General features: G+C 62.4%; 116 protein-coding genes, 2 tRNA genes and 1 riboswitch (2 of these 119 cut by a window edge). Of the genes, 61 read left to right on the top strand and 57 right to left on the bottom strand.

The genetic code is table 11. The features are described 5' to 3' along the window. From KBY49_RS01880 to KBY49_RS01865, 4 genes are all read right to left on the bottom strand, one after another. On the bottom strand, positions 1–366 hold the 5' portion of the coding sequence (locus KBY49_RS01880; protein ID WP_254933076.1) for an ATP-binding protein. It extends 672 nt beyond the left edge of the window; only the first 366 of its 1,038 coding nucleotides appear in the window; it begins with the start codon at positions 364–366; its stop codon lies off the left edge, out of view. Between the two features lie 296 nt (positions 367–662). Continuing rightward, positions 663–1,388 carry a response regulator gene (locus tag KBY49_RS01875; RefSeq protein ID WP_254933075.1) on the bottom strand — a complete coding sequence of 242 codons (726 nt, stop codon included), beginning with the start codon at positions 1,386–1,388 and terminating at the stop codon, positions 663–665. 9 nt (positions 1,389–1,397) lie between these two features. After that, complete coding sequence (locus tag KBY49_RS01870; protein WP_254933074.1) at positions 1,398–1,823, bottom strand: hypothetical protein; 426 nt, start codon at positions 1,821–1,823, stop codon at positions 1,398–1,400. A 221-nt stretch (positions 1,824–2,044) separates the two neighbouring features. Beyond that, the gene (locus tag KBY49_RS01865) at positions 2,045–2,230 is read right to left on the bottom strand and encodes a hypothetical protein (RefSeq protein WP_254933073.1); all 186 of its coding nucleotides are present in this window, start codon (positions 2,228–2,230) and stop codon (positions 2,045–2,047) included. On the opposite strand from KBY49_RS01865, the gene KBY49_RS01860 reads away from it, so the two are divergent. Continuing rightward, the gene (locus tag KBY49_RS01860; protein WP_396099528.1) at positions 2,164–3,000 is read left to right on the top strand and encodes a bluetail domain-containing putative surface protein; all 837 of its coding nucleotides are present in this window, start codon (positions 2,164–2,166) and stop codon (positions 2,998–3,000) included. The genes KBY49_RS01865 and KBY49_RS01860 overlap by 67 nt on opposite strands. A gap of 106 nt (positions 3,001–3,106) precedes the next feature. On the opposite strand, the gene carB is transcribed toward KBY49_RS01860, so the two are convergent. After that, on the bottom strand, positions 3,107–6,421 hold the full coding sequence (carB, locus tag KBY49_RS01855) for a carbamoyl-phosphate synthase large subunit (protein ID WP_254933071.1): 3,315 nt from the start codon (positions 6,419–6,421) through the stop codon (positions 3,107–3,109). 97 nt (positions 6,422–6,518) lie between these two features. Between carB and KBY49_RS01850 the strand changes: the two genes are divergently transcribed. The 6 genes from KBY49_RS01850 (at position 6,519) to KBY49_RS01825 (ending at position 10,855) form a co-directional block, all read left to right on the top strand. Beyond that, positions 6,519–7,154, top strand: a complete 636-nt coding sequence (locus tag KBY49_RS01850) for a DUF3318 domain-containing protein (RefSeq protein ID WP_254933070.1) — start codon at positions 6,519–6,521, stop codon at positions 7,152–7,154. Then, positions 7,147–7,548, top strand: a complete 402-nt coding sequence (gene rsfS / locus KBY49_RS01845; RefSeq protein ID WP_254933069.1) for a ribosome silencing factor — start codon at positions 7,147–7,149, stop codon at positions 7,546–7,548. Before KBY49_RS01850 ends, rsfS begins: the two co-directional genes overlap by 8 nt. A 5-nt stretch (positions 7,549–7,553) precedes the next feature. Further along, entirely contained in the window at positions 7,554–8,060 is a 507-nt protein-coding gene (locus tag KBY49_RS01840; protein WP_254933068.1) for a CGLD27 family protein, read from the top strand. 15 nt (positions 8,061–8,075) lie between these two features. Further along, entirely contained in the window at positions 8,076–9,047 is a 972-nt protein-coding gene (locus KBY49_RS01835; protein ID WP_254933067.1) for an asparaginase, read from the top strand. 17 nt (positions 9,048–9,064) lie between these two features. Further along, a tRNA-Met gene (locus KBY49_RS01830) sits at positions 9,065–9,141 on the top strand. Positions 9,142–9,184: 43 nt separating this feature from the next. Next, a complete protein-coding gene (locus KBY49_RS01825; RefSeq protein WP_254933066.1) occupies positions 9,185–10,855 on the top strand; it encodes a GMC oxidoreductase in 1,671 nt (556 codons plus the stop codon). Between the two features lie 171 nt (positions 10,856–11,026). On the opposite strand, the gene KBY49_RS01820 is transcribed toward KBY49_RS01825, so the two are convergent. Further along, on the bottom strand, positions 11,027–11,245 hold the full coding sequence (locus KBY49_RS01820; RefSeq protein ID WP_254933065.1) for a DUF2811 domain-containing protein: 219 nt from the start codon (positions 11,243–11,245) through the stop codon (positions 11,027–11,029). Between the two features lie 417 nt (positions 11,246–11,662). Continuing rightward, positions 11,663–12,799 (bottom strand): sirohydrochlorin chelatase, encoded by a 1,137-nt coding sequence (locus KBY49_RS01815; RefSeq protein WP_254933064.1) that lies wholly within the window; start codon positions 12,797–12,799, stop codon positions 11,663–11,665. A gap of 82 nt (positions 12,800–12,881) precedes the next feature. On the opposite strand from KBY49_RS01815, the gene KBY49_RS01810 reads away from it, so the two are divergent. From KBY49_RS01810 to KBY49_RS01795, 4 genes are all read left to right on the top strand, one after another. Next, positions 12,882–13,541 carry a ParB-like protein gene (locus KBY49_RS01810; RefSeq protein WP_254933063.1) on the top strand — a complete coding sequence of 220 codons (660 nt, stop codon included), beginning with the start codon at positions 12,882–12,884 and terminating at the stop codon, positions 13,539–13,541. Between the two features lie 2 nt (positions 13,542–13,543). Further along, positions 13,544–14,191 (top strand): TMEM165/GDT1 family protein, encoded by a 648-nt coding sequence (locus KBY49_RS01805; RefSeq protein WP_254933062.1) that lies wholly within the window; start codon positions 13,544–13,546, stop codon positions 14,189–14,191. Positions 14,192–14,226: 35 nt separating this feature from the next. Further along, positions 14,227–14,913, top strand: coding sequence for a hypothetical protein (locus KBY49_RS01800; protein WP_254933061.1), 687 nt, complete (start codon positions 14,227–14,229; stop codon positions 14,911–14,913). Between the two features lie 382 nt (positions 14,914–15,295). Next, entirely contained in the window at positions 15,296–15,541 is a 246-nt protein-coding gene (locus tag KBY49_RS01795) for a DUF2811 domain-containing protein (protein ID WP_254933060.1), read from the top strand. A 29-nt stretch (positions 15,542–15,570) separates the two neighbouring features. On the opposite strand, the gene KBY49_RS01790 is transcribed toward KBY49_RS01795, so the two are convergent. Further along, complete coding sequence (locus KBY49_RS01790; RefSeq protein WP_254933059.1) at positions 15,571–17,070, bottom strand: peptide ligase PGM1-related protein; 1,500 nt, start codon at positions 17,068–17,070, stop codon at positions 15,571–15,573. Between the two features lie 91 nt (positions 17,071–17,161). Between KBY49_RS01790 and KBY49_RS01785 the strand changes: the two genes are divergently transcribed. After that, on the top strand, positions 17,162–17,599 hold the full coding sequence (locus tag KBY49_RS01785) for a hypothetical protein (RefSeq protein WP_254933058.1): 438 nt from the start codon (positions 17,162–17,164) through the stop codon (positions 17,597–17,599). Here the strand turns inward: KBY49_RS01785 and KBY49_RS01780 are convergent. Together KBY49_RS01780 and KBY49_RS01775 are read right to left on the bottom strand one after the other, a co-directional pair. Then, positions 17,587–18,030 (bottom strand): RNA polymerase subunit sigma, encoded by a 444-nt coding sequence (locus KBY49_RS01780; RefSeq protein ID WP_254933057.1) that lies wholly within the window; start codon positions 18,028–18,030, stop codon positions 17,587–17,589. The genes KBY49_RS01785 and KBY49_RS01780 overlap by 13 nt on opposite strands. 359 nt (positions 18,031–18,389) lie before the next feature. Beyond that, on the bottom strand, positions 18,390–19,127 hold the full coding sequence (locus KBY49_RS01775; RefSeq protein WP_254933056.1) for a LuxR C-terminal-related transcriptional regulator: 738 nt from the start codon (positions 19,125–19,127) through the stop codon (positions 18,390–18,392). 219 nt (positions 19,128–19,346) lie between these two features. On the opposite strand from KBY49_RS01775, the gene KBY49_RS01770 reads away from it, so the two are divergent. Continuing rightward, positions 19,347–20,018 (top strand): superoxide dismutase, encoded by a 672-nt coding sequence (locus tag KBY49_RS01770; protein WP_254933976.1) that lies wholly within the window; start codon positions 19,347–19,349, stop codon positions 20,016–20,018. Here the strand turns inward: KBY49_RS01770 and KBY49_RS01765 are convergent. Then, on the bottom strand, positions 20,015–20,281 hold the full coding sequence (locus KBY49_RS01765; RefSeq protein ID WP_254933055.1) for a hypothetical protein: 267 nt from the start codon (positions 20,279–20,281) through the stop codon (positions 20,015–20,017). The genes KBY49_RS01770 and KBY49_RS01765 overlap by 4 nt on opposite strands. Before the next feature lie 104 nt (positions 20,282–20,385). On the opposite strand from KBY49_RS01765, the gene KBY49_RS01760 reads away from it, so the two are divergent. From KBY49_RS01760 to KBY49_RS01750, 3 genes are all read left to right on the top strand, one after another. Further along, positions 20,386–20,616, top strand: coding sequence for a hypothetical protein (locus KBY49_RS01760; RefSeq protein ID WP_254933054.1), 231 nt, complete (start codon positions 20,386–20,388; stop codon positions 20,614–20,616). Positions 20,617–20,704: 88 nt separating this feature from the next. Further along, a complete protein-coding gene (locus KBY49_RS01755) occupies positions 20,705–21,151 on the top strand; it encodes a TspO/MBR family protein (RefSeq protein ID WP_254933053.1) in 447 nt (148 codons plus the stop codon). 298 nt (positions 21,152–21,449) lie between these two features. Beyond that, positions 21,450–21,932 carry a hypothetical protein gene (locus KBY49_RS01750; RefSeq protein WP_254933052.1) on the top strand — a complete coding sequence of 161 codons (483 nt, stop codon included), beginning with the start codon at positions 21,450–21,452 and terminating at the stop codon, positions 21,930–21,932. Between the two features lie 4 nt (positions 21,933–21,936). Here KBY49_RS01750 and KBY49_RS01745 read toward each other — a convergent pair whose 3' ends face one another. The 4 genes from KBY49_RS01745 to KBY49_RS01730 form a co-directional block, all read right to left on the bottom strand. Next, positions 21,937–22,284 carry a helix-turn-helix domain-containing protein gene (locus KBY49_RS01745; RefSeq protein WP_254933051.1) on the bottom strand — a complete coding sequence of 116 codons (348 nt, stop codon included), beginning with the start codon at positions 22,282–22,284 and terminating at the stop codon, positions 21,937–21,939. Positions 22,285–22,529: 245 nt separating this feature from the next. Next, positions 22,530–22,934 (bottom strand): PIN domain-containing protein, encoded by a 405-nt coding sequence (locus KBY49_RS01740; protein WP_254933050.1) that lies wholly within the window; start codon positions 22,932–22,934, stop codon positions 22,530–22,532. Then, the gene (locus tag KBY49_RS01735; protein ID WP_254933049.1) at positions 22,931–23,161 is read right to left on the bottom strand and encodes a hypothetical protein; all 231 of its coding nucleotides are present in this window, start codon (positions 23,159–23,161) and stop codon (positions 22,931–22,933) included. The genes KBY49_RS01740 and KBY49_RS01735 overlap by 4 nt, the downstream gene beginning before the upstream one ends. A gap of 612 nt (positions 23,162–23,773) precedes the next feature. Further along, positions 23,774–24,721, bottom strand: a complete 948-nt coding sequence (locus tag KBY49_RS01730) for a RimK family alpha-L-glutamate ligase (RefSeq protein WP_254933048.1) — start codon at positions 24,719–24,721, stop codon at positions 23,774–23,776. Positions 24,722–24,866: 145 nt separating this feature from the next. Here KBY49_RS01730 and KBY49_RS01725 point away from each other — a divergent pair, with 145 nt between their 5' ends. Together KBY49_RS01725 and KBY49_RS01720 are read left to right on the top strand one after the other, a co-directional pair. Further along, positions 24,867–25,844 carry an esterase-like activity of phytase family protein gene (locus KBY49_RS01725; RefSeq protein ID WP_254933047.1) on the top strand — a complete coding sequence of 326 codons (978 nt, stop codon included), beginning with the start codon at positions 24,867–24,869 and terminating at the stop codon, positions 25,842–25,844. Further along, positions 25,845–28,028: a PhoX family phosphatase gene (locus tag KBY49_RS01720; RefSeq protein WP_254933046.1), complete on the top strand. Its 2,184-nt coding sequence runs from the start codon at positions 25,845–25,847 to the stop codon at positions 28,026–28,028. A gap of 73 nt (positions 28,029–28,101) precedes the next feature. Here the strand turns inward: KBY49_RS01720 and ppk2 are convergent, their stop codons facing one another. The 3 genes from ppk2 to KBY49_RS01705 form a co-directional block, all read right to left on the bottom strand. After that, positions 28,102–28,875, bottom strand: coding sequence for a polyphosphate kinase 2 (gene ppk2, locus KBY49_RS01715; protein ID WP_254933975.1), 774 nt, complete (start codon positions 28,873–28,875; stop codon positions 28,102–28,104). An 87-nt stretch (positions 28,876–28,962) separates the two neighbouring features. Continuing rightward, positions 28,963–29,223, bottom strand: coding sequence for a DUF3136 domain-containing protein (locus KBY49_RS01710; RefSeq protein ID WP_254933045.1), 261 nt, complete (start codon positions 29,221–29,223; stop codon positions 28,963–28,965). Between the two features lie 100 nt (positions 29,224–29,323). Beyond that, positions 29,324–30,010, bottom strand: a complete 687-nt coding sequence (locus KBY49_RS01705) for a LuxR C-terminal-related transcriptional regulator (RefSeq protein ID WP_254933044.1) — start codon at positions 30,008–30,010, stop codon at positions 29,324–29,326. Positions 30,011–30,167: 157 nt separating this feature from the next. Between KBY49_RS01705 and rpaB the strand changes: the two genes are divergently transcribed. Together rpaB and KBY49_RS01695 are read left to right on the top strand one after the other, a co-directional pair. Next, on the top strand, positions 30,168–30,959 hold the full coding sequence (rpaB, locus tag KBY49_RS01700) for a response regulator transcription factor RpaB (protein ID WP_254933043.1): 792 nt from the start codon (positions 30,168–30,170) through the stop codon (positions 30,957–30,959). Between the two features lie 85 nt (positions 30,960–31,044). After that, positions 31,045–31,254: a hypothetical protein gene (locus KBY49_RS01695; protein ID WP_254933042.1), complete on the top strand. Its 210-nt coding sequence runs from the start codon at positions 31,045–31,047 to the stop codon at positions 31,252–31,254. Positions 31,255–31,444: 190 nt separating this feature from the next. On the opposite strand, the gene KBY49_RS01690 is transcribed toward KBY49_RS01695, so the two are convergent. The 3 genes from KBY49_RS01690 to KBY49_RS01680 all read right to left on the bottom strand — a co-directional run bounded on the left by KBY49_RS01690 (position 31,445) and on the right by KBY49_RS01680 (position 33,817). Beyond that, positions 31,445–32,107, bottom strand: coding sequence for an energy-coupling factor ABC transporter permease (locus KBY49_RS01690; RefSeq protein ID WP_254933041.1), 663 nt, complete (start codon positions 32,105–32,107; stop codon positions 31,445–31,447). Positions 32,108–32,176: 69 nt separating this feature from the next. Then, positions 32,177–32,782: a HupE/UreJ family protein gene (locus tag KBY49_RS01685; RefSeq protein ID WP_254933040.1), complete on the bottom strand. Its 606-nt coding sequence runs from the start codon at positions 32,780–32,782 to the stop codon at positions 32,177–32,179. Between the two features lie 46 nt (positions 32,783–32,828). Beyond that, a riboswitch (cobalamin riboswitch) is annotated at positions 32,829–32,977 on the bottom strand. Further along, positions 32,972–33,817 (bottom strand): glutathione S-transferase family protein, encoded by an 846-nt coding sequence (locus KBY49_RS01680; protein ID WP_254933039.1) that lies wholly within the window; start codon positions 33,815–33,817, stop codon positions 32,972–32,974. (Overlaps the previous riboswitch by 6 nt.) Before the next feature lie 53 nt (positions 33,818–33,870). On the opposite strand from KBY49_RS01680, the gene KBY49_RS01675 reads away from it, so the two are divergent. The 3 genes from KBY49_RS01675 to KBY49_RS01665 all read left to right on the top strand — a co-directional run bounded on the left by KBY49_RS01675 (position 33,871) and on the right by KBY49_RS01665 (position 36,372). Further along, positions 33,871–34,857 carry an SDR family NAD(P)-dependent oxidoreductase gene (locus tag KBY49_RS01675; RefSeq protein ID WP_254933038.1) on the top strand — a complete coding sequence of 329 codons (987 nt, stop codon included), beginning with the start codon at positions 33,871–33,873 and terminating at the stop codon, positions 34,855–34,857. 161 nt (positions 34,858–35,018) lie between these two features. Beyond that, entirely contained in the window at positions 35,019–35,864 is an 846-nt protein-coding gene (locus KBY49_RS01670; RefSeq protein ID WP_254933037.1) for a glycosyltransferase, read from the top strand. Further along, positions 35,848–36,372, top strand: a complete 525-nt coding sequence (locus KBY49_RS01665; RefSeq protein WP_254933036.1) for a hypothetical protein — start codon at positions 35,848–35,850, stop codon at positions 36,370–36,372. Before KBY49_RS01670 ends, KBY49_RS01665 begins: the two co-directional genes overlap by 17 nt. Before the next feature lie 28 nt (positions 36,373–36,400). Here the strand turns inward: KBY49_RS01665 and KBY49_RS01660 are convergent, their stop codons facing one another. Then, complete coding sequence (locus KBY49_RS01660) at positions 36,401–37,369, bottom strand: magnesium and cobalt transport protein CorA (RefSeq protein ID WP_254933035.1); 969 nt, start codon at positions 37,367–37,369, stop codon at positions 36,401–36,403. 285 nt (positions 37,370–37,654) lie between these two features. Here KBY49_RS01660 and KBY49_RS01655 point away from each other — a divergent pair, with 285 nt between their 5' ends. Both KBY49_RS01655 and KBY49_RS01650 read left to right on the top strand, forming a co-directional pair. Continuing rightward, positions 37,655–38,188 carry a hypothetical protein gene (locus tag KBY49_RS01655; protein ID WP_254933034.1) on the top strand — a complete coding sequence of 178 codons (534 nt, stop codon included), beginning with the start codon at positions 37,655–37,657 and terminating at the stop codon, positions 38,186–38,188. Positions 38,189–38,223: 35 nt separating this feature from the next. Beyond that, a complete protein-coding gene (locus KBY49_RS01650; protein WP_254933033.1) occupies positions 38,224–38,919 on the top strand; it encodes a phosphatase PAP2 family protein in 696 nt (231 codons plus the stop codon). Positions 38,920–38,921: 2 nt separating this feature from the next. Here KBY49_RS01650 and KBY49_RS01645 read toward each other — a convergent pair whose 3' ends face one another. The 3 genes from KBY49_RS01645 to KBY49_RS01635 form a co-directional block, all read right to left on the bottom strand. Then, positions 38,922–40,346: an MFS transporter gene (locus tag KBY49_RS01645; protein WP_254933032.1), complete on the bottom strand. Its 1,425-nt coding sequence runs from the start codon at positions 40,344–40,346 to the stop codon at positions 38,922–38,924. 100 nt (positions 40,347–40,446) lie between these two features. After that, the gene (locus tag KBY49_RS01640; protein WP_254933031.1) at positions 40,447–41,175 is read right to left on the bottom strand and encodes a DUF4115 domain-containing protein; all 729 of its coding nucleotides are present in this window, start codon (positions 41,173–41,175) and stop codon (positions 40,447–40,449) included. Positions 41,176–41,238: 63 nt separating this feature from the next. Beyond that, positions 41,239–41,310, bottom strand: a tRNA-Lys gene (locus KBY49_RS01635). Positions 41,311–41,420: 110 nt separating this feature from the next. Between KBY49_RS01635 and KBY49_RS01630 the strand changes: the two genes are divergently transcribed. The 4 genes from KBY49_RS01630 to crtH all read left to right on the top strand — a co-directional run bounded on the left by KBY49_RS01630 (position 41,421) and on the right by crtH (position 45,192). Further along, positions 41,421–41,921 carry a gamma carbonic anhydrase family protein gene (locus KBY49_RS01630; RefSeq protein ID WP_254933030.1) on the top strand — a complete coding sequence of 167 codons (501 nt, stop codon included), beginning with the start codon at positions 41,421–41,423 and terminating at the stop codon, positions 41,919–41,921. Between the two features lie 85 nt (positions 41,922–42,006). Continuing rightward, positions 42,007–42,129: a photosystem II protein Y gene (locus KBY49_RS01625; RefSeq protein ID WP_254933029.1), complete on the top strand. Its 123-nt coding sequence runs from the start codon at positions 42,007–42,009 to the stop codon at positions 42,127–42,129. An 89-nt stretch (positions 42,130–42,218) separates the two neighbouring features. Beyond that, on the top strand, positions 42,219–43,562 hold the full coding sequence (trmFO, locus tag KBY49_RS01620) for an FADH(2)-oxidizing methylenetetrahydrofolate--tRNA-(uracil(54)-C(5))-methyltransferase TrmFO (RefSeq protein WP_261346257.1): 1,344 nt from the start codon (positions 42,219–42,221) through the stop codon (positions 43,560–43,562). 46 nt (positions 43,563–43,608) lie between these two features. Beyond that, the gene (crtH, locus tag KBY49_RS01615) at positions 43,609–45,192 is read left to right on the top strand and encodes a carotenoid isomerase (RefSeq protein ID WP_254933027.1); all 1,584 of its coding nucleotides are present in this window, start codon (positions 43,609–43,611) and stop codon (positions 45,190–45,192) included. Positions 45,193–45,198: 6 nt separating this feature from the next. On the opposite strand, the gene KBY49_RS01610 is transcribed toward crtH, so the two are convergent. Then, positions 45,199–46,596, bottom strand: a complete 1,398-nt coding sequence (locus KBY49_RS01610; RefSeq protein ID WP_254933026.1) for a glutamate decarboxylase — start codon at positions 46,594–46,596, stop codon at positions 45,199–45,201. Between the two features lie 101 nt (positions 46,597–46,697). Here KBY49_RS01610 and KBY49_RS01605 point away from each other — a divergent pair, with 101 nt between their 5' ends. The 3 genes from KBY49_RS01605 to KBY49_RS01595 all read left to right on the top strand — a co-directional run bounded on the left by KBY49_RS01605 (position 46,698) and on the right by KBY49_RS01595 (position 48,578). Then, a complete protein-coding gene (locus KBY49_RS01605; protein WP_254933025.1) occupies positions 46,698–47,657 on the top strand; it encodes a carbon-nitrogen hydrolase family protein in 960 nt (319 codons plus the stop codon). Positions 47,658–47,760: 103 nt separating this feature from the next. Further along, positions 47,761–48,045 (top strand): hypothetical protein, encoded by a 285-nt coding sequence (locus KBY49_RS01600; protein ID WP_254933024.1) that lies wholly within the window; start codon positions 47,761–47,763, stop codon positions 48,043–48,045. Further along, positions 48,042–48,578: a hypothetical protein gene (locus KBY49_RS01595; protein WP_254933023.1), complete on the top strand. Its 537-nt coding sequence runs from the start codon at positions 48,042–48,044 to the stop codon at positions 48,576–48,578. The genes KBY49_RS01600 and KBY49_RS01595 overlap by 4 nt, the downstream gene beginning before the upstream one ends. On the opposite strand, the gene KBY49_RS01590 is transcribed toward KBY49_RS01595, so the two are convergent. After that, complete coding sequence (locus KBY49_RS01590) at positions 48,562–49,350, bottom strand: response regulator transcription factor (RefSeq protein ID WP_254933022.1); 789 nt, start codon at positions 49,348–49,350, stop codon at positions 48,562–48,564. The genes KBY49_RS01595 and KBY49_RS01590 overlap by 17 nt on opposite strands. A 145-nt stretch (positions 49,351–49,495) precedes the next feature. On the opposite strand from KBY49_RS01590, the gene KBY49_RS01585 reads away from it, so the two are divergent. Beyond that, entirely contained in the window at positions 49,496–49,759 is a 264-nt protein-coding gene (locus KBY49_RS01585; RefSeq protein WP_254933021.1) for a DUF6761 family protein, read from the top strand. Between the two features lie 12 nt (positions 49,760–49,771). Here KBY49_RS01585 and grxD read toward each other — a convergent pair whose 3' ends face one another. The 4 genes from grxD to KBY49_RS01565 form a co-directional block, all read right to left on the bottom strand. Beyond that, positions 49,772–50,095 (bottom strand): Grx4 family monothiol glutaredoxin, encoded by a 324-nt coding sequence (gene grxD, locus KBY49_RS01580; RefSeq protein ID WP_254933020.1) that lies wholly within the window; start codon positions 50,093–50,095, stop codon positions 49,772–49,774. 3 nt (positions 50,096–50,098) lie between these two features. Further along, the gene (locus KBY49_RS01575) at positions 50,099–50,332 is read right to left on the bottom strand and encodes a BolA/IbaG family iron-sulfur metabolism protein (RefSeq protein WP_254933019.1); all 234 of its coding nucleotides are present in this window, start codon (positions 50,330–50,332) and stop codon (positions 50,099–50,101) included. Positions 50,333–50,335: 3 nt separating this feature from the next. Further along, positions 50,336–50,812: a hypothetical protein gene (locus KBY49_RS01570; protein ID WP_254933974.1), complete on the bottom strand. Its 477-nt coding sequence runs from the start codon at positions 50,810–50,812 to the stop codon at positions 50,336–50,338. Between the two features lie 137 nt (positions 50,813–50,949). Then, on the bottom strand, positions 50,950–51,678 hold the full coding sequence (locus KBY49_RS01565; RefSeq protein ID WP_254933018.1) for a 1-acyl-sn-glycerol-3-phosphate acyltransferase: 729 nt from the start codon (positions 51,676–51,678) through the stop codon (positions 50,950–50,952). Positions 51,679–51,784: 106 nt separating this feature from the next. Between KBY49_RS01565 and KBY49_RS01560 the strand changes: the two genes are divergently transcribed. Then, entirely contained in the window at positions 51,785–52,534 is a 750-nt protein-coding gene (locus KBY49_RS01560; RefSeq protein WP_254933017.1) for a pyridoxine 5'-phosphate synthase, read from the top strand. Next, a complete protein-coding gene (locus KBY49_RS01555; RefSeq protein ID WP_254933016.1) occupies positions 52,531–52,860 on the top strand; it encodes an MgPME-cyclase complex family protein in 330 nt (109 codons plus the stop codon). The genes KBY49_RS01560 and KBY49_RS01555 overlap by 4 nt, the downstream gene beginning before the upstream one ends. Here the strand turns inward: KBY49_RS01555 and KBY49_RS01550 are convergent. Next, positions 52,846–53,130 carry a hypothetical protein gene (locus tag KBY49_RS01550; RefSeq protein WP_254933015.1) on the bottom strand — a complete coding sequence of 95 codons (285 nt, stop codon included), beginning with the start codon at positions 53,128–53,130 and terminating at the stop codon, positions 52,846–52,848. The two genes, KBY49_RS01555 and KBY49_RS01550, sit on opposite strands and share 15 nt — an antisense overlap. 144 nt (positions 53,131–53,274) lie before the next feature. Here KBY49_RS01550 and KBY49_RS01545 point away from each other — a divergent pair, with 144 nt between their 5' ends. The 6 genes from KBY49_RS01545 (at position 53,275) to KBY49_RS01520 (ending at position 65,088) form a co-directional block, all read left to right on the top strand. Further along, complete coding sequence (locus tag KBY49_RS01545; RefSeq protein ID WP_254933014.1) at positions 53,275–53,928, top strand: metallophosphoesterase; 654 nt, start codon at positions 53,275–53,277, stop codon at positions 53,926–53,928. A 12-nt stretch (positions 53,929–53,940) separates the two neighbouring features. After that, the gene (locus KBY49_RS01540; RefSeq protein WP_254933013.1) at positions 53,941–57,240 is read left to right on the top strand and encodes an exodeoxyribonuclease V subunit gamma; all 3,300 of its coding nucleotides are present in this window, start codon (positions 53,941–53,943) and stop codon (positions 57,238–57,240) included. Further along, positions 57,237–61,118, top strand: coding sequence for a UvrD-helicase domain-containing protein (locus KBY49_RS01535; RefSeq protein WP_254933012.1), 3,882 nt, complete (start codon positions 57,237–57,239; stop codon positions 61,116–61,118). Before KBY49_RS01540 ends, KBY49_RS01535 begins: the two co-directional genes overlap by 4 nt. Then, positions 61,115–62,701, top strand: coding sequence for an ATP-dependent RecD-like DNA helicase (locus KBY49_RS01530; RefSeq protein WP_254933011.1), 1,587 nt, complete (start codon positions 61,115–61,117; stop codon positions 62,699–62,701). The genes KBY49_RS01535 and KBY49_RS01530 overlap by 4 nt, the downstream gene beginning before the upstream one ends. A gap of 6 nt (positions 62,702–62,707) precedes the next feature. Further along, a complete protein-coding gene (locus tag KBY49_RS01525) occupies positions 62,708–63,091 on the top strand; it encodes a phosphomannose isomerase type II C-terminal cupin domain (protein WP_254933010.1) in 384 nt (127 codons plus the stop codon). A gap of 152 nt (positions 63,092–63,243) precedes the next feature. Then, positions 63,244–65,088, top strand: coding sequence for a DEAD/DEAH box helicase (locus KBY49_RS01520; RefSeq protein ID WP_254933009.1), 1,845 nt, complete (start codon positions 63,244–63,246; stop codon positions 65,086–65,088). A gap of 25 nt (positions 65,089–65,113) precedes the next feature. Here KBY49_RS01520 and KBY49_RS01515 read toward each other — a convergent pair whose 3' ends face one another. Then, a complete protein-coding gene (locus tag KBY49_RS01515; protein WP_254933008.1) occupies positions 65,114–65,347 on the bottom strand; it encodes a hypothetical protein in 234 nt (77 codons plus the stop codon). Between the two features lie 148 nt (positions 65,348–65,495). Here KBY49_RS01515 and KBY49_RS01510 point away from each other — a divergent pair, with 148 nt between their 5' ends. Beyond that, positions 65,496–67,304: an ABC transporter ATP-binding protein gene (locus KBY49_RS01510; protein WP_254933007.1), complete on the top strand. Its 1,809-nt coding sequence runs from the start codon at positions 65,496–65,498 to the stop codon at positions 67,302–67,304. A 10-nt stretch (positions 67,305–67,314) separates the two neighbouring features. Next, positions 67,315–68,229 carry an LCP family protein gene (locus tag KBY49_RS01505; protein ID WP_254933006.1) on the top strand — a complete coding sequence of 305 codons (915 nt, stop codon included), beginning with the start codon at positions 67,315–67,317 and terminating at the stop codon, positions 68,227–68,229. Position 68,230: 1 nt separating this feature from the next. Here KBY49_RS01505 and KBY49_RS01500 read toward each other — a convergent pair whose 3' ends face one another. Genes KBY49_RS01500 through KBY49_RS01490 form a run of 3 tightly spaced genes read right to left on the bottom strand, consistent with a single transcriptional unit; the run spans position 68,231 to position 70,828 of the window. Then, positions 68,231–68,659: an SH3 domain-containing protein gene (locus tag KBY49_RS01500; RefSeq protein ID WP_254933005.1), complete on the bottom strand. Its 429-nt coding sequence runs from the start codon at positions 68,657–68,659 to the stop codon at positions 68,231–68,233. Positions 68,660–68,717: 58 nt separating this feature from the next. Further along, positions 68,718–69,782, bottom strand: a complete 1,065-nt coding sequence (locus KBY49_RS01495) for an FUSC family protein (protein WP_254933004.1) — start codon at positions 69,780–69,782, stop codon at positions 68,718–68,720. Between the two features lie 56 nt (positions 69,783–69,838). Then, complete coding sequence (locus KBY49_RS01490; protein ID WP_254933003.1) at positions 69,839–70,828, bottom strand: aromatic acid exporter family protein; 990 nt, start codon at positions 70,826–70,828, stop codon at positions 69,839–69,841. Positions 70,829–70,886: 58 nt separating this feature from the next. On the opposite strand from KBY49_RS01490, the gene KBY49_RS01485 reads away from it, so the two are divergent. The 3 genes from KBY49_RS01485 to KBY49_RS01475 all read left to right on the top strand — a co-directional run bounded on the left by KBY49_RS01485 (position 70,887) and on the right by KBY49_RS01475 (position 74,767). After that, a complete protein-coding gene (locus tag KBY49_RS01485) occupies positions 70,887–71,717 on the top strand; it encodes a hypothetical protein (RefSeq protein ID WP_254933002.1) in 831 nt (276 codons plus the stop codon). Positions 71,718–71,728: 11 nt separating this feature from the next. Beyond that, positions 71,729–73,534 carry a TolC family protein gene (locus KBY49_RS01480; protein ID WP_254933001.1) on the top strand — a complete coding sequence of 602 codons (1,806 nt, stop codon included), beginning with the start codon at positions 71,729–71,731 and terminating at the stop codon, positions 73,532–73,534. A gap of 174 nt (positions 73,535–73,708) precedes the next feature. After that, complete coding sequence (locus KBY49_RS01475) at positions 73,709–74,767, top strand: FUSC family protein (protein WP_254933000.1); 1,059 nt, start codon at positions 73,709–73,711, stop codon at positions 74,765–74,767. A gap of 4 nt (positions 74,768–74,771) precedes the next feature. On the opposite strand, the gene KBY49_RS01470 is transcribed toward KBY49_RS01475, so the two are convergent. From KBY49_RS01470 to psbP, 4 genes are read right to left on the bottom strand one after another with little or no spacing between them, the layout of a single operon-like run. Next, positions 74,772–74,978, bottom strand: coding sequence for a hypothetical protein (locus KBY49_RS01470; RefSeq protein ID WP_254932999.1), 207 nt, complete (start codon positions 74,976–74,978; stop codon positions 74,772–74,774). Further along, positions 74,975–76,312 carry an NHLP bacteriocin system secretion protein gene (locus KBY49_RS01465; protein ID WP_254932998.1) on the bottom strand — a complete coding sequence of 446 codons (1,338 nt, stop codon included), beginning with the start codon at positions 76,310–76,312 and terminating at the stop codon, positions 74,975–74,977. The genes KBY49_RS01470 and KBY49_RS01465 overlap by 4 nt, the downstream gene beginning before the upstream one ends. A 5-nt stretch (positions 76,313–76,317) precedes the next feature. Further along, a complete protein-coding gene (locus KBY49_RS01460; protein WP_254932997.1) occupies positions 76,318–77,373 on the bottom strand; it encodes an FAD-binding protein in 1,056 nt (351 codons plus the stop codon). After that, positions 77,348–77,899 carry a photosystem II reaction center PsbP gene (psbP, locus tag KBY49_RS01455; protein ID WP_254932996.1) on the bottom strand — a complete coding sequence of 184 codons (552 nt, stop codon included), beginning with the start codon at positions 77,897–77,899 and terminating at the stop codon, positions 77,348–77,350. The genes KBY49_RS01460 and psbP overlap by 26 nt, the downstream gene beginning before the upstream one ends. Before the next feature lie 113 nt (positions 77,900–78,012). Between psbP and recR the strand changes: the two genes are divergently transcribed. Genes recR through KBY49_RS01440 form a run of 3 tightly spaced genes read left to right on the top strand, consistent with a single transcriptional unit; the run spans position 78,013 to position 80,784 of the window. Continuing rightward, positions 78,013–78,582, top strand: a complete 570-nt coding sequence (recR, locus tag KBY49_RS01450) for a recombination mediator RecR (RefSeq protein ID WP_254933973.1) — start codon at positions 78,013–78,015, stop codon at positions 78,580–78,582. A gap of 5 nt (positions 78,583–78,587) precedes the next feature. Beyond that, the gene (lipA, locus tag KBY49_RS01445) at positions 78,588–79,490 is read left to right on the top strand and encodes a lipoyl synthase (protein ID WP_254932995.1); all 903 of its coding nucleotides are present in this window, start codon (positions 78,588–78,590) and stop codon (positions 79,488–79,490) included. A 4-nt stretch (positions 79,491–79,494) separates the two neighbouring features. Then, positions 79,495–80,784 (top strand): carbohydrate porin, encoded by a 1,290-nt coding sequence (locus KBY49_RS01440; RefSeq protein ID WP_254932994.1) that lies wholly within the window; start codon positions 79,495–79,497, stop codon positions 80,782–80,784. On the opposite strand, the gene KBY49_RS01435 is transcribed toward KBY49_RS01440, so the two are convergent. From KBY49_RS01435 to lysA, 7 genes are read right to left on the bottom strand one after another with little or no spacing between them, the layout of a single operon-like run. Next, positions 80,769–81,302 carry a hypothetical protein gene (locus tag KBY49_RS01435; RefSeq protein ID WP_254932993.1) on the bottom strand — a complete coding sequence of 178 codons (534 nt, stop codon included), beginning with the start codon at positions 81,300–81,302 and terminating at the stop codon, positions 80,769–80,771. The genes KBY49_RS01440 and KBY49_RS01435 overlap by 16 nt on opposite strands. After that, positions 81,299–82,039 carry a glutathione S-transferase gene (locus KBY49_RS01430; RefSeq protein ID WP_315856983.1) on the bottom strand — a complete coding sequence of 247 codons (741 nt, stop codon included), beginning with the start codon at positions 82,037–82,039 and terminating at the stop codon, positions 81,299–81,301. The genes KBY49_RS01435 and KBY49_RS01430 overlap by 4 nt, the downstream gene beginning before the upstream one ends. 13 nt (positions 82,040–82,052) lie before the next feature. After that, on the bottom strand, positions 82,053–83,009 hold the full coding sequence (locus KBY49_RS01425; RefSeq protein ID WP_254932992.1) for a rhodanese-related sulfurtransferase: 957 nt from the start codon (positions 83,007–83,009) through the stop codon (positions 82,053–82,055). A 14-nt stretch (positions 83,010–83,023) separates the two neighbouring features. Further along, complete coding sequence (gene bioB / locus KBY49_RS01420; RefSeq protein WP_396099168.1) at positions 83,024–83,992, bottom strand: biotin synthase BioB; 969 nt, start codon at positions 83,990–83,992, stop codon at positions 83,024–83,026. Continuing rightward, a complete protein-coding gene (locus KBY49_RS01415) occupies positions 83,976–84,752 on the bottom strand; it encodes an isoprenyl transferase (protein ID WP_254932991.1) in 777 nt (258 codons plus the stop codon). Before KBY49_RS01415 ends, bioB begins: the two co-directional genes overlap by 17 nt. Then, positions 84,749–85,573 (bottom strand): diadenylate cyclase CdaA, encoded by an 825-nt coding sequence (gene cdaA / locus KBY49_RS01410; protein WP_254932990.1) that lies wholly within the window; start codon positions 85,571–85,573, stop codon positions 84,749–84,751. The genes KBY49_RS01415 and cdaA overlap by 4 nt, the downstream gene beginning before the upstream one ends. An 8-nt stretch (positions 85,574–85,581) precedes the next feature. Beyond that, positions 85,582–86,973: a diaminopimelate decarboxylase gene (gene lysA, locus KBY49_RS01405; protein WP_254932989.1), complete on the bottom strand. Its 1,392-nt coding sequence runs from the start codon at positions 86,971–86,973 to the stop codon at positions 85,582–85,584. Here lysA and KBY49_RS01400 point away from each other — a divergent pair. From KBY49_RS01400 to KBY49_RS01380, 5 genes are all read left to right on the top strand, one after another. Further along, complete coding sequence (locus KBY49_RS01400; protein WP_254932988.1) at positions 86,972–87,544, top strand: GNAT family N-acetyltransferase; 573 nt, start codon at positions 86,972–86,974, stop codon at positions 87,542–87,544. The two genes, lysA and KBY49_RS01400, sit on opposite strands and share 2 nt — an antisense overlap. A gap of 224 nt (positions 87,545–87,768) precedes the next feature. Next, entirely contained in the window at positions 87,769–90,321 is a 2,553-nt protein-coding gene (locus tag KBY49_RS01395) for an ATP-dependent Clp protease ATP-binding subunit (RefSeq protein WP_254932987.1), read from the top strand. A 41-nt stretch (positions 90,322–90,362) separates the two neighbouring features. Further along, on the top strand, positions 90,363–91,469 hold the full coding sequence (locus tag KBY49_RS01390) for an iron-containing alcohol dehydrogenase family protein (protein ID WP_254932986.1): 1,107 nt from the start codon (positions 90,363–90,365) through the stop codon (positions 91,467–91,469). After that, a complete protein-coding gene (locus tag KBY49_RS01385) occupies positions 91,466–92,380 on the top strand; it encodes an alpha/beta fold hydrolase (RefSeq protein WP_396099165.1) in 915 nt (304 codons plus the stop codon). Before KBY49_RS01390 ends, KBY49_RS01385 begins: the two co-directional genes overlap by 4 nt. Beyond that, complete coding sequence (locus tag KBY49_RS01380) at positions 92,377–92,571, top strand: hypothetical protein (protein ID WP_254932985.1); 195 nt, start codon at positions 92,377–92,379, stop codon at positions 92,569–92,571. The genes KBY49_RS01385 and KBY49_RS01380 overlap by 4 nt, the downstream gene beginning before the upstream one ends. Here KBY49_RS01380 and KBY49_RS01375 read toward each other — a convergent pair. From KBY49_RS01375 to KBY49_RS01365, 3 genes are read right to left on the bottom strand one after another with little or no spacing between them, the layout of a single operon-like run. Beyond that, entirely contained in the window at positions 92,568–93,470 is a 903-nt protein-coding gene (locus KBY49_RS01375) for a phosphatidate cytidylyltransferase (RefSeq protein ID WP_254932984.1), read from the bottom strand. The genes KBY49_RS01380 and KBY49_RS01375 overlap by 4 nt on opposite strands. Positions 93,471–93,484: 14 nt before the next feature. Continuing rightward, complete coding sequence (gene cbiT, locus KBY49_RS01370; RefSeq protein ID WP_254932983.1) at positions 93,485–94,093, bottom strand: precorrin-6Y C5,15-methyltransferase subunit CbiT; 609 nt, start codon at positions 94,091–94,093, stop codon at positions 93,485–93,487. A gap of 5 nt (positions 94,094–94,098) precedes the next feature. Beyond that, a complete protein-coding gene (locus KBY49_RS01365; RefSeq protein WP_254932982.1) occupies positions 94,099–95,439 on the bottom strand; it encodes an aminotransferase class I/II-fold pyridoxal phosphate-dependent enzyme in 1,341 nt (446 codons plus the stop codon). Between the two features lie 53 nt (positions 95,440–95,492). Here KBY49_RS01365 and KBY49_RS01360 point away from each other — a divergent pair, with 53 nt between their 5' ends. Both KBY49_RS01360 and KBY49_RS01355 read left to right on the top strand, forming a co-directional pair. Beyond that, the gene (locus KBY49_RS01360) at positions 95,493–97,136 is read left to right on the top strand and encodes an AarF/ABC1/UbiB kinase family protein (protein WP_254932981.1); all 1,644 of its coding nucleotides are present in this window, start codon (positions 95,493–95,495) and stop codon (positions 97,134–97,136) included. A gap of 26 nt (positions 97,137–97,162) precedes the next feature. Next, positions 97,163–97,630, top strand: a complete 468-nt coding sequence (locus KBY49_RS01355) for a hypothetical protein (RefSeq protein ID WP_254932980.1) — start codon at positions 97,163–97,165, stop codon at positions 97,628–97,630. A gap of 19 nt (positions 97,631–97,649) precedes the next feature. On the opposite strand, the gene KBY49_RS01350 is transcribed toward KBY49_RS01355, so the two are convergent. Then, entirely contained in the window at positions 97,650–98,693 is a 1,044-nt protein-coding gene (locus tag KBY49_RS01350) for an RpoD/SigA family RNA polymerase sigma factor (protein ID WP_254932979.1), read from the bottom strand. Between the two features lie 73 nt (positions 98,694–98,766). On the opposite strand from KBY49_RS01350, the gene KBY49_RS01345 reads away from it, so the two are divergent. After that, entirely contained in the window at positions 98,767–99,495 is a 729-nt protein-coding gene (locus KBY49_RS01345; RefSeq protein ID WP_254932978.1) for a pseudouridine synthase, read from the top strand. Continuing rightward, a complete protein-coding gene (locus KBY49_RS01340) occupies positions 99,452–100,393 on the top strand; it encodes a RodZ family helix-turn-helix domain-containing protein (RefSeq protein ID WP_254932977.1) in 942 nt (313 codons plus the stop codon). The genes KBY49_RS01345 and KBY49_RS01340 overlap by 44 nt, the downstream gene beginning before the upstream one ends. Here KBY49_RS01340 and malQ read toward each other — a convergent pair. Both malQ and KBY49_RS01330 read right to left on the bottom strand, forming a co-directional pair. Next, positions 100,378–101,874 carry a 4-alpha-glucanotransferase gene (malQ, locus tag KBY49_RS01335; protein WP_254932976.1) on the bottom strand — a complete coding sequence of 499 codons (1,497 nt, stop codon included), beginning with the start codon at positions 101,872–101,874 and terminating at the stop codon, positions 100,378–100,380. The genes KBY49_RS01340 and malQ overlap by 16 nt on opposite strands. 13 nt (positions 101,875–101,887) lie before the next feature. Beyond that, the gene (locus KBY49_RS01330) at positions 101,888–103,084 is read right to left on the bottom strand and encodes a Coenzyme F420 hydrogenase/dehydrogenase, beta subunit C-terminal domain (protein WP_254932975.1); all 1,197 of its coding nucleotides are present in this window, start codon (positions 103,082–103,084) and stop codon (positions 101,888–101,890) included. A 91-nt stretch (positions 103,085–103,175) separates the two neighbouring features. Here KBY49_RS01330 and KBY49_RS01325 point away from each other — a divergent pair, with 91 nt between their 5' ends. Further along, positions 103,176–104,255: an LCP family protein gene (locus KBY49_RS01325; RefSeq protein ID WP_254932974.1), complete on the top strand. Its 1,080-nt coding sequence runs from the start codon at positions 103,176–103,178 to the stop codon at positions 104,253–104,255. Here the strand turns inward: KBY49_RS01325 and KBY49_RS01320 are convergent. Next, complete coding sequence (locus KBY49_RS01320; RefSeq protein WP_254932973.1) at positions 104,252–104,764, bottom strand: hypothetical protein; 513 nt, start codon at positions 104,762–104,764, stop codon at positions 104,252–104,254. The genes KBY49_RS01325 and KBY49_RS01320 overlap by 4 nt on opposite strands. A 68-nt stretch (positions 104,765–104,832) precedes the next feature. Here KBY49_RS01320 and KBY49_RS01315 point away from each other — a divergent pair, with 68 nt between their 5' ends. Next, positions 104,833–105,840: a ribose-phosphate pyrophosphokinase gene (locus KBY49_RS01315; RefSeq protein WP_396099160.1), complete on the top strand. Its 1,008-nt coding sequence runs from the start codon at positions 104,833–104,835 to the stop codon at positions 105,838–105,840. Positions 105,841–105,857: 17 nt separating this feature from the next. Next, a complete protein-coding gene (locus KBY49_RS01310) occupies positions 105,858–107,084 on the top strand; it encodes a glycoside hydrolase family 10 protein (protein WP_396099158.1) in 1,227 nt (408 codons plus the stop codon). A 24-nt stretch (positions 107,085–107,108) separates the two neighbouring features. On the opposite strand, the gene pepN is transcribed toward KBY49_RS01310, so the two are convergent. The 3 genes in view from pepN to KBY49_RS01295 are tightly spaced (at most 18 nt apart) and all read right to left on the bottom strand, a layout consistent with a single transcriptional unit that may run on beyond the window. After that, on the bottom strand, positions 107,109–109,802 hold the full coding sequence (gene pepN, locus KBY49_RS01305; protein ID WP_254932972.1) for an aminopeptidase N: 2,694 nt from the start codon (positions 109,800–109,802) through the stop codon (positions 107,109–107,111). Between the two features lie 18 nt (positions 109,803–109,820). Next, the gene (locus KBY49_RS01300) at positions 109,821–110,342 is read right to left on the bottom strand and encodes a cAMP phosphodiesterase (RefSeq protein WP_254932971.1); all 522 of its coding nucleotides are present in this window, start codon (positions 110,340–110,342) and stop codon (positions 109,821–109,823) included. Positions 110,343–110,351: 9 nt separating this feature from the next. Next, positions 110,352–110,405, bottom strand: partial view of a hypothetical protein gene (locus KBY49_RS01295; RefSeq protein WP_254932970.1) — the 3' portion only. It continues 441 nt past the right edge of the window; the window shows 54 of its 495 coding nt (coding positions 442–495); its start codon lies off the right edge, out of view; its stop codon occupies positions 110,352–110,354.

The raw sequence follows: 110,405 nt of genomic DNA, 5'->3' as shown, positions 1-110,405 counted from the left end.
GGCCTGGATACGGGACAGCATGGAATTGAAATGGAGGCTCAACTGCCTTACTTCCAGGGCTCCAGTTGCTGGAGCGGGTGAGCCGTCGGCACCGCTGCGCACCTCGGCCATGGCCTGCTCCAATCGGCGCAATGGCCTACGCACCTCAAGGAATAAAAACATTGCCCCAGCCATCACGCTACCGGTGATAAGGGAAAGGGAAAGCAGCAGGGGATCGGTGCTGAGAAATTGAGCGGAGGGCAGGGGAAAGAAAAGCCACACTGGCTCCAAAGGAGAAGCAAGGTGAATCCAGATCCCCCTATCGGGCTTGAGGGCAGGCTCCATTTCCGGGCAATGGCCAAGCCGATCACACAGCAGTGGCTTCAAAATTGATAGCTGCCTTAGCAATACACCATCACTGTTTCCAGCCTGTCTGGGAAGTTGGTCCACCAATAACTGATAACCATTAAGGTTAGAAACAGCAGCGGGCGGGTAGCGCTCCAATGCAAGCTCACTAAGGCTGATATTATGTGCGAGAATATTTACAGACTGACCAATCTGATTTTGTTCAATTTTAGCAGCTAAAACCGAGCGAAATAGCAACAAACTGCCCAACCAAGACAACATAAAAAATCCAACAAGGCGGAAAGAAAGCGATGCCTTGTTAAGCACAGGAAATGCCATCAACAGGCCGCTGGTTTTCCTTCAGGCACAAACACATAGCCGAATCCCCAGACCGTCTGGATATATCTTGGTCGACGTGGGTCAGCCTCGATTAGCTTCCTTAGCCTGGACACCTGAACATCCATACTGCGCAGATCTGTTTCGCTGGCAGGCCCCCTGGCAATATCAATCAACCTTTGTCTTGACAAGGGTCGATGGGCATTTTGAACGAAAGCCATCAACAGACTAAATTCACCAGTAGTAATAGCCAAAATACAATCACCTTTCTGCAGAGTGCGGGTATGGAGGTTCAGCACACATTGACCAAATACCACAGGCTCCTCCCCCTCCAAGGGCACTCCCACTGGTCTCTGGCTATGGCGGCGCAGGACCGAGTCGACCCGCGCCGTTAGTTCCCTGGGCAAAAATGGTTTAGCCAGGTAGTCGTCTGCCCCCTGTTCAAGGCCAATAATGCGATCGACCGGATCACCCTTTGCGGTCAACATCACAACGGGCAGATCATCCTGGGCTCCCCGAAGCTGGCGCATCAAAGAGAGGCCATCCTGACCGGGCAGCATCACGTCGAGCACCACCAGATCAGGCCGCTGAATCGCAAGACGGACTAGGAATAGTTCAGCCGTCTCAAAACAGCGAACTTCATAACCATGGTCAGAAAGATAGGAGCCCAGCATTTGCCTGAGCTCCGGATCGTCGTCTACCAACCAGACCTTGAAGGGCTTAGCCATGGGCTTTGATCAAGTCTGCGGTTCGCCCTTGCAACCACCATATTCGTGTTTTGGCTTAGCCAATGGCAACCCATAGCGCTGGCTGATCGCCGCCATCCTCTGACCCACATTCTTGCGCAGTTCCCTGTGGGCCTGGTGCTCGTCGCGTCTGCACTGGTGGAGTGCCTCCAGGTTGCTGGCCCTACTGATGCAAGCCTCTTCCAAACGGTTCAGTTTCTGCAGGCTCGCCAATTTTTCAAGTTCAAGGGCCTTCAGCTCGGATAGAGCTCGCTCCGGCAACACCTTTGCTGGCACAAGTCTTGCGGGAACAGTATTCAAATTTTTAGTGGTTTCTTGCGCACGGCCCGGAGTACCAACAAAACCTGTGAGCAGAACAAGGCCAAGTGCTAGAGAACCTGGGGAAGAGAAGGAAACTGCCATTGGATGGGGATTCATTTCATCCACCAATGTCCGGGAGCAATGCGCCTGAACTGTGCCTGGAGATGGGGGAGTCATTGCCAAATATGACCAGGCCCCAGTCAGATCCAGTCACAAATTGCTAGGGCTTAGTCACAGTTCAGACAAATATATGCAGGAGAGTTGGTTCGAAGCAGTTTGAAATCTCTTTCCCATGCCCCCAGCAAATTCGGCCGAACGCCCTCCCATCGTTGCTCCGCTTATCGGCGCAGCTCCAGCACCTGCTCCAGCTCCAGCACCAGGCCCAGCACCAGGCCCAGCACCCGCTCCCGCACCCCGGCCCCTGCCGCTGAATCTGCTTGGCGGCGCCGGCAATGACGTGCTGGTGGGCGATAACAGCTCCAATAACTCCTCAGGTGGGGATGGAAACGATCGCTTGCTAGCAACAGCAGGCAGCGACTCAATTAGTGGCGGTGCCGGCATCGACACCCTCGACTACTCCGGCCTCAATGCCGACATCACCCTCAGCCGCGGTGGCGTTATCAGCAAATCCGGGGGCCTTGGCACAGACACCATCGCCAGCTTCGACGTGGAGGTGATCCAGGCCAACCCCAATCGCCGCAATGTTATCGATGGCAGCACAGGCACTACCGCAACAATGACGGTGGACCTCTCCAAAGAATCGCTCACCATCAACAATCTTCCCTTTGTGGGCAGCGCCAGCCTTGTGGTGAAGGGCTTTCAGGATGTTGTGGGCTCGGAAAATGCCGACAGCATCACCGGTTCAAACTTGGCCAATAATCTCAATGGCGGCGGCGGTAACGACCTGCTGCGGGGCCTCGGTGGCGGCGACATCCTGACCGGGGGTGCTGGCAGCGACACCTTTGCTTTCGGCATGGGCGACAGCCTGCTGAGTGGTTTCGACCGCATCACCGATTTGGTGATTGGCACCGATGTGATCGATGGTTGGTCTGCGGTAGTCAAGGTGAGCCAGTTGGGCCGGGTGGCAAGCCTGGATTTGGCTGAAGTGGGCAATTTGCTCAATGGCCGCAACTTCAGCGCCAACGACGCAGTGACTTTCAGCCTCGGCGCTGGCAGCAACAACCGCACCTTCCTGGCGCTAAATGATGGGCAGGCCGGATTCCAGGGCGGCAGCGACGGAATCATTGAGATCACTGGTTTCAGTGGTGATCTGAGCAGGCTCACGGTGGTGTGAACCCGCCTCAGCCGACACACCGCTCCAGCCGCTTAAGCAACGTGATCATCCATGGCCCCAAGCGCATGGCATCACCACGTTGCAATTCGGAAGCAACTCAGTATCCCTACTGAGGGTGTATGTCCTGTAGGGCATGCACCACCACCTGCTCCTGCTGCTGGAGGGTGGCGATCGCCTCCACCGCCGCCCGGGCCCCGGCCAGGGTGGTGACCGTGGTCACGGCGTAGTCCAGGGCGGCCCGGCGCAGATATTTGTCGTCGTGAATGGCCTTGCGGCCAATTGGCGTGTTGATGATCAACTGGATCAGGCCGGAGCGGATCGAGTCCTCGATGTTGGGGCGGCCCTCATGCACCTTCAGAACCGGCTCCACATTGAGGCCACTGGCGGCCAGCACGGCCGCCGTGCCACTGGTGGCGGTGAGGGAAAAACCAAGCTCCGCCAGCCGGCTAGCCACGGGAACTAGGGCTTCCTTGTCACGGTCGTGGGTGGAGAGAAACACCATCCCACCGGTGGGCAGGGCTTCGCCTGCCGCCAGCTCCGCCTTGGCATAGGCCAGGCCAAAACCCTCCGCAATCCCCATCACCTCACCGGTGCTGCGCATCTCCGGACCCAGCAGGGTGTCGGAGCCGGGGAAACGCTTAAAGGGCAGCACCGCCTCCTTGACGGTTTGCAGGGGCGGCCTCGGTTCGGCGCTAAGGCCCAGCTCTGCAAGGGTTTTACCCGCCATCACCTGGCTGGCCACCTTGGCCAGGGCCACACCGGTGGCCTTGGCCACAAATGGCACCGTGCGCGATGCCCGCGGATTGGCCTCAATGATGAAAACCATCGGCTTGCCCTGGGCGTCGCCCTGCACCGCAAATTGCAGGTTGATCAGGCCACGCACATCAAGGGCTAGGGCCAGGTCCTTGCTCCAGGTGCGGATCGTGGCCAGGGCCTCAGCGCTCAAACTCACCGTGGGCAGGCAGCAGGCCGAATCTCCCGAGTGGATGCCCGCTGGCTCGATGTGCTCCATCACGCCACCAATCACCACCTGGCCGGCCCCATCGCAAAGGGCATCCACATCCACCTCGGTGGCATTTTCGAGGTATTGATCAATCAAAACCGGATGGTCGGGCTCCACCTGCACCGCCTCCACCATGTAGCGATTGAGCTCCTCTTCCCCGTAGACCACCTCCATGGCGCGCCCCCCCAGCACATAGCTGGGGCGCACTACCACCGGGTAACCAACCCGCTCCGCCACCGCACGGGCTTCCGCTTCGGTGCGGGCCAGGCCGTTGCGGGGCTGGCGAATATCCAGGCGGCGCAGGATCGCTTCAAATTGCTCCCGGTCTTCAGCGCTGTCGATCGATTCGGGGGATGTGCCCCAAATGCGGGTGCCGGTGGCCAGGCCCTCCGCACTTCCCAGCCAACGCAGCAGCGGAATGGCGAGCTTGAGCGGAGTTTGGCCCCCGAACTGCACGATCACCCCCTCCGGTTTTTCGGCCTCGATGATGTTCAGCACGTCCTCAAGGGTGAGGGGCTCGAAGTAGAGGCGATCGCTGCTGTCGTAGTCGGTGGAAACAGTTTCCGGGTTGCTGTTGACCATCACCGTGGCAAAACCGGCCTCCTGCAGGGCAAAGGAGGCATGGCAGCAGCAGTAGTCGAATTCAATGCCCTGGCCGATGCGGTTGGGGCCACCTCCGAGGATCATCACTTTGCGGCGACCATCGGGTTGCACCTCGTCTTCGGCGGGAAGTTGGCGCAGGCTGCCATCGGCCCCCAGCCGCTCCAGGGGCCGCTCATAGGTGGCGTAGTGATACGGGGTGCTGGAGGCAAATTCGGCGGCGCAGGTATCCACCGTTTTGAACACCGCATTGACCCCTAGGGCCTGGCGATGGCGGCGCACCTCCAGCTCATCGCTGCCTGTGGCCCAGCCGATCTGACGATCGGAAAAACCGAGCTGCTTGAGCTCCAGCAACGCCGCCGCCTGGAGATCAGCCAGGCCGCGGCCGCTCAACAGGCGCCCTTGGGCATCGACAATCCGGCGCAATTTGGCCAGGAACCAGGGATCAATCGCACTGAGCTGGTGGATTTCAGCGTCACTGCGGCCCGCGAGCATGGCGCTGCGCACCGCAAAAATGCGATCGGGGCTGGCGGCCCGCAGGGCCCGCTCCAGGTCGGTGGGGTCCATGGGCAGGTCGGCTCGATCGCAGCCCCAGCCGGCATGGCCCGTTTCCAGGGAGCGCATCGCCTTTTGAAACGACTCCTCAAAACAACGGCCAATCGCCATCGCCTCACCCACCGATTTCATTGAGGTGGTCAGCAACGCCGGACTGCCGCGGAACTTCTCAAAGGCAAAGCGGGGGATTTTGGTGACTACGTAATCAATCGTGGGCTCAAAACAGGCCGGGGTGGCGCCGGTGATGTCGTTGACGATTTCATCGAGGGTGTAGCCAACGGCCAGACGGGCGGCGATTTTGGCGATCGGAAAACCGGTGGCCTTTGAGGCCAATGCCGAACTGCGCGACACCCGCGGATTCATCTCAATCACCACCACGTCGCCATTGGCTGGATTGATGGCGAATTGGATGTTGCTGCCGCCCGTATCCACGCCGATCTCGCGGATGATCGCAATCGATTGGTCGCGCAGGCGCTGGTATTCCCGGTCGGTGAGGGTTTGGGCGGGAGCCACGGTGATCGAGTCACCGGTGTGAACGCCCATCGGGTCGAGGTTTTCGATGCTGCAGACAATCACCACGTTGTCGGCGGAGTCGCGCATCACCTCCAGCTCAAACTCCTTCCAGCCCAGCAACGACTGTTCAATCAGGATTTGGGAAACCGGGCTGGCCTCCAGGCCGCTCTTACAGATCGCCCGAAATTCCTCCCAGTTGTAGGCAATGCCTCCGCCGGATCCCCCCAGGGTGAAGGCGGGCCTAATGATGCGGGGATAGCTGCCAATTTGATCGCCCACCAGCTCGGCTTCATCCTGGGTTTTGGCAATGCCTGAGGGGCACACCTCCACGCCAATGCGGGCCATGGCCTCCTTAAACAGAAGCCGGTCTTCAGCCTTTTGGATGGCGGCCAGGTTGGCGCCAATCAACTCAATGCCGTGCTTAGCGAGGGTGCCGTTTTCGGCCAAGGCCACCGCCAAATTGAGGGCCGTCTGGCCGCCCATGGTGGGCAGCAGGGCATCGGGCTTCTCGATTTCGATCACCCTGGTAACCACCTCGGGGGTGAGCGGCTCGATGTAGGTCCGATCCGCCATGTCCGGATCGGTCATGATCGAGGCGGGGTTGGAGTTCACCAACACCACTTCAAATCCCTCGGCCCGCAGGGCTTTACAGGCCTGGGTGCCGGAATAGTCGAATTCGCAGGCCTGACCAATCACGATCGGTCCAGAACCCAGCAGCAGGATGCGACGCAGGTCCGTGCGGCGGGGCATGGGGTAAGGCGGAGGCCAAGCCTGCCCAGCCTCTCATGGGGCCTTCAGTCGCTAACCTGCCCCTACGGCATCAAGTATCCAAGAGCGACTCCAATCCATGAGTGAACTCCAGCGTTTGAAGGGGCTACTGCCTCCGGAAATGCAGAGCTGGGTGTTTGTGGAAGCCGCGGCCTCCGTGGATCCCCCCCTGATCACCATTGAGGAGATCGGCCGGGATGAGGTGGAGATCCAGCTCGATCTGGAAAAGTGGGATGGCTTCGCCCTCGACCACCGCAACCTGCTGTTTTGGCATGAGGTGGGTCGGGTGCAAAACGACGCCGTGCCCAGGGATGGCTGGGAAATGGCAGCTCTGGCCATTGGCCTAGGTGGTGCCATTGGTGAGCTCTGGGTCCAGGACGGTCTGCTTCTGGTGATGGCCCTTGGTCTTTCGGGCTTTGCCGGCTACCGCCTCTATCTCAAAAACAATTCAGAGAAGCGCCTAAAGGACGCCCTTGCCGCCGATGAACGGGCGATTGATTTGGCTACCCGCTTTGGTTACACCCTTCCCAATGCCTACAAAAGCCTTGGGGGCGCCCTGAAGGAGCTGGTCGAACAGACCCGCAAGAAGAAAAAGCGGGCCTTCCTCGAAGACCGTCTCGAAGCACTGCGCAAGAGTGCCGGCAAGGCCCGGGCCGAAATGGCCCAGCAGCAGGGATCCCGTCAATCAGTGAGCAGTGAGAACGTCTATGGATAGTCAGACGATCCCTAAGCAGGATCTAAACAGTGAAGCCCTGGCGCGGCTCGCCGCCGAAGCCTCCGATGACCGCAAGGCTGTTGATATCCGGCTGATCCGGGTTGATGAGGTGTCTTCCCTGGCCGATTGGTTTGTGATCAGCAGTGGCCTATCCGATGTGCAGGTGCGGGCCATCGCCCGTTCCGTGGAAGATCAGGTAGAAGAGGTCACCGGTCGCCTGCCCCTGCGCCGGGAGGGCCAGAAGGAGGGCAAGTGGATGCTGCTCGACTACGGCGATGTGATCGTGCATGTGCTCACCCCCAGCGAGCGCAACTACTACGACCTGGAGGCCTTCTGGGGCCACGGCGAACAATCCAGCTACGTGGGCACAAGCCAGCTCACTGAGGCCCCCTGATCGCTGTGAACACCGTCGGTCATGAACAGCCCAACTGTCCGGTCCCGCCCGAGCAAAGGCCCCTGCAGGAATATGAGCAGCTGCTGGCCTCCTGGTTTTTTATCTGGCCATCGCGGGGCCTCAGTGGCCTACTGCGGGCCCTGGCCACCAGTTGGCTGATCCTGCTGCCGATTACCTGCCTGGTAACAAGCGGCAGTTGGGTGCTGCGCCATGAGCCAATCAAGCTTGTGGCGATCGGGGCGGTGGCGGCGATTCTGCTGCCGATGCTGCTGCTGGCGCGCCAGTGGCTGGGCTGGAGCTACGTGCACAAACGCCTGGTGTCTGAGGCCGTGGAATACGAAGAATCGGGCTGGTACGACGGCCAGGTCTGGGAGAAACCCCTGGCCTGGCGCCAGCAGGACCTACTGGTCGCCCAACACCAGGTCAAACCCGTGCTGGAGCGCCTGCGCCAAAGCGCCGCCATGGGCGCCGCCCTGATGGGGCTGGGAGCCGGGCTCTGTCAGGCTCTTTAGGAGAAGTGGTCTGACATGAGCCTGGCGACCAATTTCGGGGGTACTAGCCGCAATAGCAATCCGCCCCTCGAGGTGCGGCTACTGCGCAATGGCATTGCCGAATCCCGCCACCGGGTGCATGCGGTGGTCTGCGATGGCCGCGGCCGGGTGTTGATGAGGGCCGGCGATCCCCAACAGCTCAGTTTTGTCCGCTCGGCGTTGAAACCATTTCAGGCCACGGTGTTTGTGGCCAGTGGCGCAGCTGACCAGTGCAAATGCGGTGAGCGGGGCCTGGCCATTGCCTGCGCCTCCCACGCCGGCACGGCCATGCATGCCCGGGAGGCCTTCAAGGTGCTCTGGGGGGCGGAGCTGGAGTCGGATCAACTGCAGTGCCCCATCCCCGAATGCGGCAGCAGCGCCCTAGAGCACAACTGCTCGGGCAAGCACGCCGCCTTTTTGGCCACCTGCCGGCGCATGGGCTGGAGCAGCGAAAGCTATTTGCAGAAAGATCACCCCCTGCAGCAGGAAATCCTCAAACGGGTGGCAGAAATGCTGGGCCTACCGCCCGAAGAACTGGTATCTGCCCGCGACGACTGCGGCGCCCCCACCCTGCAGCTGCAACTGGCCCAGATGGCCCTGCTCTACGCCCACCTGGGCGCTGGCGCCCAGGCCGATTTGGAGCGGCTGAGCAGGGCGATGCTTGCCCACCCAGAACTGGTGGCTGGCGAGGGCCGCTTCGACACCAAAGTGATGCGCAGCGGCCACGGCCAGGTGCTCAGCAAGGGGGGAGCCGAAGGAATCCAATGCCTCAGCCGGGTTGGCGAGGGGATGGGGGTGGCCATCAAGGTTGAAGACGGCTCGGCCCGGGCAAAACATGCCGTGGCGCTCCACCTACTGGAGCAGCTCGACTGGCTTACGCCCATGACCCTGGAGGATCTGCGCGCCAAATATTTGGCACCTGCGCCCCACCTACGCCTGGATGTGCGCGGGGAGCTGCGCTTCGACTGATAAGCTGAACTTGTCGACGCGGGGTAGAGCAGTCTGGTAGCTCGTCGGGCTCATAACCCGAAGGTCGCGAGTTCAAATCTCGCCCCCGCCACCACTTCTTCCAAACCCCGGCAGATCCCTGTCGGGGTTTTTGTTTTATGGCAAAACCGGCCACCCATGCCGACGCAATCGTGGTGGGCTCAGGCGCCACTGGCGGGGTGGCGGCCATGGTGCTGGCTGAGGCCGGGCTGCGGGTGTTGGTGCTGGAGGCCGGACCATCCCTGGCGGCGGCCCAGGCCTTTGGCTCCGAACCGCTCAACAGCCTGCGGAGGTTGCGCAACATCAGCAGCGGCAAACAGGCCCGGCAATGCCATCACCCTGGTTTCTGGAAGCACAACCCCGATCTGTTTGTCGATGAACGGGAGAACCCCTACTCAACCCCCGTAGATGCCCCCTACCTCTGGAGCCGGGGCCGGCAGGTGGGGGGTAAGAGCCTGACCTGGGGTGGCATCACCCTGCGGCTTTCCGACCACGAATTCAAGGCCGGCGAGCGGGATGGCCATGGCCCCAGTTGGCCAATCGCCAGCGCCGATCTATCCAGCTACTACGACCGACTCGAGCGGCTACTGCAGGTGCACGGCCACTGCGATGGCCTCTCCCAGCTGCCCGATGGCCAATTTCAGGCCCCCCTGCCCTTCACCCCCGGCGAAAAACACCTCAAAACCGCCATCGAGGGCGAGTTGGGCCTGCCCCTGATCCACTCGCGCGGCTTCAACCTGGAGGCGCCCAGTAGGGCCAATCCCTGGCCCCGCTCCAGCAGCCCCGGCGTAACGCTGGCAAGGGCCCTGGCCACTGGCCGCACGACGGTGCGCAGCAACAGTGTGGTGAGCCATGTGCTGCTGGCTAGCTGCCAGAGCAGGGCTAGGGGGGTGGTGGTGATAGATGGCCAGAGCGGCGCGCGCCAACAGCTCGAGGCCCCCCTGGTGGTGCTCTGTGCCTCCACCATCGAAACCCTGCGGATCCTGCTGCACTCCAGCGAAGGGGTCCAGTCGGGCGGGCTGATTGACCCCTCGGGCAGCCTGGGCCGCCACCTGCTCGACCACATCTCGACCAGCCGCTTCTTCTCAATCCCGGGGATCGCGGCACCGGAGCGGCCCCATGAATTGTCGGGGGCGGGCAGCTGCTTCATTCCCAATACCGTCAATCTAGACGGGGCAAAAGCTGGGGAGCAAACCAGTGGCTTTCTGCGGGGCTATGGCATCTGGAGCGCCATCCAGCGCTTTGACCCGCCCGCCCTGCTGCAACGCCGCCGTGGGGAAGCGGTGGGTTTCCTAATTGGCCATGGAGAGGTGCTCGCCGATGCCGACAACCGGGTAACGCTGCATCCCGAGCGGCGGGACCGTTGGGGTATCCCGATCGCCCACATCAGTTGCCGGTGGGGCCCAAACGAAAAACTGATGCTCGAGCACATGCACCGCCGCATGGAGGCAGTGGTGCAGGCGGCGGGGGGCAGCATCCGGCCGATCGAGGAATTGTTTGTATTGCCGCTGCTCGAACCCTGGATCAAAACCAGCCTGGCGGTCAGCCCTGGGGCACCACCGCCGGGTTACTACATCCACGAGCTAGGGGGTGCCCGCATGGCAGCGAGCGCAGAAGGTGGTGTGGTGAATGGGCTCAACCAGTGCTGGGGCGCCAAAAACCTGCTGGTGGTGGATGGGGCCTGCTGGCCAACTGCGGCCTGGCAGAGCCCCACCCTCACCGAAATGGCGATTACCTGGAGGGCCTGTGAAGCGGCGGCCCAAAGACTCAAAAACGACCAACAGCACTAGGGGCTCCCCACAGGGAAGTCTTGAGCTGCTGATCAAGCCTCCATCTTGTGTCAATGGTCACCGTTTGGCCTTGCCTGGTTCCGCACAATGGGGGGGCGACCTTTCCAAAGGGTCGGGCAAGGGAGACCAAAGCGGGGGTTGGCACTCCCGCTTTTTTATTTGCCTAGTTGGCTATGGCTCCTGGAATAAGCCCTTGAGGTATTGGCGGGAGACCCCTGGTTCCTGGCAGCCGTTCTGAAATAGGAAGTTGGCGAGGGCAGAGGTCACCAGCCGGTATTGATCCCAATCGGGATGGCTGCGGATGTACTCGCGCATGCCTTGGTAGAGCACCTCAGGCACCTCAGCCTCCAGGCTGATCGAAGCATTTGACAGTCCCCTCTCCAAAGTCATCCTGAATTGCCGTTGGGCTCTTTTGGGTCCCAGTAGGCCATAGGTAGGCAGCGGAAGTCAAAGCGATGCAAGCGATGCAATCCCATCGCTTTCTCGGGCGAGACAGGCCGTATATGGGGCAACTTGCTGGGGAAGCGGAAAACACAGGGTGGGCTGGAGTGCAATTCCCTGGTCCCTGTCAAGGGTCACTTGGACAGTTGCCAAGGTCTGCTCGCAATCCCCCGAATACCCCCAGAACCGAGCCCCCAAATGGCTCGCCTGTGGAAAAGAGCTGGCTGGGCTGGGGAAAACTTCCGGCGAGATGGGTAAAGCGCAAAACGATAAGCAGGAGTTATGGGGGCCAGTCCCATGGAACCCGGCCCGAGAAGAGACATCTGAGCCAATCAAAACCGACCAGATGTCTAAAGATTTGAGGACCTAGGCCCCCTTGCGCAGGGTGCGGGGGCCTAGTGGATGGTCCGCGTGGGGATAGGTGGGGTGATGGTGGTCGTGATCATGGGAATGCCCATGGTCATGGGGATGGTCGTGGTCGTGCGGGTGATCGTGGCCAGCCGAGATCGGCGCCCCATCGCTCTGGCAGGCGCCCGTGCACTCGCGCTCACAGAGGTCACAGCCATCGGTGAGGCCTTCCACATGGTGGTGGTGGCTTTGCTGAGGGGCCCCCACCTCGGTTTCAAAGCCGAGCACCTGGGCCCGGTATTTGCAAAGCGAACAATTCATGTTCGTGTCACCCCGAACCACCTCCTCCACCCGCTCCACAAAGGTGTCGAGCACCAGGGGGTGATCGGCCAGGTAGCTGGCCTTCAGGAAGCTGACCTGCGGGTGATCGGCGGCCACCAGGTCGGTGTGCTGAAAAATCCTGCTCACCAACACCCCTGAGAAGAGGAAGTAGGGGAACACCACAATCCGCCGATAGCCGAGCTTCACCACATGGCGCAGGCCGGGTTCCACCAGGGGAAAGGTGACGCCCGAATAGACGGTTTCGCCCCAGCCAAAACCAAAGCCCTCCACCAGCATCCGCGTCACCTTGGCGACATTGGAATTGGCATCGGGATCGGAAGAGCCCCGGCCCACCACCACCAACAGGGTGTCGCTCAGATCTGAAGCCGGAGATTTGTGATCACTCTCTTCACGATCACTCCCTTCACGGTCAAGGCACTCGCGAATGCGGGCACCGGCCGCCTGGATCATCTTGAGGTCCACCCCCAACTCCCTGCCGTAGTCGATCTTTAGACCCGTTTCGGCGGCGTAGGTATTGAGAACGGAGGGGATGTCGTTTTTGGCATGGCCCGCCGCAAACAGCATCGCCGGCACCGCCAGCACATGGCGCACCCCCCGGGCCCTCAGGGCCTCCAGGCCATCGCGCAGGATCGGGCGGGCGAATTCCAGGTAGCCGTATTCCACCGGCACCTGGGGCAAAAGGGCCTGGAGCTGCTGGGCTAGCTGGGCAAATTCGGCCACCGCCAACTTGTTGCGGCTGCCATGGCCGCAAACCAAAACCCCAAGCGGGCCATGGGGCCCCTCCCGAAGAACTGCTGGCCCAGGGGCTGTCATGGCCGATTACACCTGACATTGACCCTATCGCCAGGGGGGGCAGATTCGTTTAGGGCGAGGATGGGGCAAAGCGGCCCAATTCATGGCCCTACGCCTGCCCCCCTTCCAACAGCTTCCGCCCCCCGGCCCCAAGGCGAAGCTGCTGGAAATTCCCATCGCCCAGCTCCAGCCCACCCAGCTCTGCGTTGGCCTGGCCGAGGTGCGCAGTCGCCAAAGTGATTTCTCGAGCGAAAGCGGCCAGGAACTGCGTTCCTATCTGGGCACCAAACCCGTACCGCTGGTGCGCAGTAAGAAGGGGGAAGTGTGGATGGTGGATCGCCACCATCGCCTCAGGGCCCTATTCGAGCTCCAACCAGAGGCCACGGCCTTTGGCTATGTGGCCCTGCAACTGGACTGCTCCGATCGCCAGCAGGTGCTCGCCGAGCTCAACAGCCGAGGCTGGCTGTACCTCTACGACGGCCGGGGCCTCGGCCCCCTTGATCCGGCGGCCCTGCCACCGCAGCTAAGCGGCCTGCAGGACGACCCCTACAGAAGCCTGGTCTGGAAGCTCAAAAAGGAAAAGCTGATTGATCCAGCCCCCCTAATTCCCTTCCATGAATTCCGCTGGGGCGCCTGGTTACGCAGCAGGGCATTGCCGCCCTTCAGCTCGGGGCAACTCGATCCCGCCCTACCGGCGGCACGGGCCTTTGCCCGATCACGGGCCGCATCCCACCTGGCAGGCTGGAAAGGCCCCAACCCCTGACCATGGCCCTGCCTGAAGCTTCTGGCCTGGCGGCATTTAGCTCCAGCCTCACGGCGATCAGCCTGGCGGAATTGGGCGACAAGACCTTCTTTATGGCCTTGATCCTGGCGATCCGCCACCCGCGCCGTTGGGTGTTTGTGGGGGCCTTTGCGGCCCTGGCCGCCGTGACCATGATTTCCCTGGGTCTGGGTTATGGCTTCAAGGGAATCCTGCCCGAGGCGGTGGTGCCCTGGCTGGCTGCGGCGCTCTTCCTCGGTTTCGGCCTGAAGCTGCTGCTCGAAGCCCAGGGCCTGGGGGCCCAAGCGGCCAACCAGGAGGCCGAACAGGCAGAAGCCATCGTGAATGAAGCCGAAAGCAGCAAAAACTTTGATTCGGCCTGGGGGGTGATCTGGGAAGCCTTCGTGCTGGTGTTTATTGCCGAACTAGGTGATCGCACCCAGTTCGCCACAATTTTCCTGGCCACGGCACCGGCCTTTAGTTTTACGGGGCTGCTGGCTGGATCCCTTGCTGGCCATGGCCTAGTTACGGCCCTGGCGGTAAACGCGGGGAAGTGGATCGGTCAACGGGTAGATGAACAGCTGCTCTACCGACTCAGTGGTGGCCTATTTCTGGCCTTTGGTCTGGTGGCCCTCAAACAAGCCCTGGTCTGACAACTACGCTGCCTTTCAGTGCAGCTAAGCAATCGGTGGCTAAAGACGAATCAAGCCGTGGACCAGAACTCCTGACCCTGGGGTGGACCGCCGAGGAAGTACGCAAGTACGAAGAGCTCTGGGAATACCGCCAGCGCTGGGGCGCGATCAACCTCGAACTGGAAGACCGCCAGTTTCTGCGAAAGGCTGAAGGTGCGCTGCCCAAAAGGGTTTCTGGCAAGGGTTCGGTCAAAAAGGCCATCCAGGACAAGGCCCACTACCTGTGGTTATCGAGCTATTGCGATGCCATGAAAGCCAGTACCCCTGAGCTTGGCCTGGCCGAAGACGAGCTTGGGGCCTGGCAAATCGTCCTAGAAGAGGAGCTGCGCGCCCTTGCCTATTACCAACCGGTGCTCGGCCTGCCCGACACGATCAAGGCAAAGGAGTTGATCAGCCTGCGGGAGCAGTGGGTGGCTGGGGCGGAAAGTCAGGGCCGCAGCCTCAGTTTTGATTTCGATGCACCGCTGGAGGCCGCCAAGGCCCAGGGCCACAGCAAATGGAAGGCGCTCCGGCCAGAAACGGCGGCAAACCCCAGCAGCTATCTGGTGCTCCAGGGGGAAGGGGCCGAAGCCTTCCGGGCCCAGGTGCGCACTGGGGTTATCGAATTCATTCGCAGCACCTTTCCGTCGCTGAAGGAAACCGATAAGCCCGAACCCCCTGCCGATTGGCAACCCGCCAGCTGAGCCCATTGGCCTAGCTGGCCAACAGGAACCCGGGACATACGAAGGTCTGGGGGAATGGGGCGCACCGATCAGCAAAGCTGTGGGCCGATTTTTTCCACCGGCGCCGGCACTTTTCCCCAAGCCAAACCGGGGTTTTCCACAGGCGCTGGAGCGGAAAGCCCAATGGCCGCAAAAGCTTTAACGAGGGGGTGGGGAAACGGGCGAATCGCTTGACGCCTGCAGTCAGGCTGCCAGTGGTTCCAGCCAGCGGCGATCAAAGCAGCCAAAACAGCTCCGGGCACTGATTTCTCAGATGCCGTCACGAGAGACAGGCCCGAGATCGGGATTTTGCCTGGCAGGCCAAGGTGGATCTAAGCCAACCAGAAGCGAGCAAATAGGGCGCATGCAGCAGATCCCCGACCACGCCCCCAGCAGCGTCAGCGTTGAAAACCAATTCCCGGAAGACCTCTTCGATGCGATGAAGGAGTTTGTGCGCCTCCACCCCCAATGGGACCAATACCGGCTGATGCAGGCAGCTCTGGCGGGCTTTCTCTTCCAACATGGCTGCAAGGACCGGGCCGTGGCTCGCCACTACCTCAATGGCCTGTTCCAGAGGGCAACTGCCAACAGTGGCTCTAGCGCTCCCTAAGGAGATTTGCCGGCCTACGGCCGGGCTGTTTACGGGGCACTAGCGATCAACTGGGCGCGGCCGATCAGCTGGCTTTCCGTGGCCCGATAGACCGCCTGGGCCTCGGCGGCACTGCCACCAACGCAGGTCATGCCCAACTTGCCGAATTCCGAGAGGCAACCGAGCAGGTGAAACACGCTGCCGCGCAGCCGGGCCGGGTCGTAGTGGAGGTCGGCCTCGGCCACGATGTCGATCAGATCGGCGGGCAACAGACCCCTAAGGGCCGGATCCGCCAGGTTGTCGCTGGCCTGGTAGTGCAGGGGTTGGCCGGTGGGGGCCATAAACAGGCCAGTGGCCGGATCCAGCTCACCGGTGGTGATCGCCCGCAGGGCCATGTAGGGGTGGGTGGTGCCCCCCTGGCGCAGGTTGACCTCAATCGCCTGCAGATCCCAGCGATCACCAAAACGGCGGGCGATGAAATCCACGGCATAGCGCTCCAGGCAACCCCGCTGGGCTAGGGCTTCACCGACGGCCTGGCCGTGGCGCATCAACTCGAGGCGATAGGGGTCGGCGCAGGGGAATTGGCAGCCCAGGTAGGTCTGGCCGCTGGGGCCACCAAGGATCTGCTCATGGGTGGAGAGCACATCCACGGCACCGCCGGGATAGATCGTGCCCTGCACGCTGGGTGAACTCAGGCCATCGCCGCCCTCCAGCCAGGCCTCCACCAAGGCACCCCGATCGCCGAGCAGGAGCCGCCAGGAGGGGGCAGGCATAGGCAACTGCTCCAGGGATTGGCGAATTAGCTGGCGTCGCTCGCGGCCACTGCGGCCCTCCAGCTGGAGCGGCGCCAGTTCAAAGGGGGCATTGCCCTCCCCGCTGAAGCCCTCGTTGAGCTTGACCACACAGCGGCCTAAATCGGGGTGGTCTTCCCAGAGCGTTGCGGTGGCTTCCGCCAGGTCATCGAGGTTGTAAACCAGGCCACTGCCGGCGGGATGGGGCACACCGCAGGCGGCAAATAGCTCCCGACTACCTGCCTTGCTGCCCCAGTAACCCAGGGCAGGGTCGGTGCCCAGCAGGGGAATTTGCAACAGCTCGGAGAGCCGTTTTTCCTGCTCACTGACCACAAAGCAGGTCATCAAACTGCGGCCGGGGCGCAGCAGATCCTTGATCCGGGCCAGTAGGGCCGGGCGCTCCAGCAGCTTTTCGGTGAGGGAGCGGGGCGAGGCGTCGTCGGTGTCGAAGAGATGTAAGCGCCGGCGGGCATGGGAGGTGGGCACCCCCGGCAGCAGCTCCAGCACCGCATCCACCACCAGCTCCGGCAGCAACTTGCTGGTCACATAGATAGCCCGCACGCCTGGATCCCGGAGCCGAATCAGGGAGAACAGCTGGCGCTCCTCGTAGTGGTGCGCCCCAGTGATCATGGCCATCTGGGCCGGATCCATGCTCAGCGAAGGCACCACCAGCAGGTCCACATCGGCGCCCTTGGCCCCGTTCTCCTGCCCCCATGCAGGTTGGAGCTGCTGTTGGAGTTCGGCAAATGAAAGGGGCATTCGCTGCAGGGGCCTTATGCGCTTCAAGTGTGGCTAGCTAAGCCGCAAAAAACGCCCCAGGCCAAAATGGGTTGAGCTCTAGCCGTGTTCCATGCTGCGCCGCATCGCCAACCACCTGCTTGCTGATTTGGCTGGCCCCACGGGCCTGGCCGCCGTGGCAGTGCTGACGGGATTGGGCTCGCCCGCCCTGGCGGCACCCTTTAGCTACAACCCGGTGTCATTTGCTGGCTTTGCCAACGAGACCTACCGGCTCCAGGGCAAGGACGTGTTTTTCAAAAACCTGGGCCCCTGCGTGAAGGAGGGGCAGGGGGGCTACCGCTGCCTTGGCGGCGAGGCCCTGGTGGGGGTACCGGCCCAAAACGGGCGCAATTTCTGCAAGGTGGGGGCGGTTTGGTATGTGCCCTTTAGCCGCACCGTGCAGTACCGCACCACCAGCTGCAGCTTCCGCAGCGATAAGCAACGGCTGCTTGAGCAATCCCAGGAGCTGCTGCGCAGGGGCCTCAACACCCTGGAGAACTACTCCAAGTAGGCCCAGGCCTGATCCAGGGGGATCGGGGCAAATTCGCAGGCCAATCGGCATTCCAGCCAGCGATCGAGGCTCACCTTGAGCTGGCTGGCAATTTCGGCATCGCCATAGCCCAGCGGCAGCTGCCTGCGGCCCCGCATCCAGAGCTCCTTAAGGGCACAACTGATACGCAGCCCGTAGCCAAAATCGCGCACATAGTGGAGCAATTCACCCTTCACCTTTGGCACCACATAGCTAGAGGGCATGAAGCCCTTTGAGGCATCAAATCCCAGGGCTGCCTTACACAGCCCCTCATAGGCAACGCCGATTAAAACCTCAAAGGGGATGTCATGGCGCCGCGCAAAACGATGGGCCTGGTGGCGAGCCAAATTGAGATGTTTGATGGCAAAGGCCCGGTGGTGGTCGCCCATCAAACCCGGCTTGGAATTAGGCATTGCTCCAGTGCGATTGCCCTCAATGTGCCAGCCACCAAGGGCCCTGGGCATGGAGGAATTCAAAAATAACTTCTAAAACAAACCGCATCAAAACAAAAGCAAAACCAAAAATCTATCCAGCCATTTCCTGATGCCAACTGGCGCCTAATCCACCCCCGTGGCCAACCATCCCCACAGATGTGGGATTACAAATCCCACCATCATTCAAACGGGCACACCCCATCAGTGGCTGGATGGTCTTTTGGGGTGTGCTGGATGGGGTGGAGCACCATCTGCCCTTCCTCGGCGATGGCCCCGCCTTGGCGCGCTGGCTGCCCAAGGCCCGCGATCAATAACGCTTACTTGACCTCGAAACCCTCTCAGCCAAAGAGTTGCTGCAATTCACGGCGCGTCATTAAGCCCTGGTTGAGGCACCAGGCCACCGCCTGGGAGCGATCCCTTACGCCAATCTTCTGGTAGGCGTCACTGAGGTAGCGGCGCACCGTATCGGGGCGAATCCGCAGGCGGCCAGCCATCTCCGCACTGCTATAGCCAGCGCTTAGCAATTGCAGCACCGTGCGCTCCCGATCACTCAAACCACCGACTGATCCGAGGCACTGGCTGGGGCCGCTGGGTTCGGCAAGGCGCCTACTGAAGCGATCATCGATAAAGACACTTTCCCGCAGGATGGTGGCCAGGGCAAGTAAGGCCTGGCCCTCGCCGACTGCATCAATGCAGCAAAGCCCATGCACCCCGGCCCTTAGCAGGGCCTTCAGGGTGGGGCCATCGGTGTGGGAATCGAGCAGGGCCAGCACCTTGATGGGGCGCTTGCTGTTTTGGGGCCCTAATCGCTGCTGCAACTGGGAGAGCAGGTCGAGCAGGGAACCATCGGGAAGATCATCGCTGCAGCAAATCAGCAGGGGCCCCTGATCGGGTATGGGCAATTGCCATAGCTTGCTAAGCGATTCAGCCCAGAGATCAATGCGGGGATATTGCAGCACCGCAAGACTGAGCAGGGCAGAGGATCCCATCACCGAGATCACTGCATAGCCGGCCAGGTCTTTCTCAAGTTCGGCGTATTTAGCCGGAAAAGATTGGCGTATATCGGCGGAAACCACGGAAAGGGATCAGATATATATCCATAGAAAACAAGATTCCAGAATGTGCAACTACTGGCAAATAAAGCCATCCTTAAGAATTAGCGGCGGCACCTGGCCTTTATTAGCCTGTCTGAAAATTTGGCCCCAGTGGCCACTGGCATCCCCATGGCCCATCAATCGACCCGGCTTGGCCGCAAGGCCGCAGCCTTTTTCGTTGGCCTGCTGCTGCTACTGCCAATGGTGCTGGCGCCCCTATTGCTGGGTGCGCCTGAAGCAGCCTGGGCGGAGTATGTGCTGCCGCCACTGCCCTATCAAGGCGAGGCGCTGGAGCCGCAAATTGATCAAAAAACGATGGAGATTCACCACGACAGGCACCACGGCGCCTACGTGAATAATCTCAATGCCCAGATCGCCACCTACCCCGAGCTGGAGCAACTTTCAGTTGAAGAGCTCCAGGGGCAGATTGGTCGCTTCAATACGGCGGTGCGCAACAACGGCGGCGGCCACTACAACCACTCCCAATTTTGGCTGGTAATGGCACCTGCAAGCACGTCCACCACGGCAGCCAGGGCCAGTAAGCCATCAAAGGCCTTGAGCAAGGCAATTGATTCAGCCTTTGGCTCGCTGCCAGCCATGCAGGAGCAATTCAACAAGGAGGCCAGCTCCGTATTTGGTTCTGGCTGGGCCTGGCTGATCGTCAAGCCCGATGGCGGCCTGGCCATCACCACCACCGCCAACCAGGACAACCCCCTGATGGACCTACCGGGCATCGAAAGGGGAAAACCCCTGCTTGGCCTAGATCTGTGGGAGCACGCCTACTACCTCAACTACCAAAACATGCGCCCGAAATACATCAGCGCCTGGTGGGATCTGGTCAATTGGGATGAGGTGAACAGGCGCTTCTCCTAGGGCTGGTCGGAGCGGCCGGGCGTCAGGGCGCCAACGACCCCACCCACTGCCAAAACAGCCAGCAGGCCAATGCCGTGGCTGACCGCATCATCGATGCGTTGTTGGAGGGGATCGCAAAGCTGGAGAGCCTGCTGCATTGGTCCATGGCGCTGCACATGCCAGGAGGCAAAACTCCAGCAATGCACCAGGCCCACGGCCAGGGAGATCCCCTGGAAACCCAAAATTCCCGTAGCAATCCAAACCACCAGGCGGCGACAATCCATAGGAGCCAAATAAAGGGGCTCCCTAGGGTTCCGCGCTCGCCCAATACCGAAGAGATCAGGTGACAAAAGGGCTCGCCATGTATCGCTTGATACATTCCTAGGCAGTGGCAGGCAAGTCCTTGCGCGTAACCCACCTCCACGGGGAGCACCTGATCAACCTGACTTCCCAGGAGGCCTCAGCCCTAGTGGACGCTTGCACGATGGTTTTGCTTGCTTCCCAGGCTGCCCCTGAGGCCAAGTTGCCAGCAAATGTGACCCGGGTGCTGGCGGATGTATTTGAAAACCTCCAATCCACCGCCCTTGAAGCCCAGGCGGCCAATTCAGAGCAGGTTTGATCTACGGGAATTGCTCTTGCCCCAGCTGCAGCGAATGCCCGGCAATGATTGGCGCCAGGCCAGGCTGGGGAGGCCCCACACAGGATCCATGGTTGCTGCGCTGCTGATCTTGCTGGTGATGGTGGCGGTGGGGGCCCTGCTCAATCCAAGCCGCGAACAATTCGCCTGGTTCATTCGTTTACGGCGGCCGGCCTGGCTCACCTTTGAGGGCCTGATACCGCTGATCTGGATCAGCATCTACGTCTGCTTTTACAGCTCAGCCCTGCTGACTTGGAACGGCAGCTGGAGCTGGGGCCTAATGGCTGGCTACCTGGGCCTGCTGCTACTGGTGCAGAGCTACACCTGGCTGATCTGCACCACCCGCAAGCTGGGCAATGGCACGGCAGTGGGCCTGGCCGGCTGGATGTGGGGCGTAGCGCTGGCGATGGTGGTGTTGCCCCACTCAATACCGGCGGTGCTGCTACTAATTCCCTACTTGCTCTGGAGCCCCCTGGGCACCCTGGTGACCTGGCAGATGCAGCGGCTAAATCGCTGAAATTGGCCCGGGGGTCAGGTCAGCGCCGCGAGCTGATTGGATCAGGCTGGCTACAGCCAGCGCGATATTTTCTTCAGAGGCGGGTGCTGGGGTGCCACGAGATGCCCGATGAGCCGGAGCTCTTTTCTGAAGAGCTGCAAGCCCAGTGGTCGGTTCAAGTCGCAACTCAGCAAGACTTAGACGGAACTTAGCTGAAGGTGCAAAGGTACAGCACAACACAAATAATGGTCTATCTAGTCATCAAAGAACTCGCCACAATTGTCGCCGCTATACTGTGGCGAGCGGATGACAAGTCCAAATGGCGGGAGAGATATTTTTCGAGTTCGCGCTGCCAGATGATCCTTTTCTTGATCAGTTCTCATGTGGCTACGAAACTGCCGACAACTACTTTCGCAGTCGCAAATGGTTCAAGGCCGATAAGGGTCGATCCTCACCACCCACCTATGTTTTCTGCGTGGCAGAAGGTGGTCCAGTTGTGGGTTACTGCGCCTTTGACTTCGGCAAGCGGCCCCATCCTGACGACGCAAGTGACACTAAAGCCAGGTATCTGGTGATCTACATGATCGGTGTCGATCAGTCGTTTCAGCGCATCCAGAACCCACTAGCGCCTGGGCAGACTTACTCAGCGTCCATCATGACTGTCCTTGAGGTCATCGCAAGGGCCAAGCAGAGCTGTGTTGGCCTCAGCCTATGGGTACGTTCAACCAACGAGGATCCTGGTGGGCCATCCCCGCAGGATGATGGCGATCCAATCCTGACTATGCGCAAGATCTTGACCTGAAACCTCAGGGCAGAGGTGGATGAATGCTCTCTTCATCCCCTCCAACAGGCATGAGGTCTACCTGTCGATTGCGGCCCCGAAGATCTTCCATCCGCATCATGACGGCTTCGACCTCTTCTCGCGGAAAACGCCAGTGGCCACCTGGAGTTTGGAATGCTCCTGGGAAATGCCCGCCCTCCAGCCAGTTCTTCACGGTATTGGCGGAAGCAACGCCAAGCAGGCTTGCCGCTTCAGTACTGGTGAGCACGGCTGGCTGGGTGCTGGCCATCAAGCGTTCCACCAGATCGCTGCGGCCCGCTTCGCGCAGGGCAGCGGTCAGGTCGACGAGAAGGGTTGGGCTGATCGCGCTCATGGGCTGATCCTAAGTCAAACCGTCAAAACCGTCAGCTGCAGATCTGCTGGCCAATGCTGGCGGGCAGGGAAGCTCTCATAAGGGCTGGCTCAGTTTCTGGGGTCCACGTCAGATGCACTTCCAAGGAGTGTCATGCCATAAAAAGCTGCACTCAAAATTCCGTACGGTCTGTACAAAAGCAATACAGACCACTCGCTGACGCCCACACCCAATAAGCGACGGCAGCTGGAGTTTGGGTTCCAATGTCAGAGAGGGCGAGTTAGGCGGTTGAGACGCAGGGCACTCACCGAAGCGATGGCGTCGAAGTCGGCGTCGAAGCTCACCAGCTCGGCGTTGTGGTGCAGGGCCACGGCGGCAACTAGCAGATCGAGGCTCAGCACAGTGCGGCCGATCCGGCGACAGGCTTGGCCCAGGTCAATCGCCTGCTGCCAGAGATCCGCTGGCGTGGGAAGCAAGGGCAGGGTGATGAACTGGGCTTCGAGCACTAGGGCCTCCTCGGGCCTTGCGGCACGGAGCACCTCGAAGCGAACCGGTTCTGCCAGATGGGCCGCGGGATCGAGCACATAGGGCGCGATGTACTGCTTGATGGCCGCCGGGCTGCGAGCCCGGGTGAAGTCGATCCAGAGACTGGTGTCGAGCAGAAGGGTCATGGGGCGATCTCCTGGGCCCGCAGGCGCTCGCGTTCCTGGTCTGCCTCGTAGGTCTCCAGCTCCACGCCCCACTCTCCGCTGAGAAACTTCTGGGCGATCTGCGCCCGGCGGCGCAGCTGCAGTGCTTCCTCCATCAACCGCCGGATGGCAGGCCCTTTTTTGCGCTCGCCGGTCAGCTCCAGGACTTCAGTCATCTCCTGGTCAGAAAGCTCCACGGTCACTTTCATGCTTCTTGCCTCCAGAAGTAGGACTCTAGGATCAGCATGACAGCGAAAGTCAATGGGGTGGCCTCCCTGCCCCATCCACCCGGCCCTTCACCTCAATAAAGAACAGATTCCCATCCGCATCAATCGATAGGTTGGCTACAGCCAGTTCGCCCTTTTCTTAAGCGACAGGGCGTGATCAACAGGATGTAATCGCGTAGGGCGGGCTCCAGCTCCCCATGCGCCGAGGCCGGAATTGGCGCCGCAGGGGCAATTCATTCCATTTTTCGTGCGAAAGAGCAGCAGGCACCCAAATGGATTGGCAGTATTACCAGATACGACGTTGCTGAAACCGGGCGTGGACACCTCAGCTTCCTGCTCAATGACCAGCAAGGGACAGGTCACCATCCCCAAGAGCCTGCGCCAGCAGCTCGGCCTCAGACCATTTCGGCCTACTCAAGAGTCGGTGCCCACCCTTACCGGTCGATTTTGATGTCGCCAGCCTGCCGCAACCGTGATCGGGCTCGACACCAATGTTTTAGCCCGCTATTTCGTGGAGGGAGAGGGCGCTGATGCCTCCACCCAGGACCAGCGCCAAGCCGCGCGCCAGTTGATCCATCAACTGGCGATCAAATCTCACTGGCTTTGAACCAACTCCCGTGGGGCCCTTGGTACGTAGCTTTCGCCCTGCTTTTGCTGCCGTGCTTGGCAATGCTCGAGCATGGCGCGGGCAACATTGAGGCCGGTCGCTGCCTCAAAGCCGCAGAAGCCTGGGGCACTGTTTACTTCGCAAACGCTATAGCCATCACCATCAAAAAGTAGATCCACTCCGGCAATATCAAGCTGCACGGCGGCGGCACTGGCCAAGGCCAGCTGTTCAATTGCGGGGGTGATGGCAAAGGCCTCACCATCACCACCACGGCTGATGTTCGCCTTGAAGCTGCCATCCGTACTTCGGCGCAGCATCGCGCCGAGCACCCTGCCACCGATCACAAATACCCGTAGGTCCTGGCCGGGGCGGGTATCGATGTACTGCTGCAGGATCAGGCTCTGGGATCGATCCAGGGCGGAGACAAGCTCCATTAGATCCTGGAAGCTCCGGGGGTCTTGGCTCAACACAATGCCATCGCCATAGGAACCAACCAGCAGCTTCACAACACAGGGGAAGCCAATTTGAGCCGCAACCAGCTCGAGGTTCACCGGAAAGCGCACCAGCATGGTGCGGGGAATCGGCAGATTGCGCTGGGCTAACAACTGGTGGGCATAGAGCTTGTCCTTGACCGCCTCGACCGCACCACTTGGGTTAATTACAGCCACATCAAGCTGTTCGAGTTGGCGCAGGATTGCCAGGGAGAAGTAGTCGGTGCCACTGCCAGTTCGGCTAAGCAGCACATCGGGAAGATCAACCTCTTGGCCACACCTACGGATCGAGCGGCGGCCTCCGCGGCTAACGATCAGATCGATCTCCTCGGGTGCTACGGCCTCTAGGGCCACCCCAAAATGCCGTGATTCCTCCCGTAGCCGCATCAACTCATAGGGCTCCACCAACCCCGAGCAACGTTTCTGCAGGATCCAGAGGTTCATGCCAGCCCTAGCCACCTGCCCACTGTTCTTGCGCCCTGGCAGTGGCTCCAAGCGGGGGCAGCACAGGCCAAAGCTGTAGGCGCAACAAGCAAAAAAGCAACGGCTCTGCTAGATGTGACATGCCTTTGATTCACTGCGGGGGGAGATGGGCTTTGTCCCCACCGTTGCCCTGCCGTGCCCGCTCTCAGCCGGCTGGGAGGTGGCAGAGCAGCGGCTGCTTGAACCGGGCCAGGGGGGCGGCTTCTCAGCAGGGGCCTATCGACCGGACCGGGATGAGTTGTGGTTGCTCAGCGATGCTTCCCGCGGCAGCATCAGCCGTTGGCGGGGCTTGCGAGCCGGCGGACTGCAGGGTCTGATTCCCATCTCAACGCTTGCACTACAGCAGCCCGAGCCCATGGACGGTGAGGGGCTGGTGGTGGGTGACAAGCACTTTTGGGTAGCTGCCGAGGGGCGACTAAAACCACCCCAACCCGCGGGTCTACTCAAATACAACATGGCTACGGGCTCCCTGCTAGGCAGCCAGGAGCTGCCGCCAGCTTGGCGCCTCTCCTCCGACCGTGGCCTGCGCAGCAATGGGGGCCCGGAATCCTTGAGCCAAGCATCTGCAGGCGGGGACCTGTTGATGGCAGCTGAAAAACCGCTGTTGCAGGACCCTCCCGATCGCGTGCGGCTACTGCGTTGGACAGCTGATGCCAGCGGCGCCCTACAACCTGCAGCGCTCCGACCCCTGGCCCTGCCGCCTGGCGGTTGGGGGCTCACCGACCTGCTGGTCACCAACCAGGGATTACTCGGTTTGTGGCGCCTATTTAAGGCACCGGACCAGTGGCAGGCGCGACTGGTGCTTTACCCCCCTAACGCCATCACAACCCCTAAATCCAACAACGCAGCCGCAACCCCACTGGCACCCCTGATCAGCTGGAATCTGCTGAAACTCGGTCTTGCCCCAGACAACTGGGAAGTGCTGCTGGCGGCTCCACCCCTGGGCAACGGCCGCCCAAGCCTGCTGCTGGCGACCGACGACAACTTCAATCCGCTGCAACGCTCACACCTGGCCAGGCTGGTACCGCGCCAACTGCCGGGCTGCCGGGCTGCCAAGTCCCAAGTGCCAAGTACCAACCCATAGATGACCCGCTCCGTACTTAAACGTCGCCAGCTACTCGAATTGTTGGGCATCGGTGCCGGCAGCACCGCCGCCGTGCTGCTTTTACCGCAACTGGAGGCCGGCGGCAGCGGCACTACGGGAAAGGCTGCCCTGCCCTTTCGGCCCGTGCGTGCCCCCCTGCCCTTGCCAGGCGATGGGCTGGGCGCGGCAGATCAGCGGCGGCTGTATCGCAGCTTCAAGGTAGAAGACAAACTGCTGGTTCCCGAGGGTTATCGAGCCGAGCTAATCGCCGTATGGGGAGATCCCCTAGCCCAGGGCCGCTTTGGTTTCAATAACGACTACCTGGCCTTCCAGCCCCTAGCCGATGCCAGGGCTCTGTTGAGCATCAACTTCGAATACATCAGCCCGCAGACCTGGGCGGCAGGTTTTGCAGAAGCCGTAGGCAGCCCCCTGCCGCTGGAGCCCCTGCGGCAGGCCCTGGCCAGCCGCGGCGGCAGCGTTGATGTGGCCAGCCTGGCCGCAAACGACCCCCTGCGCCCACTGATCGAGACCGTGGCCAGCGCCGCCATGGCCGACCTCGGCATCGGCGTGATCGAGCTAGAGCAAGGACCAGCAGGCTGGCGACGTAGGGGCGGCAGCCGCTACGAAAGGCGCATCGATGGCCTCAGCGGGCTCAACGAACCAAGGCAGACACTGCGCTGCAGCGGTCCGGCAGCTGCGGTATTTCGCCACAGCCAGCCACTTGGCTACCGCGATGGCCTGGGTGATCAAATCATCGGCACCTTTGCCAATTGCGCCGGCGGCACCACCCCCTGGGGCACCGTGCTGAGCGCTGAGGAAAACTTTCAGTCGCAGGTGGCCGAGGCCGTCCATGCCGATGGCTCGGCGTCTTCCCCCCAGGCGAAGCCTTTCCGCTGGGATGGGGCACGCCTCGATGGGCTCGGCAATCCCTTTCGGCTGGCCGGCAACAAGTACGGCTGGATGGTGGAATTTGACCCCCGCGACCCCAATTCAGCCGTCGTAAAACACAGCATGTTGGGTCGCTTTCGCCACGAGGCCGTGGCCGTTGTGGCCAGGGCCGGCGAGCCGCTCGTGGTGTACTCGGGCTGCGATCGCCATGGCGGACATCTGTACCGCTTTGTCAGTGACGCGCCCGTGCGTGACCGGCGCGATCCCGCCAATTCAAACCTTTTAACGGCTGGCCGGCTGGAGGTGGCACGTTTCAACGTCGCAGGCAGCGGCAGCTGGATCGCCCTCGAGCCGGAAACTGCCGTGCAACCAAAACCTCCCAGCCATTACGAGCGCTTTGGTTGGCAGCAACCAACCGTGCTGCCCCATGGCGACCGCCAGCGCAGCGGCAGTGAGGCCCTTGGCAGCGATGTCGATCTTCAGGCCTACTGCGGCCGCTACAAAACCCTTGGCGATCTCTACCCATTGGGCGGCGCTGGCATAGACGCAAAATTGCGACAGCAGGGGGCGATCCTGATCGATGCCCACCTGGCCGCCAACGCTGCGGGTGCCACCGCCTGCCCCCGCCCAGAAGACACCGACATCGACCCGATCAATGGCGACCTGCTGATCGCCTTCACGGCGGCGGGTCGAGATGAAGGCGGCAGCAGTGATCCAGCGATCTTCCGCGGCCCCAAGGGCGAAACCCTTTGGCCCCACGGTTGGGTAATGCGACTGAGCGACGGCGACAGCACTCGAGGGTCCAACTTCCGCTGGCGGATGGTGGCCTCCGGCGGCCTGCCCTGGGAAGGTGGGCTTGGATTCAGCCACCCCGACAACCTGGCCTTTGACCCAGCCGGCAACCTCTGGCTGGTGAGCGATCGCTCCGGTGATGCTGACCTAGACGTCTTTGGCAACAACAGCTGCTGGCTGCTACCGCGCGCCGGCGCCTTGGCGGGCAAGGCCCTCTGCTTTGCAATCGGTCCAGTGGGCTGTGAACTGTGTGGGCCCTGCTTTGATGAGGGGTTTCGCACCCTGTTTATGGCGGTGCAGCACCCGGGCGAGGGTCAGGGTGTGCGCCAGGGCAAGGAGGTGGAAGCCCAATCCCACAGCCTGGTGGACCGCAGCGGCCAACGCTTTGAGCAGTTGCGCTGGGTGCCCCTCGGCTCTAACTGGCCCTCCGGCGTACCCGCCAGGCCGCCCAGGCCCGGGGTAGTGGCAATCCGCAGACTCGACGGCAAACCCCTGCTGGGTTGATCAGTCGGCCACGGATTTGCCCGTAGGCATCAGCTTTGCCCGTAGGCATCAGCTTTACCCGTAGGCATCAGCTTTACCCGTAGGAATCGGGCACAAAAAACTGCCCATTCAGGGGGGGACGTCGATAATCTCCAACCGCCTTTCGGGGCGGCAATTCAATCTGCTCCGGTGTCATGTCTTCATAGGGAACCTTGCTCAAGATATGGCGAATGCAATTAAGGCGCGCCCGACGTTTGTCATCGGCTTCAACGGTAAACCAAGGTGCCTCTGGAATATTAGTGCGGGCAAACATCTCATCCTTGGCTTGGGAAAACTCGACCCAGCGGTCCCGCGACTCAAGATCCATGGGGCTCAATTTCCATCGCCTGGCCGGATCCTTTAGTCGTGAGAGGAAACGCACTTCCTGCTCCCCATCACTGACGGAGAACCAATACTTGATCAGGCTGATGCCACTTCGCACAAGCATCCTTTCAAATTCCGGGCACGACTGCAGGAACTCCTCCACCTGGGCAGGGCTGCAGAAGTTCATCACCCTCTCCACACCTGCCCTGTTGTACCAAGATCTATCAAAGAGCACCATCTCACCAGCCGATGGTAAATGCTCCACATAGCGCTGGAAATACCACTGGGATTTCTGCTGATCAGATGGGGTTCCCAGGGCAACAACCCTGCAGCCCCTTGGATTTAGCGTCTCAGTAATACGCTTAATAGTGCCACCTTTACCAGCCGCATCACGGCCTTCAAAAAGAATTACCAGGCGATAGCCAGTATGCTTTATCCAATACTGCATCTTGACAAGTTCAACCTGCAACCTAACGAGCTCTTTCCCATATAGGTTGCTATCCATCACTGGTTGCTATCCATCACTGGCTGCTATCCGCGCTGTCGGCCCTGTGATGATCCATAGAAATATTCCCCTAACGCCATGCCAATGCTAGGCCAAGGATTTCTGCAGGGATTTGGCAATGACTTCCTTAACCTCCCTGGAAAGCAATACGAAGAGATAGTCGGGTTCGCGATATTGATTTGGCAGGCAATTGTGCAGAACTTCAAGGCGCTGCCAGCACACGGTGCGGCGCACCTTGTTGATCGTTTTACCCTCGCGAATCAAGATGCGTAGGGCTTTGCAATAGAGCGGATAGCTGGCCTCAAGCTCACCAATGGTGAGGGTGGAAGCCGTAGTGGCAATGGTCATAGAACCCGTATTTCCTTTTGCCTATGCCAACTCTCAGTCCACGGCCAGCCTTTTCGATCCCCCCATACGGGGACAATTCAAAGACCGACCACCACCACCCCTAGAGCTTGACCATGCCGCAGCGCATGCCCTTCAGAACGGCCTGGAGCCTGTTGCTCACATCAAGGGTCTTGAGGAGCCGCTTCGTGTAGGTCCTGGCTGTCTCCTCACTCACCACAAGCTGCTCGGAAATCGCCCGATCTGAAAGGCCACTGGCCAACAAATCCAATACCTCATATTCCCGGGGAGTCAGCCGGGGACAACTGAGGTAAGGCAAGGCACCAGATCGCAGCGAGGGGCTTCTATAGGAGTGCTGCCCCATCAAGGCAATCACCGCCGCCTGCAGGGGCCGCTGATCCCCAGCAAAATCAGCCTGCGCCACCACCGCCTCCAGCCAGGGAGCATCGGCATATTCCGCGGGGATCACATCCCCCAGGGCCAGCACAACTGCCCTAAGGCCTGGTTGGGCCTTGCGGGCGAGACGCACCAGCTCAAAGCCGTTGCCATACTCCAGATGGTCCGTGGCGATCAGTAGCCCGTAGGGCTGTTTGGCCAGATAGGCCAAACAACTGGCCTGGTCGGTGACCGCACAGCCAATTCGCTCCCGCTCTTGGAAGCTCTCGCAGACCGAGCGCAGCAAAAATTTTCCTTTCAGGGCAAGGGCCACCCGGCCCTCGATTGCCCCCGCCACTAGCACCTGGTCGAGGGTGCTGCCCTCCAGGCTGGTAAGAAAGGGTGTCAGGTCCATAGGACACTCCTCCAGCGCAGGAAAAATCTGCCTTGGGGCTGATCAAATCTAGGCCGCTAGGCCCTGAGGCGTGGTTGTTACATCTTTCACGGCCCTATTGGGGAAAGGCAGCGCAAACCCTTACCGTTTTTTAACTTAAGCGGAGCATGCCCTGCCCATGACCGGTAGCAATCCCAGCACCAACTCCGCCAATATCGCCGCCACCACTGGCCAAGAGGTGGCCCGTCGGGACACGATTCTCTTGGTAGATGACGACGCCAACATCCGGCGGGTGTTGGAAACCAGGCTCAGCATGTTTGGTTACGACGTGGCCACCGCTTCCGATGGGGAGGAGGCCCTGGCCCTATTCCAAACGGTGGAACCAGATCTGGTGGTGCTCGACGTAATGATGCCGAAGATGGATGGCTATGCCGTCCTAAAAGCCCTGCGCATGGATTCCGATGTGCCGGTGGTGATGCTCACCGCCTGCTCGGAAGTGAAAGATCGCATTCTTGGCCTGGAGCTTGGCGCCGACGACTACGTGATCAAACCCTTTAGCCCCAAGGAGCTAGAGGCCAGGATCCGCTGCGTGCTGCGTCGCTCGGGCGGCTCCGCCCAGGCCAGCCCCAACAGCACCACCAACCGGGAAATCACCGTTGGCGAACTCCGGGTGATCCCCCACAAGCGCCAAGTATTTAAAAGTGGCGAGCGGGTACGGCTCACGGGCATGGAATTCGACCTGCTCGAAATGCTGATCAGTCGCTCTGGCGAACCGCTCACCCGCCAAGACATGCTCACCAAAATCTGGGGCTACACCCCCGAGCGCCACTCCGACACCCGGGTGGTGGATGTGCACATCTCCCGGCTGCGCAACAAGATCGAAGACGATCCAGAAAACCCCGAGCTAGTAATCACCGCCAGGGGCACCGGATATCTTTTCCAGCGCCTACCTTCCAGCAACGCCGGCTGATAAAAACGGCCCCTGGCCCCAGCCCTACTTAGCTTCCATTAACAGCGCCGTAAATAATGCTGTTAGCAACAACCAAACATACATTTTGGTTCCAAATACCAACTACCAATTACTTTTCGGCAGCGTGCAGGCCACCGGAACATCCACAATTACCTTTGTGGTTAACTCCGATGGCAATAACTACAGCCTCAACGCCGATTGTCAGTCCGGCCTACTCAATGGCCAGGCACCAAGCAGTGCCCAGGAGGCACAAGTGCTAAACAGCGCCTGCCAGGTTGCCTTTGGCAACGCCTAAATCCAGACAAATTAGGCTGATTTACGAAAACCGACAAAATGAAAAGGTGCAACGCGGGAAACCCCATGGGGACAAACGCTTAAAGAGATTGGTCAATTGACCAACCTCCTGCAGCGTCAAAACCAAAGTATTACCACCGGCAAAAGCCGGATACAAGTAACCCTTATCTCATCCGAAATTCAACTAGATCTCAGCTTCCCTGGAGCTTAAGGGAACCCGCTGAAGTCAGATTGCGAAGCCAGCTGCCAGGCTTGGAACCCTGAACTGCCTTAATCGCCAGGTAGGTAAGTAGAGGTTCAATCAAAACTATCGGCAGATAGGAGATTGCCCAGGTAGCCCAGCTCTGCAGTGGAGTCGCTTCGCTGCCATTCAGCAACCAAAATCCCACCATCACCACCACACCGGAGTAGTAGATGGCATCGAATTTGACAATTTGGGCCCAGTTCACCGCCAAGCCATTCTCACCCTTGGCAAAAAAGCGTTTGCCAAGCAACTGATGGGTGGCGATCAGAGGCAAGATCAATGAAAGCGTATTGACACCCAAGTGCATCAAATCTTGGGGCTCAAATACCAGGCCCTGCAGGAGCAAGCCAATGGCAAAGCCAAACATGGCAGGCAAGAAACCAAATAGAAAATAGACAATGGAGGCCCCTACTAGGTGGAGCTCCGATGGTCCAACCGGAAAATGCACAACCTGCATCAGCAGCGAAAAGATCAACGCTGCAGCAATGGTCTTTACAAGCAGCAGGGGCTTCTTGAGCAGGGCAGGCGCAAAACCGGCAAGGGTGACTAGGGCGGTGTAGTTAGCACCAATAATCTTTGGAGCAGCAAGGATGCCGGGATGGATGTGCATGGTTTTAGGGTTTGCGAAAAACTTCGGCGAGAAACTTTGGCGAAATTACAAATAGAAAAAATAAATTAACTAAATACCACCACTCGCCAGGGCCAGGCCCGAGAGAATTACCCCAGAAAGGGTGAATCCCACAGCAACTGGAATTGCAAGGCGAGTAATACCCCGATTAGCAAAATATTTGCAGACCCCATAGGAGCAACCCGCCACCAGCGCCGAAGCAGCTAGGGCACCCATCCACCAACCAAGGCTGCTGCCGTCCTGGGGGACCTCCAGGCCATGGAGCATGGAGTGAAAGCTCACCCCCAGGGCCACCAGCGCCGGGGTGAAGGTAATGCTGCGTCCCTTGGCAGAGGCAAAAATGACTATTCCCAGTGCCACAATCGCTAGGGCCGCCAACAGCTCACCCGCCGGCAAATTGAGGCCGAAGGAAGCCAAAGAGCTGCCAACCATCCCGCCAACTAGGGCGCCGCCAAGGGCCCAGCCCAGCAGCGCAGGGGAAATAAATGCCCCTACGGCGCCCACTGCCAACAGCATCAAGAGGTGGTCGAGCCCCATCAGGGGATGCATCAGGCCACCAGCCAATCCCCCACCAGCTAGGCCAGCGCCGGCTGAGCCGTGGGCCTGGGCTGGAATCGCCGCAAGCAGCAGGGTTGCAACAGCAGAAAAGGACGCCAACGGCGCCGAAAAACGTTTCATGGGCAATGCTCGGTCCGCGCCGAGATCGAGGTGGTAGACAGACGGCGAGTGTTCTGACTAAGGGGCACAACCCCATCACAGTTGCGGGACAGCGGCGGATTTGGGTAACCCCTCACCGCACTTTCCTCGTTTGACCAGCTCCAGGGAGCCGGATCCGTCGATCGAACCCTAGACGGGAATTGGCCTGGGGCCCAGCTTCGCCACAAAGATCGCCTGGACAAAGCGGCGGCGGCGAAAGCGGGTCCAAATTTCAGCCTGCCTGAAGCTCTTGCGCTGCTGGAACTGCAGCCACCAGGCCTGCAAATCGGGGCGGGCCTCCAGGTCCAGCTCCTGGATCATCTCCAAACGGGCAAACAACACAGCCACCACCACATCGGCGCTGCTGGGGCGATCGCCAAACAGGCCTGGCCCCCCAGTCACCAGGGGCAAAGAAGCCAGATAGCTGCCCACCTGAGTCCGCATCAAATCGAGTTTGTCCAGCTGGCTGCCCTGGCTGAAATAGGCAAGTCTCTCCCGGTTTTGCTGCGCCTTCGCCCGCAGGCTGGCCCCTCCATCGGCGGCCCCCTCTGCCCGCCGCTCCAGGCCGTCGACAAGCGATTGGAGCAGCTTCGGCACGATCCGCTTCAGCACGGGATTACTGAGAATGGCCTTACCAAAGGTGAGGTCCTCGATCGAGATGGCGTAGTGGCCCGCCACCACATCGGCAATCTGATCTCGCAAATTGGGGCAAAAATCCAGCCAGGTAGCAGCAGCCGACTGGGATGCAAAGGTCAGGATGTCGCGGCTATCAGTCCAGATCCGAGCCCCAGGGGAGCTCCAATCGGCCGCACAAAGTGTCGGCACCGTCATCGCCGGGTTGAGCTGGCGGTAGCGATCACCTAGCTGCTGCTTGGCCAAATGGATATCTATTAATTGGCTGCAAAACGCCACGCCCGCCTCCACCAGGGCCAGCCGGGCCACCATCGAGTAATAGGAAGGTGCCGCGTGCAGCAGCACAAGCTCTTGATCGCCCATTGACCGATCATCGGCTGGCAGCGGCAAAATGAAAACCAATCCAGGCAGGTCCCATGGGGAGTGACGGGAACCAGCCAAGCCTGCACATCCTGATCACCGGCGCCAGCTCCGGGATCGGCTTCGAAGCGGCAAGCCAGTTGCTAGCAGCTGGCCATCAACTAACCCTGCCCTGCCGGGATGGGGCCACGGCCACTGGGCTGCGCAACCGCCTTGCGGGCCTGGGCCAGGGCCTGGAAAGCCAGATCCAAACGCCGATCTGCGATCTGGCGGATCTGGGCAGTGTCCTGGAGTGCGGCCAATCCTTGCTCCAGGCAGGCAAACCCATACACAGCCTGGTGCTCAACGCAGGCCTGCAATACAGCGGCGCCGCCGAGACGCGATGGTCGGCCCAGGGCTTTGAGCTGACGATCGCCGTAAACCATCTGGCCCACCAGGTGCTGCTGCAGCAGCTTTTGCCCCTGCTGAAGCAGGCCAGCAAGCCGCGGCTGGTGGTTACGGGCTCGGAGGTGCACGACCCCAGCACCCCTGGCGGCAAGGTCGGCCAGGCTGCCGGGCTTGGCGATCTAGACGGGCTGCGCCAGGGCCCGGGGGCGCCGATGCTCGATGGAATCAGCCGCTTCAATGCCGAAAAGGCCTACAAGGACAGCAAGCTCTGCAACCTGCTGATGGCCCAGGAGCTGGAACGCAGACAACGGGGGCAAATTCAGGTGCTGGCCTGGAGCCCGGGGCTGGTGATCCCGCGCCAAGACGGCGGCTTCTTTCGCTACAGCCGCAGCCACAACCCCTTGGGCCAAGCCCTCTTTGCCTTCGCTGCCCGAGACCTGCTGCGGGTCTGCGAAACACCCCAAAAAGCGGGGGCACTGCTGGCGGGGCTGGCAAGCAATTTCATGGACAAACGGCCTGGCTTTGGCTACTGGAGCAACAGGGTGCTGGGCCCCGGCAGGTTGGAATTTGGGCCATCCGAGCCCAGTGCTGAGGCCAAATCCGAAGCACTAGCCCGTGAGCTATGGGACCTCAGTGAGCGCTGGGGAAGGAGCTAGGCCAAATCTGCGCGAACCAACATCACAGCAACGGCGAAGCAACGGCGCAGAGATGAAGCCGCTAAGGTAAATAAATGAACAATATGGCCGGCAATAATATGGTCGGCAAAATATCAAGTTTTAAGCAACAAATCGATGCCTCCATAGTACGTAGGCATTAGATGACCATAAGCGTAATAACCCCCACCAGGCTCCTGCCGGATCGCCTGGAGATGCTGGAGGAGCTAAATCAAAGCCTCAAAAACAATGACTGCGATATTGAGCACGTAATAGTTGTAGACGGAACAAAACGGGAGCCTCTGCCCATAGATTTCTGCAAATATGCAACCATAATTTATACCGAACGCCCCGTGGGCCAGGCGGCAGCTCGAAACCTAGGGCTAGCCGTGGCAAAGGGCCGCTGGATTACCAGTGCAGACGACGACGACTGGCTCCACCCCCATTCAATCGACAAACGGCTGGAAGCAATCAATTGCAACCATGGTGCCCTTTGGGCGGCTGGTTATTGCACCGATGACCACAAGCTGGATCCCGCAATAGTGTCCCCAGGCCCCAGTGCGGCTGGGGACATTTGGCGGGCATGGCCCAGCCCAAGCGACAGCATTCCCCTCGGTCCAACCACCCTGCTGGTGGAGGCAAATTTGCTTAAAAAAGCTGGGGGCTGGATGGGGCTCCCCCAGGCGGAAGACATTGGCATGATGATGGCAGTTACATCAATGGCGCCGGGCGTAGTAATCGGGGCATACGTGTATCACATCCGCCTCCATGGCGGCCAGATGACCAAAACCAAATGGTTCAATGATCTGGAGCTTCTTTCACGAAAATCCGCCTGGGAAAGGGGCGAACAGATCCTTGCTCGTACGCAAATAAATATCCAACAGGAAGCTTTGGAACTGGCCATGGGGCCACGGAACCCTATGGAGCACCGCGCTCCATGCCGTGATTTCCACTCCCGCCAGCCAGCAACTGATCCAGCTGGCAGTTCCCTACTTGTCCCAACGCGATAGCGCCACCTCCCAGGGCGAGCGCATGTGCTTTTCATCCAGCTGCGCGATGGCCGCAGCCTTCCTCAAACCAACAACCCTGGCAGGTGCAGCACAACCGGACGACCAGTATCTCCAAATCGTGCAGCGCTATGGCGACAGCACCAGCGCCCCGGCCCAACTACAGGCCCTTAGAAGGCTGGGCATTGCGGCCCGCTTTCGCAGCGATGGCTCAATCCAACTGTTAATTAGCCGATTGATGCGGGGCATCCCCTGCCCGGTGGGGTGGTTGCACCATGGCCCAGTCAGCGCCCCCAGAGGTGGCGGCCACTGGAGCCTGGTGGTGGGTTTTGATCCGGCCAGCTCCCAATGGCTGATGCACGATCCCTACGGAGAAGCGGATCTGGTGGCCGGGGGCTTCTGCAAGCGCTCGGTCGGCAGCGGCCGGTCCGTGCGTTATTCGTCTAAAAACTGGGGGAGCCGCTGGATGGTGGAGGGCCCCAGCAGCGGATGGTGGCTAGATCTGAGCTGAATCACCTGCAAAAAATATATTCGCGCCGCTAACGCCGGCGGCTGGTCCAATCCTCAAACCAGCCCCGGCGCCAAAGCATGGTGGTCATGATAGTGGCTATGGCACCCATCAACACGAGGGCGATTTGATAGCCGTGGGGCCAGTGCAACTCAGGCATGTTGTCGAAGTTCATGCCATAAATACCGGCTATAAAGGTGAGCGGCGCAAAAATTGAAGAAACGATCGTGAGGGTTTTCATGATCTGGTTCATGCGGTTGCCACTGCTGGCCATGTGGGCCTCGGTAACGGCATCACATTGGTGACGCAGAATTTCGCAGCTATCAAAAATCTGTTCCACGTTCTGGGCCATCTCCTGAAACCCCAGCAGTGCCTCGGGCCCCATGACCGGTTGGTTTTGGCGCAGGAATAGCAGGATCTGATGGCGCAGGGGCCAGAGCTGCTGGCGAATGCGCCGCAGATTGATACGCAATTGGTAGGCACGGTTCAAAACACCCGGCCGCGGATCCCTGAGGGCAGATTCCTCCAGGTCATCAAGGCGGCTAGCCATCTGCTCCAGCATCGGGAAGATGCCATCCAACAAATTGTCGACCAAATAATGGAGCAGATCATCTAGATCATCGGCCGTAGCTGCTGGAGATTTATGGAGCAGCCATTCGGTCAAGGCAGGGAAGGGCTCCTTACTCGGAGCCTCTTCTATGGAGATCAGCATCTTGTGGGTGAGCACCATCCCCACCTGATCACTCACCAAATTGAGGGGATCATGGCCAAAGCGCAGGCGATGCACCACCACCGTGATCACCTCGGCAAAGGAGTCAACCCGTGGAATCTGGGGCACCTCCAGCAGTAGGGGCCTAAATACCTCGGGAATTCCGCAGCAACTCAACACGCTGGAGATTAATTGGGGCTGCCCAAGGCCACCAATGCGAAGCCAAAAGGGATCACCACTTTCAACAAGCTCCTTCAGCTCTTCGATTCTTAAGTTGTTACGAAGGAACACCTGATTCGGCTTTAGCACCACTACAGATAAACTGCAATCAGCCCGACCATCAGCGAGAAATAGGCTATTGGGCATATCGCCCAGCCGATCCGAAAGCCTGCGGGAATCAAGGGAGCCTGGAGTCGGACGCAGCTGGGGCAGAATTGACATGCTGCTAAAATTGGTACTTGATCATAATCAAAGGCCCTAAAAATTATCAAGGCTGTGACGCGAATCCGAAGCTTGTATCCGGGAACACATTTAGGATTTTTATTTTTCTTGGGGCTGACAATCTGCGCGGCCCCAGTGCTCGCCCAGCCCGCACAAATTCTGTTGATGCGCCACGGCCACAAAGGCGAAGACCATGCCAATTACAATCTCTCCCCCACAGGCTTCCAAAGGGCCATGGATCTGGCGGCAGTGCTGCCAGCTTGTTTCGGAAAAGTTGACCATATTCTGACATATTTTCTAAATCAAGACACTGGTAAAAATGCCCGTAGCTATCAAACAGCTGTGCCACTGGCTATTAAAAGTGGGGTCAATATTCGCATTTTCAAGGAGGCGGAGGTCCTAATGAAACAGGCTGGTGAAAAGATCCTAGCTGATCCCTATTATGGTGGTGCCAATTTAATTTTCATTTGGGAGCACCGCCACCTACCAGAACTAGTTGCCGGTTTGGGCTGGCCTACGATGCCCCCAATTGTAGACAACGACTTTAACCGCCTATATCAACTCCGCTACAGTAAAGGCTCAACCAAACCAACGGTGAGAGCATTCGATCAGAGCCTTCTTCTTGAGGGCTCAGAATCCTGTGCAGATCCCAAGATCCTTCAGCGCTAAACACTGTGGCTCGCCCTGCAATTGCCCTTCTACCGATGTTATCGCTGTTGGCCGTGGCCAGCGGGGAACCGCCAGCGGCTTGGGCCCAAGCCGAAGGCCTCCAACTTGATCGCCAGCCCCTCGGCCAGGCCATCGGAAAGCCGCCCGCCCCAGGCAGCCCAGCCGCCAACAACGACCTGGCAATTCTGCTCTGGCTCCAGAAAACCCGCACGCCCGAAATGGAGGCAAATACCTGGCTCACCCTGGAGCGAAATCCATCCGTCTTTAGCCGCACCCTGGGGGTCGACATGGCGCGAAACACCCCCAGGCTCAATGCTGGCTTGATTTCCTTTCTTGTACCTATCGATGCCGTCAAGGACAGCTTTAAGAAGGAACTGGCGCGCCGGCGGCCCTTCGTGCAATTCCCCCAGATAAAACCCTGCCTACCCCTGGAAGGGACCAACTCATACCCCTCGGGCCATGCCACCTGGTTCCGCGCCACCGCAGAACTATTGGCCGATCTATTTCCAAAACGTCAAAGTGAAATCGTGGCCCTGGGGGCACTTGGCGGCTCGAATCGCGTTCTCTGTGGGGTGCATTTCCCGTCAGACGTGGAAGCAGGCCAAAGGTTTGGGGTGGCAGCAGCTCGCCAGATAATCAATTCAGCCCAGTGGCGCAGCTTCAAGGCTAATCCTGAAATCCAGGCCGAATTACAAAAAATCAGCCCGATAAGCGGCCAAACTAAACTCTAAAGCTAGATGGTTTCTAAATCCACTCCGGTGGTCTCGATCCGGTAGATCCAGGTAATTAAGGCACCCACCAAGGAGGTAACTGCCAACAGGGGTAATAGTCTTTCCGTGCCCCAATTGGCCAGCAGGGTGGGAAACAAAAATGCCGTAAGCACCGCCCCAACTTTGCCGATAGCTGCCGCCAGACCCGCCCCCTGGCCCCGCAGCCGAGTGGGGAAAACCTCCCCCGCCAGCAGGTAGGTCTGGGCGTTGGGGCCAAGGTTGGTCATGAACTGGAACAGCATGAAGCCAATCACGATCACCACCAGGTTGCTATGGCCTCCAATATTTCCTAGGGCGGCAATAATCAAGCCGGCTGCGCAGCCCACAAAACCAATTATCTGCAGTCGGATTCGGCCCCAACGGTCAGCCAAGACAATGGCGCAGGCGATGCCCACTAGAAAGCCCACATCCACAAGGGCCGTGCCCCGAGCTCCCAGCAGGTCGTTATGAATTACGGCGGCCACGTTGTTTTCATTTGCCTCAGCACCGAAGGCGGCGGCAATAATCACCGGCGTAAAGATTCCGATCCCATAGGTAGAGATGTCCTGCAGAAACCAGGGCACCGAGGCCAAAATCGTGGCTCGCTGCAGCTTGCCCTGAAATAGCTGGCCCCAATGGCTACTCCGTTTGATATTACCTTCCTTAATTATCAGCACATCCAGCAACTCCACATCGTTGCGGCCCAGCAACTTACGCAGCTGCTTCTCGGCTTTTTTGACGTTGCCCTTGCTAACCAACCAGTGGCTGCTTTCGGGCAGAAATAGGCGGCCCCAGACCACCAACAGCACGGGCACCACCGGGAGCAGATAGAAGAGCCGCCAGGTGCTCAATTCAGGCTTATTGGCCAGGAGCACCGCGGCAATCGCCGTGCCGACAATCGCCCCAAGGGCCTGGAAACTAAAGGCACCCAGCACCAGCCGACCGCGCACCGCGGCGGGGATGCTTTCGGAGATCACCAAGTGGGCTGTGGGGTAATCGGCCCCAAGGGCCAAACCCATCACAAACAAGGCAGCCACCAAACTATTGGTGTCGGGGCTAAGGGCCGCAGCGATCAGGGCTACCGCCAGCAGAACCATTTCGCCGATAAACACTGGCTTTCTGCCGAAGCGATCGGCGAGGCCCCCCAGGGCTAGGGCCCCCACCAGGATCCCGGCCAAGGTGGCCGCCGTAACAAATCCCTTATCGGTAGTAGTCATCCCAAATTGATCGGCGATCAACGGCAGGGCGATGCCGCCCATGAACACGATCAACCCCTCAAAAAACTTGCCCGCAGTGGCCAGCGACCACACAAGCCACTGCATACCGGAAAGTGGCGGTCCGGCCAGTTGGGCCCCTCCCTCCCAGCTGGGGATTTCCTCTATGTAGGCCTGAACGCTGCGCTTAGCCATCAACCGCGGCCCCCCGGCGAGTTAGCCCGGTTAGTTAGCCAGATTAGCCTGCTCGCTTGTTGATCCATTCTCACGATGCCGGCGATACCTACCTGGCCGATCACCTAGCGCTGCCTGCGTCACGGCCATCTCCAGGCTTGAAAGTCACCCAATCGATTTGGTCAATTCGCCCCAGAGCCCTGGCAGGTTGGTTCCCCACCGCCGCAATTACCAGGTCGGGGCGACCCGCCAACACCTCAAGACCCTCGCCAAGGCGCCAGCTTTTTTTGCCCTGGAAAATGGCCCCGTAGATCGGGCGCCCCTCCAGGCTCCTTACCTCGACCCAGCTTGGTTGGGCGGCATACAACACAAGCGAAACCACTTGGGGCCTGCTGGCAATGGTTGCCTCGCTCGAGCTGGGCGTCCGGCCGCGACCAAGAAGCACGGTGCCTCCCCAACCCAGGCCAGCGCCAATGCCGATAAGCAGCACCCAGCTCGCCAGGGTTGAGGACGCCAGGGTTGAGCGGCGACGGCTGCCTGGTTGGCTAAGGCTGACTAGTCGGCGTGGCCGCGGTAAGGAGGGCCCACCAGCTTCCCGATCCCGTTCCCAACTGGCACCTATGCGCCCCTTAGCGGACTGCCTGAGCAGAACATCCATCCACTCAGGCATCAGTACAAACAGCACGGCAAACAGGCCGTAGAGCCTCACAAAAGCCATCGGCACCGGATGGTGATGATCCCGAGGGCTAGTCGGCTCGGGCTTGCCTACTTCTGGCTCCATCGGGTGCAGGGCCTCGGCTTTGCCGAATTCTCCTGGCCTTTGGATGGGCCGCGGGCTTTCCGCGACCATCCTTCACCAACCTTTCCCCTGACTGACTGGCTACAGCCAGTCATCGCAAGACAAGTAAGCCCATGGGTCGCCTGAGATTCGAACTCAGGACCAATCGGTTAAAAGCCGAGTGCTCTACCGCTGAGCTAGCGACCCGCGCCTTTTAGGCACCAAAGGAAGGTATCACCCAGGGGGGGTGTCCTCCAAGGGGCCAATGCGGGTTAGCTGAAATGGGGAAAGAATGGAGCCAGTAGGACTCTTTGTAGATGGCTGCTTTTCCCTGGCCAGATCCCCAGATAGATAGCGCTGCCTGGGTGGCCGCCACGGCGGTTGTGGTTGGTGATGTGCGCCTGGCGGCCGGGGCCAGCCTCTGGCCCACCGCAGTGGCCCGCGGCGATGTCTGCCCGATCACCGTGGGCGAAGGCTCAAACGTGCAAGACGGCGCAGTGCTGCATGGGGATCCAGACCAACCGGTGCTGATCGGCGCGGATGTGACCATCGGCCATCGGGCCGTAATCCATGGCGCAACCCTCGAGGACGGCTGCCTAATTGGCATCGGCGCCATAGTGCTGAACGGCGTCACCGTGGGGGCGGGCGCGCTGGTGGCTGCGGGGTCGGTGGTCACGAAAGATGTGCCGGCCGGCGCCCTGGTGATGGGTGCCCCCGCCCAGGTGAAAAGACAGCTCAGCCCAGAGGCGATTGAGGAGCAGCGTCTGCACGCCCGCAAATATCGCCAGCTGGCCATGGCCCACGCCAGGGCCAGCTGAATTACCAAACACTGCAGGAAATCGGCAGATAAAGCGGAAACAGCAGCTCAGTCATTAGGATCGCCCAATCTTGTTTTTGCCTTCCATGGACGCACGGCTGGTGCTGGTTGCAACTCCGATCCTTCTTGCCGCCAGCTGGGCCGTGTTCCACATCGGCCGGGCAGCCGTAGGTCAACTGCAGCTGATGCTTAAGCGCGCCCGCGCCTGAGCCTGAAACCATTGGCCTGGAAAGGATCTAAGCGGGCCCTCCTGCGCCGTTGCCTGCCTACGTTCCTACGACCTGAGCCGCCGGAGCTCCTGGTGATAGGGGCCGGTCTGGCAGGCACCGAGGCCGCTTGGCAAATTGCCCAGTCCGGCCTGAGGGTGAGGCTGGTGGAGATGCGTCCGGTGCGGCGCTCCCCCGCCCACCACAGCGAAAATTTTGCTGAGCTTGTTTGTAGCAACAGCTTTGGGGCCCTCTCCAGTGACCGGGCCGCAGGCTTACTGCAGGAGGAACTGCGCCGACTTGGCTCCCTGGTAATCGGCACCGCCGACGAACATTCCGTGCCGGCCGGTGGGGCCCTGGCGGTGGATAGGGGTCGCTACAGCGCAGCCCTCACCGCAGCCCTTGAACACCATCCCCTGGTGAGCATCGAACGCCGGGAACAGCTGGGCCTACCGCCTGCCCACCAGATCACCGTGCTCGCCACCGGCCCCCTCACCTCGGAGCCCCTGGCCGAGGATTTAAAGGCTTTCACCGGCCGCGGCGAGTGCCACTTTTTCGATGCCGCCAGCCCCATCGTGGAAGGGGAGAGCATCGACCTGGATCGGGCCTTTCGGGCCAGTCGCTACGACAAGGGGGATGCCGACTACATCAACTGCCCGATGGACAAGGAGCAGTTCCTGGCCTTTCGCGCGGAATTGCTGAATGCCGAGCAGGCCGAACTAAAGGATTTTGAAAAGGGCAACGCCTGCTTTTTTGAGGGCTGCCTTCCCATCGAAGAACTGGCCCGCCGGGGTGAGGACACGATGCGCTATGGGCCCCTCAAACCAATTGGTCTCTGGGATCCCCGCTGGGGGGATGTGAACGACCGGGATGTGCGGCGCACCAAGCGGGCCTATGCGGTGGTGCAGCTGCGCCAGGAGGACAAGGACGGCCAGCTCTGGAACCTGGTGGGTTTCCAGACCAACCTCAAATGGGGTGAACAGAAACGGGTGCTGCGGCTGATCCCGGGCCTGGAAAAGGCCGAATTTGTGCGCTTCGGCGTGATGCACCGCAACACCTTTCTGGAATCCCCCCAACTGCTGGATGCCACCCTGCAATTTCGCCGTCGCAAAAGGCTGTTTGCCGCAGGCCAGATCACCGGCACCGAGGGCTATGCCGCCGCCGTAGCCGGGGGCTGGCTGGCGGGCACCAATGCCGCCCGCCTGGCCCTGGGCCAAAGCCCGATCGAGCTGCCCGCCACCACGATGATCGGCGCCCTTACCCACTTCATCTGCGAGGCCCCCGGCGCCGGCAAGGCCAAGCGGGGTGGCTTCCAGCCAATGCCGCCTAATTTCGGCCTAATGCCTGCGTTGGCGGAGCGGATTCGCGATAAAAGGCGCCGCTATGGGGCCTACCGCGACCGGTCCCTGGCCGACCTAGAGCCCTTCCTCCATTAGGCCTAAACGGGCACCTAGGGTCAGCCCAGCAGGTCCAGATGGTTCCTTGAGCACCGCCAAAAATCTCAACCCCAGCCAAGAATGGGATGTGATCGTGATTGGGGCGGGCGTCGGCGGCCTGGTGACCGCCTCCCAGCTGGCCGCCAAGGGGGCAAAAACATTGGTGCTGGAGCGCTACCTGATCCCCGGGGGCAGTGGCGGCAGTTTCAAGCGCGAGGGCTACACCTTTGATGTGGGCGCCTCGATGATTTTTGGCTTTGGCGAAAAGGGCCACACCAACCTGCTCACCCGGGCCCTGGCGGATGTGGGCCAACACTGCGAAACCATCCCCGATCCGGCCCAGCTCGAATACCACCTGCCCGGTGGCCTGAATGTGGCGGTCGACCGCGACTACCAGAGCTTTGTGGCCAGGCTGTCAGCCCTATTCCCCCACGAGGCCTCGGGCATTCGCGCCTTCTACGACACCTGCTGGCAGGTGTTCAACTGTCTCGATGCGATGCCCCTGCTATCGCTGGAGGATCCGGCCTATCTGGCCAAGGTGTTCTTCCAGGCACCCCTGGCCTGCCTGGGGTTAGCCCGCTGGTTACCGGTGAATGTGGGCGATGTGGCCCGCAGGCACATCAAGGATGAACAGCTCCTGAAGTTCATCGACATGGAGTGCTTCTGCTGGTCGGTGATGCCGGCCGATCTGACGCCAATGATCAATGCGGGGATGGTGTTCTCCGATCGCCATGCCGGTGGCATCAACTACCCCAAGGGGGGGGTCGGGGTAATTGCCGAGAAGCTGGTGGCGGGCCTGGAGAGCCATGGCGGCTCGATTCGCTACAGGGCAAGGGTCACCAAGGTGTTGATCGAAAACGGTGAAGCCGTGGGGGTGCAGTTGGCCGATGGCGAAGAGATTCGCGCCCGCCGCGTGGTGAGCAACGCCACCCGCTGGGACACGTTTGAAACCGAGCAGGAAAGCGCCGACGTGCAGCGCCCCAGAACCTCCGCCCTCGTGGATGCGGCGCACACCCCAAGAGCCGAAACCACCTGGCGCAGGCGCTACAGGCCCTCACCCTCCTTCCTATCGCTACACCTGGGCGTCGATGCGGCGCTGATTCCCGATGGTTGCCACTGCCACCACCTAATCCTCGAGGACTGGGGCCAGATGGAGGCGGAACAGGGGGTGATTTTCGTGTCGATCCCCACCCTGCTCGATCCCGCCCTGGCACCGGAGGGTCGCCACATCGTGCACACCTTCACCCCCAGCGACAACGGCCACTGGCGCAACCTCAGCCCCTCCGCCTACCGGGCCAAGAAAAATGCCGATGCCGCCCGCCTGGTGCAGCGCCTCGAGGCGATCCTGCCCGGACTGGCCGGCGCCATCCGCCACCAAGAGATCGGCACCCCCCGCACCCACCGCCGCTTCCTGGGCCGCATGGGCGGCACCTATGGCCCGATCCCTGCCCTGCGGCTGCCGGGGCTGCTGCCGATGCCCTTCAATAAAACCGGCCTGGCCAATCTCTACAACGTTGGCGACTCCTGCTTCCCGGGCCAGGGCCTCAATGCCGTGGCCTTTAGCGGTTTTGCCTGCGCCCACCGCATCGGCGCCGACCTGGGCCTAAACCCCTGGAAGCTGCCAGCCTGATGGGCACTAGTGGTGGAAACCCGCGGTCGCTTTAAACGGCTTGGGCATCGCCGATGGCAGGCCCTCGAACCACTCCACAGATCGTTCCACGTCCTCCAGCAGTTGGTCGGCCATGTCGCGGCTGAAGCCCGCCCGCACAACAAAACGAAGCACCTCCATTTGCATGCAATCGGCGGGCATCGTGTAAGCAGGCACTAGCCAGCCCCGCTCACGCAGCTTGTCGGAGAGTTGGAAAACATCCCATTTGGTTACGGCGGGATCTACCGCCAGGGCAAACACGGGCAACTGGCCCAGGGGATGGCTCACCAACTTCAGGGGTGCCAGGGCAGCCAGACCATCGGCCAGGTGACAGGCGATCGCCTCGAGGCTGGCCATGCGCCTGGCATAACCCTCCCAGCCCAGGTTTAGAAAATTGAAGTATTGGCCCACAATCTGGGCACCAGGCCGCGAAAAATTCATGCCAATCGTGGGCATTTCACCGCCCAAATAATTGACGTTGAAGCGCAGCTCTTCGGGCAACGCCGAGCCATCACGCCACAGCACCCAACCCACTCCAGGCAAAACTCCGCCGTATTTATGGCCGCTGGAGTTAATCGATTGCACCCTCGGTAGCTGGAAATCCCATCGCAGTTCGGGGGAATTAAAGGGCGCCACAAACCCCCCAGAGGCGGCATCAATGTGCATGAGAATGTCGAGCCCCCGACTGGCCTGGAGATCGTCGAGGGCCCGGTGGATCGCCTCGATCGGTTCATAGCTGCCATCAAAGGTGCTGCCGAGAATGCCCACCACGCCAATGGTGTTCTCGTCGCAGGCAGCCACCGCCTCAGGGGCCCCCAGCTGCAATCGCTGGGGCGTAATTGGCACCTCCCGCGCTTCCACATCGAAATAGGTGCAGAACTTGTGCCAACAGACCTGGGTATTGCTACCCATCACTAAGTTCGGTCGCTCGGTGCTGAGGCCGGCGGCCTGGCGGCGCTGACGCCAGCGCCACTTGAGCACCAGGCCACCAAGCATGCAGCCCTCACTCGAGCCGGTGGTGGAGGTACCTACCGAGTCCGCCGGATTGGGGGCATGCCAAAGATCCGCAAGGATGCGCAGACAACGCTCCTCCAGCTCGGCGGTTTCCGGATATTCGTCCTTGTCGATGATGTTTTTATCGGCGCACTCTTCCATCAGCTGCCGCGCCTGGGGTTCCATCCAGGTACCCACAAAGGTCGCCAGATTCAGCCGGGCATTGCCATCAAGCATCAGGTGGTCGTGGATCACCTCGTAGGCCATGTCGGGGCCCAGACCCTTGCTCCCCAGCCGGTCACGGGGGATTTCAGCAGGGAGCTGGTCGGCCGTCAGGCGGGTGCTGAGGCCGGCGTTTAGCCCCAGAACATCAGAGCGGCGACGCGGGGGCATGGACTGAAGACGAATCCACCATTCAAGGCCAGATCCCTCAACCTGTCTGTGTTGGCATTAACCCAGGTCTTAAACGACACTGGGACCCCGTGGCTCCAGCCGTGACGATCTCTTCAGATGGGCGGCCCCTAGGGCCCTACCGACTGCACACCCTTATCCATCAGGAGCCCCCGGGCCCAGGCGAGGGCCTGCGCCTGGGTATCTGGCAGGGGGAGGGCACGGCGGGCACCGCCCAGGCGGTGGAAGAAAACTTGGTGCGGCTTGAGCAGGTGGCAGCCATTGCGGCCAAACACGGGGTACAGCTGCTGGCCTTTCCGGAGTTGTATCTCAGTGGCTACATAGTTACGCCGGAAATTGCCCGGGCCCTGGCCGAACCCAGTGATGGCCCAAGCCTGCAGCGGGTGGCGGCGGCGGCCCGGCGCCATGGCCTGGCGATGGCAGTTCCCTATCCAGAGCGGGCCCAGGTGGCAGGCGAGGAGCGCTTCTACGACGCCATAGCCCTGTTTGATTCAGCGGGCAACCTGCTGCGCAGTTACCGCAAGACCCATCTCTGGGGGCCCGATGAAAAGCTCTGCTGGAGCTCCGGTTACCTCCATGCCGAGGAGGGCCCAGCCTTCACGGTGCAGCGGGTGAATGACTTCCCCCTGGGCCTACTCAATTGCTACGAGGCCGAATTCCCCGAGCTGAGCCGCAGCCTGGCGATGGAGGGGGCCAAGTTGGTGCTAATTCCCACCGCCGCCGACAGCTTTGCAACCCTCAGCAATGGCGAACACACAGACCGCTCCTACCCGGATGTGTCCAGGAATCTGATCCCGGCCAACGCCTTCCACAACAACTGCTTCGTGGCCTACGCCAACCGCTGCGGTAAAGAGAGCGTTAACGGGAAAGTGATGGCGGGCTACCTCGGCAACAGCGTGGTAGCTGGCCCCCACGGCGATGTGCTGGTGGCGGCCAGGCCCGAACCCACCCTGCTGATCGCCGATTGTTGTCCCGGCGATTACGGACCCACTCACCCGACGGGCACTAGCTACCTGGCCGACCGCCGCCCCGATCTCTACTGATCCTTGCGATGGGGGGGCGCGCCGTTCGGCTTTCCGAGCCTGGACCAGCCACGCCCTTAGTGCAGCTTCCATAGGGTTAATTGAGATTTCTCTGGGCTAGCGGATGGGAGATTCCCAAACCCCAAATTCAGCCGATCTGGCCCGCTACCTGGAGCAGCGGGGCGAATTGGGCAAGCCCTGGATGCTGCAGCTGCTGCGGCTCACCAAAATCAAGGAGGCCAAGGACACGATGGAACCTGGTCAATACATGGCCCTGCTCCAGGAGGCCCACGCCGACCTAATGCGTCTGGGGGAGTTTTGGAGGGGGCGGGAGGCGGAGCTGTTCGGGGGTAAATACCAGCCACCCAACCTGATTGAACCACTGCCCGGCTCCCCCGAAGACCGATGACCCAGGCCATCGGCCCAAGCCGCTATTCGATGGCGGCGGTGATTCGCTTCACCCTCCTGGGCCTCTACCTGGCCCTGGTGGCTCCCCTGCCCCTATTGGCCCCAGCCCCCTGGCGCCTGGCCCTGCTTGGCGCCCTGGTGCTGGGCCTGGCCCTGGTTGTGGCCGCCACCAGCGAGGAGGTGGTGATAGACGCAGGGGGCATTGCCGTGGGCTACCCAAGCTGGTGCAACTGGCTGATTCGGCGCAGCTGGAGCCAAAGCTGGAGCGCCATTACCGGGCTTACGGCCGTGGCCACCAGCCAGGGGGGGCGAGTCTTTTATCTGCGCTGCCTGGATGGATCGGCCTACCTGCTGCCCCAACGCATTGCCAGGTTTGACGAATTCCTAGAGCTGTTCAGCCAGGCCTCGGGCCTGGACAGCAGCGGCATTGGCCGCATCAGCCCACCTTGGACATACCAGCTCCTGGCCTTGCTCAGTGGCTCGATGTTGGTGGGGGAGGCGACCCTGGCCCTAGCCTTTAAAACAGGGAATTGAGCGGCTGCCGCTGGTTACCGCTGGGCCCATCCTCCACACCTGCCGGATCCGCACCGCCCTCGGGCAGGGTTTCGAGGCTAAAGCGATAACCCTGCTGGCGCATTGTTTCGATGCCACCGCCCTCGCCCAGACCAGCCTGCTCCAGCTTGCGGCGCAGGGTAAGCACCTGGGTGTCCACCGAGCGGGGGCCCCCACTAAATGGGGGCCAGGCCATTGTCAGCAGCTCCTGGCGGCTACGCACCACCCCGGGCGGCATCAACAGGGCACAGAGCAGGGCAAATTCCCGGGGGCTGAGCTCGACCGGTTGGTCCCTGAGGGTTACCTGGCGCAGCAACAGGTGCACCTCCAAGGGGCCCACGCATACCCGTTCCTGCAGGCCAGAGCCTTTACGGCGCAGCAGGCTCCTGGAGCGGGCTGCCAATTCCTCAAGGCCGAAGGGCTTGCGCAACACCTCATCCGCCCCCGCATCCAGCAGGCTGACAATCGGTTCAGATCCCGTGCGGGCCGTCAGCACCATCACCTGACAGCGCAGCTGGGCAGCCAGCCGCAGGGCGCCGCTTTCCTCCAGCAATTCGGCGCTGATCAAGAGATCAGGCGATTGGTCACGGCACACATCGAGCGCTTCTTGGGCCGTGGCAACGGCTGCCGCTAAATGGCCGTCCTGCCTCAATCTTTGGGCGAGCACGGTGCGCAAGGTGCCATGGGGATCTACTACCAAAACCCGCAGGGGCTGGCTGGCCGTAGGAGGTTGTTGCGGCGCTAATGAGAGCATCCCTCGAACTTAGCTGTTCTGGTAGGTAGAAACGCGTAGTCGGCGATTCCTTTACAGCTGGCCCAAGGCCCCAAAAGCCAAATCCCTTAGCAAGCTCGCAGGGGCTGGCGCCGAGGTTCAGAATGGGAGGAGGGTTACTTGGCCCATGAACGCGCTCCTACAACCAGAAGCCATCCGCCATTTTCAGTCGCTTTGCGATGCCTGCCAGGAAATGGCGCATCGCTACCAAAGCCCTGTCGAAATGAGGCTCTATGCCGACGGCTACCTGCACGCCCTCCGGCACACCTCAATCCTCGATCCCCTCCAGCAGCGCAGGCTTGAGGAAATCATGGACCGTTGGATCCGTGACCCCTCCAGCTTTGTGGGGCCCAATGGTGACCCCAGCACCTTGTACGAACTGGGGCGCTAACTGCTCTACTAGCTAACTGGCTAGGGCCACTTCCATTTTTTCGCGCAGCTCGCCGGAGTTGTACATCTCGATCAGGATGTCTGATCCGCCGATGAATTCTCCTTTGACATAAACCTGGGGGATGGTGGGCCACTCGGAATACTCCTTGATGCCCTGGCGAATTTCGCCATCAGAAAGCACGTCGAAAGTTTCAAAGGCCACCCCAAGGGAGTGCAGGATCTGCACCACATTGTTGGAGAAGCCGCACTGGGGCATCAATTTATTGCCCTTCATGAATACGAAAACCGGGCTACTTGCCACGAGTTCGTCGATGCGTTGCTTGGTGGTTGCGTCCATGACTCAAGAAGGAACGGAAGTTTGCAGGGCTAGGGCATGGATCGCCTCACTGGCCAACTCCTGGCGCAGGGCGCCATAGACGAGTTGGTGTTGCTTGATCCGGTTCAAACCAGTGAAGGCAACAGAGGTCACCTTTACCTGGAGATGGTCACCACCGCCGGTGAGGTCTTCTACCTCCACCTGGGCGTCGGGTAGGGAGAGGGCGATCGCCGCCTTGATCGCGTCGGGTTGAACCATGGACTACTTACCTGCGGCTGGCACCGCATCTAGCACCTGGCCAGCGGTGTAAGGGGTGGAGGCAAAACCAAGCTCCACCAGGCTCTGATAGGCCTTGCGGCCCTCTGGGCTGGCCGGGGTCATCACCTTGACCACCTCAACCAACAGGGGCACGGCCACTTCGGACTGGTTCTGGCGGCGGAAAACCGCCGCCAGGCGCAGGTTTGCCTGGGCGAGGGTTTCGAGGGCTTCGCGACCCTTTTGGTCCATTTCCCGGGGAATCCGGGCATCCAGGCCCCGGAAGGAACCGCTCAAATCGCGGTAAAAACCCAGCAGCTTGCGGGTGTAATCCCGGGCCAGGTCGTATTGCCTGCGGGCTTCTGTCAGGTTGCCGCTGGCCGCAGCCTGGTCGCCCTTGTTCAATACCCCTTGCACCGCCGCAATGGTGAGGGCGTTGTCCACCGGTTGGGGCTGTTGGGCCCGGGCCGCCTGCAGCCCCATCGCGGGGATTACGGCTGGAGTCAAGAGGGCCGCCAGGCTCAAGGCAGCACCGCAAAAGACTCGGGTGGTCCTAAGCACGAAAGATCAAACAAGTTTGGCCAACTCTACGGGCCCCGGCCAAATCGCCAAACCAGGGATCAGGCAGCGAAATCAATGGCCCCGCGGGCCTGGTGCTCCTGCTCCCCCATCGCCGCGGCCAATTGGCCAGTTAGGGCCTGGGCAGCCTCCCGCCCTTGGCCCCTGATCCAAAGGGGTTGACCCAGGGCCACGGCGGTGCGATCGCGGAAGCGGGGGCGGTGGTGGGAATAGGCGATGCCTACGGGCAGCACCGGCACATCCACGCCCTGGCTGGCGGCAAGCATCGCCAGGCGGGCCAGGCCCTGGTGGAGACGAATCGGGCCGTCGTCGCTGCGGATCCCCCCTTCCGGAAAAACCACCAACTGGTTGCCGCTCTTCAACAGATCAACGGCGTAGCGCAGGCTGGCCAACGAAGGCCGGCCCTGGTTCACCGGAAAGCAGCCCAGGCGCTGCAGGAACCATCCCTGCAGGCCCCGCATCTCATTAACGGTGACCATGAAATGGCTATCGCGCCCGCTGAAACGGCGACCCACCGCCTGGGGCATCAACAGGGCATCCCAGCGGGAGCGGTGGGTGGGTGCCAGCAGCACGGGGCCCCGGGTCGGCAGGTGTTGCCTACCGAGAATTTGGATGTCCTGGAAATAAAAGGGCAGGGCCAGGTCCTGGGTAAACACCGTGGCCAATGGAGCCAACCATGGGTTGATGCCATTGCAGAGCTGGCTTTCGCGTTTGAGTGCCGATTGGGCTCCCGTCGCCACCACCAGATTGCTTGCAAGTATTGGGGCCAACGCTAGGGGTGCTGCCGGTAGTTCCCCCAAGACTGCGGGCAGTTGGGCTTGCGGCCCCTGCCCTGCCCTGCCGGGGCTTTTGAATGGGAGCAACCTTTAGTTGCCCATGGCCAGCCTCGGCGTAAACATTGACCACATCGCCAACGTGCGTCAGGCCCGCCGCGGCATGGAGCCCGATCCGGTCAGCTACGCCCTGTTGGCGGAGTTGGGCGGAGCCGATGGCATCACCGTGCATCTACGGGAAGACCGGCGCCACATCCAGGACCGCGATGTGAAGCTGCTGCGCTCGCTGGTCAGGACCAGGCTCAATCTTGAAATGGCAGCGACTGAGGAGATGGCGGCGATCGCCCTCGAGATCAGGCCAGACATGGTCACCCTGGTGCCGGAGAAGCGGCAGGAGGTGACCACCGAAGGCGGCCTCGATGTGGCCGGCCAAAGGGATGCCCTCCAATCGCTGGTGGAACGACTCCAGGCCGCCCAGATTGGGGTGAGCATGTTTGTGGATGCAGATCCCCTCCAGCTGGAGGCCTGCCGAGCCACGGGAGCCCGCTGGGTTGAACTGCACACTGGCTCCTACGCCGAGGCCAGCTGGGCCCAGCAGCCGCGGGAGCTAGCCAGGCTCTGCGAGGCCAGCTTCATGGCCCGCAGCCTGGGCCTGAGGGTCAACGCCGGCCATGGCCTCACCTACCAAAACGTGGAGCCGATTGCCGCCATCGAGGGAATCGAAGAGCTAAATATCGGCCACACGATCGTGGCCCGCGCCCTGGCCGTTGGCCTGGAGCAGGCGGTGCGCCAAATGAAGGCCTTGGTCCAGAATCCGCGCACCGAACACCTGTTTGGCAGCGCTACGCCATGAGCACTTACTACTTCGTTGCCGCCAGCGAGATTTTCCTCACCGAGGAAGAACCGCTCGAAGAGGTGTTGCGCGAACGGGTTCGCAACTATTCAGAACAGAACAAGCAAATTGATTTCTGGCTGGTTAGGCGGCCCGCCTTCCTCGACGCCCCAGAGCTTGAGCCGATCGCCAGCGCCGTGCCCAGACCCTCTGCGGCCGTGATCTCCAGCGACCAGAAATTCATCACTTTTTTAAAGCTGCGGCTGGAATTCGTGGCCTATGGCCAGTTCGAAGCCCCCAGCGCCAGCATCCCCAACGCCCTGGCCGGGGCCTCAGAACAGCCCTAAAAATTTCTTGCCGGTTTTAGGCCTGTCCTGCTGGTAAAGCGGTTTGTCATCACCGATGGTGAACACTGCCTCCTTGTTTTTCCACCAGACCCAATCGCGAATCGGGGGTGTGGCGGCCAACTGCTCCCGGGTCAGACCCAGGCCCAATTTTGCCGAAGCCTGCAGCAACACATCGAGCATTTGCTCGCCGTTGGAGCAGTTGGCCAGGGCCTCATTGGTGCGCTTAGCCCCATTGAGGGCACCCACCAGGGCCCGGACCCTCTGGCCCACGGAGAGGGATTTCGGATCTACTGACGGGGCAGGGGAATCGATGGCTCGCGGGCAACTTGGGGGCGACCGTACCAGCGATTCCTGACCCGGGGGGCTGACAAGGCATCGGTTGGGGGGCCAGACTGCTTGCAACGCGAAGGACTGATGACGTCCCCAAACCGTTCCTGCCGCCATTGGGTGATCGGGGACGTCCACGGCTGCGCAGAACCCCTGGCGGAGTTGGTCCGCCTACTGCCAAGCCAAGACCGGCTCGTGCTCTGCGGTGATGTGATCAACCGTGGCCCGGAAATCCAGCGCACCATGGAACTGGCCTGGTCGCTGGTGGAGAGCGGTAGGGCCATCTGGTTGAAGGGCAACCATGAGGCCGACCTGGTCAGGGCCCTGGGCAGCAACGCCCCCTGGCAGGCCCACCAGGCCCTGGCCGGCTCCGACACCTACCGCCAGCTGGGGGATACCTACAGCCGATTGTGGGGAGAGCGGCTGGCAAATCTGCCCGTGACCTACGGCCAGGAGGGCTGGGTGGCAACCCACGCCGGCTTCGACCCCCAAACCTGGTTGCCTGACCTAAACGTGCGCATGCCGTTTTGGCAGGCCTATGACGGCCGCTTTGGCGAAGTAATCATTGGCCACACCCCCGGGCCCCATGTGCGGCGGCTGGGCGATGAGGGGCCAACCCAGATCGTGATGGTGGACACGGGTGCCTGCTACGGCGGCGAACTGACGGCCTATTGCCCCGAGACCAGGGCGATTCGCCAGGTGTCAGCGCGGCCAGCCACCAGCCTCCGCTGCCTGGTCTAGCGACCCAAAACCTTGCTCACTGTTTTTCGGGGAAACAGGGCTGAGTGGCTTGCTGAGCTCCTCGCCGCCCAGCTGAAACTCAATCCACCTGATCCCTTTGAGCAGGTGCAGGTGATGGTAAATACCTGGCCCACCAGCCGCTGGCTGGGGGAGCAACTGGCCGTGGGCCTGGGCGGCATTGCCGCCAACATTCGCTTCCCATTTCCCGGCAGCCAGCTGCGCCAACTGGTGGATGGGGTGCTGGCGGCGGCGGCTCCGGAAATCGCAGCGGAAGGAGCGGGCGCGGTGGATCCCTGGCGGGCCAACCGGCTGGTGTGGCCCGTGCTCGAAATTTTGCCGGAGTTGCTGGCTGATCCCAGGGGCAGGCCCCTGCAACTCTGGTGGCAGCAGCATGAGGGGCCCAGCCTGGGCCTGGCCCGCTGGCAGCTGGGGCGCGCCATCGCCGACGCCATCGACGATTACACCCTCTACAGACCCGCCATGGTGGCGGCCTGGGGGCAGGGCAAGTGGGTGGATGGCCGGGGTGAAGCCCTAGCCGAGAACCAGCAATGGCAACCCCTGCTGCTCGAACGACTAAGGGAACGGCTGGGGGAGCTCCCCTTTGGCCTCAAGGTGCACAAAGCCATTCAGCTGTTGGGGAAAGCCACACCACCGGCCGGGCTACTCCCCAAGCAGCTGCGCCTGTTTGGCCTCAGCAGCCTGGCGCCGATCCAGGTGGAGTTGCTCCAGGCCCTGGGCGGCCACATCCCGGTGGACCTCTACCTACTAACCCCCTGCCCTGACCTCTGGCAGCGCTGCGGCCAACGCCGCGAGCGACTCAGTTCTGCGGTGGCCCTGCGCGACCCCTTCGACAGCACTTGGTTGCTGGAGGCCCCGGGGCTCGAGGCCCGCTTTGGCCGGCTGGGGGGGGAATTTCAACAATTGCTGGAGGGCACCGGTGAAAGCCAACTGGGCCAATGGCAGGAAAAAGACCTGTTCTGTGACCCTGCGGCGGGACATGGCGGAGTTGGGCCCGCCCCCCTACTGGCCCAACTCCAGAAACACCTGGCCAATCCGGCCGAATCACCATCCCTGGAGCGGGCACCCGGTGACAGTTCCCTGGAATTCCATCCCTGCCCAGGGCGGCTGCGCCAGGTGCAAATCGTGCGGGATCGAATCCTGCAACTCCTTGCCAACGACAGCAGCCTCCAGCCCCGGGACATTCTGGTGATGACCCCCCAGGTGGATCTCTTTGCCCCCCTGGTGGCGTCGGTATTCGGCGACTCGGAAGCCACGGGCGTCCATCTGCCCTGGCGCCTGACGGACCGCAGTCAGCAGAGCGAAGCGGGCATCAGCCGCACCCTGCTGCTCCTGCTCCAACTGGCCAGCGAAAGGTTCACCGCCTCGGCCCTGGAAAAGCTGCTGGAGAGCAGCGCCCTGCGCAGCCACTTCCTGCTCAGCAGCGAGGAGATTGCCAGCCTGCAATTACTGCTCCAGCGCTCTGGCTTCCGCTGGGGACTCGATGGCCAGGAACGCGGTGGAGACGCCACCGGCAGCCTTAGCTGGGCCATCGACCGGCTGCTGCTGGGCTTGGTTTTGCCCCAAACCCCAGGCCTTGCCCCCGCCGAGACGGCCCCCCTGGCCAGCGGCCACAGCCTGGAGCTGGTGGGCCGCTGGTTGCACCTGTTGACCCGGCTACGCCATTGGCTGGTCGAGCTGCGCCGAATCCGCCCAAGCCAGGCCTGGGCCGGCACCCTCCAGGCCCTGTTGGCGGACCTGTTTGGCGATGGCGGCGAACTGGCCTGGGAGCTGCCCCTGGTGCTGGCTGCCATCGACGACTGGCAGCAGGCCGCCGGCGACTTCTGTCTACCCCTGGATGCGGCGGTGGTGGCGGCGGTTTTGGATGAACGACTGGCGGCCGATTCGGGGCGCTTTGGTCACCGCAGTGGGGCCCTCACGATCAGCGCCCTGGAGCCGATGCGGGCCATCCCCCACCGGGTAATTGTGCTGATCGGCCTCGATGCCGGGGTGTTCCCCAGGCAGCGGCCCCGCTCCGGCTTCCACCTATTGGAGAAGCAACGGCTGCTGGGCGACCCCCAGCCGGCCGACCAGGACCGCTATGTGCTGATGGAGGCCCTGCTTTCCGCCCGCAGCCACCTGCTGATCACCTGGAGCAGCCGCGATGAACGCCGCGGTGAGGCCCTGCCCCCCGCCACCCCGGTGCGCCAATGGCTGGAGTGGCTCCAGGACCATCTCCCCTGCGGCGGCGCCGAGCTCCTGGTGAACCACGCCGTCAACCCCCTCGATCGGAGCAACTTTCTTGCCCATGGCGAACGGCCCCCCAGCAGTTGTGATCGCCGGCTGCTGGAGGCCCGTCGCTGGCTGGAGGGGGCCGGCCTGCAGAAACCGGAGCCCCTGGCCCAGGGCAGCCATGGCGCCACTGGCCCCAGCAGCCCTTCCAGCTATGGCGATCTACGCGAATGGCTGGTGGCCCCCCAGGCCCAATGGTTGGCCCAACTGGGCCTGAAGCCAAGGGAATGGGGCGATAGCCCCAGTGATCTCGACAGCCTGCAGCTCGATGAAAGGCAACGGGCCCAACTGCTGCGCCTGCACCTGGAGGCCAGCCCCGGCCAGCCAATGGCAGCAGCCACTGACCTCGACCAGGCCTACCTGCTGGCCTATCACCGCGGCGAGGGACTGCTGCCCCCCCGCAGCGGTGGATGCCTGGAGGCCAGCACCCTGGCGAACCGTTGGCATGGGCTGGTCGAAAGCCTGGAAGAACTTGGGGAAGCCCAGCAACAAAGCGTTAGCTGGCAAGGCTGGGAAAGCCCGCTGGCATGGCGCGGCAGCTCCCTGGTGTTGGTCCACACCGCCAAGCTGCGGGCCCGCCATGGCCTCGAGCTCTGGCTCCAACTGCAACTGGCAGTGCTGGCTGGCCTGCCCGTTGACCAGGGCGTGGTGATCGCCCGCGGCGACAGGGGTTTTGGAGTGATGCTGCGCCTGCAGGCACCGGAGCTGGCCGGGGCCGAAATCGAGCTCGAGCGGTTGGATAAGCTGCGCGGCCAGTGGCGCCAAAGCTGCTGGCCGGTGCCACCCCAAAGCGGCTGGACCTATGTCCAGGCCGAGGCCAGTAAACCCGGCAGTGGGGCGGCCAAGGCCATCGGCTGCTGGGAGGGGGGCATCGGCCAACGGGGCGAACGGCAGGAGGCTGAGCAGGCCCTCTGCTTTGGGGTGAGCACCAGCGGCGCGGCGCTGCTGGAGGGGCCCATGCCAGGGCTGGCCCTGGAGTTGCTTACGCCCCTGATGGCACAGCAAGCAAAACCGCATCAATGAAGAGTGCCGTGGCCAAAAGTGCCGTCAGCCCCTTTGATGCCAATGGCTTTCCGCTCGCTCCCGGGCTGCGGCTGCTGGAGGCCAGTGCTGGCACCGGCAAAACCTTTGCCCTGGCCCACCTGGTGCTGCGCCTGGTCGGCGAGGAGCAATTAGGCCTCGGTGAGCTGCTGGTGGTGACCTTCACCGAGGCGGCCGCGGCTGAATTGCGGGACCGCATTGGCCAGCGGTTGAGCCAGGCCCAGGCCTGCCTGGCCGATCCCAGCAGGGAAATTCCCGATCCCGTGCTGGCCAGCTGGCTGGATCACTGGGGCGAATCCGGGGACAGATCCGGGGGCTTGGCCAGTGGTGACTCAACCGCCCTGCAGGCGAGGTTGCTAATGGCCCTTGAGGAGCTCGATAGCGCCGACATCACCACCATCCACGGCTTCTGCCGGCGCACCCTGCAGCGCCAGGCCCTGGAGGCAGGCCAACCCCCCGACCTCCAACTGGAGGCTGAAAGCGGCCCCCTGGTGCGCCAGGTGGCCCACGACTACTGGCAGCAGCAGGTGCTGGCCCTGCCGGAGCACTTACTGGCGGGGCTGATGACCAGCATCAAGGGGCCCCAGGCCCTGGAACCGCTGCTGGCCCAATTGGATGGCGATCCAGCCCTACAGCTAGATCCCCTCCCCCCCGGCCTGGGCCTGGAGGAGCCCCTCGCCCCCCAGCTAGAGGGCCTCTGGCAAGGCTGGTGGCACGACCTCAACCAGCATTGGCCCCAACGGGGCGCAGAGCTGGAGGCCAGCCTGCGGGCGGCGGCGGCCCATTGGCGCGAGCTGGGCTGCAAGAGCACGGGCAAGTACAGCCCCAAGCCCACCAAGGACCGGCGGGCCCTGCTGGATAGCTGGCTGCAGGGCAGCGACCTAGACAGCCAACAGCGGGGCGACTACGGGGCGATTCGGGGCCAGGAACTGCTTTCGGAATACTTCCACCCGGGCGCCTTTCTGAAGGTGGCCCGGCCGATCGAGGCCCCAACAAGCGGAGATCCCTCCCTGCCCCAGCCAGAACTGATGGGGGCCATTGCTGCGGCGATGGAAGGCCCTGCCGAAGCCCTGTTGCTGCACGCCTGCCACTGGGGTCGGGCCGAATTAAAGGCCCGCCGCGAACGCCGAGGCCGGCTGGGCTTTGCCCAATTACTGGAGGGTCTTGACCCCGGCGAGCAGGCGAGCACCCCCCTTTTAAGGGCCGTGGGGGAGCGCTACCGGGCCGCCTTGATCGATGAATTCCAGGACACCGATCCAATCCAATGGCGGATCCTGGCCGGGGCTTTTCAGCCAAGCGAGCACAGGATTGTGCTGGTGGGGGACCCCAAGCAGGCGATCTACCGGTTCAGGGGCGGCGAATTGGCCACCTACCTGCTCGCCCGCGAATGCGCCCGCAAAGAAGGCGGCATCAGCAGCCTGCAAAACAACTTTCGCTCCTCCCAGCCCCTGCTCGAAGGTCTCAACCGTCTAATGGCCCCAGGCCTAAGGCGCTCCGAGCTGGAGGTGCTGGAGGTAAGGGCGATGGCCAACAAGGGCACGATCGAGCTTGCGGCAGGGGAGCAACCGCTGCAACTGCTCTGGCTCGGCGCCGATCGCCCCGCCGGCAGCCCGGCCCCCAGCCGTAGCCAGCTGGACCAGATGCTGCCAAAGCGCATTGCCGCCTTCACCGCCCAGCTGTTGGCGCGGCGGCTCGTAATCAGCAAGGCTCACCAAGGAGACCAGGCCGGGCAGGGCGAAATCCTGGGGGCCAATGGCATTTGCCTGCTGGTGGGCACCCACTCCCAGGCCGAGGCCCTGCGCCAGGCCCTCGAGTACGAGGGCATAGCCAGCCGCCTGGTGAGCAAGGGGGATGTGCTGGAGAGCGAAGGGGCTGGGGCCCTGCAGCGCTTCCTCGATGCCCTGGCCGATCCGGCCAATCCGAACCGGCTGCGGCTACTCGCCGCCTCAGCGCTGCTGGGCTGGAGTGCGGAGCAATTGGCCAGCACCACGGCCGAGCAATGGGGTGAATTGGCCGCGCGTCTGGGCGCCATGGCCGAGCAACTGCCCCGCCGGGGCCTGCTGGGGATACTGGGCAGCTTGCTGGAGGAGCAGGGGCTGGCCAGGCTTTCCCTAGGGGGCCGGCTGCTGGCCGACCTGCAGCAAAGCGCCGAGCTGGTGCAGGAATGTCTGCACACCGAAAGGCTTGGCCCCGCTGCCGCTGCCGACTGGCTGCGCCGGCGCCGGCTCGATCCCGTCCGGGATGTGCCTGAGGCCCACCAGCCCCACAGCGATGCGGTGGATGCGGCCGTTTCCGTGGTGACCGTCCACCGCAGCAAGGGGTTGGAGTATCCAGTTGTGATCTGCCCCTACCTCTGGCAGGCCCCATCAACCCAGGCGCGGGCTGGCCAAAGACTGGGGGTCCGCTGGCACCCCCCCGATGCGGCCCTGGGGGCGCCGGTGCTGGATCTCCATCTCAATGGCCACTGGGGCAGGGGCTACCAGGCCCGCAGCCAGCAGCTCGAAGCCGAACTGGCTGAACGGGAACGCCTCGCCTATGTGGCCGCCACCCGCGCCCAACAACTGCTGGTTTTGGCCTGGGGACCAGCCCATGGCCAAGGGGGCAATCCCCTTTCCCCCTGGCTATTCAGCCAGGAGCAGGGCGATTGCGACTACACCAGCCGCAGCGATGCCGACTGGCTTGAGCTCTTGAAATTGGAAATGGAGTCGCGGCGGGTTCCCATCGAGCTGCTTACTGGCCCAGCGGCTGGTGCTGCCGCAAGTGCAGCCAGATCCGCAGAACCAGCAGCCGCCCCTACAAAACTGGGCCGGGGCCCGGTGCCGGAGCGCAATTTCGATAGTCGTTGGGGCCGCAGCAGTTACACCAGCTGGACAAAAGGCAGCCATGGCGCCGCACCCCAGGCCCTGGAGGAGGGCCGTGAAACCGACGACCCAAGCCAGGAAGTTGCCCAACTAGGCGCCCAACTTGGCGCCCAAGTAGGTGACCAAGATTCGATTACCGCCAACTGGAGCGACCAGGGGCCCCTGGCCCAATTTCCCAGGGGTGCCCAGGCCGGCGACTGCCTGCACCGGATCCTCGAGCAAATCGACTACCAGCAGGAGGCGGACCACCCATGCCGTCGTGGGATCTGCGAGCGGGAATTGCAGCGCTCGGGCATCGACATCAACCAGGCCGATGCCGTGTTGCTTGGCCTGCAGCAACTGCTCGACACCCCCCTCGGCGGCCCCCTGGGCCCTTTCAAACTCAACCAGTTGGGGCAGGGCCAGCGGCTCAACGAGCTGAATTTCGATCTGCCGATCGCCCTGGTGGAGGCCCAGGCCCTGGCCACCTGCTTCGCTGGGCACCCAGGCGGCCAATTTGGGGCGAGCTACGCCGCCAGCCTGGCCCAGCTCTCGGTTGCCAGCGAAGGATTTCTGACCGGCTCGATGGATTTGATCTTCCGTGCGGCCGATCGCCAGGGCCAGCCGCGCTGGTGGGTGGCCGACTGGAAAAGCAACTGGCTAGGCGAAAGGGATGCCAACGGCAAACCGCTGGCCTGCGGCCCTCTCCACTACACAACAGCTGCCATGGCAGGGCTGATGGAGGCAAACCACTACCCCCTCCAGGCCCACCTCTACCTAGTCGCCCTCCATCGCTACCTGCGCTGGCGATTGAGCGATTACGAGCCGGAACGGGATTTGGGAGGTTCGCTCTACCTCTTTTTGCGGGGGGTACCCGGAGCCAGCCCGCAGGCCCTAGCAATCGCCAACAACGAGGAATTAATGGTGCCCGGGGTATTCGTAGACATTGCGCCCCTGGAGCGGTTGCTGGCCCTGGACCGCCTGCTCGGTAATTCCTGGGCCCGGGGATTGGTGCCATGAACCGGTTCGAACAGGGCAGCAGCGAACAGGCCAGCTGGGTTAGCCCGCTCGCCAACGCCCTCAGTGAAGCCCTACCCCGGCTCCATGGCGGCGGGCCAGGCCCCCTGGTGGCTGAGCTGATTGAAGCCCTCACCACCGCCTTGGCAGCTGGGGAGTTGGCGATCCCCCTGCCATCGGCTGCCCACCTTCAGGCCCTGCTGGCCTCACCCCTGGCCCGGGAGCCCGATGGGCCGCTCGTGGTGGAGGCAGACCAGCTGCTCTGGCGCCGCTGGCAGCAACAGCGTCGATCCGTGCTGGACCAACTGGTGGAACGGGCCCAGACAGCCTTGAGCGTCCAGGGCAAACCAGAAGAGAAGGCTTCCAAACCAGCCCTGGCAAACAACTCCCAGCAGCCAGATCCCCAGCAGCTAAGGGCGGTGAGGGCAGTGCTCGAACACCAGTTGGTGCTGCTTGAGGGGGGGCCGGGCACGGGCAAAACCAGCACGGTGGTGGCGATGTTGGCTGCCGTCAGGGCCCAACAACCCGAATGCCGGATCCACCTGGCGGCCCCCACCGGCAAGGCCGCCGGTCGGCTCAAGGCGGCTGCAGCTGGGTTTCCCTGCAGCACCCTGCATCGCCTGCTGGAAAGCCATGGTGAGGGCTTCCGGCGCAATCGCCGCAATCCCCTAGCCCTGGATTTGGTGGTGGTGGATGAGGTCTCGATGGTGGACCTGGACCTAATGGCAGCCCTGCTGGAGGCCCTGCCCAGTCCGGCTCGGTTGGTGCTGGTGGGCGACGGGGCCCAACTGGCGCCGGTGGGGGCGGGCTCCGTGCTGCTGGAACTCGATTCAGGCGCCCATCGCCAGGCCCTCGGAGCCGCGGCGATCCGCCTAACCACCACCTACCGCAACAACGGAGCCATCGCCGAGGTGGCCGCCAGCCTGCGGCAGGAGAGCACACCTCTAGCCACTGGCCTGACTGATGACACTGGCCTACCTGATCAAACGGCCGCCCTGCTGGCCTCATTGGATGGCACCGCCAACCTGCGCTGGCAGCGGACATCAACCAGATCCCTGCCTGCCGAGCTGCTGTTGCGTTTGCGCAGCCACCAAAGGCAGCTGGAAAAGCTAGCCAGTGATCAAAAAACCTCCAACCCTGAAAAGCTGCTGGCCCTGCTGGCCAACCTGCTGGTGCTCAGTCCGGTGCGGCGTGGCCGCTGGGGTGTGGACGAAATCCACCGCGCCCTATTGGGGGAAGCCCTCTTAGCTGGTGCCCAGCGCTGGCCCCTGGGCACTCCGGTGCTCTGCCAGCAGAACCGCGACGAGCTCGGCCTGGCCAACGGCGATCTGGGCCTGGTGGCGGAGCACGGGGGCAGGCGCCAATTGCTCTTTGCAAGCCATGGGGATGGCCTGCCAATTTGGGTTCACCCGGCCCAACTGCCTGGCGTCCAGCCCGCCTTCGCCCTAACCGTGCACAAGGCCCAGGGCAGCGAAGCCAGCGAGGTATGGGTTCTACTAAGTGACACGGGGCGTCCTAACCAGCGCCTGCTTTACACAGCCCTTACCAGGGCCAAAGATCACGCAGTGCTGATCACCCCGAGCTAGGGCTGTATGGATTCAATTGGCAACCGAATTGAACGGCCCTGGGGCTGGTTTGAAAGCCTGGGGAGTGGCCAAGGGCCAGGCAATGAAGAGGGCTATTTGGTCAAGCGCCTGTTGATACGCAGTGGCGCCCGCATCAGCCTGCAACGCCACCGCCATCGCTGCGAGCACTGGGTGGTGGTAGCTGGCAATGGCAGCTTGCAGGTGGCCGACACCAACCTGGAGGCCAGGGCCGGCACCACGGTTTTCATTCCCGTTGGCGCCATCCATCGGGCCAGTGCCGGCAGCCAGGACCTACTGATCGTGGAAGTGCAGCGCGGCATCGAGCTGCGGGAGGACGACATCGAACGGCTGGCCGATGACTTTGGCCGGATGCCGAGTGATAAGATTTGAATCCACCCTTTTCAAGGGCAGGGCAGTTTTCATAAGACCAGGGTGCAATCCGCAGATTGCAAAACAAGCCCTGATTCTTCTCTTCCATTGGGTATCTGCCGGCCTGCGTTTAAGGAACAACTCGGCCAATTAAGCAGGCCCAATTGAATCCCGTGACCGAAATTTCTAATGGCGGCAGCCTTGGCTGTGCCGTCGATGTTGATGCGCGACTTGATAGCGAGTCGACCTCATCTTTGCCAGCCCCAGCCGTAGGGGCTGCGGCCGGTTTTAGCCGTTTTGGCTTTGGCCCTGAATTGATGAAGGCCCTGGTCGATGTTGGCTATCAGGAGCCTTCACCGATCCAAAAGGCTGCCATTCCCGAGCTGATGCTTGGCCGCGATCTGGTGGGCCAAGCCCAGACAGGCACCGGCAAAACGGCAGCCTTTGCCCTGCCAATGCTGGCGGCCCTCGATCCCGAACAACGCAAACCCCAGGTGCTGGTGCTGGCCCCCACCCGGGAACTGGCCCTACAGGTGGCAGAAGCCTTCAACAGCTATGCCGCCCACCTGCCCCATGTGAGGGTTCTAGCGATCTACGGCGGTGCCGATTTTCGCGACCAAATCCATCAATTGCGCCGCGGCGTACAGGTTGTGGTCGGCACCCCAGGCCGGGTGATGGACCACATGCGGCAGGGCACCCTCGATCTCTCTTCCCTGCGGGCCCTTGTCCTCGACGAGGCAGATGAAATGCTGCGGATGGGCTTCATCGACGACGTCGAGTGGGTGTTGACCCAGCTGCCCGAGAAACGTCAGGTGGTGCTGTTTTCAGCCACCATGCCCAACGAAATTCGGCGCATTTCCCAGAAATACCTCAATTCCCCCGCCGAGGTAACGATCAAGCAGAAGGCGTCAGACGCCAGCCTCATCCGTCAGCGCTATCTGATGGTCCATGCACCGCACAAGCTGGCGGCCCTGGAGCGGGTGCTGGAGTCAGAACGCAGTGAGGGGGTAATTATTTTTGCCCGCACCAAGGCGATCACCATGTCGGTGGCCGAATCCCTGGAGCAACACGGCTACGACGTTGCCGTTCTCAACGGCGACGTGCCCCAGGCCCAACGGGAGCGCACGATCGAGCGGCTTCGCCAGGGCCAACTGGAGGTGCTGGTGGCCACCGACGTGGCAGCTCGGGGCCTGGATGTGGAACGCATCAGCCTGGTGATCAACTACGACATCCCCTTCGATTCGGAGGCCTATGTGCACCGCATCGGCCGCACCGGTCGGGCTGGCCGCACCGGTGACGCGATCCTCTTCCTCACCCCCCGGGAGCGCCGCTTCCTAGGGGGCATGGAGCGGGCCGTAGGCAAGGCCATCGAACCGATGGATGTGCCCAATAACGCCACCATCAACCAAAACAGGCTCGATCGCCTGCGCAGCAAGCTCACGGAAAACCTGCAAACCCCGAGCAGCAGCACCGAAGAGTTGGCCCTCCTCAGCGAGATCCTGCAAAGGGTTGGCCAGGAGCAGTCCTGCAGCCCTGAGCAGCTCGCCCTGGCGGCCCTGGAGCTCAGCCTGGCTGGCAAACCCCTGCTGATCCAGGGCGAAGACAACTTCGACCAGGTGCGTCAAAACGGTCCTAGCCGCTCCCGCGATGGCGGCAGGGAATTCGGCCGTGATGGCGGCCGCGAAATGGGCAGGGATGGGGGCCGGGACGGAGGTCGTGATGGGGGCCGGGATGGGGGCAGGGGTCCCCGCGGCGAGCGCCCGATGGGCCCGCCGGAAGATCACATGGAGCGCTTCCGCGTCGAAGTGGGCTGGAGAGACCGCATCAAGCCCGGCAACATTGTTGGCGCGATCGCCAATGAAGCTGGCATAACCGGCCGCTCGATTGGCCGCATTCAGATCTTCGACACCCACAGCACCGTGGACCTGCCCAAGGGCATGCCCGACGATGTCTTCCAGGGCCTGCGTCAACTGAGGGTGATGAACAAAGCCCTGCAGATCACCCGCCTAGCTGAATAGGGCCTGCCTAGGAAATGGGGCAGACCTAGGCGCAGAGCGCAGTCGATGCCGCCGTGATCGCCACGGTGGCATTTAGGCCTACCCCAAGGGTTTCGAGGGCCACGATCAAGCCCACCTGGACCTCGTGGGACTCGGTGGCCACAAGGGTTTGCAAAAGATCAAAGCGATCCTGCTGGGCCAGCTCCCCGTCTTCACACCAGGCCAAGCTCCAGGCCGCCGGCAGGGAAGGGGCGAAAGCCGAGTTGCTAGCGACCCCCATGGCTCAAGACTCCAAAAATCAGGATTTGCTGACATTGGTCCCATCCTCGGGCCTGGGGTCCCAACCAAATACTCTCTTCGGATTGGCTTCAAGCTTCTCCACAAAAACCGCCTAGGCCCAGACTGCCAAGCAACGATCCAGCGCCAGCGTGTCAGCGTCCAACCACCAGCAACTGGAGAGGCCAGCCCTACAGCGCCTGCTTACAAGCCTGCGTCCGCACCGACGGCTGGTCTGGCTGGCGGCCAGCTGCTCGGTGGTCAACAAGCTGTTGGATCTGGCTCCACCGGTGCTGATTGGCCTGGCCGTGGATGTGGTGGTCAAGCAAAACAACTCCTGGCTGGCGGCCTTTGGCGTCCAGTCGGTGCCAGGTCAGCTGGCGGTGCTGGCCGGGCTCTCGTTTGTGATCTGGAGCGGCGAATCCCTATTCGAATACCTCTACGCCCTGCTCTGGCGCAACCTTGCCCAAACCGTGCAACACGAGCTGCGGCTTGAGGCCTACGACCATTTGCAGCAGCTGGAGATGGCCTTCTTCGAGCGGGGCAGCACGGGCCAACTGCTGGCGATCCTCAACGACGACATCAACCAGCTGGAGCGCTTCCTGGATCAAGGGGCCAATGAAATCCTGCAGCTGGTCACCACCGTGCTGGCCGTGGGTGGGGCCATGGTGGTGCTCTCCCCCACCGTGGCAGGGGTTTCCTTCCTGCCGATTCCCGTAATTCTCTGGGGATCGCTGCGTTTTCAAAACAAGCTCGCACCCCGCTACCGGGAAGTGCGGGAGCGCTCCGGCGACCTGGCCAGCCTTTTGAGCAACAACCTGGGCGGCATGCTCACGATCAAGAGCTATGCGGCAGAGGCCTGGGAACTAAACCGCCTCGGCCAGCAGAGCCAGGCCTATCGACTCAGCAACGGCCGGGCGATTCGCCTCTCTGCGGCATTTGTGCCCCTGATTCGTTTCGCAATCCTGTTTGCCTTTATCGCCATCCTGGTGATCGGTGGCCTCCAGGCCTGGCGAGGGGACATCGCCATCGGCACTTACAGCTTTTTGATTTTCATCACCCAAAGGCTGCTCTGGCCGCTCACCACCCTGGGGCGAACCCTGGATGATTACCAGCGGGCGATGGCCTCGACCACCCGGGTGTTGGACCTGCTCGACAGCCCCATCCGCATACCCAGTGGCCAGGCCACCCTGGCGCCCCATCAGGTGCGGGGCAGCCTGCGCTTTGAGGCGGTCAATTTCGCCTACGACGGCCGCGAAACCCTGCTGCAGAACTTCAATTTAGAAATTCCCGCCGGCAGCACCGTGGGGATTGTGGGCGCCACCGGCTCGGGCAAGAGCACGATCGTGAAGCTGCTGCTCAGGCTTTATGAAATCCAGGCTGGGGCCATCTATCTAGATGAACAACCGATCGAAAATCTGCGCCTCGCCGACCTGCGCCGTTCGATTGGCCTGGTGAGCCAGGAGGTGTTTTTGTTCCACGGCAGCGTGGCCGAAAACATTGCCTACGGCAGTTTCGAAGCCCCCAGGGCTGCCATCGAAGCAGCTGCTGAGGCCGCCGAAGCCGCCAGCTTCATTGAAGACCTGCCCGAGGGTTACGACACGGTGGTGGGAGAAAGGGGCCAACGGCTCTCCGGTGGCCAACGCCAACGCATTGCCCTGGCCCGGGCCATCCTCAAGGACCCGCCAGTGCTGGTACTGGATGAAGCCACCGCAGCGGTAGATAACGAAACCGAAGCCGCAATCCAGCGTTCCCTGGAGCGAATTACGGCCACCCGCACCACCCTGGTGATCGCCCACCGCCTCAGCACCGTGCGCCACGCAGATCGAATTGTGGTGATGGAGAACGGCCAAATTGTGGAAAGCGGCAGCCACGAGTCCCTGATTCGCCAGCAGGGGGCCTATGCCAATCTCTGGCGGGTACAGGCGGGCCTACGCCCTGACGAAATGCTGGTGGACTAGGTTTTCAGCAATGAAGAGTAGCCAGGCCAAGCGCCGCCGAAAGCGTGCGAAGCGCGGGCCCGTTTTGCTGGCCATTGCCATAGGCCTGGGCGGTGGCCTGGTGCTGGCGGAACCCCTCTCCAACCTGCTAAACGGCAAGGGGCTCAACAATCCTGGCCTGGTCAATCCCTTTACCGCCTGGACCGGCATTGGCAGCCAGGACATCCTGCTAGTTGGCACAGATGTGGGCGGCGGCAATACCGATGTAATTGCGGCATTGAGGGTGGATGGCGACACCACCAGAATCATCCAAGTACCCCGTGATTCCTATATCGAAGCAGAGGGATATGGGCCCAATAAGATCAATTCTCTCTATAGCCTCGGCGGTGTAGATCTCCTAAAGCGCGAACTTTCCCGCAAGCTCGGCCGGCCAATTAGCCACCACATTTTGGTCAATCTGGCATCGATCAGAAGGATGGCTGATGCCATTGGCGGCATCGATGTGGATGTGCCAAAGCGAATGTATTACGTAGACAACAGCCAGGGTCTATATATCGATCTTCAACCCGGAGTCCAGCGGCTAAAAGGTCGCGAACTGGAGGGTTTCCTGCGCTTCCGCCACGATGAAATGGGCGACATTGGCCGCATCGAACGCCAGCAAATTGCCCTGCGCGCCCTTTTCCAAAAACTGACCCGTCCCGAGCAGATTGTGCGGCTGCCAATCCTATTGAGTGCCGCAGGCAAGGACCTTAAAACCGACCTGGGGCCCATGGAATTGGGTGGACTGATCACCGCCATGGGGACCACCCACCTCGAAACCAAGCGGTTGGGCGGGCGCCCCTTTTACCGAGATGGCCTGAGCTATTGGGATGCGGAATGGCCCAAGCCCAGCAGCTCAGCCGCCGAAACCGATCCCAACGCGGATCGCTACAAATTTCTCTTTTAACTCAGGAGCAAATGTGACCGCTTGGCACAAAACCCTGGAAACCCCATACCTGCACCAGGCTCCAAGCCTGGCCCAGGCCGTTTAGCTGATTTCTAAGGACATTTATGGGCGTTCCATTAGCCAACACTGCCTCAACCGCAAAGTTCTGATTCGGCCCGGTGCGCAGGATCACGTTCTGGAAGTTGGTGCAAATCGTGGCAGCGCCGATAACTCCGGGAGCAGGGTTGATCACGGGCTCCACCACAACAGGCGCGGGTGATACCACCAGGGCGGGGCGATTCCAGCAGGGGCCTCCCCAGCACCCCGCCGGATGCTCAACTCCCCATCCATAGCCATACCAATAGGCTCGAGCTGGCAGAGCCGCCCCTGACAAAGCCAAGGCGGATCCCAGCGCTGAGACCATTAGGGAACGGGCAATGGTGTGGGCCATGGAAAATAATCAGGCTTTGGCCAACCCAACTTAGACCAGTTGGGATGCTGCTTTAAACCTAGAAAGTTGCCAGCCAAGCATCTTCAAACGACGCCACCACATTGAGCAACTGGTGGCAGGCCATGGCGCGCCGGCCCCCAGTACTGGATAGCAGCACTGCCATGGCAGCGGGATCATCAAAGACATCTGCTTCCGCCGCCTCTAACCTTTCCTGACTTAAGTGAAGACTGGATTGATCGGCCAAGATCCGCCCCAAGCCCGAGCCGCCAGGCCAATGCTTAGACCAGAGCTCCAACCGCGCAGACACCGCATCAAACAGCTCCGCCTCAGCACCCACCAATTTTTGCAAGGCAGGGCTGGAATGCGGAACGGGCGGGAGCCGCAACAGGGTGCGATAGATCGAGATCATTTCACTGAAAAGTTGCTCCTCCAAATCCCAGAGGCGAGTCAGTAGTTGGCCAGTGCGATCTTCACCCAGCTCGACCAATGCCTCTGGCCGTTTTGCCTGTATTTGAACAATTTTATTCAACAGCTGGTTGCGGGTGGTGATACGTGTATCGGCATTCAGTTCATCGCCCCGCCTAAGCAATTGGGCTCGCTCCCTAAAGGCCTCAGCAAAATCATTGAGGAGCTGCTTAGAGATGGCCCCGTGCTGATCCAAGGCCCTGCTAGGCCAAAATGCCCCCACCACCAAAAGGGCAACCAACACCCCCACCAAGGTGTCGACCAGGCGGTATGGGATCCAGCTGTCAAGGTTGCCGGCATGAATGGTCCATCCCATCGCCACCACCAATCCGGCCACCTTGTAGCCAGATAGCAAGCCCAACGCACCTCCAAAGAGCCGGGTGGAGGCAAGCGCCACGCCCACCCCAACGGGTAATGGCACGGCCTGCGCCAAGGTGGAGTAGCTGATAAATACAATCACCCCTCCCAACAGGGTGCCCTGCATCCGTTGAATCGAGGCGATGCGACTTGCCCCCAGCGTGCCGCCCAGGGCGGCACCCACCGCCATCGGCCCGTAATACGGATAGGGCAATCCTAATGTTATTAGTAGACCGGCAGATAGGCCCACGGCGAGGGCCAGGCGCAGGTCACTTTTAATTATTAGGGGTTTATGGCCCACGGATTGGGGTTTATGCCCGACAGATTGGGGTTTATGCCCGACAGATTTGCGCAAAGTCACGGGCGGGCCAAGGAGGTTGAGCCCGCCAGCCCCAAGCTATGGATGCTTTTCACCAAGCGCTGTAATTCATCGTCTAGGGAAAGCAACAGCAGGGGAGAAATCCGTAGCTGGTCAGCTAAGCGCACCAAGCTCTGGCGCTGGGGCAAGGGGGAGCACTCCGAACCAGCAGAGGGATGCAAGAGACTGGGAAGATTTTCGATCCAGGGGGTACTTACGTGGGCCATCACTCCCTCGGGCAGCAGCTCCGCCAAGCGCTGCACCTGAATGCTGTGGTGATTTATCCGCTCCCAGAGAATGCTTCTCTGGCGCCAGCGCTGCTTTAGACCCAATCCCAACGGATTGGCGCTTAATTCATCACTTACTAACTTGCCAAGCTGCAGGATCAAGCGGCGGGACTTAACGGGTACTAGTTTAACAATAGCTCCTCCTCCCGAGCCCTTAAGGAGCTGCTGAATAGCTTCAAGACGGCTACCAATCTCGCTACGTAGTTGGGAATCTAGAGCCCTAATTTCAGCCAGTCGGTTAACAGGCCAGATCAAGGCACTAACCAAAATAGACACCACCACCCCAAGCAAGGTATCAACCGTGCGATTCAATACATAGAACCAATCCAGGCTGTTGTAATCAGCCACTAGAAATAGGAGTGAAACCACAACGATTGCCGTTGCCATACCCGCACCCCAACCCAGCAATCTCAACAGTGGAACCACGATCAGCATCGTCACGGTGATGCCAATCCAGCCCCCCATCAGGAGGTGAACAAGGAATGCCACCAGGCCCCCGGCGATGGTGCCGCAAACCCGGGCGCGGGATGCCGCCAGCACTCTGGTTTCGGTTTCATCCATGCACATAACCACCGCCAGGAGCGGATACCAGATGAACTCCACCTGGTTGGTGGCCACGGAAATTGCCGCCGCCGCCATGGCCGCAATGCCGTATTTGATCGCAGCCTTTAGGGCCCGGGCCGACAGCACGAAATCGAGCAACGCGATTTGCCAAGGCTATGGCTTTTAGCTGGGATGATCGGGTGGAGCTGGATCCACCATGGCCGTCATCAGCCAACTGCTGCGAGAGCGCCACGCCTACTACCGCACCCTTCTGGCCGTGGAGGTGCTTGCCCTGGTGAGCCTGCGGGCCCTACAGCATGCGCCCCGCCTTGTGGGCCTGGTGTATCTGGTTATTGCCGGGACAAATGTGCTGCTGGCCTCACCTCTGTTGCCCCAACACCGCCTCAAGAGAACGGAGAGCGAAAAATCCTCGGCCCCCCTTAGTCGCTATCTGCGTCGAGCTTTCCTCAGGCGCAAGTTGATCTTGGTTGGTTGGCTGGCGGCGCTCGTAATTGAGGTGGTGTGGCAGGCCGCCCTGGTCTGGGACCCTGCCCTAGCCGTCCAGCTCAGTGCACCCCATCTGGTGATCTGGCTGGTCTTAATGCTCGAGATGCTTTGGGGTCTGGTCAACTCCCTGGCGGCGGAACCACTCTTCAATGGCGACCTATTGATGGGCGCAGCCGCCGGTTATCTGTTGGTGGGCTTCATCGGCGGGGTGGTGCTGAATTCCCTGCTGGTGCTGGAGCCTGCCGCCTTCAACCTGGCGGCCAGCCCGTCCAACCTGCCCGATGGCATTCGCCATGCACCCGCCATTCTTGGGGCCTCCTTCGCCAGCCTCACCACCCTCGGCAGCCCACTGCTCAAAGCAGGCAGCCTCACAAGCCTGACCGTCAGCGTGGCCATCACAATCGTGGGGCAGCTCTACCTGGCCATCATCATTGCCGGGGTTCTGGGCAAACCCCGCCAAAAAACAGCCGCAGCCCGATCTGAACACCCACTGGGCCAAAGGGCATCTGCCCTGCGCAGAATTGGCCCAACCAGGCGTTGATCTGCATCCCATTGGCGATCCGCTCCCGCGCCCTGGCCATTTTTATGCTTGGGGCACTGCCGGTTCAGGCGGCTATCCCTGCAGGCAATCAACCGGGTTTGCCCAGTCAGGGCTCGGGTTTGCCCAGTCAGGGAAAGGGTACAGAGCTACTCGAGCGCAATTGGCAGAAGCTGGATGCCCAATTACGCAGCCTGGATCAACTGCTGCCCAGTGAGCCAAATCAGCCGGTGGCTGATGTGCTCAGCACCCCGCCGTTGCCCGCCAACCTGATCAAGGCCAACCAACCGGCCACGGGGCCCATCCAGCCAGCCAACTCGGTGGCTAGCCCCCCTTTAGCCCTACCAACAGCCCAACAGCTCAAGCCCGGCAGCATCGCTGGGCTGAGCCTGGAGCAGGCCCTGGCCATCGCCTTTGCCAACAGCGCCAGCCTCCAGGCCCAGCGCGAGCAGGTGGCCGCCTCCCTGGCCAGCTTCCAGGCCTCGATGGGCAGCTATTGGCCGACGATCAGCGCCTTTGCCAATGGCGGCTATGAGCGCAGCCGCAGCACCACCACCGCCAACCAACCAAACAACAACCTGGGCTTTGGACCGCTTTTTGATCCCAATGGTTTGCGCGACTCCGCAGGCCAGATCATTCCCGGCCCCTTTTATGTGCCCAATGGCGGCTCCGTGGCAGGCACGTCCGGTGAATGGGGCTTTGAAGGGGGGTTGCAGCTCAACTACGCACTGCTCGACTTTGCCCGCACCCCCACCGTTAAGGCCGCTAGGGCCAGCCTGGATCAGCAGCGCAACACCTACGCCAACCAGCTGCGCTCCCTACAGCTGCAGGTGAGTGAGGCCTATTACCAGCTCCAGCAGGACGAGCAACTGGTGCGCGTCTACGACGCCAACCTGCGCAACGACCTGCTGATCCTGCGGGACACCCTCGACCTCAAGCAGGCCGGCCTGGTGCCCAGGCTCAATGTGCTGCGCCGCCGCGCCATTCAGGCCTCCGACGAAGAAACCCTGATCCAGGCGCTGGCCGACCGGGCCGTGGCACGGCGCCAGTTGGCCGTGCTGCTCAACCTGCCCCCCTCAATCACCCCTAGCGCCAGCGATCCAATCGTGGTGCAACCCCGCTGGCCGCTGGATCTCGAAGCCAGCCTGTTGGCGGCCTACCGGGGCAATCCCGAATTGGAAGCAATCCTGGCCACCCGCACGGCCCTGGCCCAACAGAGCCAGGCCACCGCTGCTGGCCTGCTGCCAAAACTTTCGCTGTTCGCCAGTGGCGGTGGCAACAGCTCCCAGACCAGCCTGGGCGACTTCACCATTGGTGGCGGTGGCTGTTGCGGCTCCACCGCCCTGCCCCTCTCCACCACCACTGGCTGGGATTGGTCCGTGGGGCTCAGCCTCACCTGGCTGCTGTTTGATGCGGGCAACACCGCAGGCCAGGTAAGGGCCTTTGCGCGAAGGGAGGCGGCCACGGCACAGCAATATGCGGCCAGCCGCAACGACATCCGCCTGCGCATCGAGCAGGCCTTCTTCAACCATGAAGCGAGCTTGGCCAAGCTGAGCTCCGCCCGCCGCGGGGTGGCCGCAGCCCTCGAGGCCTTCCGGGATGTGCGCCTGCGCTACCTGACCGGCCTCGACAGTGAGCTCAATCTCTCCAATACCCAGGATCGTCTGATCAACAGCCTGGTGCAGCGGCTCAATGCGACGGTGAACGTCAACATCACCTACGCCAAATTGCTGAGGGAACTCCTGCCCATGCCCACGGACCCCAACCTGCCAATCAAGCCGCAGTTGCTGTTGGGTAGCAAGCAGCCCGGCCAACCCTGATCAGGGCAAACCCGTAGCCAGCGAAGCCCAGATTTGGCTGGATCACGCCACCAGCCTGGGCGCATCGAAACCGCTGGTACTCGCCATTGGCCAGCAGTGCCGGGTCCTGCAGCAGCTTGCCAATGGTCGTGCGCTTCTAAAAACCGCAGTTGGGCAGCTCTCGGCCACGGTCCGATGAGTAGCCAAGCCCTAAGGGACAACCTGCGCCTAGCCGCCACGGTGACGGTGGTCAACGGTTTTGTAGCCATCACCGGCCTTTCCTTTGGCTACTACGCCGCCCTAGCGGTGCTGAGTGTGACCGTGGGCAACTACGGCAACACCCTCGAACTGGGGCGCCAACGACTGATTGGCACGGCGGTTGGCGCCGTTGTCGTGTTCTTCGGCTATCGGGCCTGGTGCCATTTGCCAGTGATGGTGGCCCTGCCCCTAGCCCTGCTGCTGGCACGGCTGATCGCAGGCTCAATGCGGCTCACCGTTGGCTACGGCGTCTGCCTTTTTGTGGTGGTGATGGGCTGGCTCAGCCATGACCAGCAGCTCGACAGCTGGTTGACCTTGCGCCTGTTCTGGACGGCCTTCGGCATCCTGATCGCCCTGTTGAGCCTGCGCCTTTTTTGGCCATCGCGGGCCCGCATCCAGCAGCGGCAGGGGCTTCTGCAGCTGCTGGCGGATTTGGGCCAAACCTTTGAGTCGATGGCCAATGACCATGCCGCAGCCCTGCTGCCCATAGGGGTGAGGCGTCAAAAATTGGGCCAGCAGGTTCGCAGCCTGCGAACCACCCTTTTTGGCATGCGCGACCAACGCAAGGGGGCCTTAATGGAGCTAGGGCCCTTGGCCGCCCAACACCCCCATGCCCGGATGTGGGATCTGCTCGACCAGACCTGTGAGGCCCTGATCCTGGATCTCGATGAGCTGCGCCGCCTGCAGGCACCCAAGTGGCAGGAGTGGGGACTCCAGGAACTCGAGGCCGCCGGAGTGGAATTTGCCGAGCAGGTGGCCACAAGGTTGCTGCAGTGGCAGGTACAGCTGAGCCATTCCCACCAGCTGCCCCTGCCGCCCGCCCAGCCAAGCCCCATCCTGCGGCTGGATTTGCTCAAGACACCTACGGCCCTGGCGGCGGCTCAGCAGCTCAACGCCGAGCAGCTGACTGCCCTGGCTTCGAGATTGATGGTGTTCAACCGCATTGACCACACCCTGGAGAGCACCGAACAGCAGTGGCGCTCCATTGCCAGTTGAGGGCTCAGCTTCCCGGCCGCGCAGACCACCAGCGCTCAATTCGATACAGCAACACCACCACCAACACCACCAACCAGAACCACAGTTCCGGCGGGTTGGCGTTGAACAGGATCAACAGCAAAACCACCTCACTCACCAGCCAGGGAAATTCCTGCCGCAGCAGCGGGTTATGGATCTGGGGTAGACGCCGGGGGAGCCTGAAACGGTTCATGGGAGGGTGCCTGGTTGACGCAGGAATGGCCGGTTCCAGCGCAGATCAATCCCCGGGGTGCGGTAGCCGCCCGTGAGCGAGCGCAGACCAGGAATCACGTAGGTGATCGGTGAACGCCACTCCACATAGGCATGGCTGGAGATGGTGAGACCATCACGAATCGGGAAAACTCCGCTCCCGCCTGAGATGGTCCAGCGGTAGCCATCCACGCTGGCGGGATCCCGGTCCAACTCAATCTCAGTGCGCATCACCGGGCCGTTTTTGGTTAGCTCCTGGGCGAGCTGGCTGTTGCCGGTGGTTGTGGAGATGTCGTCTGCCGTGGCGGGCAGGGTGAGCACCTGCTTGACCTTGCCCACGATGCCGCCAAAGCGGCCCCGCTGGTTCCACATCGGCACCACCTCCACGGGCAATCCGAGGGGGAGCCTGCGGGCATCGGCTGGGGAGAAGTAGGCCACAGCCCGGAGGGGCCGATCGCTAGCCCTTGGCTGGTCGGGGCGGCCGATGGTGCCCAACCTTTGGCTCGTACCCACTGTCTGGCCGGCGATCACCTGCAGGTCGAGCACCGTGCCGTCGCGCTCGGCTTGCACCTTGCCGTCGTAGGCGATTTTCGCCTCTGTCACCCTGATTTGGCGCTTGAGGTCGTCGATTTGATAACGGCGCTGCAGGGCCTGGCTTTCGATGTTGAGCTTGACCTGCTGGTAGTTGGTCAGGGCGGTCTTCTCGTTGATCTTGACGTCGTCGAGGCTGACGCCGGTGTTTGTGAGCCCCTGTTCCGCCGAGACCACCTCGCTGGATAGGGGGGCTACCACCTCGCGGCTGGACAACCAATTCAGGTTGCGCAGTTTGCTGGCATAGGTCGATTGCAGCACCCCGTAGCGGCGGCGATCGCCGGCATATTTGGCCAGGGTGGTGTCAAGACTGCGCTTCTCGGTGAGTAGGCGCAGGGAGTCTCGGGCATCGAGCCTTTCGTTGATTCTTTCAAGCTGGCGCAGGTTGCCGCGCTGTTGGTCGAGCTGGCGCTCCAGCACGGGTAGATAGAGCTGCATCAGCACCTGGCCGCGCTGAACCCGCTGGCCGGTCTTGACGAAAACGTCTCGCACCTGGCCGCCTGAACGGGCGTTGAGGATGCCTGCATTATCTGGAAAAACCAGCACGCCCATGCCATCCACCTCGGTGGGCACTGGCCAGAACAGGGCCCAAAGCACCAAAGTTCCGCCAACCGCCGCCAGGCTCACCCCCACCTGGCCGTGGTCACTGAGCCCCTGCCAACGCGCCGCCACCCGGCGGGATTGCTGGCGCCACCAGGGATCCGGACTGTTTGCAGATGGGGCCACCATGCCTACCAGCTTGCAACAGCCATCGCCATCTGGCCAACCAATAGGGGCACCTGGCTAAAGGCCCCACTAAATCCGCTAAACGCCCAGAGCCCGGGGGCATCGGCCACGGGGCCCACCAGGGGCTCGGATCCGATGCAAAAGGCCACCGGCAACTGCTGAAAATTGCCCGGCAGCTGGGCCAAGGCCGGATCCAGAGCAGCCACACCGGCCCGTAGGTGGGTCTCCATCACCGCCGGATCGGGGGAATCTGCCAACTCAACCCCTGCAGCCAATCCCGGGGGCACCCAGCTGATTTGGCCCAGCAAGGATCCGGAGCCCCAGGGCGCCAGGCCCGGATCAACCACCCATGCGGCCTCCGTGAGCTCGGCGGCACGGGCCTCAAGATCCAGGCGGGCAAAGCGCTGGGGGATCAGCAAATCGCCCCGCCCCAGCTGGGCCGTTTTCCCCAGGGAGTTAGCGCTGGCGAGGCTGGGTTCCTGCTCCAGTTGGAGCACTCCCGCCCAACTGCTCCGCAGCCGATCAGGCAGTGCGGGCCACAGCGTGCGGCAATGGGCACCCGCCGCCAAAACCACCTTTCGGGCAGCTAGCGGCGGTGAATCCGCCCCCAGGCAAAGCCGCCAGGGGGCCCCTGGCCCCGGGGCCGATAGGGGTCCGCGCACCTCGCCCCTCAAAAGTCCAACCCCAGCATCAGCAAGGGCTTGGGGCAGGCGGCTCCTAAACACAGGGCCATCTACCCGGCCCCCCCCCGTGGCGGGCTCCGGGGGAGGGTTTCCGTGGCGGTGGATCCCGTGGCAGTGGATCCCGTAGCGATGAATCCGACAGCTGCTCAGGCCCAGGTCGCCGTGGCGTTGTTGCAGCCGCTGCCAGCCAGCCACGGCGTCGCCCACCACGCCGCCGTAGCTCAGGCCCGTGGCAGCAGCCTTATCGGCGTCTACAACGACCACCCGCTGGCCAGCTTCCGCCAAGGCCAAGGCCAATAGGCCACCGGCCAGGCCGCCACCAACTACCACCACATCGGGGAGCTCCAGGGCCCTAAACCAGCAGGGTGAACGACTCAATCACCTGGTGGAACAGCCCCTGCACCTTCTGCCAACGGATTTCGTTGGTGCTGGCGGCCAAGGTGTATAGCCTGCCCCGATCCACCACCACCGTGGCCAATTCATGGCGGTCACGGTCGTCCAGATGCACCGCATATTCCATGTCGTAGAAGGTGCGGCCACCGCTGCTGCGCTCGCTGGCCTCCACCAGGTCGGCGACGCGGCCACTGCCCTCTGGGGCAATCACCGTGCGGCGTAGCTGCTCGCCAACCGCCACCGCACTGCCCAGGGATTGGAGGTCGCTGCCGGGGGTCACCTGGGAGATGACCAGGCTCAGGGTTTCGTCACTGTTGATCAGGTCGTGGAAGACCACCTGGGGGCCGCCGCTCACCTGCACCCGATTCCAGCCCGTGGGGTAGAGGAAGGCATAGCGACCATCGGCACTTTGGAAGCTATTCAGCCCGGCCGCTGATGCACTGCAGCCGACCAGCACCAGCACCGTCAACAGGGCAAGGGCTCGGGGCAGCAGGTTGCGAAAGGGAAGCATGGACCCAAAGGAAGAGAACGGGTAAGAGCATTCTGCTGAGTGACGGCAGATCCCCCTAGATTCTCGCCAATTGCAGCGGATCGCTGAGCGGCTTCACCCGCCCCCTGGCCAGGCTGATTGAGCAGTTCGAGCGACTGCCAGGCATTGGTCCGCGCACGGCCCAACGGTTGGCCCTGCATCTGTTGCGTCAGCCAGAGGAGCAGATCCGCTCCTTTGCCGATGCCCTATTGGCGGCCCGCAGCCAGGTGGGCCAATGCCAACGCTGTTTCCATTTCTCTTCAGAAGAGCTCTGCGATATCTGCCGTAATCCGGAGCGCCACACAGACCAGATCTGTGTGGTTGCCGACTCCCGCGACCTACTGGCGATGGAGCGCACCAGGGAATTCAAGGGCAGCTATCACGTGCTCTGCGGCCTGATCTCGCCCATGGATGGGATCGGGCCTGAATTACTGCAAGTCCAACCGCTGGTCCACCGGGTCGATAGGGAGGGGATAGCTGAGGTGATCCTGGCCCTCACCCCCAGCGTGGAGGGAGACACCACCAGCCTTTATCTCGCCCGCCTACTCAAGCCATTTACGACCGTCAGTCGGATTGCCTATGGCCTGCCCGTGGGCAGCGAATTGGAATATGCCGACGAGGTGACCCTGGCCCGGGCCTTTGATGGGCGCCGGCCCGTGGAGTGAGGCCCATGTCTCGCTACAGCTCAATTCCACCCCAGGAACGGCTACCGGCCTGGTTGCGTCGCCCGATTGGTGCGGCATCCAGCCTGGCGGCCGTGCAGGAAGTGGTGAAACAGCAAAGGCTGCACACCATCTGTGAGGAGGGCCGCTGCCCCAACCGCGGTGAGTGCTACGCGGCCGGCACCGCCACCTTCCTGCTCGGTGGACCGATCTGCACCCGCAGCTGCGCCTTTTGCCAAGTTGACAAAGGTGAAGCGCCCAACCCCTATGACAGCCAGGAAGCGGAGCGGGTGGCTGAGGCCGTGGTCGCCCTGGGGCTTCGCTATGTGGTGCTCACGGCCGTCGCCCGCGACGACCTGCCTGACCATGGAGCCTGCCTATTTACCGGGGCCATGGCCGCCATCCGCCGCCGCAATCCCCTAGTCGCCATTGAGGTGCTCACCCCAGATTTCTGGGGTGGCTTTCCATTGCAAAGCGAGGCAATTGCAGCCCAACGTCAACGCTTGGCGGCCGTTCTGGCGGCAGGGCCCGTCTGCTTCAACCACAACCTGGAAACCGTGAAACGGCTGCAGGGCGAAGTGCGGCGGGGAGCCACCTACCAGCGTTCCCTGGAGTTACTCGCCGCGGCCCAAGAACTTGCCCCCCAGATACCAAGCAAGTCGGGGTTAATGCTCGGCCTCGGCGAAACCTTTGAAGAGGTGGTGGAGGCCCTAGGGGATCTGCGCAAAGCGAATTGCCAGCGCCTCACCCTCGGGCAATACTTACGGCCTTCATTGGCCCACATTCCTGTTGAGCGCTACTGGAGACCGGAGGAATTCGATGGGCTCGCAGCCATCGCCAAGGACCTTGGTTTCCAGCAAGTCCGCAGTGGCCCCCTGGTCCGCAGCAGCTACCACGCTGAAGCCAGCTAGGGCGATGCAGCACCCCGGCCCTGCGGCATCGGTGGCCTTTGCCACAGTCGCGCTTGCCCTGATGGCGCTGCCGAGTGCTGCCCAAACAGCCACGCCCCTGACACCGGACTGGTTGCAGTTGGGGCTCAACATCCAAAGCGACCTGCTGGGCAATCCAGCGGGGGGCACAACCAAGGCCAGCAACTGGATTCAGCAAACCACCTTTAATGCCAGTGCCAGCAGTGGTTTTGGCAAGGATCCTGCCATTTGGCAAGAGGCAGACCACTGGAGTGCAAACGTCGAACTGACCCTGTTCAACGGCACCCCCGGCTACGGCCAGCGACTCGGTTCAGCCTTTCCCCTCACCGCCATTGACCACCCCACCGGCCTCTGGCTAACTGGCGCCCAAATCGAGCGCAGTGCGGGCACTGGTTCGGTGGATATCAAGGCGGGAATATTTTCGATTAACCCGGGCTTTGCGGAGGCACCCGTACTGAATTTCTACGTGAATTCGGTGTTCAACAACACCTTGAATCTCAATATCACCAACCTGCCGATCAACCCATTCGCCACTCCTGGAATTGAGCTGAACTGGCGGCCCGGCTCTAACAGCAACGGCCCCATTAAGGATTACGGGCCCTACGGCGAATTGCGTTACGGGGCCTTCTGGCTTGATCCCCAAGTTGCCATTGCCTCCCTATTTGGAGTCAATCCCCAACAAGATAAAAACACTGGCCATATTCAGGCCCTGCAGTGGAGCTTTGATCGCCTACCTGGCTACCAAAAGTTTGCCCAGCCAATTCAGCTAAAGGCAAAGGCTGGAGATGGCAAGCAGGGATCTGCAATGGAGCCCCAACCGGTCAGCCGCCAATTGCCCAAACCCCTGCTCCAAATTGGCGGTGCCTACGAAGCAAATACCACCAGCAACCTCTTAACTCCAGGTTTTTTTAGCAGTATCACCCTGGCCGCCCCCCTGCCCCTAGGCATAGACAACCGGTTTTGGTTTGGCATTAGTGGTGCCGGAGACAATGCCGATTCCCCCCTGGGACTATTCCTAAGTGGTGGCTGGTTGAGTCAGGGGGTTATTCCTGGTCGCCCCCTAGATGTACTGGCCCTCGCGATCGGCCAAAACAACTTCAACGCAACGGCGGGAACCAACCTGAACCCAGAAACCAGCCTGGAGCTCAACTACACCGCCACGGTCAACAGCAGCCTTTCGCTGCAACCATTTCTGCAGTGGATCATCAATCCAGGGGGCACATCCAGCACGGGCAACATCCTGGCCCTAGGCCTGCAGGTTCAGCTGCAGTTCTGAACCAATCCCAGGCGGCGGACACTGCGGGACAGCACCTCCGTGCATTCCGCCCGCATCAGCAGGCCTGAGCCCCCCCACAGCAGCCGGGGAGCCAGGTCGGCTGGGCCCGCCGCCAGCTCACGGAGGGGCAAAAAACCGAGGCTGCGGAAGTAGCGCACCAGGCGGCGATGTTGGCCGTCGCTGTCGCGGATCGCCAGGATCGTGGCCTGGCGACAGGGTGTTTGCTCGAGGGCCCAGGCGAAGCTCGCGGCACAGATCAGGGGTGCCACTGCTGCCACCTGCTCCCCCTGCACCCGCAGCGTGTCGAGGCGCAGGCCGCCGGTGGTGGGCAGGGCCCAGCCCTTGAGTTCGCCGAGTAACTGCAAAGCACCAGCCTTCCCGGATTGCCCAGTCCCCTGCCGCGCCACCCCCACCCGCAGGGTCCAGCCCACCCCCAAGGGGCGGCCCACCTGCAGGCGCAGCAACAGACCCCGGCGCTGACCCTCCTGCTCCAACTGCTCGAGGGTGGGCATCGTCATGGCGCCAGGGCTCCCACGGGGCCAGCTTTAGCCGCTGAAAGCCATGGGGTGCGCTCCGCCCAGGGGCTCTCGAGAACCGTCGTCAGCTCGGCGCCGGGCAAAAAACTGGCCAGCCACACCTGGAGAGCCTCCAGCTGCGGCTCCAGATCGAAGCCCGTTGTATCCGCCAAGCGGAACTGGCGCACAAAGGGCAGCAGGGCCATGTCGGCCAACGAGGGGCGATCCCCAAGCAACCAGCCCCCGGGCCTAGACGCTGGTTGCAACCGCCTGTTCCAGCGCCGCAAAATCCGCAGACCAGCAGCCCGATGTTCCTGGGCTGCAGCGCCCGGCTCCCCTGCAGATATTTCCTGGGGATAGCGATCGGGATATTTGAAGCGATCGAGATGGTGCTTAAAGGGGCCGTCGTTTTCGGCGATCAGCTCGGCCATCGTGGCCCGATCGGCGGCGCTCCAGCCCACCAGCCAGCGCTGGGGATCGCCCCGTTCAAGGGCCCAGTGCATGATCGCCAGGCTTTGATCGAGAACCTGCCCACCGGTCGGTGAGCCCATCGGCTCCCAAAGCTGCAGCACCGGCACGGTGGCCTTGGGCGAGAGGGCCAGCAGTTCGGGCGGTTTGGCCTTCAGGCTCACCTCCCGGATCTCAAGGTTGTGGCCGGGTACGTAGCCAGCCACCAGCAGGGCCAAGCGGGCGCGGATGGCATAGGGACACCGCCTGAAGCTGTACAGGATTGGCTTCACCGGCAGCCTTGGCTCACTGGTGCAGCTTGCCGATGTGGGCCTCGCCCCGGGCCTTGGCCAGGCCAATTTGGCGCTGCCGCTCCGCAAAACGGCCTCGATCTTCAGCATCGTGCTCGGCCAAGCAATGGCCGCAGCTGACCCCTGGCACGTAGCTAGGCAGCAGCCGATCGGCGGCGGTGAGGGGGCGGCGGCAGGCATGGCAAAGGCTTGCCTCACCGGGCTCGAGTTGGTGGTTGACCGTGACCCGTTGGTCAAACACAAAACACTCGCCCTGCCACTGGCTTGTCGGCTCAGGCACGGTTTCGAGGTACTTCAAAATGCCGCCCTGCAGGTGGTGGACCCCTTCAAAACCCTGCTGCAGCAAGTAAGCCGTGGCCTTCTCACAGCGGATCCCACCGGTGCAGAACATGGCGATCTGCCTGGGCTTTTGCTCCGCCACCAAGGGCTTGAGCTTGTTTTCAACCCAGGCCGGAAACTCCCGAAAACTGCCGGTGCCCGGATCGATGGCCCCAGCGAAGCTGCCCAGGGCCACCTCGTAGTCGTTGCGGGTGTCGATCACCAGGGTTTCCGGATCGGCAATCAACTGGTTCCATTGCTGGGCTGAAACATGGGTGCCCACGGCTGAGGCCTCCCGGGGAGCCTCCCCCAGATAGGGCTTCACGGCCCCACAACCCATCGTGACGATCTCCCGCTTGATGCGCACCTTGAGGCGGTAGAAGGTCTGCTGGTGGGCCTCGGCTGTTTTGACCTCCAGGTCCGCAAGCCGAGGATCCAGGCGCAGTTGCTCAACAAGGCTCTCTACGCCAGCCTCAGGCCCGCAGATCGTGCCGTTCACCCCCTCCGGTGCCAGCAGCACGGTGCCCTTCAGCTCGGCGGCTTCCCCCAAGCTGCGCAAGCGCTGCTGCCAAAGCGGCAGTTCTTCCTGGCTAAACAGCGCAAAACGGTAGAAAGCGGCAACCTGAAAACCCATCGCCCCAAAACTCCTCAGCCCACCCGCACGCCGGCTGCAGCCAGGAGCTCCCGATCTGCTGCCACGTCCGGATTGCCGGTGGTGAGCAAGGTGTCGCCATAGAAGATCGAATCCGCCCCCGCCAACAGGCAAAGGATCTGGGCTTCCCGGTTCAGTTCCTGCCGGCCGGCGCTGAGGCGCACCCGGCTGTGGGGCATCACTATCCGGGCGGTGGCCACCATCCGCACCAGCTCCAGGGGGTCCACCGCCGGCAGGTCCTCGAGGGGGGTGCCTTCCACCGCCACCAGGGCATTGATCGGCACGCTTTCGGGGTGGGGGTTGAGGTTGGCGAGCACCTCCAACAGGCCGGCGCGATCAGCGTGGCTCTCTCCCATGCCAATGATGCCGCCGCAGCAAATGGTGATGCCCGAACTACGGACCCTGGCCAGGGTTTCCAGGCGCTCCTGGTAGGTGCGGGTGGAAATGATCTGGTCGTAGTGCTCTGGGCTGGTGTCGAGGTTGTGGTTGTAGGCAGTCAGGCCCGCTTGCGCCAGCTTTGCGGCCTGCTGGTCGGTGAGCATGCCGGCCGTTACGCAGGCCTCCATGCCCAACTTGCGCACGCCGCGCACCATCTCGAGCATGGCGTCGAAGGGGGCGCCATCCCGGATTTCACGCCAGGCCCAACCCATGCAAAAGCGGTCAGCCCCAGCCGCTTTAGCCGCCCGGGCCCGCTCCAGCACGGGCGCCACATCCAGCTCCGGCTGGGCAGCCACATCGCTGCTGTTGTACATCGATTGGGGGCAGTAGGCGCAGTCCTCCTCGCAGCCGCCGGTCTTGACACTCAGCAGCGAAGCCAGCTGGACCTGGTAACCGGGATTGGCGGCCCGATGCACCCCTTGGGCCTGCCAGAGCAGGTCCATCAGGGGCAGTTCCAGCAGGGTCTGGATCTCGGCGCGGCTCCAGTTGTGGCGGGTGATCACTAGGTGGTCAGGCAAGGGGGTCAACACCACCAAAGCGGCGCTCCCGCCGCTGGTAATCGAGCAGGGCAGTCAACATGGCCTGCTCGTCAAAATCGGGCCAAAGCACGTCGGTGATGTGCAGCTCGGCATAGGCGAGCTGCCAGAGCAGGAAATTACTGATGCGCCGCTCACCGCTGGTGCGAATTAGGAGGTCGGGATCGGGCTCACCGGCAGTGTGCAACTCAGCGGCAAACAGTTCCTCAGTGATCTCGGCCGGCGCCAGCTGGCCGGCGGCGGCTCGCTCGGCCAACCGCTGGGCGGCCAGCACCAATTCGGCCCGGCTGCCGTAGTTGGTGCAAACGTTGAAATGGATGCCGGTGTTGGCCGCAGTGCGGGCCGTGGCGTCGGCTATCAGCTGCTGCAACCCATTTGGCAGGGGGGAGAGGTCGCCAAGGAAACGGATGCGCACCTGCTCCTGCTCAAGGGCTTGGAGCTCGCGAGCCAGCACCCGCTCAAACAGGGTCATCAGGAAACTGACCTCCTCGCCGGGCCGATTCCAGTTTTCCGTGGAGAAGGCATAGGCCGTCAAAGAGCCAATTCCCCAGTCGCTGCAGAGCCTCAAGGTGCGCTTTAAGGCCTCCACCCCCTCCCGGTGCCCCATCACCCGGGGCAGGTTGCGGCGGCTGGCCCAGCGGCCATTGCCATCCATGATCACGGCCACATGGCGCGGCAAACGGGCCGGATCAAGGCCCGTCGGCATAGGTGTGCGGCCAAGGGCCGGGGTGGTCGCCAGCACGCGACTCATCCGCGAAGTTCCAGCGGGTCTTTGACCACGCTACGACCTGCTGGCAAGGCCAGGGCCTGGCTTAGCAGGTCGTGCAAACGGCTACTGGTGATCGGCCGCTCCAGCCGGCCCTGGGAGGCGAGCGATAGGGTCCCGGTTTCCTCTGAAACCACAATCGCCAGGCATTGATCAAAGCGTTCAGTTAGGCCCAGGGCCGCCAAATGGCGGGTGCCATAGCGGTTGAGGCCCTGGCGGGAGAGGGGCAGGATCACCCCCGCCGCCACGATCCGGTTCGCCTTCACCAGCACCGCCCCATCGTGGAGTGGGGTGTCGGCCGCAAACAGGTTGAGCAGCAGGTCAACCGACAATTGGGCATCGAGGTTGATGCCTGGATTGAGAAAATCCTCGGGGCGCAGGTCGCTGCCCATATCCACCACAATCAAACCGCCTCGGCGGGCCTGGGAAAGGCGACCGGCCGCCTCGCTGAGGATCGCCACCGAGCCAGAGGCCAGTTGGTCCCGTTTACGGCTGCCAAAGAGCACGCCAATGCGGGCCGTGCCAAGTAATTCCATCAGCCGCCGCAATTCCCCCTGCCAGAGAATGGCAAGGGCAAGGCTGCAGGCCAGCACTAGGGCATCCACCAACTTGGAGGTGAGGGGCAGGTTTGCGTAGCGCTGCACAAACCAGGCCAGGGCTACCAGCAGCAGATAGCCCCGCAACAGCCAAAGGGTCCGAGCCTCCGTGACCCGACCCAGCACCAAGACCCCCAAGCCAGTGGCAAAGATCAGGTCGAGGAGCAGTCGAAAGTCGATCAACTGCAGCGCGGCCAACGTTGCCCCCATACCTGAAATCAAGTTACCGGCATAAGTCGGGAAGGCAAAACGTCGTAGCGCAGTAGATCTTCCGGTTGCTCCCGGCGTTGAACTAATTCCGCCACGCCCCCATGGACCAAAACGGCGGCGGGCCGGGGGATGCGGTTGTAATTGGAGCCCATCGAAGCGTTGTAGGCGCCGGTGGAAAACACCACCAGCAAATCGCCACTGGTGGCAGGGGGCAGGGCCAGGTCCTTGAGCAGCACATCGCCCGATTCGCAGTGCTTTCCAGCCACCGTGACCGTTTCGGTCGCCGCCGCCAGGGGACGATTCGCCAGCATGGCGGTGTATTGGGATTCGTAAGTAATTGGCCGGGGGTTGTCGCTCATCCCCCCATCCACCGATAGATAGGTGCGAATGCCTGGAATCTCCTTACGGCTGCCTATTTCGTAAACCGTGACACCGGCCGTGGCCACCAGCGATCGGCCTGGCTCACAGAGCAGCCGCGGCAACTCCAAATCGCGGGCTCGGCAGGCAGCCAGCACCGCCTCCGCCACGGTTTTGACCCACTCCTGGATCGAAGGGGGATCGTCGGAGGCCACATAGCGAATGCCCAGGCCACCACCCACATTCAAATCCCGGATCGGATGGCCCAGGGAGCGGGCCAGCTGGAGCGCATCGGCCATCACCCCAGCCAGGTCGCGATGGGGCTGGAGTTCAAAAATTTGGGAGCCGATGTGGGCGTGCAGGCCAGTGAGCCGGGCCCAGGGGCAGCCCGCCAAATGTTTCAGCACGATCTCCAGCTGGTCGGGATCAAAGCCGAATTTGCTGTCTAGGTGACCCGTGCGGATGTACTCGTGGGTATGGCATTCGATCCCAGGGGTAAAGCGCAGCATCAACTGGACCGGCTGGCTGAAGTCCTCTGCCAACTCGCCAAGCAATTCCAAATCCCGCCAGTTGTCTGCCACCACCGTCACCCCCCGCCCTGCGGCCAGGGCCAGTTCCTCCCGGGATTTGTTGTTGCCATGGAAGACGATCCGCTCGGCGGGCATGCCGCCCTCGAGGGCAGTCAGCAGCTCCCCCGCAGACACCGCATCAAGACCAAGGCCCTCGGAGGCCACCAGGGCGGAAATTGCCAGGGAGCTATTGGCCTTCGAGGCATAGATCGCCAACGACGGGCCCGGGTAGTGCTGCTCGAGGGCCTGGCGGTAGGCCCGACAGGTGCCCCGCAGGCTGGCCTCATCGAGCACGTATAGCGGCGTGCCATAGCTACTGGCCAGATCCGCCAAACGGCAACCACCCACGGCCAAGTGGCCCGTGGTTTCGATCCGGGCGGTCAGGGGCGCCAGATTGCGGTTGGGGCTGGCCAGGTCAAGATTTGGCTCGAGGGCAGCCCCAAAAGCTTTTGCGAATTCAGTGGAAGCCACCATGGCGCCGGCCTATTGCAGCAGTTCAGATTTCAGCAATGGTATTGATGCCCCCTCAAATGGCGATGGGTGTGTTGAAACGGCCAGGGGTACAAAGACGATGACGATTGGAGCCATGGGGCATCCGGGCCGGGCCAAACCCCTGGAAATTGGCAATCTGGAGCACTGCCTCCAGCTTGATCAAAGCTGCCTGGGCGGCATCTGGAGCCGCAGTCATTGGCAAACGGAGCTGGCCGACCCGCACCGGCCGGGCATGGGCATCTGGCTTGGGGCCAGCCCAAATCCCCAGGTGCTGGGGGCGATGGCCAGCGGCTGGCTGGTGGTGGACGAACTACACATCACCCTGGTGGCGGTGGCCCCGCAGCAGCGACGGCGCGGCCTGGGCTGCCAGGTACTGGGGGCCCTACTGGAGTTGGGCAAGGGGCAGGGGGCCCTCCAGGCCACCCTGGAGGTGGCCTGCGGCAACCTTGCGGCCGTGGCCCTTTACCGCCGCCTCGGCTTTCGCGATGCAGGTATTCGTCGCGGTTACTACCGCAATGGCGACGATGCCCTGATCCAATGGGTGAGTTTGTAGAAATGATCATTTAGGCCTTGATCAAGAGAGCTGCCGGGTTGGGCAGTGGAGTGCGGATAACCGGCTTTTTTTATCGCCTAAACACCATATCTACAGCGAATTAATTATTGCTGGAATGGTTCTGATCGCTTGCCCCAACTACTGATCCCCCGATTCAGTAGGCCGAACCACACCAAACCCTCCAACCCTGATAGGTTAGTTGCACTTGTAACCGGTCCCGCACCATGTTCGAGAGGTTTACCGAAAAGGCCATCAAGGTGATCATGCTGGCCCAAGAGGAGGCCCGCCGTCTTGGTCACAACTTTGTTGGCACCGAGCAAATTCTGCTGGGCCTTATTGGTGAAGGCACCGGCGTGGCAGCCAAAGTTCTGAAATCAATGGGGGTCAACCTCAAGGACGCCCGGGTCGAGGTGGAGAAGATCATCGGCCGGGGTTCCGGCTTTGTGGCTGTTGAGATTCCCTTCACCCCCAGGGCCAAAAGGGTGCTTGAGCTATCCCTAGAGGAAGCTCGCCAACTCGGCCACAACTACATAGGTACGGAACACCTGCTGCTCGGTCTGATCCGTGAAGGTGAAGGTGTGGCAGCCCGGGTTCTGGAGAACCTCGGCGTCGACCTAGCCAAGGTGCGCACCCAGGTGATTCGGATGCTGGGTGAAACGGCCGAGGTGGCCGCGGGCGGCGGCGGCGGCAAGGGCTCCACCAAAACCCCCACCCTCGACGAATTCGGCAGCAACCTCACCCAACAGGCCGCCGATGGCAAACTCGATCCTGTGGTGGGCCGGCAGAACGAAATTGAAAGGGTGATCCAGATCCTGGGTCGCCGCACCAAAAATAACCCGGTACTTATTGGTGAACCAGGGGTGGGTAAGACCGCCATCGCCGAAGGCCTGGCCCAGCGCATTAACTCCGGGGATATCCCCGACATCCTTGAAGAGAAGAGGGTACTCACCTTGGATATCGGCTCACTGGTGGCTGGCACCAAGTACCGGGGCGAGTTTGAGGAGCGCCTCAAAAAGATCATGGAGGAAATCCGCAGCGCCGGAAACGTGATTCTGGTGATCGACGAGGTTCACACCTTGATCGGCGCTGGGGCAGCTGAGGGCGCCATCGATGCCGCCAACATCCTCAAGCCGGCCCTGGCCAGGGGCGAGCTGCAATGCATCGGGGCCACCACCCTCGATGAATACCGCAAGCACATTGAGCGGGATGCGGCCCTGGAGCGCCGTTTCCAGCCAGTGATGGTGGGTGAACCATCCGTGCTCGACACAATCGAAATCCTACGGGGCCTCAAGGAGCGCTACGAGGATCACCATCGCCTCAAGATCGCCGATGAGGCCCTAGTTGCGGCAGCGACCCTGGGGGATCGCTACATCTCAGATCGCTTCCTGCCCGACAAGGCGATCGACCTGGTCGATGAGGCGGGCAGCCGGGTGCGCCTGCTGAATTCGAAGCTGCCTCCCGCCGCCAAGGAGGTTGACAAGCAGTTGCGCGCCGTGCAGAAGCAAAAGGAGCAGGCCGTGCGGGAACAGGACTTCGGCAAGGCCGGAGAACTGCGGGATAAGGAAGTGGAGTTGCGCGATCAAATCCGCTCGATCCTTCAGGCCCGCAAGGACGAAAGCCCAGCGGCTGAAAGCTCCTCTGCTGAAAGCTCAGTGGCTGACACCCAGGTGGCCGAAATTCAGGTGGGCGATGCCGATCGCATGCCGATGGTGTCAGAGGAGGACATCGCCCAAATCGTGGCCTCCTGGACTGGCGTACCCGTACAAAAGCTCACCGAAACCGAAACGGCAAAGCTGCTCAACATGGAGGAAACCCTCCACCAGCGCCTGATTGGTCAAGACGAAGCCGTGAAGGCCGTTTCCCGCGCCATCCGCCGCGCCCGGGTGGGGCTCAAAAACCCCAACCGACCAATCGCCAGCTTCATCTTCTCCGGCCCCACCGGTGTCGGCAAAACAGAGCTCACCAAGTCCCTAGCTGCCTACTTCTTTGGCAGCGAAGAGGCCATGATCCGGCTCGACATGTCCGAGTTCATGGAGCGCCACACGGTCAGCAAGCTGATCGGCTCCCCCCCCGGCTACGTGGGCTTCAACGAGGGCGGCCAGCTCACCGAAGCGGTGCGCCGCAGGCCCTACACCGTGGTGCTCTTCGATGAAATCGAGAAGGCCCACCCCGATGTGTTCAACCTGCTGCTGCAGCTCCTTGAAGATGGTCGCCTGACCGATTCCAAGGGCCGCACGGTCGACTTCAAAAACACCCTGATCATCATGACCTCGAACATTGGTTCGAAGGTTATTGAGAAGGGCGGCGGCGGCCTGGGCTTCGAATTTGGCGGTGGCGATGCAGATGAAACCAACTACAACCGCATTCGCTCCCTGGTGAATGAGGAGCTGAAGCAGTACTTCCGTCCGGAATTCCTCAACCGCCTCGACGAAATCATCGTTTTCCGCCAACTCAGCCGCGACGAGGTCAAGGAAATCGCCGAGATCATGCTCAAGGAGGTCTTCGCCCGCATGATGGAGAAGGGCATTGCCCTTTCCGTAACCGACAGCTTCAAGGAGCGGTTGGTGGAAGAGGGCTACAACCCCAGCTACGGGGCCAGACCCCTGCGCCGGGCCGTGATGCGCCTGCTCGAAGACTCCCTGGCCGAGGAATTCCTCACCGGTCGAATTGGCGAAGGGGATTCGGCCCTGGTGGATGTGAACGAAGAGAAGCAGGTGGTGATTCGCAAACAGCTCTCTGCCCCTGCCCTACCTGAACTGGCGGCAGCTGGGGTCTAGATAACTAGGTACCCGGCAGCGGCGGTTTTTAGAATTCACCCATGAGTGGATCCTTTTCCCAGCACTCCATCGCCCCCGCAGCCGTGCTGCGGGGTGAAGGAGCTTGGCAGCAGGCGATCGAGCCGATCAAGGCAATTGGCAAAAGGCCCCTGCTGCTGGGCCGCAGTGCCGCCACCGCCGCCCTGAGGCAGCAATGCCAAGGGGATTTGGAACTGGCTGGCCTGGTCTGCCACTCCGCCCAACTCCAGTTCGACTGCTGTGAAGACGATCTAGCCGCCCTCGCCCCCCAGGCCATCGCCGCCCAAGTCGATGCGGTGATCGCCATCGGTGGCGGCAAGGTGCTGGATGCGGGAAAACTCCTGGCCCATCGCCTTGGCCTGGCCTGCATCACGGTGCCCACCAGTGCCGCCACCTGTGCGGGCTGGACCGCCCTCGCCAACATCTATTCGCCCGGGGGGGCCTTTGAGGGCGATGTGGCCCTGGATCGCTGCCCAGATTTACTGGTCTTTGACCATGGCTTTGTGCGCCAAGCACCGCCCCGCACCCTCGCCAGCGGCATCGCCGACGGCATGGCCAAGTGGTATGAGGCCTCGGTGAGCAGTGGCGCCAGCAGCGATGGCATGGTGCAGCAGGCGGTGCAAATGGCCAGGGTGCTGCGGGACCAACTGCTGCTGGAGGCGGAAGCGGCGATGGCCGATCCCGATTCAGAGGCCTGGGTGCGGGTGGCCGAGGCCTGTGCCCTCAGCGCCGGACTGATTGGCGGCATTGGTGGTGCCCGCTGCCGCACCGTGGCCGCCCATGCCGTCCATAACGGCCTGACCCAATTGCCCGCCAGCCATGGGCTGCTGCACGGCGAGAAGGTGGGCTTTGGAATCCTGGTTCAGCTGCGCCTGGAGGAGCTGATCGGCCAGAACCAATTGGCGGGCCAGGCCAGGCGGCAATTAATTCCCCTGTTTCGGCAGCTGAAACTGCCCGTGGAGTTGGGCGATTTGGGCCTAGCCAACGCCAACTTGAACGAGCTCCAGCAGGCCTGTGCCTTTGCCTGCAGGCCTGGCTCCGACATCCACCACCTACCTTTTACGGTGGAAGCCAACGACCTTTTGGCGGCCCTGGTGAGTAGTGGCGCCACCGAACGGCAACCGGCTTGAACCAAGAGCTGCTGGCGGATCGCACCCAAACCTGCAAGCAATTGGTGGCCGCTGCCGCCGCTGGCCTGCTTGATCCCCAGGGGCGCAGCCTGGCTGCGGCGGTGCAGTGGTGGGAACTTTCGGGCCTGGCCGGCCAATGGCCCGTGGCGGTGCTGGGCCAGGGCCCACCGCTGCTGATGTTGCACGGTTTTGATAGTTCTTTTCTGGAATTTCGGCGCCTGGTGCCACTGCTTGCAGACAACTACCAGCTTTTCATTCCCGATCTTTTTGGTTTCGGGTTTTGCCCCAGACCAGAGCCGGCCCACTCCAATCCGGAGGCGGTGCTGGCCCATTTATCAAGCCTGGTCGATGCCATTGGCCTGCATCGGGGCGAAAGCAGCCCCGCCCCGATGGGCCTAATGGGCGCCTCGATGGGGGGATCGGTGGCGGTGGAGCTGGCCCGACTCCGGCCCGAACGCATCGCCCGCCTGTTGCTCTTGGCCCCGGCTGGTCTCACCGGTAAACCGATGCCACTGCCCCCCCTGCTGGATCGGTTAGGGGTGAATTTTTTGGGTCTACCCGGGGTGCGCAAGGGGTTGTGTAGCTCCGCCTTTGCGGACCCCGATCGGGATGTGGGGCCAGCCGAGCTGGAGATTGCATCACTGCACCTAAGTGCTCCAGGTTGGGCCCCCACCCTGGCCAGCTTTGCCCGCTCCGGCGGCTTTGCCGGCTGCGGCAGCCCCCTGCCCCAGCAACCGCTGGCCGTGCTCTGGGGCGCCAACGATCGAATCCTGAGGGCACCGCAAAAGCGGGCGGCCCTGGCCCTACTTGGCGATCGGGTGGAGGAGCTAGAGGCCTGCGGCCACCTGCCCCACATCGATCAGCCGGCCCGGGTGGCCCACACTTGGCTGAGCTCCCAAGCCTGCCCGTGAGTTCCGCCAGTTCAGGGCCCGTGATGCAGCTGCTGGCTACGGACGGCGGATTGGAGATCCGGGCGATCGGAGCAGGTGCCCAAATGCGCCTGCCCCTAGATGAGGGCATCAGGCTTGAAAGGGCCAGCCTCGAGGGGGGCATGGTGCAACTGCAGGGCAGCGCCCAAATCAGCATGGGCTCGCCGGCCTAGGCCCGCCAAACCAGGGGCAAGACCAGGGTCACCAGGGTGAAAACCACTGCGGGCACAAACAGGTAGCTATCGATGCGATCGAGGATGCCGCCATGGCCGGGGATCGCATCACCGGAATCCTTCACCCCCGCATCTCGCTTGATCATCGACTCGGTGAGGTCGCCCACCAGGGCAAACACCGCCACCACTGCACCAAGGCCGGCCCCAAGCAAGATCCCCCAGGGCCAACCCAGCAAAACTCCGCCGAGGCTGCCAACGGCGCAGGCACAGGCCATCCCGCCCAGGGCCCCCTCAATGGTTTTGCCGGGGGAAATGGGCGAGAGGGGATGGCGGCCCCAACGGCGGCCAATCACGTAGGAGCCAATATCCGTAGCCACGATCAGGAAGCAGGCCAGCAGGGTGAGGCCCAGGCCCGCACTGGTGGTAAAGCTCCAATTCGCCGTGGCGGGAGCCAGGGCCGTATCGGCAAGATCGCGCAACTTGATCCAGTGACTGGGCAGAAAACCCAGATAAAACAAGCCAAAAATTGAGGCGGCAATGTCGGCGATCGTGCCCGTGACTGGCTGCAGCAACAGCCAGCCGCAAATCACCGCGCCCGATGCCGGCAGGATCGCGGCCGCCACATCGCCGCTAAACCAGCTGCCACCGCCGTCGCCGCTGGCGGCCTGGGTGGTGATCAACAGCAGTTGCACCGCCACCAGGGTGGTCTTGGTGGCCGGTCGAATGCCCTTGAACTGGGCCATGCGGAAAAACTCCAGCAGGCCCAAATGCACAATCACACCCACGGCGGCGGTAAACCACCAACCGCCCAGCATCACCACCACAAAGCCAAAGCCCCCCGCCGCCCAACCGCTCAACAGGCGCGCCAGCGATGTGGCCTTACGGGGTTCACTGCCCATTACCGGCTTGCCCATCAACGTTCGGCGGCAATCAAAAACAGGGGCTCCGCCGCCGCCAGCTTGGCCTGGCTGCCGCGGCGCTGCATCCGGTGCACTGTCGCCTGCACCACCTGCAGATCCCTGGCCTGCAGCTGGCCAAGGGTGTCGGTGGCATCGACCAGGCCCTCCAGGCTGGCGGTGCTGATCACCAGGCGCCCCTCAGGCACCAGGGCCTGCCAAACCGCCAACAACACATCCCCCAGGGGCCGGCCCACCTCCAGCAGCACCCGGTCGGGGTTGGGGGGCAGTTGGCCTAAATCATCGGGGGCCTGGCCGGCATGGATGTGGAGATTGGCGATGCCAAAACGCTCCCGGTTGTGCTCCAGCAGGCGGATGGCATCGGGATCGCGCTCGAGGGTATGCACCGCACCCTTGGGCATCAACCGGGCTATTTCCAGGGCCAGGGCACCGGTGCCGCCCCCCACATCCCACACGAGTGAATCGGCCTGGGGGCGCAGGTGGGCCAGCAGCATCACCCGCAGCTCCATCGGCGTGGGGCTGAAACCAGGGGCGTGTTCAAAGGCCCCATCGGGCAAGCCGGGGGTTACGAAGTCCCATTGGTAGGCAGGGCCCGGCCCTTGCATGCTGCCTAGGTGGCCACAACCCTCACCGTATCAGCGATCTGCCCCGGCCACAGCCGCTGCTGCTGGGCAAGCCATTCGGCGCGGGCCAGATCGATCCGCTCACCGGGTACCAGCAGGGGAATGCCCGGGGGATAGGGACAGACCGGTGCGGCGGCAAGGCGCCCCGCCAAGGCCGCCAGGGGCACCAGGGGCACGATTTCTGAGGGGGCCCGCCAGGCCAGGCCCAGGTCCATTTCTGGCTCGGCCACCAGGGGCAAAGGTGGGGGCACAAAAGCCGGCAGGGGTGGCCCGCCCAGGGCCCGCCGCAGGGCCACAAGCTGGCGCCCCAATCGCCAGCGCAGACCAGGGGGCGGCCGCATCCCCAAACAAAAGGTGAGGGTGCCTGGCTCCGGCAGCTCGGCGATTACCCCCCGCCGCATCAGCCATTCGTCTGCCTCCAGGCCATTGATACCCATCGCGGCGGTGTGCAGCACCAGCCGCAGGGGGTCGGGGCTGGACACCTGCGGCAGCTCGAGCTGCTTTAGGTGCTGGCGTAGCCGCAGCCCGCGGGCCTCGCCGCGGCGGCGCTGGCGCTGGCCAAAGGCACTGGTGAGCTGGCCGAGGGAGGCCTGGGCCGAGGCCAGCAATAGGGCGCTGGGGCTGGAGGTTTGCAACCAGAGCAGGCTCCGCTCCACCGCCCCCACCTGGAGCCGCTGGCCCTGCAGCAACAGGGCCGCACTCTGGGCCAGGCCGCCGCCACTTTTCTGGCAGGAGAGCACCACCAGGTCGGCCTGGGCCGCAAGCGCCTCCCCGTAGCCATGGGCCTGGTCCACGAGCACGGGCAGGCCCAAGCGATGGGCCAGGGCCACCAGGGCCGGCAGATCGGCGGCCAGGCCCTGGTAGGTGGGGGAGACCAGGGCCAGGGCGGCAATCGGGCCCTGGGCCAGGGCGGCAGTGATTACCCGCTCCAGGTGGGCCGGATCCGGCTGCAACCACAGCCCCGTAGCCGGATCAAAGGGCAGATCAAACAGCACGGGCCGCAAGCCGCCCAGCAGGCAGCCATGCAACAGGGAGCGATGCAGGTTGCGGGGCAGCAGCACCCGCTCCCCCGGCCTTGCCAGGGCCAGCAGGGCCGCCTGCAACAGGCCACTGGCCCCATTCACCCCAAACCAGCAATGGCTGGCCCCAAGGGCCCGGGCAGTGGTGTGCTGGGCCTCGGCCACCCAACCATCTGCCACTAGGGGGCCGCCCAGCTCGGGCAATTCCGGCAAATCCCAACTGGCGGGGTGCTGGCGCAACAGTTGGCGCAGTTCCGGAGCCAGGCCCCGGCCCCGACCATGGGCCGGCAGATGGAGCCAGAGGCCCATGGTTTGGGGTTTTTGGTTTCTAGAGTCTCGCCAACTATTAGGCCGTTGCTTAGTTGGGCTCCTACTCCCCAGGTAAAGACCTGCGCTGGCTGCTACTGCGCCCCTGGGTCCTGGTCAGCCGCCTGGTGGTGGTGCTTTGGCAGCTCACCAGCCTGGCCCTGGTGCTGGTGGCCCAGGCCAACAGCCAGAGCCCGGATGTGCAAAAGCGGCTGGCAAAGCGCATTCTCACCACCCTGACCGGGCTGGGGCCCTGTTTCATCAAGGTGGGGCAGTCGCTCTCCACCAGGCCAGATTTGGTGCGGCGTGATTGGCTCGAGCAGCTCACCCAACTGCAGGACAACCTGCCCGCCTTCCCCCACGCCATTGCCCTGGCCACGATCGAGGCCGAACTGGGCGCCCCCGCCGACCAGTTGTTTGAAAGCTTTCCCGACTACCCGGTGGCCGCCGCCAGCCTGGGCCAGGTCTATAAGGCCCAGCTAGCTGATGGGCACTGGGTGGCGGTCAAGGTACAACGCCCCAACCTGCCCTACACCCTGCGCCGCGACCTGGTGATCATCAGGATCCTGGCGATCACCGTGGCCCCGCTGCTGCCCCTGAACCTGGGTTTTGGCCTGGGCGACATCATCGATGAATTTGGACGCAGCCTGTTTGAGGAGATCGACTACCACCAGGAAGCCGACAACGCCGAGCGCTTTGCCGCCCTCTTTGCCAACCAGCCGGAGGTGACCGTGCCGCGGGTGGAGCGGCTGCTCTCCAGTGGTCGGGTGCTGACCACCAGCTGGATCAATGGCACAAAGTTGCAGGAACGCCAAGCCCTCGAGGCCCACCAGCTCGATCCCACGGCCCTGATCCGCACCGGCGTAATTGCGGGCCTGCAGCAACTGCTGGAATTTGGCTACTTCCACGCCGATCCCCATCCCGGCAACCTGTTTGCCCTACCCGGCAGAACCGGGGTGCTGGGCCACTTGGCCTACGTGGATTTCGGGATGATGGATTCGATCAGTGATTCCGACCGCCTGACCCTTACCGGAGCGGTGGTGCACCTGATCAACCGGGATTTCAGGGACCTGGCGCTGGATTTTGTGAAGCTGGGCTTCCTCAATCCCAAGGCGGATCTCGAACCAATCATTCCGGCCCTGGAAGAGGTGCTGGGGGGAGCCCTGGGCGAAAACGTGGGGGCCTTCAATTTCAAGGCGATCACCGATCGCTTCTCCGAATTGATGTATGCCTATCCCTTCCGGGTGCCGGCCCGCTTTGCCTTGATCATTCGGGCCGTGGTGAGCCAGGAGGGCCTGGCCCTGCGCCTCGATCCCAGCTTCAAGATCATCCGGGTGGCCTACCCCTACGTGGCCAGACGGCTGCTGGCGGGCGATACGGCCGAAATGCGCGAAAAGCTGCTGGAGGTGATCTTTGATGCCAACGGCAGGCTGCGGCTGGAGCGGCTGGAAAACCTGCTCTCGGTGGTTGAAAACGACAGCGCCAACCCCGATCTGCTGCCGGTGGCTGGTGCCGGCTTGAAGCTGCTGTTGGGCAAGGGGGGCAGCAGCCTGCGCCAACGGTTGCTGCTCAACCTGGTGCAGGACGACCGCCTCCAAACCGAGGATTTACGGGCCCTGGCAAGTCTGCTTCGCCGCACCTTCTCGCCGCGCAAGCTGGTGGGAGGGGTGCTCAGGCAGCTCAACCCCATGGCCGCCTAGGGTCTGGCCCAATCGCATGCGCTGCAATGGCTCTGGCCCCGATCGACCTGAGCGAAGCCGCCCAGGACCTGGCCAGCGGCTATTACGGCGACCTCGACGACTACGAAATCCTGCTGGAGTACGCCCCAATCAGCCAGCCGCCTTACCTGGTGGCGGGCCTGGGTTTTGCCATTGCGGTGCTCTGCGGGCTCACCTTTGCCAAGTTGGTTCAAAACCGCCTGGAGGGCTGGAAGCAGGATCGCCTAGCCCTGCTGCCCCTGGGCACTGCCGCCATCACCATCCCCTACGGAGGCGTGATTCTGGGGGTGACGCTTTTTATCGGCGGCAGCCTGCAGGTGTTTGGCTTCTCCGCTGGAGTGGCCCTGCTGGTTTCCTTCGTGCTCTCCTTGGCCACGGGTGGCGCCCTATGGGTGCAGCTGGAGCGGCTGATGGGCCAGGTTCAAGACGGCACCTTCAGCGCCGTTGACTTCGACAACTTTGACCAGTTTTTCTAAGGCAAGACCAGCTACCGCCTCAAGCCACCAGATAGCCAATTAGCTCCGCCGAACGGCGGCGCAGTTCTTCCTGGGCGCGGCGCTCGAGGCTGCGGGTTTTGTCGCGGCTAATGCCCAATTCCTTGGCAATGGCGCTGAGGCTCATCGGTTCTTCCAGGCCGATGCCTGCCGCTATGCCGCCATTCATGCCGGCCGCACCAAGCTCACTGCCCGTATCGATCCCATAGCGCATCTTTAAAACCCTGCCCTGCAGTTCTGGCAGTTGCTCCAGCAGCGCCCGCAGGTCTCCCTTCAGGCATTCACCGTTCAGTTGATCCTCTGGCAGTTCACCATCACCCGCCAGTAAATCCAGCAGTTCGGTGTCGTCGCCATCTCCCACCTTTGTTTCCAGGCTCACCGGTTGGCGCGCCCGGCACAGCAGGTCCTTCACCTCCTCCTCCGGCAGCTCCACGTAACTCGCCAACTCCGTCACCGTCGGGGTACGGCCCAGCTCCTGACTCAGTTCCCTTTGGCCCTTTTTCAGCTTGTTCAGGGTTTCGGTGATGTGGATCGGCAGGCGGATTGTTCTGCTCTTTTCAGCAATCGCCCTGGTGATCCCCTGGCGGATCCACCAGTAGGCATAGGTCGAAAACTTATAGCCACGGGTGGGATCGAATTTCTCCACTCCCCTCACCAGGCCGATCGTTCCCTCCTGGATCAGATCCAGCAGTTCCATATTCCGCTTGGTGTACTTCTTGGCCACACTCACCACCAGCCGCAAATTGGCAGCCACCATCCGCTCCTTGGCCCGGCGACCACCCTTTAGTCGCTTCTTTAAAAGGGCAGCCTCCATGCCCGCAGCAGCTGCAAGTTGGTCCTGGCTGGGCTTGGCACCAAGCTTCTGCTCCAAGTCCTGTTCGATCTCCTCAATCGACATGAGCTCCTGCACCTGGCGGCCCAGGGTGATTTCCTGCTCATGGCTGAGCAACGGCACACGGCCGATGTCACGCAAATAGGAGCGCACAAGGTCGCCGCCCCCATCGCGGGAGGAAGCATCGGGGCCGAGCACGGGCAGAGAGGGCATTAAACCCCGGGGGTTACGAAACTAATTTGGTTCGTAAAGGTACCATCAATTCGCCGCGCTCCAACATGGCTGGATGGCCCGAGAGCGGCTCCAAAAATTGATCGCCGCCGCCGGGCTGTGCTCGCGCCGCAATGCCGAAGTCTGGTTGCGCTCTGGCCAGGTGCTGGTCAATGGCAGCGTTGCCCAGCTGGGAGATCGGGCCGATCCCAATCTCGATCAAATCAATGTGCAGGGCAGGCCCCTGGCCAAACGGCCCGACCCCTTGTTGATCCTGCTGAACAAGCCAGCCGGCGTGGTCTGCAGCTGCCATGACCCGGAGGGCCGGACCACCGTGCTCGACCTCCTACCCGACGATCTCAGCCAGGGCCAGGGCCTCCATCCCGTCGGCCGGCTGGATGCCGAAAGCCGCGGGGCCCTGTTGCTCAGCAACCAGGGCGACATCACCCTCAAGCTCACCCATCCCCGCTACGGGCACCGCAAGACCTACCTGGTCTGGTTGCGGGGCGAAGTACAGCGCACCCAACTAGAGCAATGGGCCCGGGGCGTGGAGCTCGATGGCCAAGCCAGCCAACCGGTGCAGGTGAGCATCCAGCAAACGCGCCCCAATGCCACCTGCCTGGAGCTGGTAATGGGGGAGGGGCGCAATCGCCAGATCCGACGCACCGCAGCCCTACTGGGCTACACCGTGCTGGATCTCCAGCGCCTGGCCATTGGGCCGATTGGGTTGGGGGAACTGCCGGAGGGTCGCTGGCGGCGCCTTGATCGCCAAGAATGGCGGCTATTGGCGCAAGCCCCCAATTAAGAGGATGGAACCGGAAGCGCCCAACGATCCTCTCCTGGCGCTTGGGGCCCAGCTGCGGGAGGCCCGCGAACGGCGGGGCCTCAACCTGCGGCAATTGGCGGAGGTCACCCGGATTAGTGCCGCCGTATTGGAGGCCCTGGAACGGGGCTGGGGCGAAAGATTGCCGGAAGCCACCTACCTGCGCACGATGCTGCCCCTGCTGGAGGGCCAGCTAAACCTGCCCGCCGGCTGCCTCGACGGCGTGCTGGCCTACGCCGGCGACCACGAAAACGAAAAGCCCACCGGCCTGCGGGCATTTCGCCTGCGCTCCCGCGCGATCACCCTCGGATCGATCGACGTCTTCACCAACTGGCATGGCACCTGGATCTATGGGGCGCTGAGCCTGGGCCTGCTCTACGGCATCAACCTCCAACAACAGAGGCTGGCCGCAGAGGGATTGCTGGCCCTGCAGCCGGTGCCACCCCTCAGCGCGACCCAGGCCCGCCAGCTCGCCAAACCCAAGGGGGAGCAACAGCTGCTGCAGCTCTACCCCGACCTACGGCCCCTGGAACTGGCAGCCAAGGGCCAAGCCCTGAAGCTGCTGCAGGCGGAGGCCCGCCAGCCCAACCGCGGCCAGCCAGGCCAGCCGGGCCAGCTACGGATCCAAATCAGCCAACCCAGCCAGATCACCCTGGAGAGCCAGGGCGGGGTGCGCAGCAAACTGCAGGCCAGCCAGGGGGAATTGGTTTTGCAGATCAGTCCCCCCTTCCGGCTCAGCCTCAACCCCGCGCCCAAGGCAGCTGGAACGATCGAGTGGAACGGCGAGGTGCTGCAGCCAGTGGATAGTGGCAAACCGGATGGGAGCAAAGCGGGTGCGGGCAAAGCGGTATTTGCCCTACCTGCTCAGCCGCGGCCGTAGCGACCAGCCGCCTGGCCATAGGCCTGCAGCGCCCCTTCCAAGCTGGAAAGGGGTTGGTTTAGCCGCCAGGTCCAGTTCCCAGAGCTGGTGCCGGGGGTGTTGAAGCGGGCTTCGTCGCCCAGCTCCAGCAGATCCTGCAGCGGCACCACCGCCAGGTCGGCGGAGGTGGCGAGGGCCAATTCCGCTAGCTGGCGGGCAGGGGATTGCACCTGGGCAGCCATTGCCTCACCAACTCGGCCCTGGGATTCGGGGTCCAGTTGTTGCCACCAGCCCTTGGTGGTGGCGTTGTCGTGGGTGCCGGTGTACACCACCCAGCGGCGCCCCTTGATGTTGCTGGGCAGGTAGGGATTGGCCTGGTCGCCATCAAAGGCAAATTGGAGGATCTTCATCCCCGGCAGGGCAAAACCATCGCGCAGGTGCTCCACCGGCGGCGTGATCACCCCCAGGTCTTCAGCGATTAGGGGAAGCCGGCAACCCAGGGAGAGCCAAAGCAGGCCCAGCAGGGGCCAGCCGGGGGAGCGGCGCCACACCCCGTGCTCAGCAGTTGTGGCTCCCCCAGGCACGCACCAAAAGGCCTGCAGGGCCCGGAAATGGTCGAGCCGCACCAGATCAAAAAGGGCCAACTGGCGCCGCAGCCGGGCCAGCCACCAACCAAAACCCGTCAGCCAATGGCGGGGCCAGGCGTAGATGGGGGTGCCCCAAAGTTGGCCGGTCTCGGAGAAGTAATCCGGCGGCACACCGCTCTGGGAGCTCAAGCTGCCATCTGCAGTGACAGAAAACAGGCCTCGATGGCACCAGACATCGGCGCTGTCATGGGCCACATAGAAGGGCAAATCCCCCACCAGCCGCACCCCCTCAGCCTTGGCATGGCAGCGGAGTTGGTCCCATTGGCGCTGCAACTGCCACTGCACCAGGGCTTCAGCCAACAGCTCCGGCCGATGCTGCCGCGCCAACTGGCGCAGGTCCTGGCCCCGGCGCTGGGCCAGGGGCTGGGGCCACTCCCACCAGGGACGGCCCGCCTCAAGGCGGCGGATCACCACAAACAAACAGTGGTCGTCTAGCCAGTGGCGCTGCCGGCGGCGCCAGGCCTGGAATGCCCGCTGGCGCCTTGCCCCCTGGCCAGCCCAGCGCCGTTGCAGGGCCTCGCCCAGGGCCTCGATGCGTCCAGGCAGGCCCCCCAAATCAAGCCGGCCTGGATCCTCAACAGGCAGCTGGTTCAAGGCCGCCAGGTCTGCATCGGTCAGGAAACCCTCAGCAGCCAACACCTCCCCATCTAGGAACCAGGGATTGAGGGCCGAACCACTGGGGGAGCTGTAGGGGGAACCGGTGCCATCGGGGGGGGCCAGGGGCAGCAGCTGCCAAACCCCCACCCCATGGCGGGCCAGCAGGCTGATCCATTCGTGGGCCGCCGCCCCAAAGCTGCCGCAGCCACCGGGGCCCGGCAGGGCCGTGGGGTGCAGCAAAACGCCGGCTTGTCTCATGGATTGGCCTGTTTCATGTAGTTGGGAGGCGGTAACGGCCGACGATTTTTTTGGCAAAGGCCGGGATTTGGGCCTCGGCCTTTTCAGGATGGTGCCGCCGCAGCCAAAGGGCATTGCGGGTGAAGTGGGAATCAATAGAAAAGCGGCCGTATTCGAGGCCCCTGGGGCCCACATTGCGCACGATGCAGCCCACCAGCTCTGCCAGCCACATCGGCAATTTGAGGGCCTTGTCGTAGGCGTCTATGCCCTGTTGAACCGCCGCCTGGCGCTTACCCCGGCTGGTGGTTGGGGCCACGTCGAGCTCAGCCTCCACCAAATCCAGCAGCTCCTGCCCCCTGGGATTGCGCACGGTGAGCCACTGGCGGCCAAAGGTGGCGCCCATGTAGCCAACCACCAGGTCGGCCCCGGCATTGGTGTAGTCAAAGCAGCTCAAACAGCTGGGCGCAAAGACGTCCTTGAGCTTGGGAGTGTCGAGCCCAAAGAAGGGCACCGTTTCCTCGGTGCCATCGCTGTGGCGGAAGTGGATCCGGAAATCCTGCATGAACTCGTAGTGCACCACGGTGCCGGGGGAGCGACTGGCGCTTTCCAGGAAGGTTTGGAGCCCCTCCCGGCTGACGTTGTCGACGCAGGGCAAGCCGAGCACGTAGAGCTGATCTAGGGGCAGGCTGGCCTGCACCGCCCGCAGGGCCTGGATCTGACAGCCCACCCCAATCGCCATTAGGCGTCGAATGCCACTGCCCGGCAACTGCTCCAACACCTCGAGGTTTGGCGAGAGGGTGGGCTTATTGACCCGGGCCGCCATCACCTCCTCGGCGGTACGCGCCAAAACCGGCACGGGCGTGAAGCGGTCGTCTGGGCTTTGGCCCACACAGAGCACCGCATCCACCAGGCCAGTCTCCAGGGCCCGCACCCCGATCCGACTGACAATGCCGGTCCACTGGGCGCCCTCAATCGGCTGCTCGAGGCGGGCCGTGAGCATCCGCTGACTGACGCCGAAATAGAGCTCGTCTTCGTTGTCGAGGTCGCGGCTACGGCCATGGACCCGCTCCTCCATTGGCTCGATCTGCTGGTTCAAAAAGGCACAGGCCTGGCGCACATAGGCAACCCAGCGGCTATCACAAAGACCGCACTGGCTGCAGAGATCCTTGGCCGGATAGGTGCTTCCCTTCGCCAAGGGCTTGGCCCGCTCATGGGGAGCTCTTGAAACCATGGCAGCCCTAACAGCTCAGCAAAGCTATCGGGTGTGGGGCTGGGGAGCTGGGCAGCTTGCACGGGTAGCTGGGTCAAAGTGGTGCCACCTCTTGATCACGGGCGCCCCCAGCCCCGCCATGGCCCCCCGCTCCGCCCAACCCAAGGAAGCCGAAGCAAAGGTCGCCAAAGCAAAGGCCGCCCAGAAGGGCTCTCGGCGCCGGCGCATCGCCACCCGTCTGGGTGCTGCCGGCCTGGGCTTGATCGGCGGTCTCGGCTTGCTGGCCCTGGTTTGGCCAGAGTCGGATCGATCCCTAGATGCCCTCAAAAATCTCAACTCCGCCGATTTGGCCAAGGCCCCGATGCGACCAATCACCCTGCTGGTGATTGGTCTGGATGCGGAGCAAGTCGGCGATGGCCTCAACAATGCGGCCCCCTTGGGGCCCGCCAACAACGATGCCCTGCTGTTGATTCGCATCAATCCCCAGGGGCCACTGCAGGTGCTGACGGTGCCCACCAGCCTTGGGGTTCAGCTGCCAGGCCAAAAGGGGCCCCTGCCCTTGGGCAAGCTCTACCGGCTGGGGGGAGCCGCCCTCAGCGCCGATGCGGTGCGCGAACTGGTGGGCCTGGGGCCCCAAGAACCCGAGCGCTACCTGGTGATCAGCCGGGCGGGGCTGCGCAATCTGGTCGATGGGCTGGGGGGCGTGAATGCCAACCCGCCGATGGAAATGCGCTACAGCGACAGGAAACAACAGCTCAAAATCAAACTTGACAGCGGCCTGCAGCAACTAAAAGGCCGCCAGATCGAGCATCTGGCCCGCTTCCGGGACCCCTTGCGCCCAGATGAAAGCCGCCAGGAGCACCAACAGGAGGTGGTCAGCTCCCTGCTGCAGGAGATGGCCATTCAGGAGCAACTGGTGCGCATCCCCGGGTTGGTGAGGTCCTTGAAGGGGCAGGTGGGAACCAACCTCAGTGAATCCGAAACCCTGAGCCTGCTGGCGGCGGGCCTGGCAAACCCGGAGGGGGTCGAGTTTTCATCGATCCCCCTGGCACCCGTCCCGCAACCAGCCGCCCAACCCGCCACCAAATCAGCCGCCAAGCAAACCACTCCGCAGATCTCCCCGCAGCTGACTCGGGTGGCGAGCACCGCCCCCTCACCCCTCTGGCCAGCCCCCCCTGCCCCTGGGCCCTAGTCCAGGCGGGAGCGCAGGGCCAGGCCAAAGGCCGAGCGCAGGGATTCAGCAGGACCATTCCCCAGCCAAGGCAGGCCATCGGCCCGGCGCAGCTCCGGCTCCCAGGGCTCTCCCCACTGAACCAGGCCCACCAAGGGCACCTGCCACTGCATCAATAGAGCCGTCATCGCTGCAGGCAGGCCGCTCTGGCATTGGGCGGCACTGAGCACCAAGAGCACCGGCTGCCGCCAGGCCCCCAGGGCCTCGGCCCAATGGCCGCCGCTGGGCAGCAGCAGGCCTGGATCTAGGGGCAACCCCACCAATTCACCGGCTCCCGCCGCAGCCGATCCCGATTCCGGTTGGGCCTGCAGGAGCGCCAGTTGCTCATTGGGCAGGTCGGAGGGCTCCAGGCCCGCCCAAAGCCCATTCCAACTCCAGCCCAGGGCCAAAGCCAGGGGTTCAGCCAGGTCGGCCTGGAAGGAGCGCACCTCCCCAAGGGGACCAGCACTTAAAACCAGTAAACGGCTCATCGAAATTTTGGCTGACTTGGCCCCCTCGCTTCTACCATCAGGGTCAAGCCGACGCCCCCCCGCCCGTCGTGACCAGTTTCTTGACCGCTGATCGGGTGGCCATCGCTGGCAACCAACCCCAGCCTGAGCACGACACCAGGCGGTTGAGGCTGTTTAGCGGCACCTCCAACCAGGCCCTGGCCAGGGAAATAGGCGCCTACCTGGGCGTGCCAGATGGCCCCAGGGTGATCAAGCGCTTTGCCGATGGCGAGCTTTACATCCAAATTCAGGAATCGATCCGGGGCTGCGACGTCTTCCTGATCCAGCCCACCTGTGCTCCGGTGAACGACCACCTGATGGAGCTTTTGATCATGGTGGATGCCTGCAAACGGGCCTCGGCCCGCCAGGTCACCGCCGTGGTGCCCTATTACGGCTACGCCCGGGCCGACCGCAAAACCGCCGGGCGTGAATCGATCACCGCCAAGTTAGTGGCCAACCTGCTGGCCAAATCCGGGGTGGACCGGGTGCTGGCGATGGACCTCCATTCAGCCCAAATCCAGGGTTATTTCGACATCCCCTGCGACCACATCTACGGCTCGCCCGTGCTCGTCGACTACCTCAACACCCGCAACCTGAAGGAGCTTGTGGTGGTTTCCCCCGATGTCGGCGGTGTGGCCCGGGCCAGGGCCTTTGCAAAAAAACTGGGCGACGCCCCCCTGGCAATCATCGACAAGCGCCGCTCCGCCCACAACATTGCCGAGAGCCTGACGGTGATTGGCGATGTGGCAGGCAAAACCGCCGTGCTGATCGACGACATGATCGATACCGGCGGCACGATTTGCCAGGGCGCCAAGCTGTTGCGCAAGTGCGGCGCCGCCCGGGTGCTGGCCTGTGCCACCCATGCGGTTTTCTCACCGCCGGCGGTGGAGCGTCTCTCGGAGCCGGGCCTGTTTGAAGAAGTAATAGTCACCAACAGCATTCCCCTCACGGAAGAACGCCGTTTCCCCCAATTGCAGGTGCTCTCGGTAGCCAACATGCTCGGCGAAGCAATTTGGCGAATCCATGATGAGAGCTCGGTGAGCTCAATGTTCCGCTGACCTACCCAAAGCTGAACGTGCCCCAACGGGTTGTGCTGCCAAGGTTCCTGCTAGCGCTGGCCCTACTGCCGCTGACAGCTCTGCATCAGCTGGCAGCTGGGGCCCAACCACGACGCATTGGCGTCTGGCTAACCAACAGCCCGAGCCCCCTCTATTACGAGCGCAGTCGCATTGACCGCGCCGTTGAACAACTGGATGTCGCCGGCTTCAACACCCTCTACCCAAATGTGTGGAGTCGGGGCAACACGTTTCACAATTCGGCCTATGCCCCGATGGAGCCGGCCCTAGCCAAGGCCCATGGCCAGGAAAACGCCTATGGCCATGGAAACGCCAATACAAATGGGCACCTTGATCCGATTTGTCGGATGACCTCCCAAGCCCATCGACGCGGCATGCAGGTGATCCCCTGGCTCGAGTACGGCCTAATGGAACCGGCCGATGCCGCGGTAGTCCAGCAAAACCCCGAGTGGGTGCTCCAGGCCGCCGATGGTTCCACCTCGATGGCCATGCACGGCAAACAAATGGCCTGGCTAAATCCAGCCCACCCCGGCGTCAGGCAACGGTTCATTGGCCTGGTCAGGGAGATCGTGGAACGCTGCAACGTCGATGGCATCCAGCTCGATGACCACTTCGCCTGGCCGGTGGGCTTGGGCTACGACCCCTACACCCGCCAGCTCTATCGCAACGCCACAGGGGCCGAACCCCCGGCCAATGCCAGTGACCGGGCCTGGATGACCTGGAGGCGCCACCAACTGACCGACCTGCTGCGGGAGCTGCGGCAGGTGCTCAAGACCAAGGGAAATCGCAAGGCCTTTGTCAGCCTTTCACCGGGCCCCTTCCGTTTTGCCTACAACCACTGGCTCCAGGACTGGGAGCTCTGGGCCCTGGGGGGCCTGATCGATGAACTGGTCGTCCAGAACTACGCCTACTCAGTAGCTGGTTTTGCCAAGGACCTGCAGCAGCCGGCCCTGCTGAAGGCGAAGGGCTGGTCGATACCGGTGGAAATCGGGATCTTGGCCGGCTTTGGTGGTCGCACCAGCACCATGGATGACCTCAGCCAGCGGGTCCAAATTGCCTTTTCCCAGGGCTATGGGGTGATTTATTTCTACTGGGAGGGCCTTTGGGGCAAACACGCCGGCCAGGAGGGTCCGGAGCTGCGCCGCCAGGCCTTCCAGCAGATTCATCAAGCCATCTCCACCAATCGCCCCCCCAGTCCGCCGGTCTTGCCAGCCCTGCCCTGGTGAAGGCTCTGCCCCTCTGAAAGACCCTTAGGCCGGCAGGCACTGGGCCACCACCTCCAGGGTATTGGCTGAAAGTGGTGCCGCGGCCAGCTGTTCCAGGGCTTCACGCATGCGGGTGCCCCGCCCTTCTCCATAGCTCTGCCAACTACTCAACACCTTGGCCATGCGGGAGGCCGTGATCGGGTTGCGCTGGTCAAGCAGGGCAATTTGGCCAGCCATAAAGCGATAGCCCGAACCATCGGCAGCATGGAAGACCGGTGCGTTGCCCGCCAGACCACCCAGTACGGCCCTAATTGAATTGGGGGCAAAAGGATCAAAGCGCGGGTGATCGAGCAAGGCACTGACCCGCTCCAGGCCATCGGCAAAGGGGGCCGCCGCCTCCAGACCAAACCAGGCATCCAAAATTACAGGCCGATGTTCCCAGCGGGCATAGAAAGCCGCCATGGCCTGGGCTCGCTCGGGGCAGTCATGGCCCTGCAAAGCCCGTAAGCCAGCGCGGGCCAGGGTCATCGAGGGCCCATCCACGGCGGCCAAGGCTGCTTGGCGCACGGCCCCATCGCCCGTGGCAGATCGCCATAGCCAGATCAGGCCGGTGAGCCTGCGGTCGCCATTGCCCGCCGGCCAGGCCAGGGACCACTCGGACTTACACCGTTCCAGGGCATCCAAAAGGGGCACGGCCAGGGCTTCGCCAAAGCACTTTTGAAAGGCCCCCAGTGCCGCAAACAGGGCCGGGGGATCGGGGGCCTGGCCATGGGCCGTTGCCACATCCTCGAGCTCCGCCATGCCTGGGAGGCTGAGCAAGACGCTGCGGCTGGCCTCGGAAAGGCTGGAGTCGGCCAGGATATGGCCAAAGGCATCGATGAGTTCCTCCTCCAGCAGGCCATCCGGGTGGCCCTGGGCCCGGGCAAAAACGGCCTGGCGCAGCAGCAGCTGGCCCGCATCCCAACGGGAAACCGGATCGCTATCGCACGACAACAGGTGGACCAACTCACCTGGGGTCCGACCCATCACCAACTTGATCGGGGCCGAAAATTGGCGCAGCAACGACAGGGCCGGGGGCTGGTCCTGGCGCGGCAGCCCCTCCAGGCGCAGGCGCTGGTCGGCCTGATCCACCACCAGCAGCCGACTGCCCTCCCCCCAATGGTGGGGCAGCACCGCAGCCCGGGCCTCTGCAGCGGTTTCGCCGGCTAAGGCCACCGGCAAGGGCCTACCCCCCTGACCCACCAAGCCCAAGACCAGGGGAATAACAACTGGCTGCTTGTCTGGTTGACCTGCGCTGGCGGGCGTGTGCTGCTGCAGGTGGAGCTCCAGCACCCCCTGCTCCCCATCCCAGTGGCGGTGAACCTTCAGCTCAGGGGTGCCGGCCTGGTGATACCAGCGGCGGAACTGGGAGAAATCAAAATTAGGCTCCGAGGTGCAGGCATCTTCCATGGCCTGCACAAACTCGGTGCAGGTGGCGGCCGTACCGTCATGGCGTTGCACATAGAGCGCCATACCTTTCATGAATAGCTCTTCGCCGAGCAAGGTATGGAGCATTCGGATTACTTCCGAACCCTTTTCATAGATGGTGGTGGTGTAAAAGTTGTCTATCGCCTGATAGGCATCGGGCTGCACGGGGTGGGCCGTGGGACCCGCATCCTCACGGAATTGGGTATTGCGCAGCATCGAAACATTCTCAATGCGATTGATGGCTGCGCCATGCAGGTCGGCGGTGAAACATTGGTCGCGAAAAACCGTTAGCCCTTCCTTTAGGGAAAGCTGAAACCAATCCCTGCAGGTGATTCGATTTCCAGTCCAATTGTGAAAATACTCGTGGGCGATAACACTTTCAACCCGCTCAAGCTCATCGTCTGTGGCTGTCTCAGCATCCGCCAGAACCAGCTTTGAATTAAAGATATTTAGGCTCTTGTTTTCCATCGCACCCATGTTGAAATGGCGCACGGCAACAATATTGAATTCATCTAGGTCGTACTCCAGGCCATAACGCTGCTCATCCCAAGCCATCGAGCGCTTCAGGGATGCCATCGCATGGGTGGTGAGCGGTGCATCGCCGGGCTCGACGTGGATCCGCAGGGCCACATTTCGACCACTCGCCGTTGTGAAGCTGCTGCGCACCTCCTCCAGCTGGCCCGCCACCAGGGCAAATAGATAGGAGGGCTTGGGGAAGGGGTCGTCCCAGATGGCGTAGTGGCGCCCTGCGCCGCTGGCCGGATCGGGAGCCAGTTCGCCGGTTTCGATGCAGTTGCCGTTGGAAAGCAGCACCGGGCAGCTGGCCAGGTCGGCCTCAATCCGCACCCGGAAACGGCTGAGTAGATCGGGGCGATCCGGATGGAAGGTGATCCGGCGAAAGCCCTCCGCCTCGCACTGGGTGGTGAATAGGCCGCCGCTTACGTACAAGCCCTCCAGGGTGCTGTTGTTTTCCGGATGGATCCGCAGCTTGCTTTGCAGCACAAAGGGTCGATCCGGAGGATCCACCAGGGTCAGCTGATTGGCATCCAGTTGATAGGCGCTGCTGACCAGGGCTTGGCCATCTATGGCCAGCTCCAGCAGCTCCAGACCCACCCCCTGCAGCTGCAGGGGCGCCCGCAGTCCCAGGGGATTGGGCAGCAGGGCCAGCTCGGCCTGCACCAGGGTTTGCGCCTCAAACAGCTGGACCGTTAGGTCCGTTCGCTCGAGCAGAAATGGCGCCTGGCGGTAATCAGCTAGGCGCACTGGGGCCATGGGTGGGGGAAAAGAGAATTACTTTTTGGTGGGTGGGGTCTTAGGTGCTGGGGCCTTGGTTCCCCCTTGTTGGGCCTTGAGGGCCGCCTGCACCTTGGCAATTACATCGGCTGGCACCTCCTTGGGGCAAATCTCCACCGCCCCCAAAACCGCCGAATTGATCGAGCCCTTGCGCAACTGATCAATGGTTAGGGGGCTGGGGCCCACCTGGGCAATCGAGCCGCCGTGCTGGCCCAAAATCAGCTGGGCAATGGTTTCACCGGCAATGCCCACCGCCTTGTCAAACTCCACCCCGGCCCCGCGGGCGATGCATACATTCACTGCCGCAATACGGGTATAGAGATTCATATCCGCCTCGGTGGCCGGTGCCCCAGCAACCTCAGCCTGGCCGGGGGCCGCCTGCGCGGGGGCCTGGAACATCAAAAGGGGCAGCCCCAGTAGGGGAAGGGCCAGAAGCGGGACCGCCAGCAGGGAAGCGGCCAAATGGGGCCGGCAGCGACGCAGCAGGGAGATCAAGGCAAGGGATTCGGGTGCCCCCATGCTGCTGCATCAAGCCAGGGGTGGTCCAGCCTCCTCCACCCGGATTTCATGGTGGATTTCCGC

Source organism: Cyanobium sp. WAJ14-Wanaka (genome assembly GCF_024345375.1).
Taxonomy (GTDB): domain Bacteria; phylum Cyanobacteriota; class Cyanobacteriia; order PCC-6307; family Cyanobiaceae; genus Cyanobium_A.
This window is presented reverse-complemented; position numbering and strand designations above follow the sequence as displayed.

Excerpts from the sequence above, each read along its gene's own strand:
- grxD (WP_254933020.1), bottom strand. The coding sequence starts at position 50,095 with ATGGACGCAACCACCAAGCAACGCATCGACGAACTCGTGGCAAGTAGC.
- KBY49_RS01705 (WP_254933044.1), bottom strand. The coding sequence starts at position 30,010 with ATGGACCTGACACCCTTTCTTACCAGCCTGGAGGGCAGCACCCTCGAC.
- KBY49_RS01730 (WP_254933048.1), bottom strand. The coding sequence starts at position 24,721 with ATGAACCTCTGGATCCTGCAGAAACGTTGCTCGGGGTTGGTGGAGCCC.
- KBY49_RS01870 (WP_254933074.1), bottom strand. The coding sequence starts at position 1,823 with ATGAATCCCCATCCAATGGCAGTTTCCTTCTCTTCCCCAGGTTCTCTA.
- KBY49_RS01805 (WP_254933062.1), top strand. The coding sequence starts at position 13,544 with ATGGCCCTGCCTGAAGCTTCTGGCCTGGCGGCATTTAGCTCCAGCCTC.
- KBY49_RS01330 (WP_254932975.1), bottom strand. The coding sequence starts at position 103,084 with ATGGTTTCAAGAGCTCCCCATGAGCGGGCCAAGCCCTTGGCGAAGGGA.
- rsfS (WP_254933069.1), top strand. The coding sequence starts at position 7,147 with ATGGATAGTCAGACGATCCCTAAGCAGGATCTAAACAGTGAAGCCCTG.
- KBY49_RS01670 (WP_254933037.1), top strand. The coding sequence starts at position 35,019 with ATGACCATAAGCGTAATAACCCCCACCAGGCTCCTGCCGGATCGCCTG.
- KBY49_RS01485 (WP_254933002.1), top strand. The coding sequence starts at position 70,887 with ATGGCCGTCATCAGCCAACTGCTGCGAGAGCGCCACGCCTACTACCGC.
- KBY49_RS01755 (WP_254933053.1), top strand. The coding sequence starts at position 20,705 with ATGGTTGCTGCGCTGCTGATCTTGCTGGTGATGGTGGCGGTGGGGGCC.
- KBY49_RS01765 (WP_254933055.1), bottom strand. The coding sequence starts at position 20,281 with ATGGATTGTCGCCGCCTGGTGGTTTGGATTGCTACGGGAATTTTGGGT.
- KBY49_RS01720 (WP_254933046.1), top strand. The coding sequence starts at position 25,845 with ATGACCCGCTCCGTACTTAAACGTCGCCAGCTACTCGAATTGTTGGGC.
- KBY49_RS01365 (WP_254932982.1), bottom strand. The coding sequence starts at position 95,439 with ATGGGCCTCTGGCTCCATCTGCCGGCCCATGGTCGGGGCCGGGGCCTG.
- ppk2 (WP_254933975.1), bottom strand. The coding sequence starts at position 28,875 with ATGGATAGCAACCTATATGGGAAAGAGCTCGTTAGGTTGCAGGTTGAA.
- KBY49_RS01640 (WP_254933031.1), bottom strand. The coding sequence starts at position 41,175 with ATGGTCGCGGAAAGCCCGCGGCCCATCCAAAGGCCAGGAGAATTCGGC.
- KBY49_RS01825 (WP_254933066.1), top strand. The coding sequence starts at position 9,185 with ATGGCAAAACCGGCCACCCATGCCGACGCAATCGTGGTGGGCTCAGGC.
- KBY49_RS01650 (WP_254933033.1), top strand. The coding sequence starts at position 38,224 with ATGTTATCGCTGTTGGCCGTGGCCAGCGGGGAACCGCCAGCGGCTTGG.
- KBY49_RS01735 (WP_254933049.1), bottom strand. The coding sequence starts at position 23,161 with ATGAAAGTGACCGTGGAGCTTTCTGACCAGGAGATGACTGAAGTCCTG.
- KBY49_RS01680 (WP_254933039.1), bottom strand. The coding sequence starts at position 33,817 with ATGGGCGATCAAGAGCTTGTGCTGCTGCACGCGGCACCTTCCTATTAC.
- KBY49_RS01400 (WP_254932988.1), top strand. The coding sequence starts at position 86,972 with ATGGCGCCGGCCTATTGCAGCAGTTCAGATTTCAGCAATGGTATTGAT.
- KBY49_RS01740 (WP_254933050.1), bottom strand. The coding sequence starts at position 22,934 with ATGACCCTTCTGCTCGACACCAGTCTCTGGATCGACTTCACCCGGGCT.
- KBY49_RS01415 (WP_254932991.1), bottom strand. The coding sequence starts at position 84,752 with ATGAGTCGCGTGCTGGCGACCACCCCGGCCCTTGGCCGCACACCTATG.
- KBY49_RS01585 (WP_254933021.1), top strand. The coding sequence starts at position 49,496 with ATGAACGCGCTCCTACAACCAGAAGCCATCCGCCATTTTCAGTCGCTT.
- rpaB (WP_254933043.1), top strand. The coding sequence starts at position 30,168 with ATGACCGGTAGCAATCCCAGCACCAACTCCGCCAATATCGCCGCCACC.
- KBY49_RS01610 (WP_254933026.1), bottom strand. The coding sequence starts at position 46,596 with ATGCCCCCGCGTCGCCGCTCTGATGTTCTGGGGCTAAACGCCGGCCTC.
- KBY49_RS01575 (WP_254933019.1), bottom strand. The coding sequence starts at position 50,332 with ATGGTTCAACCCGACGCGATCAAGGCGGCGATCGCCCTCTCCCTACCC.
- cdaA (WP_254932990.1), bottom strand. The coding sequence starts at position 85,573 with ATGGGGGCAACGTTGGCCGCGCTGCAGTTGATCGACTTTCGACTGCTC.
- KBY49_RS01645 (WP_254933032.1), bottom strand. The coding sequence starts at position 40,346 with ATGGCTAAGCGCAGCGTTCAGGCCTACATAGAGGAAATCCCCAGCTGG.
- KBY49_RS01815 (WP_254933064.1), bottom strand. The coding sequence starts at position 12,799 with ATGACAGCCCCTGGGCCAGCAGTTCTTCGGGAGGGGCCCCATGGCCCG.
- KBY49_RS01770 (WP_254933976.1), top strand. The coding sequence starts at position 19,347 with ATGGTGCTGGCGCCCCTATTGCTGGGTGCGCCTGAAGCAGCCTGGGCG.
- KBY49_RS01710 (WP_254933045.1), bottom strand. The coding sequence starts at position 29,223 with ATGACCATTGCCACTACGGCTTCCACCCTCACCATTGGTGAGCTTGAG.
- KBY49_RS01780 (WP_254933057.1), bottom strand. The coding sequence starts at position 18,030 with ATGCCTAATTCCAAGCCGGGTTTGATGGGCGACCACCACCGGGCCTTT.
- KBY49_RS01515 (WP_254933008.1), bottom strand. The coding sequence starts at position 65,347 with ATGGGGGTCGCTAGCAACTCGGCTTTCGCCCCTTCCCTGCCGGCGGCC.
- KBY49_RS01745 (WP_254933051.1), bottom strand. The coding sequence starts at position 22,284 with ATGAGCGCGATCAGCCCAACCCTTCTCGTCGACCTGACCGCTGCCCTG.
- KBY49_RS01425 (WP_254932992.1), bottom strand. The coding sequence starts at position 83,009 with ATGGGTTTTCAGGTTGCCGCTTTCTACCGTTTTGCGCTGTTTAGCCAG.
- KBY49_RS01320 (WP_254932973.1), bottom strand. The coding sequence starts at position 104,764 with ATGAGCCGTTTACTGGTTTTAAGTGCTGGTCCCCTTGGGGAGGTGCGC.
- KBY49_RS01690 (WP_254933041.1), bottom strand. The coding sequence starts at position 32,107 with ATGCACATCCATCCCGGCATCCTTGCTGCTCCAAAGATTATTGGTGCT.
- KBY49_RS01525 (WP_254933010.1), top strand. The coding sequence starts at position 62,708 with ATGGATTCAATTGGCAACCGAATTGAACGGCCCTGGGGCTGGTTTGAA.
- KBY49_RS01570 (WP_254933974.1), bottom strand. The coding sequence starts at position 50,812 with ATGGGGCTGCAGGCGGCCCGGGCCCAACAGCCCCAACCGGTGGACAAC.
- KBY49_RS01505 (WP_254933006.1), top strand. The coding sequence starts at position 67,315 with ATGAAGAGTAGCCAGGCCAAGCGCCGCCGAAAGCGTGCGAAGCGCGGG.
- KBY49_RS01750 (WP_254933052.1), top strand. The coding sequence starts at position 21,450 with ATGGCGGGAGAGATATTTTTCGAGTTCGCGCTGCCAGATGATCCTTTT.
- cbiT (WP_254932983.1), bottom strand. The coding sequence starts at position 94,093 with ATGCAAGGGCCGGGCCCTGCCTACCAATGGGACTTCGTAACCCCCGGC.
- KBY49_RS01590 (WP_254933022.1), bottom strand. The coding sequence starts at position 49,350 with ATGCTCTCATTAGCGCCGCAACAACCTCCTACGGCCAGCCAGCCCCTG.
- KBY49_RS01500 (WP_254933005.1), bottom strand. The coding sequence starts at position 68,659 with ATGGCCCACACCATTGCCCGTTCCCTAATGGTCTCAGCGCTGGGATCC.
- KBY49_RS01350 (WP_254932979.1), bottom strand. The coding sequence starts at position 98,693 with ATGCCCTCTCTGCCCGTGCTCGGCCCCGATGCTTCCTCCCGCGATGGG.
- KBY49_RS01810 (WP_254933063.1), top strand. The coding sequence starts at position 12,882 with ATGGCCCTACGCCTGCCCCCCTTCCAACAGCTTCCGCCCCCCGGCCCC.
- KBY49_RS01545 (WP_254933014.1), top strand. The coding sequence starts at position 53,275 with ATGACGTCCCCAAACCGTTCCTGCCGCCATTGGGTGATCGGGGACGTC.
- KBY49_RS01675 (WP_254933038.1), top strand. The coding sequence starts at position 33,871 with ATGGGGAGTGACGGGAACCAGCCAAGCCTGCACATCCTGATCACCGGC.
- KBY49_RS01820 (WP_254933065.1), bottom strand. The coding sequence starts at position 11,245 with ATGACTTTGGAGAGGGGACTGTCAAATGCTTCGATCAGCCTGGAGGCT.
- KBY49_RS01835 (WP_254933067.1), top strand. The coding sequence starts at position 8,076 with ATGAGCCTGGCGACCAATTTCGGGGGTACTAGCCGCAATAGCAATCCG.
- KBY49_RS01395 (WP_254932987.1), top strand. The coding sequence starts at position 87,769 with ATGTTCGAGAGGTTTACCGAAAAGGCCATCAAGGTGATCATGCTGGCC.
- malQ (WP_254932976.1), bottom strand. The coding sequence starts at position 101,874 with ATGAGACAAGCCGGCGTTTTGCTGCACCCCACGGCCCTGCCGGGCCCC.
- KBY49_RS01345 (WP_254932978.1), top strand. The coding sequence starts at position 98,767 with ATGGCCCGAGAGCGGCTCCAAAAATTGATCGCCGCCGCCGGGCTGTGC.
- KBY49_RS01600 (WP_254933024.1), top strand. The coding sequence starts at position 47,761 with ATGGGAGATTCCCAAACCCCAAATTCAGCCGATCTGGCCCGCTACCTG.
- KBY49_RS01850 (WP_254933070.1), top strand. The coding sequence starts at position 6,519 with ATGAGTGAACTCCAGCGTTTGAAGGGGCTACTGCCTCCGGAAATGCAG.
- KBY49_RS01875 (WP_254933075.1), bottom strand. The coding sequence starts at position 1,388 with ATGGCTAAGCCCTTCAAGGTCTGGTTGGTAGACGACGATCCGGAGCTC.
- KBY49_RS01555 (WP_254933016.1), top strand. The coding sequence starts at position 52,531 with ATGAGCACTTACTACTTCGTTGCCGCCAGCGAGATTTTCCTCACCGAG.
- KBY49_RS01625 (WP_254933029.1), top strand. The coding sequence starts at position 42,007 with ATGGACGCACGGCTGGTGCTGGTTGCAACTCCGATCCTTCTTGCCGCC.
- KBY49_RS01355 (WP_254932980.1), top strand. The coding sequence starts at position 97,163 with ATGGCTCTGGCCCCGATCGACCTGAGCGAAGCCGCCCAGGACCTGGCC.
- KBY49_RS01790 (WP_254933059.1), bottom strand. The coding sequence starts at position 17,070 with ATGCCCCTTTCATTTGCCGAACTCCAACAGCAGCTCCAACCTGCATGG.
- pepN (WP_254932972.1), bottom strand. The coding sequence starts at position 109,802 with ATGGCCCCAGTGCGCCTAGCTGATTACCGCCAGGCGCCATTTCTGCTC.
- lysA (WP_254932989.1), bottom strand. The coding sequence starts at position 86,973 with ATGGTGGCTTCCACTGAATTCGCAAAAGCTTTTGGGGCTGCCCTCGAG.
- KBY49_RS01435 (WP_254932993.1), bottom strand. The coding sequence starts at position 81,302 with ATGACGATGCCCACCCTCGAGCAGTTGGAGCAGGAGGGTCAGCGCCGG.
- KBY49_RS01440 (WP_254932994.1), top strand. The coding sequence starts at position 79,495 with ATGCAGCACCCCGGCCCTGCGGCATCGGTGGCCTTTGCCACAGTCGCG.
- lipA (WP_254932995.1), top strand. The coding sequence starts at position 78,588 with ATGTCTCGCTACAGCTCAATTCCACCCCAGGAACGGCTACCGGCCTGG.
- KBY49_RS01390 (WP_254932986.1), top strand. The coding sequence starts at position 90,363 with ATGAGTGGATCCTTTTCCCAGCACTCCATCGCCCCCGCAGCCGTGCTG.
- KBY49_RS01630 (WP_254933030.1), top strand. The coding sequence starts at position 41,421 with ATGGCTGCTTTTCCCTGGCCAGATCCCCAGATAGATAGCGCTGCCTGG.
- KBY49_RS01560 (WP_254933017.1), top strand. The coding sequence starts at position 51,785 with ATGGCCAGCCTCGGCGTAAACATTGACCACATCGCCAACGTGCGTCAG.
- KBY49_RS01470 (WP_254932999.1), bottom strand. The coding sequence starts at position 74,978 with ATGAACCGTTTCAGGCTCCCCCGGCGTCTACCCCAGATCCATAACCCG.
- KBY49_RS01475 (WP_254933000.1), top strand. The coding sequence starts at position 73,709 with ATGAGTAGCCAAGCCCTAAGGGACAACCTGCGCCTAGCCGCCACGGTG.
- KBY49_RS01300 (WP_254932971.1), bottom strand. The coding sequence starts at position 110,342 with ATGGGGGCACCCGAATCCCTTGCCTTGATCTCCCTGCTGCGTCGCTGC.
- KBY49_RS01535 (WP_254933012.1), top strand. The coding sequence starts at position 57,237 with ATGAAGAGTGCCGTGGCCAAAAGTGCCGTCAGCCCCTTTGATGCCAAT.
- KBY49_RS01375 (WP_254932984.1), bottom strand. The coding sequence starts at position 93,470 with ATGGGCAGTGAACCCCGTAAGGCCACATCGCTGGCGCGCCTGTTGAGC.
- KBY49_RS01785 (WP_254933058.1), top strand. The coding sequence starts at position 17,162 with ATGCTGCGCCGCATCGCCAACCACCTGCTTGCTGATTTGGCTGGCCCC.
- KBY49_RS01725 (WP_254933047.1), top strand. The coding sequence starts at position 24,867 with ATGGGCTTTGTCCCCACCGTTGCCCTGCCGTGCCCGCTCTCAGCCGGC.
- psbP (WP_254932996.1), bottom strand. The coding sequence starts at position 77,899 with ATGCTTCCCTTTCGCAACCTGCTGCCCCGAGCCCTTGCCCTGTTGACG.
- KBY49_RS01795 (WP_254933060.1), top strand. The coding sequence starts at position 15,296 with ATGCAGCAGATCCCCGACCACGCCCCCAGCAGCGTCAGCGTTGAAAAC.
- carB (WP_254933071.1), bottom strand. The coding sequence starts at position 6,421 with ATGCCCCGCCGCACGGACCTGCGTCGCATCCTGCTGCTGGGTTCTGGA.
- KBY49_RS01530 (WP_254933011.1), top strand. The coding sequence starts at position 61,115 with ATGAACCGGTTCGAACAGGGCAGCAGCGAACAGGCCAGCTGGGTTAGC.
- KBY49_RS01595 (WP_254933023.1), top strand. The coding sequence starts at position 48,042 with ATGACCCAGGCCATCGGCCCAAGCCGCTATTCGATGGCGGCGGTGATT.